The 115343-nt window shown below is 32.5% G+C and carries 120 protein-coding genes, 6 tRNA genes and 2 pseudogenes (2 of these 128 running past the window's edge); 26 read left to right on the forward strand and 102 right to left on the reverse strand.

The features are described from left to right. The 3 genes in view from aspS to CKCE_RS02695 are tightly spaced (at most 39 nt apart) and all read right to left on the reverse strand, a layout consistent with a single transcriptional unit that may run on beyond the window. Positions 1 to 631, reverse strand: the 5' portion of a protein-coding gene (gene aspS / locus CKCE_RS02685; RefSeq protein WP_015238788.1) for an aspartate--tRNA ligase. It extends 1154 nt beyond the left edge of the window; only the first 631 of its 1785 coding nucleotides appear in the window; the start codon lies at positions 629 to 631; its stop codon lies beyond the left edge, outside the window. Positions 632 to 670: 39 nt separating this feature from the next. Further along, positions 671 to 1255: a DUF502 domain-containing protein gene (locus tag CKCE_RS02690; protein WP_041572056.1), complete on the reverse strand. Its 585-nt coding sequence runs from the start codon at positions 1253 to 1255 to the stop codon at positions 671 to 673. A gap of 27 nt (positions 1256 to 1282) precedes the next feature. Continuing rightward, positions 1283 to 1552, reverse strand: a complete 270-nt coding sequence (locus CKCE_RS02695) for an FmdB family zinc ribbon protein (RefSeq protein ID WP_015389194.1) — start codon at positions 1550 to 1552, stop codon at positions 1283 to 1285. A 548-nt stretch (positions 1553 to 2100) separates the two neighbouring features. Between CKCE_RS02695 and CKCE_RS02700 the strand changes: the two genes are divergently transcribed. After that, the gene (locus CKCE_RS02700; protein WP_015238791.1) at positions 2101 to 3294 is read left to right on the forward strand and encodes an aminotransferase-like domain-containing protein; all 1194 of its coding nucleotides are present in this window, start codon (positions 2101 to 2103) and stop codon (positions 3292 to 3294) included. Positions 3295 to 3525: 231 nt separating this feature from the next. Here the strand turns inward: CKCE_RS02700 and panB are convergent, their stop codons facing one another. Beyond that, the gene (gene panB / locus CKCE_RS02705; protein ID WP_015238792.1) at positions 3526 to 4332 is read right to left on the reverse strand and encodes a 3-methyl-2-oxobutanoate hydroxymethyltransferase; all 807 of its coding nucleotides are present in this window, start codon (positions 4330 to 4332) and stop codon (positions 3526 to 3528) included. 44 nt (positions 4333 to 4376) lie between these two features. After that, positions 4377 to 4844, reverse strand: a complete 468-nt coding sequence (gene ssb / locus CKCE_RS02710; protein ID WP_015238793.1) for a single-stranded DNA-binding protein — start codon at positions 4842 to 4844, stop codon at positions 4377 to 4379. A gap of 151 nt (positions 4845 to 4995) precedes the next feature. On the opposite strand from ssb, the gene uvrA reads away from it, so the two are divergent. Continuing rightward, positions 4996 to 7773 (forward strand): excinuclease ABC subunit UvrA, encoded by a 2778-nt coding sequence (uvrA, locus tag CKCE_RS02715; RefSeq protein WP_015238794.1) that lies wholly within the window; start codon positions 4996 to 4998, stop codon positions 7771 to 7773. Positions 7774 to 7807: 34 nt separating this feature from the next. Here the strand turns inward: uvrA and CKCE_RS02720 are convergent, their stop codons facing one another. The 3 genes from CKCE_RS02720 to CKCE_RS02730 are packed head-to-tail and all read right to left on the reverse strand — an operon-like array spanning position 7808 to position 10644. Next, positions 7808 to 8941, reverse strand: a complete 1134-nt coding sequence (locus CKCE_RS02720; RefSeq protein ID WP_015238795.1) for a deoxyguanosinetriphosphate triphosphohydrolase — start codon at positions 8939 to 8941, stop codon at positions 7808 to 7810. Continuing rightward, positions 8942 to 10018, reverse strand: coding sequence for a 3-dehydroquinate synthase (gene aroB / locus CKCE_RS02725; RefSeq protein WP_015238796.1), 1077 nt, complete (start codon positions 10016 to 10018; stop codon positions 8942 to 8944). After that, on the reverse strand, positions 10015 to 10644 hold the full coding sequence (locus CKCE_RS02730; protein WP_015238797.1) for a shikimate kinase: 630 nt from the start codon (positions 10642 to 10644) through the stop codon (positions 10015 to 10017). The genes aroB and CKCE_RS02730 overlap by 4 nt, the downstream gene beginning before the upstream one ends. A gap of 77 nt (positions 10645 to 10721) precedes the next feature. Between CKCE_RS02730 and CKCE_RS02735 the strand changes: the two genes are divergently transcribed. Beyond that, the gene (locus tag CKCE_RS02735; protein ID WP_015238798.1) at positions 10722 to 13043 is read left to right on the forward strand and encodes a penicillin-binding protein 1A; all 2322 of its coding nucleotides are present in this window, start codon (positions 10722 to 10724) and stop codon (positions 13041 to 13043) included. Between the two features lie 3 nt (positions 13044 to 13046). Here the strand turns inward: CKCE_RS02735 and cyaY are convergent, their stop codons facing one another. Then, complete coding sequence (cyaY, locus tag CKCE_RS02740) at positions 13047 to 13376, reverse strand: iron donor protein CyaY (RefSeq protein WP_015389196.1); 330 nt, start codon at positions 13374 to 13376, stop codon at positions 13047 to 13049. A 298-nt stretch (positions 13377 to 13674) separates the two neighbouring features. Between cyaY and lysA the strand changes: the two genes are divergently transcribed. The 3 genes from lysA to hemB are packed head-to-tail and all read left to right on the forward strand — an operon-like array spanning position 13675 to position 16652. Further along, positions 13675 to 14943 carry a diaminopimelate decarboxylase gene (gene lysA, locus CKCE_RS02745; RefSeq protein WP_015238800.1) on the forward strand — a complete coding sequence of 423 codons (1269 nt, stop codon included), beginning with the start codon at positions 13675 to 13677 and terminating at the stop codon, positions 14941 to 14943. Positions 14944 to 15000: 57 nt separating this feature from the next. Continuing rightward, a complete protein-coding gene (gene yihA, locus CKCE_RS02750) occupies positions 15001 to 15630 on the forward strand; it encodes a ribosome biogenesis GTP-binding protein YihA/YsxC (protein ID WP_015238801.1) in 630 nt (209 codons plus the stop codon). After that, positions 15627 to 16652 carry a porphobilinogen synthase gene (hemB, locus tag CKCE_RS02755; RefSeq protein ID WP_015238802.1) on the forward strand — a complete coding sequence of 342 codons (1026 nt, stop codon included), beginning with the start codon at positions 15627 to 15629 and terminating at the stop codon, positions 16650 to 16652. Before yihA ends, hemB begins: the two co-directional genes overlap by 4 nt. A 94-nt stretch (positions 16653 to 16746) precedes the next feature. Here hemB and rplQ read toward each other — a convergent pair whose 3' ends face one another. The 53 genes and pseudogenes from rplQ to rpmH all read right to left on the reverse strand — a co-directional run bounded on the left by rplQ (position 16747) and on the right by rpmH (position 55827). Continuing rightward, the gene (gene rplQ, locus CKCE_RS02760) at positions 16747 to 17130 is read right to left on the reverse strand and encodes a 50S ribosomal protein L17 (RefSeq protein ID WP_015238803.1); all 384 of its coding nucleotides are present in this window, start codon (positions 17128 to 17130) and stop codon (positions 16747 to 16749) included. A 60-nt stretch (positions 17131 to 17190) separates the two neighbouring features. Further along, on the reverse strand, positions 17191 to 18174 hold the full coding sequence (locus CKCE_RS02765) for a DNA-directed RNA polymerase subunit alpha (protein WP_015238804.1): 984 nt from the start codon (positions 18172 to 18174) through the stop codon (positions 17191 to 17193). A gap of 92 nt (positions 18175 to 18266) precedes the next feature. Further along, positions 18267 to 18890 (reverse strand): 30S ribosomal protein S4, encoded by a 624-nt coding sequence (gene rpsD, locus CKCE_RS02770; protein WP_015238805.1) that lies wholly within the window; start codon positions 18888 to 18890, stop codon positions 18267 to 18269. A 14-nt stretch (positions 18891 to 18904) separates the two neighbouring features. Then, the gene (gene rpsK, locus CKCE_RS02775) at positions 18905 to 19321 is read right to left on the reverse strand and encodes a 30S ribosomal protein S11 (RefSeq protein ID WP_015238806.1); all 417 of its coding nucleotides are present in this window, start codon (positions 19319 to 19321) and stop codon (positions 18905 to 18907) included. Then, complete coding sequence (gene rpsM, locus CKCE_RS02780; RefSeq protein ID WP_015238807.1) at positions 19322 to 19687, reverse strand: 30S ribosomal protein S13; 366 nt, start codon at positions 19685 to 19687, stop codon at positions 19322 to 19324. It abuts the gene before it with no gap. Between the two features lie 59 nt (positions 19688 to 19746). Continuing rightward, positions 19747 to 19860, reverse strand: coding sequence for a 50S ribosomal protein L36 (gene rpmJ, locus CKCE_RS03950; RefSeq protein WP_081581877.1), 114 nt, complete (start codon positions 19858 to 19860; stop codon positions 19747 to 19749). A 34-nt stretch (positions 19861 to 19894) separates the two neighbouring features. Then, positions 19895 to 20113 carry a translation initiation factor IF-1 gene (infA, locus tag CKCE_RS02785; protein ID WP_015238808.1) on the reverse strand — a complete coding sequence of 73 codons (219 nt, stop codon included), beginning with the start codon at positions 20111 to 20113 and terminating at the stop codon, positions 19895 to 19897. A gap of 41 nt (positions 20114 to 20154) precedes the next feature. Continuing rightward, positions 20155 to 21462: a preprotein translocase subunit SecY gene (gene secY, locus CKCE_RS02790; protein ID WP_015238809.1), complete on the reverse strand. Its 1308-nt coding sequence runs from the start codon at positions 21460 to 21462 to the stop codon at positions 20155 to 20157. A gap of 12 nt (positions 21463 to 21474) precedes the next feature. Further along, the gene (gene rplO / locus CKCE_RS02795; RefSeq protein WP_015238810.1) at positions 21475 to 21915 is read right to left on the reverse strand and encodes a 50S ribosomal protein L15; all 441 of its coding nucleotides are present in this window, start codon (positions 21913 to 21915) and stop codon (positions 21475 to 21477) included. Positions 21916 to 21926: 11 nt separating this feature from the next. Next, positions 21927 to 22112, reverse strand: coding sequence for a 50S ribosomal protein L30 (gene rpmD / locus CKCE_RS02800; RefSeq protein WP_015389198.1), 186 nt, complete (start codon positions 22110 to 22112; stop codon positions 21927 to 21929). Between the two features lie 5 nt (positions 22113 to 22117). Continuing rightward, a complete protein-coding gene (rpsE, locus tag CKCE_RS02805; RefSeq protein ID WP_015238811.1) occupies positions 22118 to 22639 on the reverse strand; it encodes a 30S ribosomal protein S5 in 522 nt (173 codons plus the stop codon). Between the two features lie 13 nt (positions 22640 to 22652). Beyond that, a complete protein-coding gene (gene rplR, locus CKCE_RS02810; protein ID WP_015238812.1) occupies positions 22653 to 23018 on the reverse strand; it encodes a 50S ribosomal protein L18 in 366 nt (121 codons plus the stop codon). 24 nt (positions 23019 to 23042) lie between these two features. Continuing rightward, positions 23043 to 23576, reverse strand: coding sequence for a 50S ribosomal protein L6 (gene rplF / locus CKCE_RS02815; RefSeq protein WP_015238813.1), 534 nt, complete (start codon positions 23574 to 23576; stop codon positions 23043 to 23045). A gap of 12 nt (positions 23577 to 23588) precedes the next feature. After that, complete coding sequence (rpsH, locus tag CKCE_RS02820) at positions 23589 to 23984, reverse strand: 30S ribosomal protein S8 (RefSeq protein WP_015238814.1); 396 nt, start codon at positions 23982 to 23984, stop codon at positions 23589 to 23591. Between the two features lie 10 nt (positions 23985 to 23994). After that, entirely contained in the window at positions 23995 to 24300 is a 306-nt protein-coding gene (gene rpsN, locus CKCE_RS02825; protein WP_015238815.1) for a 30S ribosomal protein S14, read from the reverse strand. 14 nt (positions 24301 to 24314) lie between these two features. Then, entirely contained in the window at positions 24315 to 24854 is a 540-nt protein-coding gene (gene rplE / locus CKCE_RS02830; RefSeq protein ID WP_015238816.1) for a 50S ribosomal protein L5, read from the reverse strand. A gap of 14 nt (positions 24855 to 24868) precedes the next feature. Continuing rightward, entirely contained in the window at positions 24869 to 25192 is a 324-nt protein-coding gene (gene rplX / locus CKCE_RS02835; protein ID WP_015238817.1) for a 50S ribosomal protein L24, read from the reverse strand. A gap of 9 nt (positions 25193 to 25201) precedes the next feature. Beyond that, positions 25202 to 25570 carry a 50S ribosomal protein L14 gene (gene rplN / locus CKCE_RS02840; protein ID WP_015389199.1) on the reverse strand — a complete coding sequence of 123 codons (369 nt, stop codon included), beginning with the start codon at positions 25568 to 25570 and terminating at the stop codon, positions 25202 to 25204. 217 nt (positions 25571 to 25787) lie between these two features. Continuing rightward, positions 25788 to 26066 (reverse strand): 30S ribosomal protein S17, encoded by a 279-nt coding sequence (gene rpsQ, locus CKCE_RS02845; protein WP_015238819.1) that lies wholly within the window; start codon positions 26064 to 26066, stop codon positions 25788 to 25790. Further along, the gene (gene rpmC, locus CKCE_RS02850) at positions 26063 to 26263 is read right to left on the reverse strand and encodes a 50S ribosomal protein L29 (RefSeq protein WP_015389201.1); all 201 of its coding nucleotides are present in this window, start codon (positions 26261 to 26263) and stop codon (positions 26063 to 26065) included. Before rpmC ends, rpsQ begins: the two co-directional genes overlap by 4 nt. A 13-nt stretch (positions 26264 to 26276) precedes the next feature. After that, positions 26277 to 26696: a 50S ribosomal protein L16 gene (rplP, locus tag CKCE_RS02855; protein WP_015238820.1), complete on the reverse strand. Its 420-nt coding sequence runs from the start codon at positions 26694 to 26696 to the stop codon at positions 26277 to 26279. Positions 26697 to 26699: 3 nt separating this feature from the next. Continuing rightward, positions 26700 to 27491, reverse strand: a complete 792-nt coding sequence (gene rpsC / locus CKCE_RS02860) for a 30S ribosomal protein S3 (RefSeq protein WP_015238821.1) — start codon at positions 27489 to 27491, stop codon at positions 26700 to 26702. An 8-nt stretch (positions 27492 to 27499) separates the two neighbouring features. Then, entirely contained in the window at positions 27500 to 27829 is a 330-nt protein-coding gene (gene rplV / locus CKCE_RS02865; RefSeq protein WP_015238822.1) for a 50S ribosomal protein L22, read from the reverse strand. A gap of 3 nt (positions 27830 to 27832) precedes the next feature. Then, positions 27833 to 28108, reverse strand: coding sequence for a 30S ribosomal protein S19 (gene rpsS / locus CKCE_RS02870; protein ID WP_015389202.1), 276 nt, complete (start codon positions 28106 to 28108; stop codon positions 27833 to 27835). A gap of 12 nt (positions 28109 to 28120) precedes the next feature. Then, on the reverse strand, positions 28121 to 28948 hold the full coding sequence (rplB, locus tag CKCE_RS02875; RefSeq protein ID WP_015238824.1) for a 50S ribosomal protein L2: 828 nt from the start codon (positions 28946 to 28948) through the stop codon (positions 28121 to 28123). Beyond that, positions 28948 to 29244, reverse strand: coding sequence for a 50S ribosomal protein L23 (rplW, locus tag CKCE_RS02880; protein WP_015238825.1), 297 nt, complete (start codon positions 29242 to 29244; stop codon positions 28948 to 28950). The genes rplB and rplW overlap by 1 nt, the downstream gene beginning before the upstream one ends. Beyond that, positions 29241 to 29858, reverse strand: a complete 618-nt coding sequence (gene rplD, locus CKCE_RS02885) for a 50S ribosomal protein L4 (protein WP_015238826.1) — start codon at positions 29856 to 29858, stop codon at positions 29241 to 29243. The genes rplW and rplD overlap by 4 nt, the downstream gene beginning before the upstream one ends. A gap of 2 nt (positions 29859 to 29860) precedes the next feature. After that, positions 29861 to 30565, reverse strand: coding sequence for a 50S ribosomal protein L3 (gene rplC, locus CKCE_RS02890; protein ID WP_015238827.1), 705 nt, complete (start codon positions 30563 to 30565; stop codon positions 29861 to 29863). Positions 30566 to 30677: 112 nt separating this feature from the next. Then, positions 30678 to 30989, reverse strand: a complete 312-nt coding sequence (gene rpsJ / locus CKCE_RS02895) for a 30S ribosomal protein S10 (protein ID WP_015389203.1) — start codon at positions 30987 to 30989, stop codon at positions 30678 to 30680. 60 nt (positions 30990 to 31049) lie between these two features. Then, positions 31050 to 32241, reverse strand: a pseudogene (tuf, locus tag CKCE_RS02900) (elongation factor Tu). Between the two features lie 83 nt (positions 32242 to 32324). Then, positions 32325 to 34427, reverse strand: coding sequence for an elongation factor G (gene fusA / locus CKCE_RS02905; protein ID WP_015238831.1), 2103 nt, complete (start codon positions 34425 to 34427; stop codon positions 32325 to 32327). A 16-nt stretch (positions 34428 to 34443) separates the two neighbouring features. Continuing rightward, entirely contained in the window at positions 34444 to 34914 is a 471-nt protein-coding gene (rpsG, locus tag CKCE_RS02910) for a 30S ribosomal protein S7 (RefSeq protein WP_015238832.1), read from the reverse strand. 125 nt (positions 34915 to 35039) lie between these two features. Then, on the reverse strand, positions 35040 to 35417 hold the full coding sequence (gene rpsL, locus CKCE_RS02915) for a 30S ribosomal protein S12 (protein ID WP_015389204.1): 378 nt from the start codon (positions 35415 to 35417) through the stop codon (positions 35040 to 35042). Positions 35418 to 35622: 205 nt separating this feature from the next. Next, entirely contained in the window at positions 35623 to 39804 is a 4182-nt protein-coding gene (gene rpoC / locus CKCE_RS02920) for a DNA-directed RNA polymerase subunit beta' (protein ID WP_015238834.1), read from the reverse strand. Next, entirely contained in the window at positions 39804 to 43913 is a 4110-nt protein-coding gene (rpoB, locus tag CKCE_RS02925; RefSeq protein ID WP_015238835.1) for a DNA-directed RNA polymerase subunit beta, read from the reverse strand. The genes rpoC and rpoB overlap by 1 nt, the downstream gene beginning before the upstream one ends. Positions 43914 to 44056: 143 nt before the next feature. Beyond that, complete coding sequence (gene rplL, locus CKCE_RS02930) at positions 44057 to 44431, reverse strand: 50S ribosomal protein L7/L12 (protein WP_015389205.1); 375 nt, start codon at positions 44429 to 44431, stop codon at positions 44057 to 44059. A gap of 82 nt (positions 44432 to 44513) precedes the next feature. Continuing rightward, positions 44514 to 45032, reverse strand: coding sequence for a 50S ribosomal protein L10 (rplJ, locus tag CKCE_RS02935; protein ID WP_015389206.1), 519 nt, complete (start codon positions 45030 to 45032; stop codon positions 44514 to 44516). A 225-nt stretch (positions 45033 to 45257) separates the two neighbouring features. Further along, positions 45258 to 45950 carry a 50S ribosomal protein L1 gene (gene rplA / locus CKCE_RS02940; RefSeq protein WP_015238838.1) on the reverse strand — a complete coding sequence of 231 codons (693 nt, stop codon included), beginning with the start codon at positions 45948 to 45950 and terminating at the stop codon, positions 45258 to 45260. Between the two features lie 2 nt (positions 45951 to 45952). After that, positions 45953 to 46384, reverse strand: coding sequence for a 50S ribosomal protein L11 (gene rplK, locus CKCE_RS02945; RefSeq protein ID WP_015238839.1), 432 nt, complete (start codon positions 46382 to 46384; stop codon positions 45953 to 45955). A 56-nt stretch (positions 46385 to 46440) separates the two neighbouring features. Further along, the gene (gene nusG, locus CKCE_RS02950; RefSeq protein WP_015389207.1) at positions 46441 to 46974 is read right to left on the reverse strand and encodes a transcription termination/antitermination protein NusG; all 534 of its coding nucleotides are present in this window, start codon (positions 46972 to 46974) and stop codon (positions 46441 to 46443) included. A gap of 9 nt (positions 46975 to 46983) precedes the next feature. Next, positions 46984 to 47124: a preprotein translocase subunit SecE gene (gene secE / locus CKCE_RS04035; protein WP_263987858.1), complete on the reverse strand. Its 141-nt coding sequence runs from the start codon at positions 47122 to 47124 to the stop codon at positions 46984 to 46986. Positions 47125 to 47390: 266 nt separating this feature from the next. Further along, positions 47391 to 47466: transfer RNA gene (locus CKCE_RS02960), tRNA-Trp, on the reverse strand. Positions 47467 to 47525: 59 nt separating this feature from the next. After that, positions 47526 to 48716, reverse strand: coding sequence for an elongation factor Tu (gene tuf / locus CKCE_RS02965; protein ID WP_015238841.1), 1191 nt, complete (start codon positions 48714 to 48716; stop codon positions 47526 to 47528). A 56-nt stretch (positions 48717 to 48772) separates the two neighbouring features. Continuing rightward, positions 48773 to 48847, reverse strand: a tRNA-Thr gene (locus tag CKCE_RS02970). A gap of 4 nt (positions 48848 to 48851) precedes the next feature. Then, a tRNA-Gly gene (locus tag CKCE_RS02975) sits at positions 48852 to 48925 on the reverse strand. Positions 48926 to 48944: 19 nt separating this feature from the next. Next, positions 48945 to 49031, reverse strand: a tRNA-Tyr gene (locus tag CKCE_RS02980). A gap of 131 nt (positions 49032 to 49162) precedes the next feature. After that, positions 49163 to 49831, reverse strand: a complete 669-nt coding sequence (gene rsmG / locus CKCE_RS02985; RefSeq protein ID WP_015238842.1) for a 16S rRNA (guanine(527)-N(7))-methyltransferase RsmG — start codon at positions 49829 to 49831, stop codon at positions 49163 to 49165. After that, entirely contained in the window at positions 49831 to 51735 is a 1905-nt protein-coding gene (mnmG, locus tag CKCE_RS02990; protein WP_015238843.1) for a tRNA uridine-5-carboxymethylaminomethyl(34) synthesis enzyme MnmG, read from the reverse strand. Before mnmG ends, rsmG begins: the two co-directional genes overlap by 1 nt. Positions 51736 to 52014: 279 nt before the next feature. Further along, positions 52015 to 53355 (reverse strand): tRNA uridine-5-carboxymethylaminomethyl(34) synthesis GTPase MnmE, encoded by a 1341-nt coding sequence (mnmE, locus tag CKCE_RS02995; protein WP_015238844.1) that lies wholly within the window; start codon positions 53353 to 53355, stop codon positions 52015 to 52017. A 21-nt stretch (positions 53356 to 53376) separates the two neighbouring features. After that, entirely contained in the window at positions 53377 to 54969 is a 1593-nt protein-coding gene (gene yidC, locus CKCE_RS03000; protein WP_015238845.1) for a membrane protein insertase YidC, read from the reverse strand. 49 nt (positions 54970 to 55018) lie between these two features. Next, entirely contained in the window at positions 55019 to 55267 is a 249-nt protein-coding gene (gene yidD, locus CKCE_RS03005; protein ID WP_015389210.1) for a membrane protein insertion efficiency factor YidD, read from the reverse strand. Beyond that, positions 55252 to 55656 carry a ribonuclease P protein component gene (gene rnpA / locus CKCE_RS03010; protein WP_015238846.1) on the reverse strand — a complete coding sequence of 135 codons (405 nt, stop codon included), beginning with the start codon at positions 55654 to 55656 and terminating at the stop codon, positions 55252 to 55254. The genes yidD and rnpA overlap by 16 nt, the downstream gene beginning before the upstream one ends. A gap of 36 nt (positions 55657 to 55692) precedes the next feature. Further along, complete coding sequence (gene rpmH / locus CKCE_RS03955) at positions 55693 to 55827, reverse strand: 50S ribosomal protein L34 (RefSeq protein WP_015389211.1); 135 nt, start codon at positions 55825 to 55827, stop codon at positions 55693 to 55695. Positions 55828 to 56118: 291 nt separating this feature from the next. Between rpmH and dnaA the strand changes: the two genes are divergently transcribed. From dnaA to gyrB, 3 genes are read left to right on the forward strand one after another with little or no spacing between them, the layout of a single operon-like run. After that, positions 56119 to 57579, forward strand: a complete 1461-nt coding sequence (gene dnaA / locus CKCE_RS03015) for a chromosomal replication initiator protein DnaA (RefSeq protein WP_015238847.1) — start codon at positions 56119 to 56121, stop codon at positions 57577 to 57579. A gap of 2 nt (positions 57580 to 57581) precedes the next feature. Further along, on the forward strand, positions 57582 to 58691 hold the full coding sequence (dnaN, locus tag CKCE_RS03020; RefSeq protein ID WP_015238848.1) for a DNA polymerase III subunit beta: 1110 nt from the start codon (positions 57582 to 57584) through the stop codon (positions 58689 to 58691). Between the two features lie 53 nt (positions 58692 to 58744). Continuing rightward, on the forward strand, positions 58745 to 61204 hold the full coding sequence (gene gyrB / locus CKCE_RS03025; protein ID WP_015238849.1) for a DNA topoisomerase (ATP-hydrolyzing) subunit B: 2460 nt from the start codon (positions 58745 to 58747) through the stop codon (positions 61202 to 61204). A 1-nt stretch (position 61205) separates the two neighbouring features. Here gyrB and CKCE_RS03030 read toward each other — a convergent pair whose 3' ends face one another. Together CKCE_RS03030 and CKCE_RS03035 are read right to left on the reverse strand one after the other, a co-directional pair. Further along, positions 61206 to 62051 (reverse strand): cysteine hydrolase family protein, encoded by an 846-nt coding sequence (locus tag CKCE_RS03030; RefSeq protein ID WP_015238850.1) that lies wholly within the window; start codon positions 62049 to 62051, stop codon positions 61206 to 61208. A gap of 8 nt (positions 62052 to 62059) precedes the next feature. After that, positions 62060 to 64528 carry a DNA topoisomerase III gene (locus tag CKCE_RS03035; protein WP_015238851.1) on the reverse strand — a complete coding sequence of 823 codons (2469 nt, stop codon included), beginning with the start codon at positions 64526 to 64528 and terminating at the stop codon, positions 62060 to 62062. A 332-nt stretch (positions 64529 to 64860) separates the two neighbouring features. On the opposite strand from CKCE_RS03035, the gene CKCE_RS03040 reads away from it, so the two are divergent. After that, complete coding sequence (locus tag CKCE_RS03040) at positions 64861 to 66054, forward strand: acetylornithine transaminase (protein ID WP_015238852.1); 1194 nt, start codon at positions 64861 to 64863, stop codon at positions 66052 to 66054. A gap of 38 nt (positions 66055 to 66092) precedes the next feature. On the opposite strand, the gene CKCE_RS03045 is transcribed toward CKCE_RS03040, so the two are convergent. The 29 genes from CKCE_RS03045 to CKCE_RS03180 form a co-directional block, all read right to left on the reverse strand. Further along, positions 66093 to 66740: a thiol:disulfide interchange protein DsbA/DsbL gene (locus CKCE_RS03045; protein ID WP_015238853.1), complete on the reverse strand. Its 648-nt coding sequence runs from the start codon at positions 66738 to 66740 to the stop codon at positions 66093 to 66095. Between the two features lie 68 nt (positions 66741 to 66808). After that, positions 66809 to 68503 carry an arginine--tRNA ligase gene (gene argS / locus CKCE_RS03050; RefSeq protein ID WP_015238854.1) on the reverse strand — a complete coding sequence of 565 codons (1695 nt, stop codon included), beginning with the start codon at positions 68501 to 68503 and terminating at the stop codon, positions 66809 to 66811. A 111-nt stretch (positions 68504 to 68614) separates the two neighbouring features. Then, positions 68615 to 70297: a 2-isopropylmalate synthase gene (gene leuA / locus CKCE_RS03055; protein WP_015238855.1), complete on the reverse strand. Its 1683-nt coding sequence runs from the start codon at positions 70295 to 70297 to the stop codon at positions 68615 to 68617. 261 nt (positions 70298 to 70558) lie between these two features. Continuing rightward, positions 70559 to 70960: a hypothetical protein gene (locus CKCE_RS03060; protein ID WP_015389036.1), complete on the reverse strand. Its 402-nt coding sequence runs from the start codon at positions 70958 to 70960 to the stop codon at positions 70559 to 70561. Then, a complete protein-coding gene (locus CKCE_RS03065; protein ID WP_015238857.1) occupies positions 70950 to 72557 on the reverse strand; it encodes a peptide chain release factor 3 in 1608 nt (535 codons plus the stop codon). Before CKCE_RS03065 ends, CKCE_RS03060 begins: the two co-directional genes overlap by 11 nt. Before the next feature lie 120 nt (positions 72558 to 72677). After that, positions 72678 to 72753 (reverse strand) — tRNA-Asn (locus CKCE_RS03070). A gap of 77 nt (positions 72754 to 72830) precedes the next feature. After that, positions 72831 to 72906, reverse strand: a tRNA-Thr gene (locus CKCE_RS03075). Positions 72907 to 72936: 30 nt separating this feature from the next. Beyond that, positions 72937 to 73296, reverse strand: a complete 360-nt coding sequence (locus CKCE_RS03080; protein WP_015389037.1) for a ClpXP protease specificity-enhancing factor — start codon at positions 73294 to 73296, stop codon at positions 72937 to 72939. A gap of 11 nt (positions 73297 to 73307) precedes the next feature. Continuing rightward, the gene (locus CKCE_RS03085; RefSeq protein ID WP_015238859.1) at positions 73308 to 73922 is read right to left on the reverse strand and encodes a glutathione S-transferase N-terminal domain-containing protein; all 615 of its coding nucleotides are present in this window, start codon (positions 73920 to 73922) and stop codon (positions 73308 to 73310) included. Positions 73923 to 73957: 35 nt separating this feature from the next. Then, complete coding sequence (locus CKCE_RS03090; RefSeq protein ID WP_015238860.1) at positions 73958 to 74713, reverse strand: Nif3-like dinuclear metal center hexameric protein; 756 nt, start codon at positions 74711 to 74713, stop codon at positions 73958 to 73960. Between the two features lie 538 nt (positions 74714 to 75251). After that, entirely contained in the window at positions 75252 to 75419 is a 168-nt protein-coding gene (locus CKCE_RS04105) for a twin-arginine translocase TatA/TatE family subunit (protein ID WP_081581878.1), read from the reverse strand. Positions 75420 to 75442: 23 nt separating this feature from the next. Next, positions 75443 to 75784 (reverse strand): histidine triad nucleotide-binding protein, encoded by a 342-nt coding sequence (locus CKCE_RS03095; RefSeq protein WP_015238861.1) that lies wholly within the window; start codon positions 75782 to 75784, stop codon positions 75443 to 75445. A gap of 11 nt (positions 75785 to 75795) precedes the next feature. After that, a complete protein-coding gene (locus CKCE_RS03100; RefSeq protein ID WP_015238862.1) occupies positions 75796 to 76149 on the reverse strand; it encodes a phosphoribosyl-ATP diphosphatase in 354 nt (117 codons plus the stop codon). After that, positions 76142 to 76570 carry a phosphoribosyl-AMP cyclohydrolase gene (gene hisI / locus CKCE_RS03105; RefSeq protein WP_015238863.1) on the reverse strand — a complete coding sequence of 143 codons (429 nt, stop codon included), beginning with the start codon at positions 76568 to 76570 and terminating at the stop codon, positions 76142 to 76144. The genes CKCE_RS03100 and hisI overlap by 8 nt, the downstream gene beginning before the upstream one ends. Before the next feature lie 4 nt (positions 76571 to 76574). Further along, positions 76575 to 77357 carry an imidazole glycerol phosphate synthase subunit HisF gene (gene hisF, locus CKCE_RS03110; RefSeq protein ID WP_015238864.1) on the reverse strand — a complete coding sequence of 261 codons (783 nt, stop codon included), beginning with the start codon at positions 77355 to 77357 and terminating at the stop codon, positions 76575 to 76577. Position 77358: 1 nt separating this feature from the next. After that, positions 77359 to 78099 (reverse strand): 1-(5-phosphoribosyl)-5-[(5-phosphoribosylamino)methylideneamino]imidazole-4-carboxamide isomerase, encoded by a 741-nt coding sequence (gene hisA / locus CKCE_RS03115; protein ID WP_015238865.1) that lies wholly within the window; start codon positions 78097 to 78099, stop codon positions 77359 to 77361. A 45-nt stretch (positions 78100 to 78144) separates the two neighbouring features. Further along, on the reverse strand, positions 78145 to 78804 hold the full coding sequence (gene hisH / locus CKCE_RS03120) for an imidazole glycerol phosphate synthase subunit HisH (RefSeq protein WP_015238866.1): 660 nt from the start codon (positions 78802 to 78804) through the stop codon (positions 78145 to 78147). Positions 78805 to 78833: 29 nt separating this feature from the next. Then, positions 78834 to 79421 carry an imidazoleglycerol-phosphate dehydratase HisB gene (gene hisB / locus CKCE_RS03125; protein ID WP_015238867.1) on the reverse strand — a complete coding sequence of 196 codons (588 nt, stop codon included), beginning with the start codon at positions 79419 to 79421 and terminating at the stop codon, positions 78834 to 78836. 8 nt (positions 79422 to 79429) lie between these two features. Beyond that, positions 79430 to 80530, reverse strand: a complete 1101-nt coding sequence (gene hisC, locus CKCE_RS03130; protein ID WP_015238868.1) for a histidinol-phosphate transaminase — start codon at positions 80528 to 80530, stop codon at positions 79430 to 79432. Between the two features lie 2 nt (positions 80531 to 80532). Continuing rightward, on the reverse strand, positions 80533 to 81837 hold the full coding sequence (hisD, locus tag CKCE_RS03135) for a histidinol dehydrogenase (protein ID WP_015389039.1): 1305 nt from the start codon (positions 81835 to 81837) through the stop codon (positions 80533 to 80535). Positions 81838 to 81879: 42 nt separating this feature from the next. Then, on the reverse strand, positions 81880 to 82545 hold the full coding sequence (gene hisG / locus CKCE_RS03140; protein WP_015238870.1) for an ATP phosphoribosyltransferase: 666 nt from the start codon (positions 82543 to 82545) through the stop codon (positions 81880 to 81882). Between the two features lie 3 nt (positions 82546 to 82548). Continuing rightward, positions 82549 to 83817, reverse strand: a complete 1269-nt coding sequence (gene murA / locus CKCE_RS03145) for a UDP-N-acetylglucosamine 1-carboxyvinyltransferase (protein WP_015238871.1) — start codon at positions 83815 to 83817, stop codon at positions 82549 to 82551. A 64-nt stretch (positions 83818 to 83881) separates the two neighbouring features. Further along, entirely contained in the window at positions 83882 to 84613 is a 732-nt protein-coding gene (locus CKCE_RS03150; RefSeq protein ID WP_225968726.1) for an ABC transporter permease, read from the reverse strand. Positions 84614 to 84693: 80 nt separating this feature from the next. Next, a complete protein-coding gene (locus tag CKCE_RS03155) occupies positions 84694 to 85482 on the reverse strand; it encodes an ABC transporter ATP-binding protein (RefSeq protein ID WP_015238873.1) in 789 nt (262 codons plus the stop codon). Positions 85483 to 85519: 37 nt separating this feature from the next. Next, positions 85520 to 86134 carry an MlaC/ttg2D family ABC transporter substrate-binding protein gene (locus CKCE_RS03160; RefSeq protein ID WP_015238874.1) on the reverse strand — a complete coding sequence of 205 codons (615 nt, stop codon included), beginning with the start codon at positions 86132 to 86134 and terminating at the stop codon, positions 85520 to 85522. A 33-nt stretch (positions 86135 to 86167) separates the two neighbouring features. Further along, positions 86168 to 86869 (reverse strand): MlaA family lipoprotein, encoded by a 702-nt coding sequence (locus tag CKCE_RS03165; protein WP_015389040.1) that lies wholly within the window; start codon positions 86867 to 86869, stop codon positions 86168 to 86170. A 25-nt stretch (positions 86870 to 86894) separates the two neighbouring features. Next, positions 86895 to 87398, reverse strand: a complete 504-nt coding sequence (mlaD, locus tag CKCE_RS03170) for an outer membrane lipid asymmetry maintenance protein MlaD (RefSeq protein ID WP_015238876.1) — start codon at positions 87396 to 87398, stop codon at positions 86895 to 86897. 4 nt (positions 87399 to 87402) lie between these two features. After that, entirely contained in the window at positions 87403 to 88179 is a 777-nt protein-coding gene (gene mlaE, locus CKCE_RS03175) for a lipid asymmetry maintenance ABC transporter permease subunit MlaE (protein WP_015389041.1), read from the reverse strand. Next, positions 88176 to 88994 (reverse strand): ABC transporter ATP-binding protein, encoded by an 819-nt coding sequence (locus CKCE_RS03180; protein WP_015238878.1) that lies wholly within the window; start codon positions 88992 to 88994, stop codon positions 88176 to 88178. The genes mlaE and CKCE_RS03180 overlap by 4 nt, the downstream gene beginning before the upstream one ends. Before the next feature lie 289 nt (positions 88995 to 89283). Here CKCE_RS03180 and rpoH point away from each other — a divergent pair, with 289 nt between their 5' ends. Together rpoH and CKCE_RS03190 are read left to right on the forward strand one after the other, a co-directional pair. After that, positions 89284 to 90183, forward strand: a complete 900-nt coding sequence (gene rpoH / locus CKCE_RS03185) for an RNA polymerase sigma factor RpoH (protein WP_015238879.1) — start codon at positions 89284 to 89286, stop codon at positions 90181 to 90183. A 53-nt stretch (positions 90184 to 90236) separates the two neighbouring features. Then, a complete protein-coding gene (locus CKCE_RS03190; protein WP_015238880.1) occupies positions 90237 to 92759 on the forward strand; it encodes a cation:proton antiporter in 2523 nt (840 codons plus the stop codon). Here CKCE_RS03190 and CKCE_RS03195 read toward each other — a convergent pair. Beyond that, on the reverse strand, positions 92728 to 93585 hold the full coding sequence (locus CKCE_RS03195) for an NUDIX domain-containing protein (RefSeq protein WP_051008533.1): 858 nt from the start codon (positions 93583 to 93585) through the stop codon (positions 92728 to 92730). The two genes, CKCE_RS03190 and CKCE_RS03195, sit on opposite strands and share 32 nt — an antisense overlap. Positions 93586 to 93692: 107 nt before the next feature. On the opposite strand from CKCE_RS03195, the gene glmU reads away from it, so the two are divergent. Both glmU and glmS read left to right on the forward strand, forming a co-directional pair. Beyond that, entirely contained in the window at positions 93693 to 95063 is a 1371-nt protein-coding gene (gene glmU / locus CKCE_RS03200) for a bifunctional UDP-N-acetylglucosamine diphosphorylase/glucosamine-1-phosphate N-acetyltransferase GlmU (protein ID WP_015238881.1), read from the forward strand. 259 nt (positions 95064 to 95322) lie between these two features. Next, complete coding sequence (gene glmS, locus CKCE_RS03205) at positions 95323 to 97155, forward strand: glutamine--fructose-6-phosphate transaminase (isomerizing) (RefSeq protein ID WP_015238882.1); 1833 nt, start codon at positions 95323 to 95325, stop codon at positions 97153 to 97155. Positions 97156 to 97179: 24 nt separating this feature from the next. Here the strand turns inward: glmS and trpC are convergent, their stop codons facing one another. The 6 genes from trpC to rpe form a co-directional block, all read right to left on the reverse strand. Further along, a complete protein-coding gene (gene trpC, locus CKCE_RS03210; RefSeq protein WP_015238883.1) occupies positions 97180 to 97992 on the reverse strand; it encodes an indole-3-glycerol phosphate synthase TrpC in 813 nt (270 codons plus the stop codon). After that, positions 97985 to 99019, reverse strand: a complete 1035-nt coding sequence (trpD, locus tag CKCE_RS03215) for an anthranilate phosphoribosyltransferase (RefSeq protein ID WP_041572061.1) — start codon at positions 99017 to 99019, stop codon at positions 97985 to 97987. The genes trpC and trpD overlap by 8 nt, the downstream gene beginning before the upstream one ends. Before the next feature lie 12 nt (positions 99020 to 99031). Then, a complete protein-coding gene (locus CKCE_RS03220; protein ID WP_015238885.1) occupies positions 99032 to 99598 on the reverse strand; it encodes an anthranilate synthase component II in 567 nt (188 codons plus the stop codon). 15 nt (positions 99599 to 99613) lie between these two features. Continuing rightward, complete coding sequence (locus tag CKCE_RS03225) at positions 99614 to 101137, reverse strand: anthranilate synthase component I family protein (protein ID WP_015238886.1); 1524 nt, start codon at positions 101135 to 101137, stop codon at positions 99614 to 99616. A 277-nt stretch (positions 101138 to 101414) separates the two neighbouring features. Then, positions 101415 to 102035, reverse strand: a complete 621-nt coding sequence (locus CKCE_RS03230) for an HAD-IA family hydrolase (RefSeq protein WP_015238887.1) — start codon at positions 102033 to 102035, stop codon at positions 101415 to 101417. Further along, positions 102028 to 102744, reverse strand: coding sequence for a ribulose-phosphate 3-epimerase (gene rpe, locus CKCE_RS03235; protein ID WP_015238888.1), 717 nt, complete (start codon positions 102742 to 102744; stop codon positions 102028 to 102030). The genes CKCE_RS03230 and rpe overlap by 8 nt, the downstream gene beginning before the upstream one ends. Positions 102745 to 102876: 132 nt before the next feature. Here rpe and mltA point away from each other — a divergent pair, with 132 nt between their 5' ends. Continuing rightward, the gene (mltA, locus tag CKCE_RS03240) at positions 102877 to 104103 is read left to right on the forward strand and encodes a murein transglycosylase A (protein WP_015238889.1); all 1227 of its coding nucleotides are present in this window, start codon (positions 102877 to 102879) and stop codon (positions 104101 to 104103) included. A gap of 27 nt (positions 104104 to 104130) precedes the next feature. Here mltA and CKCE_RS03245 read toward each other — a convergent pair whose 3' ends face one another. Continuing rightward, entirely contained in the window at positions 104131 to 104484 is a 354-nt protein-coding gene (locus CKCE_RS03245; RefSeq protein WP_015238890.1) for a dihydroneopterin aldolase, read from the reverse strand. After that, entirely contained in the window at positions 104474 to 106276 is a 1803-nt protein-coding gene (locus CKCE_RS03250; RefSeq protein WP_225968700.1) for a M61 family metallopeptidase, read from the reverse strand. Before CKCE_RS03250 ends, CKCE_RS03245 begins: the two co-directional genes overlap by 11 nt. 113 nt (positions 106277 to 106389) lie before the next feature. On the opposite strand from CKCE_RS03250, the gene CKCE_RS03255 reads away from it, so the two are divergent. The 11 genes and pseudogenes from CKCE_RS03255 to priA all read left to right on the forward strand — a co-directional run. Then, a complete protein-coding gene (locus CKCE_RS03255) occupies positions 106390 to 106767 on the forward strand; it encodes a hypothetical protein (protein ID WP_015238892.1) in 378 nt (125 codons plus the stop codon). A 53-nt stretch (positions 106768 to 106820) separates the two neighbouring features. Further along, a complete protein-coding gene (gene atpB, locus CKCE_RS03260) occupies positions 106821 to 107702 on the forward strand; it encodes a F0F1 ATP synthase subunit A (RefSeq protein WP_015238893.1) in 882 nt (293 codons plus the stop codon). 69 nt (positions 107703 to 107771) lie between these two features. Then, entirely contained in the window at positions 107772 to 108011 is a 240-nt protein-coding gene (gene atpE, locus CKCE_RS03265) for a F0F1 ATP synthase subunit C (RefSeq protein ID WP_015238894.1), read from the forward strand. A 77-nt stretch (positions 108012 to 108088) separates the two neighbouring features. Next, positions 108089 to 108559, forward strand: a complete 471-nt coding sequence (locus CKCE_RS03270; RefSeq protein ID WP_015389045.1) for a F0F1 ATP synthase subunit B — start codon at positions 108089 to 108091, stop codon at positions 108557 to 108559. Between the two features lie 14 nt (positions 108560 to 108573). After that, positions 108574 to 109113, forward strand: coding sequence for a F0F1 ATP synthase subunit delta (locus CKCE_RS03275; RefSeq protein WP_015238896.1), 540 nt, complete (start codon positions 108574 to 108576; stop codon positions 109111 to 109113). A gap of 30 nt (positions 109114 to 109143) precedes the next feature. Next, positions 109144 to 110685 (forward strand): F0F1 ATP synthase subunit alpha, encoded by a 1542-nt coding sequence (gene atpA / locus CKCE_RS03280; RefSeq protein WP_015238897.1) that lies wholly within the window; start codon positions 109144 to 109146, stop codon positions 110683 to 110685. Between the two features lie 53 nt (positions 110686 to 110738). After that, a complete protein-coding gene (atpG, locus tag CKCE_RS03285; protein ID WP_015238898.1) occupies positions 110739 to 111632 on the forward strand; it encodes a F0F1 ATP synthase subunit gamma in 894 nt (297 codons plus the stop codon). A gap of 30 nt (positions 111633 to 111662) precedes the next feature. Continuing rightward, positions 111663 to 113078 carry a F0F1 ATP synthase subunit beta gene (gene atpD, locus CKCE_RS03290; protein ID WP_015389046.1) on the forward strand — a complete coding sequence of 472 codons (1416 nt, stop codon included), beginning with the start codon at positions 111663 to 111665 and terminating at the stop codon, positions 113076 to 113078. Between the two features lie 15 nt (positions 113079 to 113093). Continuing rightward, entirely contained in the window at positions 113094 to 113525 is a 432-nt protein-coding gene (locus CKCE_RS03295; protein ID WP_015238900.1) for a F0F1 ATP synthase subunit epsilon, read from the forward strand. Positions 113526 to 113574: 49 nt separating this feature from the next. Further along, complete coding sequence (hemE, locus tag CKCE_RS03300) at positions 113575 to 114642, forward strand: uroporphyrinogen decarboxylase (protein ID WP_015389047.1); 1068 nt, start codon at positions 113575 to 113577, stop codon at positions 114640 to 114642. A 262-nt stretch (positions 114643 to 114904) separates the two neighbouring features. Further along, positions 114905 to 115343 (forward strand): annotated as a pseudogene (gene priA, locus CKCE_RS03305) (replication restart helicase PriA) (it continues 1642 nt past the right edge of the window).

The following is a 115343-nucleotide window of genomic DNA, read 5'->3' on the forward strand; positions in this document are numbered from 1 at the left end:
GATAATACCTATCAAATCCAGAAACCATCAACATTTGTTTAAATAATTGCGGTGATTGTGGTAATGCAAAAAAATGACCATCATGAACACGTGAAGGTACTAAGTAATCACGTGCTCCTTCTGGAGTACTCTTTGTTAAAATAGGAGTTTCAATCTCTATAAATCCAGAATCATCTAAGAATTTTCTGACTAACTTAGAAACATAATACCTAGTTCTTAGATTAGTTTGCATAACAGGTCTTCGCAAATCTAAAACTCTATTAGAAAGTCTTGTTGTTTCTGATAAGTTAGTATCATCTAAATTAAAAGGCAATGATTTCGCTTGGTTAAAAATTTCTAATTTACCACAAACAATTTCTATATCACCTGATAATAAATCTGTATTTTTTGTTCCATCAGGTCGAAATCGGACAACACCCTCTATACTAATACAATATTCGTTACGTAGTGTTTCTGCTAAAGAAAAACAATCATTCTTGGGATCAAAAACTATTTGCATTAATCCTGTATGATCTCGCAAATCTATAAAGATTACCCCTCCATGATCACGACGCCGATGAACCCAACCATATAACACAATATTCTGACCAAGAAACTTATTAGAAACCTGACCAACATAGCAGTTACGCATTACAAAAACTCCATTTTATATTTACATTGACTTAAATAATTAATCTATAGGACTAACCACTCCCATAGATACAATATATTTCAAAGCATTATCAACAGTTATATTCAGAGGTATTATTTCCTTCTCATTAACAATCAAGAAATAACCTGATGTAGGATTCGGTGTTGTAGGTACATAAACACTGACATATTTACCAGGCAATCCAGATAACAACGAATCCTTAGGAACCCCAGTCAGAAAAGCTATCGTCCAACAAGACTCTCTAGGATATTGGATCAAAACAGCCTTCCTAAATGACTGGCTTTCCGAAGACAAAATGGTGTCACTAGCTTGTTTCACTGAATTATATATAGAACGCACCAACGGAATGCGTCCCAAGATTAACTCCCAGTACTTCAAGATAGTTCGTCCAATCAAATTAGCCGCCAATAAACCAGTAATCCAAATCACTAGAAACACTAATATCAATTGAAATCCTGGTATATTACACCCAAATAGTGATTGTGAAGATAAGAATTTAGGTACAAATGCCTCTAGAATACTAAACAATAAATTTAGCACCCATAAAGTAATAACCAATGGTACCCAAATTAATAAACCCGTAATAAAATATTTTTTTAACATTAAAAACATCCATTTGCAAATAACCGATTAATTACTAGATGAGTCTGAAGTACTTTTATTATCATTTGCTTTTTCAGACTTTGTTACTTGCTTCTTTTCAGAATTGTTGTTTTTACTATCTCTAAAATCAGTAACATACCAACCACTTCCTTTTAACTGAAAACTAGAAGCTGTAACTTGCTTAAAATATGAACTGCTACTACAATCTGGGCACTTTTTAATAGGGTCATCGTGCACTTTTTGCAAAACATCATTGACATAGCCACATGTCGTACATTTATAGGTGTAAATAGGCATAAAAACCTCATGATAAATAAAAAATAATTTGCAAAACACAGGTTTGATACAAAAATATGATCTATATAAATTTACAATAAAAAACCAAAAATATTATAAATATTGACAATATTTATAATATTTATCTTATGACGATTGACATATGACAAGGAATGTTAAAAAATTAATCATAGTTACAAAATAGTTTTATATTAATATATCATCTTGAGGTTATTAATAACTCAAATCAGAACAAATTAATATCAAATTGGCTTTTGCAAACCTGTTGTTTTGTACAATTAAAAACAATAGCTTGCTTTAAAAAGGTACTTACTATTGCCTTAAATATAATTTAGCAAAATAAAAAAATTTTGTAATTTATAAAAAATAACATCCATTTACCCAAAAATAATTGTTTTATTTTTACAAAAAAACAATAATAAATATATCTTATATTAATGATATTATCTTTATTAAAAGCAATAACTTTTAAACACCACTTCCAAGATATAATTTGTTAATAATAAAAAATTTTATAAATAAACAGGAGGATTTTTGTGGCAAATATAATGAAACCTGAATTTCACTTTGCTGATAGAGCTATTAAATTAACCAGCTCTGCAATAAGAGAAATTTTGAAAGTAACAGAAAAAAAAGAAATAATCTCTTTTGCTGGAGGACTACCATCTCCTGAAGGATTCCCAATAGAAATAGTTAAGGATGCATTTAACAAAGTTTTAACAGAAAATGGTAAGGTTGCCTTACAATATGGCACTACTGAAGGATATACCCCTTTAAGACAATGGATAGCAGATGAAATGAATGCATCTGGCTCTGAAATTAATATTGATCAAATACTTATAGTATCTGGATCTCAACAAGCTCTTGATTTATTAGGAAAAATCCTCATAAACGAAGGTGACAAAATATTAGTTGAAAACCCAAGTTATTTAGGAGCACTGCAGTCTTTTGGTCTATACCAACCTAAATACATACCTGTTCCAACAGATGATGGTGGATTAATCCCAGAACATATAGATAAAGAGACAGCTTCAAATGCACGTTTTTTATACGCCCTACCAAATTTTCAAAACCCAACAGGACGTACATTAAGTCTTGAAAGACGGAAAGAATTAGTTAAATTAATGGCCAATTTAAATATTCCGATAATCGAAGATGATCCTTACGGTGAACTAAGATATAAAGGCACACCACAACCAAGCCTACTATCTTTATCAAAGGAAACAGGAGGAACAGTAATTAGACTTGGTACTTTTTCTAAAGTTTTAGCACCAGGCTTAAGATTAGGCTATGTAATAGCTCCTGTTCCAATAATTAGAAAACTTGTACAAGCAAAACAAGCTTCAGACTTACATACTCCAACACTCACACAAATGGCTGTTTATGAAGTAATTAAAGATGGTTTTTTACAAAAACATCTGCCTAATGTAAGGGATATATATCGTACTCAAGTACAATGCATGCTAAAAGCACTAGAAAAAGAATTCCCAGCAGGAATACAATGGACTAAGCCAGAAGGTGGTATGTTCCTGTGGATCACTTTACCAAAACATATAGATAGTACTAAATTACTAGAAAAAGCAATTGTCAGAAATATAGCTTTCGTCACAGGAAAACCATTCTTCATTGCCCCTTCTCCAGAAGAAAATTGCACCATGAGATTAAGTTTCGCAACAGTTCCAGAAGAAAAAATAGTGCAAGGAATCTCATTACTAGGACAGTTAATCAAAGAGAATTTATAATTCCATAATATATGATGCCGACCACAATCGTTTTTAATAATTGAAATGATTGTGATTGACATCATTCCCTCTTAACACATTACTACTTAATACAAAAATATGGCTATGTATTTATAAAATATCTTTATATAAGTTGTCTACACTAATTCTAAAATATATATGTCTTCTAATAAAAATATACTATATTCATAAATTTATTCAAACAATAATCTATAAGATAATTACTTAACCCTAAGAAAAGCAATACTCTTTTGCAGGGAATATACCTTCCTTAACTTCTAGTGAATATTTTTCAACTGCTTGTGAAATTTGCTCTTCCATATTAGCGTATTTTTTAACGAATTTTGGAGAAAAATTTTTCTGCATTCCAAGAATATCATCTACTACTAGTATTTGCCCATCACAAGAAGGTGAGGCACCTATTCCTACTATAGGTATATCTAATTTATTTGATATGCTTTCCCCAATTACTTCTGATACACATTCTAAAACTATGGCAAATGCTCCAGCTGACTCTAACAAAGTAGCATCTTCAAGAATCTTTTTAAACACATGATCCTCTGATTTTAATGCTTTAAAACCACCTACAGTATTAAATTGCTGTGGCATTAAGCCAATATGGCCCATAACAGGAATACCTCTATTAGTTAGAAAACTAACTGTTTCAGCCATTTCAGAACCACCCTCTATTTTTACTGCTTGAGCACCTGTTTCTGACAAAATTTTAGATGCATTTTTAAATGCTTGCGATTTAGATGCCTGATAACTACCAAATGGCATGTCTACTACTGTACAAGCAAGTTTTGTAGACCTTACTACAGCTGAACCATGAGCTATCATCATATCCAATGTAACAGATAAAGTATTAGGGAATCCGTATATAACCATACCTAAAGAATCTCCAACTAATATTAAATCAACATGTTTATCAATAATACTAGCTATCGATGAAGTATAAGCAGATAACGCTACAATCTTTTGTTTTCTTTTACAATTTTTGATAAAAATAATATTTTTTCTTAAAATTTGTGCAGACATTTCTATAAAAACTCCGAAAAATAAATATAAACTTTTCCAAAAATCTAGAATGGAATATCATCGTCCATATCTGATAAGTCATTGAATTCTTTACTTGCAATTGAAGTATTTTGTTGTGATTTTCCTTTATATGCATTATTTGCCTCTATAGTTCCGTGAGAATCATTGACAGAATCTTTAGAACCTAACATTTGCATTTGATCAACAATAATTTCAGTGCTATACCTATCAGAACCAGTATCTTTATCTTGCCATTTCCTTGTTTTTAATCGCCCTTCTAGATAAACTGGTCTGCCTTTTTTTAAAAATTCACCAGCAATTTCCGCTAAACGATTATATAAAACCACACGATGCCACTCTGTTTCTTCACGACGTTCTCCACTATTCCTATCCTTCCATTGTGAAGTGGTTGCAACAGACATATTACAAATAGCAGATCCCTCTGGCGTATAACGAACTTCTGGATCTCTTCCTAAATTTCCAACTATTATTACTTTATTAACTGAAGCCATACAATACCTATCAAATATTATTAATCATAAAAATAGATTGTATATCAGTAAACAAATACTTTAAACTCATTATTCACCAAGAATTAAATTAAAAAATAATTAACTAAAATACTTCTGATATAACTACATTGATTATAAAAATTTTTATTACATGAATAAAATCATAATAAAAGGAGCTAGAGCTCACAATTTAAAAAATATATCTTTGAATATACCACGTAATAAAATTGTAGTTATTACAGGTGTGTCAGGATCAGGTAAATCTTCGTTAGTTTTCGATACAATATATGCAGAAAGCCAGAAAAAATATTTAGAATGTCTTTCTTCATATACAAGACAACTCAATAATTCACTACCAAATCCTGATATAGATGAGATAGAAGGGCTATCTCCTTCTATCTCATTAAAACAAAAGTTATCTTTACAAAGTTCAAGATCAACTATAGGAACCATATCTGAAATAAGTAATCATTTAAGATTATTATTCGCAAAAATTGGATTTGCAATATGTCCTCAACATAAGACAATCCTTCGGTCTTATAATGCCAAAGAAATTACAGAATGGGCATTTTCGTTAAACATAGGGACTAAAATCATAATTCTGGCCCCACTAAATATTAATAATGTAGAATCAGCAATTACAACGTTACAAAAACAAGGTTATTTACGACTAAGAATTAATAAGCAAATCACAGAAATAGAAAAAATTCAAAATATAGGAAAAGAACTTCTTTCTAATACAATAGAGTTAGTTGTAGATCGATTAACAATCAAAGATGAAAATAAAAATCGTTTAATTTCAAGTATTGAAACAGCTTTAAAAATAGGAAGTGGTCATATAATTCTAGAAACAATTCATGATAATAAAGAATTCTTTTTTTCCAATATCATAGAATGTCAAATATGCAAATACCAAATAAAAACAATAGAACCTAGCTTATTCAGCCACAATAGTAATATTGGTGCATGCAAAACTTGCAAAGGCACTGGCAATATTAAATATATAGATCCTACATTATTGATTAATCCAGAATTAAGCCTAATAAATGGAGCAATTAATATTTTTGACAAAGGTTTGATAACAGAACTAGAAAATTTAGCACATAAATATAATTTTGATTCAAAATCCATCTTCAAAGAATTACCAAAGAAAATACAATCCATAATTATATGGGGAGAAAATATTTATAATAATCATTGTGAAGAAAATATATTTTCTGGTGTTATTAATTGTCTAGAAAAATTCATAGAAAAAAATAACATATGCTCAACAAAACTTAAAGATTATTGCAATATAAAAGAATGTCCTGAATGCAAAGGATCAAAAATTTGTATAGAGGCACGGAATATAAAAATAAAATCATGTGTTAGCAAAGAATCAGAGACTATTTTATCAATAGATGAGGTCGAATCATTAAAAATATCAGAATGCATTAAATGGGTCAAAACAATAAAATACAATAATTCAGATAAAAAGATAGTCAAACAAATTATACCCTCAATAATAAATAAGTTATCGTTTTTAGAAGGATCTGGACTAGGTTACCTATCGCTAAACAGAAACATAAATAAAACCTCTAGAGGTGAAGCTCAACGCATAATGTTATCAGGTTTAATTTGCTCTAATCTTACTGGTATTACATATGTACTAGATGAACCATCTGCTGGTTTACATAAAAAAGATATGGTATACATCATAAAAATTTTAGAAAAACTAAGAGAACTAGGTAATAGCATAATAATAGTAGAACATGATGAGACTATAATCAAAAAAGCTGATTGGATAATAGAAATAGGACCAGGAGCTGGCATTGATGGGGGTGAAATTATAGCAGAAGGAAAGCTAGAGGATATCATAAATAACCAGAAATCAATTACCGGTTATTTTTTAAAGGAAAATAGATTTGCTAAATATGAAATAAACAATAATATCAATAAATTTACATCTTGGATTCAAATAGAAACTATAAACAATTCCAAGAAAGCAATGGAAATAAAGATACCTCATGGCTACATAACTTGCATAACAGGAATTTCTGGCTCAGGCAAATCAAACCTAGTAAATAATATACTACTTCCTGCTTTTCTAAAAAACACTAATAACAGAAATGATATTTTCTATTATAAAAACTTCAAATTCAGCGGCATAAATAATTTTAACAGAATAATATACGTAGACCAAAATAATATTGGAACGATCTCTAATAGTAATATAGCTACTTATTGTGATTTTCTAACAAACATTAGGGAATTATTTGCACAAACAACTGAAGCCAGAGTGAGGGGATATAAACCTAGCAGATTTAGTTTTAACATTAAAGGCGGCAGATGTGAAGAATGTAATGGTAATGGCATAAAAAAAATAGATATGTACTTTTTGCCTAACATGCAATTAAAATGCAACGATTGTAATGGGACACGTTACAATCATGAAACACTAGATATAACCTATAAAAACTTAAATATTGCTGAAATTCTAGAACTTACAGTAGAGAAAGCCATGGATATTTTTAAGGCTTTACCTAATATAGCAAAAAAATTACAATCTATAATAGAAGTTGGCCTATCATATATATGCATTGGACAAAGCCTTGCTACATTATCCGGAGGAGAATTACAAAGACTCAAGATAGCTACAGAATTAGCTAAGAAAAGCAACGATCCTACTTTATATGTTCTAGATGAACCAACACTAGGTTTACATTTCAAAGATATCGATATATTACTGAATATCCTGTACAAGTTACTTGATAAAGGAGATACCATTCTTATTGTTGAACACAATTTAGATATTATAAAAAATTCACACTGGATAATAGACTTAGAGTCTGATCATGATAGTGATACTGGAACTAAGATAATAAATCAAGGAACACCAAAAAAAATATCTCTATCAAAAAAAGGATATACTGCCGAATACCTATTATGATAAATTGTTAGTCATATTTAATGTTTAAGAAAGATTATCTATTAAAAGATTTGAAACAAGATATTGCATCACGATCTGTCATACTAGAGATATAATCTACAATCTGTTGATGTATATGATCAGAATAACGGCATAAACTTTCTTTTGGCAATAATCTAGGATCATTCATATATATTTCAAACAATGTTTTAATTATATGCCTACCTCTTGCAGCAGCATCTAAAACCACATCATTTCTATATAATTTTAAGTATAAAAAACTCTTTATTTCATTCAAATAATTTTCTATTGGTTCAGAAAATCTTATCATATTGCATTTAACTCTTACATCATAAACATTTTTTGGATTAATTTGTTTAATAATTTTAGTTGAATTACTAATAAGATCAGTCACTAAAACATTAATTAAACTTCTAATAGTTTCTAAAATTAAAATTTTTTCATCAAACTCGCAATGTAAGTGCTTGATATCATAAAAACATTTACCAAAAATGTATAGATCTTTCAGATCTTTTAACTCTATTAAACCATAATTCAAGCCATCATCGATATCATGTGTGTTATAAGCTATCTCATCAGCATAATCTACTAATTGTGCCTCTAAGGATGGATTAGTACCATCAATAAATCTAGCTCCAATATCCCCTAATTTTTTAGCATCTTGTTTACTGCAATGTTTCAATATTCCTTCTCGAGTCTCAAAACATAGATTTAAGCCATTAAAATTAATATATCTATTTTCCAAAACATCAACTATTCTTAGCCCTTGTAAATTATGCTCAAACGCACCTATATTCATATTCAAGTTCTTGATGGATAAATTTATTTCCTCTTGTCCAGCATGTCCAAAAGGAGCATGCCCTAGATCATGTGCTAAAGCTATAGCTTCTGATAAATCTTCCGAAAGTGACATACTCCTAGCAATAGTCCTCGCAATTTGAGAAACCTCCAAACTATGTGTTAAACGTGTACGAAAACAACTGCTAGAATCAATATTAATAAAAACCTGAGTTTTAGAATCCAATTTCCTAAAAGCCTTCGAATGGATGATTCGATCTCGATCTCTTTGGAAATTGTTTCTATTTAAAGATCTTTGATTATTTTCAGGATATAAACGACCTTTTGATTCTTCAGGTTTACATGCATAAGGCATTAGAATGCTTGTCATTTATTTTATTGTTTTTTCTAAAGTTGTTCTTATTTCATTCTCAGAAACTTGTTTGATCAAAGCATGCCCTATTCTATCTATCAAAACGAATCTAATATTTCCCTGTGTATTTTTTTTATCAACCAGCATGAGATCAATCCATTTATCAAAACCAAAATCAGGTGCAATAACTGGACATCCTATTTTAGATACCAACAATTTAACACGGTTTAGCACAGTTTTATCCAAATCAAATACTAAAGAAGATAACACTATTGCCTGAATCAAACCACATCCTACAGCTTCACCATGAAGCCATTTACCATAACCTAAACCAGATTCTATAGCATGACCAAAAGTATGTCCTAAATTAAGAATAGCACGTAAACCTGATTCTTTTTCATCTTTACCAACAACATATGCTTTTAACTCACAAGAACGTTTTATAGCATACTCTATGGAGCTCTTTTTCAAAGATAACAAATCTTGGATGTTATTTTCACACCATTCCCAAAAATTTGAATCTAAGATTAATCCATACTTTATAACCTCTGATAATCCTGCTGAAACCTCTCTAAGATCAAGGGTATCAAGAACATCTACATCAACTTCTACAGAATTAGGTTGGTAAAATGATCCTATCATATTTTTGCCTAATGGATGATTTATGGCTGTTTTCCCTCCAACGGAGGAATCTACTTGAGCCAATAAAGTTGTCGGGACCTGAATAAACCTAATGCCTCTCATATAGACCGATGCAGCAAAGCCAGTTATATCCCCAATAACCCCACCTCCTAGTGCAAGCAAAACAGATTGACGATCTATTTTATTAATTAGAAGAATATCAAAAATTTTGTTCAAACTCTCCCAACTTTTATAGATCTCACCATCTGGCAACTCAATTACAAAAATTGGCAAACCAGTTTTTTGCAAAGAAACTTTCACTCTAGACAAATATAGGCCTGCAACTTTTGGATTAGTTACTATAACTACAGACGTGGCATCTGATGGAATAGCCATATCTAAGTGATCTAAACGACCTTGTCCAATATTAATAGGATAAGAAGCACTAGGTACATCAACATTAACAACTTTCATATCAATTTCTCATTTTTCTTTAAGATAAAAATTAATTCCTTGGCTATATCATTAACGTTATAAAAACTAGTATCTATAATTATATCTGCAATCTCATGATACATAGGCTCACGTAATTTAAGCAAACTTTGCAATTTTAAATAAGGATCTTTAGTAGCAAGCAATGGACGATTATGATCAGAACTTGTTCTTTTAAATAGAACATCTAATTCTGCTTTTAAATATATGACGATTCCTCTGGATTTCAAAATTTGTCTATTATGTGGTGATAATATAGCTCCTCCACCAGTAGCTAATACTATTTTCTCATCTAGTGAGTATTTTTGCAAAAAATCAGACTCTCTTTTTCTGAATCCAGATTCTCCCTCTATTTCAAAAATAACTGGTATCTTAACCCCACAAGACGCCTCTATTTCACAATCCAAATCTACAAATTTTCTCTCCATATACTGGGCTAAACTCCTGCCAATCGTACTTTTTCCTGCCCCCATCATTCCAACTAGAAAAATAGGCGTTTTATCACACAACTGTTTTGATGTAACATAATCCTTATCAATATTTTGATGAGACTCATCAAATGATGTACTCTTTATGTAATTAGCTTGAGATTTTTTAGATATATCCATGTTTAAGCAAATACTCTATTTAGATTTTAGAATTTTTAAAATTAACTTTGAAACAATTAGTATATCAATTAAATATAATGAACAATAAAAAATTATCATCAAGATTATTATCAAAATCATTGATTATAACAGCCTATTTCTTACTATGTTTAATAATACTTTTTTGTATTATATCAATTTTTACATGGCCTAAATTACCAAATCTAAATGTAATGATAGATTATAAACCACCTATTCCATTAAGAATCTATAGCGCAGACAATGTCTTAATTGGAGAGTTTGGAGAAGAACGAAGAAAATTATTACGTTTTGATGAAATACCTGATCAAATGAAGCTAGCAATATTAGCAGCCGAAGACAATCATTTCTACCAACATAAGGGGATAAACTGGCAAGGAATAATTAGAGCTAGCTTTATTAACTTACGTAACATGTCGAAAACTCAAGGAGCTAGCACCATAACAATGCAAGTTGCTAGAAATTTTTATCTTTCTTCAGAAAAGACATATTCTCGCAAATTATATGAGTTATTATTAACTCTAAAAATAGAAAAAGAATTAACAAAAAATCAAATCCTAGAACTATATATGAACCAAATATACCTAGGACATCATGCCTATGGTTTTGAAACCGCTTCACTAACATATCTAGAAAAACCACTATCTAAAATAACTACAGCAGAAGCTGCTTTATTGGCAGGTATACCAAAAGCACCCTCAATATATAACCCTATAGCAAACATAACAAGAGCGCAAATAAGAAAAAAATATATTCTTGATAGAATGTTATCGCTTGGTTATATTTCTGAGTCAGAACATCAACAAGCAATTACTCAAAATATACACATAAAACAAACAGGAAATAAATTAACAGATTATAAGAATTATAGCGATCATATAGCAGAAACCGTAAGACAACTACTGTTCAAGGTATACAAAGAACAATTATACTCCAAAGGACTTAATGTATATACGACTATAAGGTCGTTTGATCAAATAGCAGCATATAATGCTGTAAGAACTGCTGTCATAAAATATACTCTACAATCAAGATATAATGGTCCTGAAGCACAATTTGCCATCAAACTACCAGATGAAAATGACATAGAAATTAAACAAAAATCTTTTAAAGAAAAACTATTTGAAATATTTGACTTATATCAAGACCATAAAGAACTAGTAGCATGCGTAGTTATAGGAATAAATGACGAAGAAATTACATTGATAAATAGAAATCATGAGATTGCCAAGATAAATGATAAAAAAGCTATCAGCTTAACTAAAACACTAGATCATAATAAAAGAATAAAGGTAGGTTCATTGATATATGTATTGCATCAAGAAAACAACATAAAAAAAATTATTAACTTACCATCAGTACAAGCAGCTTTTATCTCAATATCTCCTAAAAATGGAGCAATTCTTTCTCTTATAGGTGGCTCAGATTTTTACAAAGATAATTTTAATAGAGCTATACAAGCTTGGAGACAACCTGGATCTAGCATAAAACCTTTTATATACGCAGCTAGTTTGGAAAAAGGATTGACTCCCAATACTAAAATTTCTGATATGCCATTTGAACTAACAGCTGAACAAACTGGTTCAAAAGCATGGAACCCAAAAAATTATGGACATCGCTATGAAGAAGTTCTCACAATGCGCCAAGGTCTTTATAAATCTAAAAATATGGTATCAATAAGAATATTAGATTATATAGGCCCTAATTATGCGCAAGAATACCTAACAAAATTTGGTTTTGACAAAAATCGTCACCCTGCTGTTTTATCACTAGCCTTAGGAACAGGACTGGTCACTCCATTACAATTAACTACTGCTTTTTCCACATTTGCCAATGGCGGACATTTAATATCACCATATCTAATAGAAAAAGTTACAGATAGCTCTGGACAAATTATTATGCAACATTTACCGATAGAGCCAGATAAAAGCAATCAAAGCATTGACCCTAGAACTGCTTATATTATGAATGACATGTTGAAAGGAGTAGCTACATATGGCACTGCTTCTAGAACGAATAAATTACTAAAACGCAATGATATTGCTGGAAAAACAGGAACTACCAATGATGCAATAGACGCATGGTTTTCTGGATATAACCAACAATTAGTAGCAACAGCATGGATGGGATTTGATTTACCTAAATCATTGGGGTTAAATGAAACAGGAGGAAGATTAGCCATGCCAATGTGGATAGATTACATGAACAAAATATTGAAAAATGTGTCAGAAGATAAAAATCCTGTTATGCCAGAAGGAATCTTGATTGATAAAAATAATTTCTATTTTAAAGAATTTCCTCCAGGCAAAGAAATCACTGAAATCTTGTCTAAAAATCCAATATCATTAAAAAAACAAAAGATTAATAAGTTAACTTTATAAAACTTATAATTTAACTACAAAATTCCTGCCAATAATGTTGGAACAAATTTCAGATAATTTTATATCAAAATCCTTATCTCCTCTTTTATCTTTCCATTTAAAATTATTATAACAATAATGGAAACCTCCGTTTTTGATTGTTGCTAACCAAAGCTCCTGTAGATAAACTTGTCCTGTTATTACTATATGATCACAGTTATCAAATTTTATGTTCAGAATTAATCCATTTAGGTCTGTATCTACATCTACATCATAATTTAAAAGATCATTGATCTGGTCGTTAACAATATTTAAAGTTTTTCCAAATAAGTCTATAAATTCAAAATCTGTCATGCTATCTTTACGCTCAAAATTAATATATCTATATAAAATCACATGAAAATAATATTACTAGATACAATACAAGTATATAATGTAATTATTCTTCAAAAAAGTATAGTAACCCATTATGATATCTAAAAATAGATTTAATAAGTTAATAACAATACTTTTAGTTTGTTTCCTTATAAGTTCTTGTGGATATAAAGGAAATCTTTATAACAATGTTAAATTAACAAATTTTTCACAAGAAGATCTACATAATATAAACGAAACATTTCATTATTAATAAATAGTTTCTCTAAATTAAATTATGACTAATCAAATTAAAAACCCTTATTTAAAACTAAAAAATAATATCTTACACTTAGAAGATATTAGCCTAGAATTTTTGTCCGAAAAAATTGGAACTCCTTTATACGTTTACTCAAGAGCAAACATCAAAGATTCCTGGAACAGATATTACAATGCCATCAAAAATAATAATGCCATGGTCTGTTATGGTATGAAGGCCAATTCCAACCTTGCTATTTTAAAAGAATTTGTTAACCTAGGCTCTGGCTTTGATATAGTATCTGGCGGGGAGCTCGAAAGAGTATTATCTGTTGGAGGAGATCCTAAAAAAATAGTTTTTTCAGGAGTTGGAAAACAAGAATGGGAGATAAAAAATGCCCTCGAGTCAGGCATAAAATGTTTTAATGTTGAATCAGAAGCAGAACTATACAAAATATCACAAATAGCTAGTGCATTAAAAATAACCGCACCAATCTCACTTAGAGTTAATCCTGATGTTGATGCCAAAACTCACCCATACATATCAACAGGACTAAAAGAAAATAAGTTTGGCATAGCTTTTAAAGATGCTTTTGATTGCTATAAAATTGCCTCCTCATTACCTTTTATCAAAATAATAGGTATAGATTGTCATATAGGTTCTCAACTAACAGAAATTTCTCCTTTTTCAGCTGCTTTAGAAAAGATAATTCCACTAATAAAGAATTTAATTGACAACAATATTAATATTAAACATATAGATATTGGGGGTGGCTTAGGCATTACATATAAAGATGAGATTGTACCAGACCCAAAAGATATTGTGGATGCTGCCCGTTTTAAATTAAAAGAAGCAAATTTGAACCATCTAGAATTGATATTAGAACCAGGACGTTCTTTAATTGGAAACTCAGGAATACTCTTAACAAAAGTTTTATATTTAAAACACTCTGATGATAAAAATTTTATTATAGTAGACGCTGCTATGAATGATTTAATAAGACCAGCTTTATATCAATCATATCATGAAGTTCAACAAGTCAAGGCAAGAACTGGTCAAGCCAGAGAATATGATATAGTTGGCCCTGTATGTGAAAGTGCTGACTGGCTTGCAAAAAATAGATTGCTGACCGTTAAAGAAAATGATCTTCTAGTTATTGAATCAGCTGGAGCTTATTGTACTACTATGGCTAGCAATTATAATTCTAGAGTTAAACCTGCAGAAGTAATGGTGGATGGTTCCGAATACTATATTATTAAAAACAGAGAAAAACTATCAGACATACTTAAGTTTGAAACTACTATTTAATCAATAAAAACAAGACTTTTTCACAAAGTCTTGTTTCTTAATAAAGAATAAAAATCAGTGTCATTACTACATACAGCTTTCTTTTACAGTTCTGCCTACAAAACAAATCAACTACCAATAGAAGGTATTCCAGAAATATGTTTTCTTGGTAGATCTAACTCTGGCAAATCATCTGCTATAAATTTAATAACCAATAAAAAAAAACTTGCCTTCTCTAGTAAAACACCAGGAAGAACTAGATTGATAAATATGTTTGCATTAAAGCAAAATATTAATTCTGATATCTGTGGCTATCTGGTAGATTTGCCTGGCTACGGATATTCAAATTTGCCAAATTCAGAACAAAAAAATTTAGAAATTACAATAATTAACTACATACAAAATAGAAAATCCATAAGAGGTTTTATTCTACTACTAGATATAAGACGTGGTATTACTAATCTAGATAGATACCTAATCGATTTAATAGAACCATTAAATAAAAATTTAATAATATTACTTACTAAAGTAGATAAATTAAATCGTGAACAATTCATTAAAACAAAAAAAGATATAGAACAAAATCTAAGTTTTATAAAAAACCCTTTTGAAGTAATTAGCTTCTCTGCCACTAAAAAAATAGGCATCACAGAAACAACTACTTCTATTGAAAAATTAATATTGAATAACAAAGAACTAATATTATGACATCCAAACAAATTACTTCAGCCTATTTCCCTAATACAAGACTAAGAAGGTTAAGAAATAAAAACTTTTCACGAAGACTAATTTCAGAAACAAGTATTTCAGCAAATGACTTAATATTTCCAATATTTATAATAGATGGTATAAACATCAAACAAGCCATACATTCTATGCCTGGGATTTATAGATATTCAATTGATCAAGCTTTATATATTGCTGAAGAGTGTCTAAACTTAGGAATTCCTGCAATTACATTATTTCCTGTTATTGACTCTAATTTAAAAACAAGCAATGGCATTGAATCTATTAATCCAGATGGTATTATTCCTAAATGCATAAAGGAAATAAAAAAACGCTTCCCAGAGTTAGGTATTATGACTGATGTAGCATTAGATCCTTATACTTCTCATGGCCAAGATGGCATAATAGATGATAGCGGATATGTTATAAATGACACTACTATTGAAATGTTAGTAAAACAAGCAGTCATTCAAGCCAATGCTGGATCAGATATCATTGCCCCAAGTGATATGATGGATGGTAGGATAGGTATTATAAGAAATAATCTTGAGTTAAATAACCATGTTAATACTCTTATTATGGCTTACTCCGCAAAATATGCTAGTGCTTTTTATGGTCCTTTTAGAGATGCTATAGGATCTGCAAATAATCTAAAAAATTCGACAAAATTAAATTACCAAATGCATCCTAGTAACTCAAATGAGGCAATAAGAGAAGTTTACCTAGATATTAAAGAAGGAGCTGACATGGTTATGGTAAAACCAGGTATGCCATATCTTGATATATTATATAGAGTAAAAGAAAAATTTGAAATGCCAACTTTTATTTATCAAGTTAGTGGAGAATATGCTATGTTAAAATCTGCCATAAATAATGGTTGGCTAGATAACAATAAAACAATAATAGAAACAATGATAGGATTTAAAAGAGCTGGTGCGGATGGAATTATTACATATTTTGCTCTAGAAATAGCAAATTTGATTAAGCATAATGATTTCATTTAAATGCCTTAAATGAAAAATTAATTATTATTGTAAAACAACTAAATTAAAAGGTTGTATTCAATACAACCTTTTAATTTAAACTTCCATAAAAATACTATTTATTGGATATAGTAGAATTTTCTGGTCTATCTACCATTTCCATAAAAGCCATTGGCGCATTATCACCTTGACGAAATCCCATTTTCAAAATTCTGGTATATCCACCTGGTCTACTAAGATAACGAGGACCAATATCAGCAAACAACTTAACAACAGCATCACGATCTCTCAACCTAGCAAAAGCTCTACGTTTATTTGCTAAAGTTGGACTTTTACCCAATGTAATCAAAGGTTCTATCACATGACGTAATTCTTTAGCCTTTGGCAAAGTAGTCTTAATTGCTTCACAATTAATTAAAGAAACTGCCATATTGCGAAACATAGCAAGACGATGACTACTAGTGCGATTCAGCTTACGCAACCCATTAGCATGGCGCATAATAAATTTCCTTCAAATTTAAAAATAATTTTTTTACCATTTTAAGAGCTATATGAATAATCATGAATGCTCTATATCTATAGGAGGCCAATTATCTAGTTTCATGCCAAGTGTCAATCCTCTTGAAGCCAATACATCTTTTATTTCATTTAAAGATTTACGGCCCAAATTAGGAGTTTTTAATAACTCATTTTCTGTTCTTTGAATTAAATCACCAATATAATAAACATTTTCGGCTTTTAAACAATTAGCAGAACGAACAGTTAACTCTAATTCATCAACTGGTTTTAACAAAATTGGATCTATACGTGGAGCATTTCTAGATGGTAATTCTTGAGGATCCTGAGATCCTTGCAAAGAGGCGAATATAGATAGCTGATCCATCAGTATAGCAGCAGCTTTTCTGATAGATTCCTCTGGAGTTACGACTCCATTTGTTTCTATATCTAAGATCAGTTTATCTAGATCAGTACGCTGTTCAACACGAGCACTTTCAACAAAGTAACTTACTTTCCTCACCGGACTATAAGAAGCATCCAATACAATACGACCTATTGAGTTGCTTTTATCTTCCATTAATGCTCTTACATTACCAGGAACATAACCACGACCTCTTTCAACCTTGAAATGTATTTCCAATTTACCATTACCAGTCAAATTACAAATCAAATGTTCCGGATTAATTATTTCAACATCATGAGGCAAACTAATATCTTTTGCTAAAACTTCTGAAACACCTTCTTTAACCAGAGTTAAATTGACATCACTCCTTCCATGAAGTTTAAACACAACACCTTTTAAATTCATCAATATATCTACAACATCCTCACGTACCCCAGGGATAGTAGAATATTCATGAACTACTCCAGATATTACAACTTCAGTAGGAGCATATCCTTCCATAGAGGATAATAGGATACGTCTTAAAGCATTTCCGAGTGTATGTCCATAACCACGCTCGAAAGGTTCCATCGAAACTCTAGCCCTATTTGAACTTATAGGCTCTACCTCTATAGTTCGAGGTTTTAAAAAATCCCTAGGCATACTCTCTCAACCCTTTTTTCAATACCCTCAGCTCGTTACACTGATAAGGCTGATAATATAAAATAAAACTAAATAATACTCTAAAATACAGATTATCGAGAATAAAGTTCTACTATCATTGACTCATTTATATCTCTAGCAACATCTGCACGATCAGGAGAAGATTTAAAAATACCAGTTAGTTTTTCAATATCTACATCTACCCATTGAGGAATGCCAATACTTTCTGCTAACTTAATAGATTCTCTAATTCTATTCTGATTTTTAGATCTATCCCGAACAGAAATTGTATCACCTGCTTTGACAGATAATGAAGCTATATCAACAACCTTACCATTTACTTCAATAGCTCTGTGATTAACTAGTTGTCTAGATTCTGCACGTGTAGATCCAAAACCCATCCTATACACTACATTATCAAGTCTAGACTCCAACAATTTAATTAAAGTTTCTCCAGTATTTCCCCTAAGACGTTCCGATTCCTTAAAGTATTTACGAAACTGTTTTTCCAAAACACCATACATTCTTTTTAATTTCTGTTTCTCTCGCATCTGAGATCCATAATCAGATATACGTGCTCCAGAAATACGCCCATGTTGCCCAGGCTTCGATTCAGATTTGCATTTTGAATCAAAAGATCTGCGTGCGCTTTTCAAAAAAAGATCAGTTCCCTCGCGACGAGAGAGCTTACATTTTGGTCCAATATAACGTGCCATGATAAATATTACCTTTATATACGACGACGCTTTGGAGGACGACATCCATTGTGAGGAACAGGAGTGATATCTGCTATACTTGAAATTTTAATACCAAGAGCATTCAAGGCTCTAACAGAAGATTCACGTCCAGGTCCAGGTCCTTTAATACGTACCTCGAGAGTTTTTATTCCAAAATCCAATGCAGCACGTCCAGCAGTTTCAGCAGCTACCTGTGCAGCAAATGGAGTTGACTTTCTTGATCCCTTGAAACCAGAAGAACCTGAAGTCGCCCAAGACAAAGCGTTACCTTGTCTATCTGTTATAGTTACGATAGTATTATTGAAAGAAGCATGTATATGTGCTATACCATCAGAAACATTTTTTTTATTTTTTTGCGGATACGTGAAGAGCCGCTTACAGAGTTTTTCGCCATAATCTAAATTCCTCAATTATTTTTTCAGAGAGGCAGCAGCACGACGTGGACCCTTTCGAGTGCGAGCATTAGTGCGAGTTCTCTGACCTCGAACTGGAAGACCCCTTTTATGACGCATACCACGATACGTACCAAGATCAATTAACCTTTTGATGGAAAATTGAATCTCTCGACGAAGATCACCTTCTACAGTGAACAAATTAACTTGTTCACGAATCCGCTCCAATTCCGCATCGGTCATATCCTTTATTTTTTTGCTAACAGAAACTCCAGAAGCTTCACAAATTTTGCGAGCACTAGAACGTCCGATACCAAAAATTGCGGTAAGACCAATCTCAGCATGCTGTTGTGGCGGAATATTAATGCCAGCAATACGGGCCATGACTGTTCCTTGAATAAATCATTTGTTCATCAATGTTAATAATATAATAAAAAAACATACTAACCTTGACGCTGTTTATGACGTGGATCAGTGCAAATAATTCGCACTACTCCATGACGTTTAATAACCTTACAATTGCGGCAAACCCGCTTAACCGATGCCATTACCTTCATGGTTAACTCCTAACTTTCCGTAACATTTCTTGGCTTACTTGGCACGGAAAATAATTCGAGCCCTAGTAAGATCATAAGGTGTTAGCTCTACAGTCACTTTGTCTCCAGGCAATATTCTGATGTAATGCATACGCATCTTACCAGATATATGACCCAAAACTACATGACCATTTTCGAGCTTAACGCGAAAATTCGCATTTGGAAGATTTTCCAAAACCTCTCCCTGCATTTGTATGACATCGTCCTTAGACATTATCTTTTTTACTTAAAATAAAACAAATATTTTTCATCATTCTAACTCTTGAAATTAGCTTTCTTAAGCAAAGAATCGTACTGATAAGACATAAGACAAGTTTGAACCTGTGTCATAAAGTCCATCGTTACAACCACAATTATTAAGAGAGAAGTACCCCCAAAACTAAAAGGTACACTCCACTTAGAAACCAAGAACTCTGGTACAAGACATATAAGTAAAATATATAAAGCACCAACCAAAGTTAACCTAGTTAATATTTTATCAATATAACGTGAAGTTTGTTCTCCTGGTCTAATGCCAGGTATCAAAGCTCCACTTTTTTTGAGATTATCAGCTGTTTCTCTGCTATTAAATACTAAAGCTGTATAGAAAAAACAAAAAAACACTATAAGAACAGAATATAAAACTAAATAAATAGGTTGTCTAGGAGACAAATATTCAGCTAACTTACTTAACCAACCCATGTATTCTACTTCAGAGAACCAACTTGCAACAGTGGCAGGAAGCAGCATAAGAGCAGAAGCAAATATAGGAGGTATAACTCCAGACATATTTAATTTTAATGGCAAATGAGAGTTCTGTCCTCTATAAATCTTATTTCCAACTTGACGTTGAGCATAATTAACAACAATTTTACGCTGACCCATCTCAACAAAAACTACTAAAAAAGTTACAACAACAACAACAGTAATTATAAAAAAAGCAGCGAATAATGTTATAGAATAAACACGAACCATTTCTAAAAGAGCAAACATAGCACTCGGAAGTTCTGACACTATTCCAGCAAATATTATCATGGAAATACCATTACCCAAACCTCTTTCTGTAATTTGCTCTCCAAGCCACATAACAAACATGGTTCCAGCAACCAACGTCAAGACTCTTGTAAACTGATAAAAAAAACTACTATCTATGATTAAACCTTGCTGTGAATCTAGAACTAATGTAACGCCAATAGCCTGCACTAAAGCAATCAAAACAGTAATATATCTTGTATATCTAGATATTTTCCTTCGTCCAGCCTCACCTTCCTTTTTCAATGCAGACAACGAAGGAACAATGACACTTAATAACTGCACAAAAATAGAAGCAGATATATAAGGCATAATACCTAACGCAAACACCGAAAATCTAGATAAAGCTCCACCAGAAAACATATTAAATAGACTTATAATACCACCTTGATTCCTGTTAAAAAGTTCTTCTAAAGCATAGGGATCAACACCTGGAACAGGAACATGAGTACCAATACGATAAACTAAAAGAGCCAAAACAAGAAATAATGCTCTCCTTTTTAAATCAGCATAACCCAAATTATTGCCCAAAGATGAAATTCCTTTAGCCACTTTAAAATCCTTTTACAGTATTGATCCACCAATTTCTTCTATTGCAGAACGTGCCCCAGCAGAAACAGAAATTCCTTTTAATACAAACTTACGAGATACAGCACCAGATTTTATAAGTTTAACAAATTTAACTCCATTTTTTATTAAACCTGCAGCTTTTAAAACTTGTAAATCAACTTCTTCTGTCAGCAATTTCTGTAAATCCGATAAGCTAATTTGAGCATAAAGATGCTCGTCTAATTGTCGGAAACCTCTCTTAGGAAGACGTCTTTGCAAAGGCATTTGTCCTCCTTCGAAACCGACTTTATGGAATCCACCAGAACGAGACTTTTGGCCTTTATGACCACGACCTGCAGTTTTACCAAACCCAGATCCTATACCACGACCAACTCTACGCCTAGAAAACTTACTGCCTTCAGCAGGACTAAGAGAATTCAATCTAATTTCTAACATCCTAAATACCCCTAGATATCCGAAACATCAATAAGATAATTCACTTTACGAACCATTCCTCTTACTTCAGGGGTATCATTTAAAATACTAATACTATTTACTTTGCGTAAACCAAGACCCCTGATAGTATCACGATGATCTTTTCTAGTCCCTATCGTAGAACGTAAAAGCTGAATTTTTAACTGCTTATTAGTCATAAAAATTACCCCAATATTTCCTCAACACTCTTACCTCTTTTAGCAGCCACTTCTGATGGAGTTAAAGAAGAACGCAAGCCATTGAAAGTAGCACGAACTAAGTTATAAGGGTTACTAGAACCTAAACTTTTTGCAACGACATTCCGTACTCCCATTACTTCAAAAATAGCACGCATTGGACCACCAGCTATAACACCAGAACCTTCAGATGCTGGAGAAATAATAACTTTAGAAGCACCATGTTTACCAATCACAACATGCTGTAAAGTACCATTTTTCAGGGAAACTTTAAACATATTACGACGAGCTTGCTCCATAGCTTTTTGCACTGACATAGGAACTTCACGAGCCTTTCCTTTCCCCATTCCTATACGCCCATCACCATCACCAACAACAGTAAGAGCAGCAAAACTCATAGTTCTACCTCCCTTTACTACTTTGCTGACGCGGTTTACAGCTATCATTTTTTCACGCAAGCCATCATTATTTTCTTTATCTGTATTACTTTTGCCTTGTACTTTGGCCATTTTTAAACCCTCGTTAAAACTTTAAGCCAGCATTACGTGCTGCATCAGCAAGTTCTTTCACTCTACCATGATAACGAAATCCTGAACGATCAAAAGCAACTTGATCAATTCCAGCAGCTTTAGCTTTTTCTGCAATACGAGTACCAACTATAGCAGCAGCTATTTTATTACCACCATGTGTAGTTTGAGCAGAAACCAAAGAACGTACATCTGATTCTATAGTAGAAGCACTAACTAAAATTCTATCTCCATCAGGCGAAATAATATTTGCATATATATGCAAATTAGAACGAAAGACAGAAAGACGATTAACCTGTAATTCCCTAATCCTACGTCTAGTTGGAACTGCTCGACGTAACCTGGAATTTTTTTTATTCATAACTATTCCTTATCTACGTATCTATTATTTCTTCTTAGCTTCTTTAAGCATAACTTTCTCATCAGCATATCTAATACCCTTACCCTTATAAGGTTCAGGAGAACGATAAGACCTAATTTTAGCTGCCACTTGACCAACTGCTTGTTTATCTATACCTTTGATCAATATTTCTGTTGGAGAAGCTATCTCGGCAGAAATACCAGTTGGCAATGAATATAAAACATCATGTGAGAACCCAAGCTGTAATTTAACAGTATTGTTTTGCACTGATGCTCTGTAGCCAACACCAACTAAGAGTAATTTTCGTTCAAAGCCTTTACTAACACCTATAACCATATTTGATATAAGTGCTCGCAAAGTCCCAATCATTGCTTTTGATTGCTCTGTGACCTGGACCAAAGAAAAACTAATCTTATTATCAAGCAACTCTACTTTAACATCTTTGTTTAGAAATTGTGTAAGCGTACCTAGTTTTCCACTGACAACAATATTCTCACCATCAATTTTTGCCTGAACTTCGGCAGGAATTTCAATAGGATATTTAGCGATTCGTGACATTAGAACATCTCCTTAAGCCACGTAACATAAAATTTCACCACCAACTCCATTAGCTCGAGCTTTACGATCTGTCATAACACCTCGCGAAGTTGAAACAATTGCTATTCCTAAACCATTCATCACTTGTGGAATACCTACACTTTTTTTATATACACGCAAACCAGGACGTGAAACACGGTCAATTTTTTCTATAACCGGACGGCCTGCATAATATTTAAGAGTAATTTCTAATTCAGGCTTAGAAACCACTCCTTTAATTTGAAAATTATCAACATAACCTTCTTCCTTTAAAACAGCAGCTATAGCCATTTTAATATTTGAAGAAGGCATACTAACTGTTAATTTATCAGCTTGCTGTGCGTTGCGAATACGAGTCAACATATCAGCAATCGGATCGCTCATGCTCATCTCATTCCTCCTACCAGCTAGCTTTGGTCATGCCAGGAATTTCTCCTCGCATTGCCATTTCGCGTAACTTATGGCGTGCCAAACCAAACTGACGAAAAACACCTCTAGGGCGCCCTGTAATAAGACAACGATTACGCTGTCTAGTTGGATTGGCATTTCTTGGTAATTGCTGAAGCTTAAGTCTAGCTTGATAACGTTCTTCTTCACTCTTAGAGTTATCTTGAATTAAACCTTTCAACTCAGCACGTTTTACCGCAAACTTAGCAGCCAATCTTATGCGCTTAATATCACGATTTATAAGGGATAGTTTAGCCATATTATAATCCCCCACTAATTACGAAAAGGAAAACCAAAAGCTACCAATAAAGCCTTTGCTTCCTCATCAGTCTTCGCTGTAGTATTTATGCTAATGTTTAAACCTCTTATTACATCCACTTTATCATACTCGATTTCAGGAAAAATAATTTGTTCTTTAACACCAACATTATAATTGCCACGACCATCAAATGCACGAGCAGAAACCCCTCTAAAATCACGCACTCTAGGCAATGCAATAGATACTAAGCGATCCAGAAATTCATACATGCGTTCGCCACGCAGCGTAACCATGCAACCTATTGGATAATTCTCACGAATCTTAAAACCAGCTATAGCTTTACGAGTCTTAGTAATAACAGCCTTCTGACCAGCTATTCTACTTAAATCAGAAACAGCATTATCAATAACTTTTTTATCAGCGACTGCCTCTGAAACACCCATATTCAAAGTGATTTTAGAAACACGAGGTGCTTCCATTATACTTTTATATCCAAACTTAGAAAGTAAAGAATCTACAATCTCGTTCTTATATAAATCTTGTAATCTAGACATATAAATTTCGCTCCCTATGATTTAGCACCAACAACACTGCCATTGGAACGAAAAATTCTAACTTTACCCTCACCATCTTTTTTCTGAATGCCAACTCGCTCTCCTTTGCCTGTTTCAGAATTAAAAAGAGCAACATTTGAAATATGTATAGGCATTGTCTTATCTACAATACCACCAGGATTATTAGTCATAGGGTTTGGTTTAATATGTTTTTTCACAACATTAATACCTTCTACCAATAAATGCTCTTTATCTATGACAGATAAAACAATTCCTCGTTTTTTTCTATCACGACCAGAAAGAACAATTACCTCATCCCCTTTACGAATTTTATTCATATCAGCCCTTTACAAAACCTCTGGAGCTAAAGACACAATCTTCATAAATCTCTCACCACGTAATTCACGAGTAACAGGACCAAAAATACGGGTCCCTATAGGTTCTAATTTAGAATTTAATAAAACAGCAGCATTACTACCAAAACGGATTAGAGAACCGTCTTTTCTACGAACTCCCTTAGTAGCGCGAACTATTACTGCATTATAAACTTCTCCCTTTTTAACTCTACCACGTGGAGCAGCATCTTTAACACTTACTTTAATAACATCGCCGATTCCGGCATAACGTCGCTTGGAACCACCGAGAACTTTAATACACATCACATGGCGTGCACCAGTATTATCGGCCACATCAAGCGTGGTCTGCATTTGGATCATGATCTTTTCCTGTTCCAACTTAGCCAAAGATACAAACTAATTAGTCTAAATCTTTACCAGTTTTGGTCCCGTATATTGTTATAAAATAACAAATTTGGGTTGAATTTTGCTAAAAACAAGCTTTCTAAAAATTTATAGAAAGCTTCCCCATTAATTCTCTCATGCATCATAAAAAAACACAAGAGATAACGGCAGTTTAAAACCACCGTTTAGAAAATTAAATTAAAGTTGCAGCTGTAACTAAAGACATAACCATCCATGACTTATCACGAGAAATTGGTCTACACTCTTTAATTTCAACAATATCACCATCTTTATACTTATTTTCTTCATCATGTGCTTTGTAGTTTGCAGAACGAGTAACTACCTTACCTAAAACCTGATGCTTTACCCTTCTTTCAACTTGAACAACAACAGATTTATTCATCTTACTACTAATAACTTTACCGATTAAAACGCGTTGACGTTTAGGAACTTGTTCTACTATTGTATTCATTTGATTTCTTTCCTTGTTTTCTCAGTAAGAATAGTACGTGTTCTAGCAATACTCTTACGAACTTTACTTATTTGAGATGTATTAACAAGTTGCTTGGTAGCTATCTGCATGCGCAATTTAAACTGTGTCTTTAACAAGCTTTCTAACTCAACATGAAGCTCAGACATTTCCTTTAAACGAAGTTCATTAGCCTTCATTAAAATATTCCTCTTAAGAACCGCCTATACGACGAGATACAAATATTGTCGAAATAGGCAACTTAGCAGCTGCTAAGCGAAAAGCTTCACGAGCAAGCTCCTCACTAACACCTTCCATTTCATATAAAACTTTTCCTGGTTGAATTTCGGATACCCAATACTCAGGATTACCTTTCCCATTACCCATTCTAACCTCTGCAGGTTTTTGAGATATTGGCTTGTCAGGAAAAATTCGAATCCACACGCGACCGCCACGTTTTATGTGTCTGTTGATAGCGCGCCTAGCAGACTCTATTTGTCGTGCTGTTAGCCTTCCTCTACCTGTAGCTTTTAAGCCAAATTCTCCAAATGAAACATTAGCTCCACTACTTGCAAGACCTGTATTACGACCCTTCTGTTCTTTTCTATATTTTCTACGAGCCGGCTGTAACATATTTTAATCCCCTTCACTAGATGAAGAAGTTGCTGCAACTTTAACAGTTGAGCGACTACGATGACGTTGGCGTGTTGTTTTATTATCTGTCTTTTCTCCACGAGAAGATTTACGAGGCTTTCTTGGCTCATCTTCTCTCACAGTAGTATCAATTAAAGATTCGCTACTTAAAGACATGTCTCCTTTATATACCCATACCTTGATACCTATAATACCATAGGTAGTACGAGCTTCAGATGTACCATAATCAATTCCAGCCTTCAAAGTATGCAAAGGAACCCGTCCTTCTCTATACCACTCAGTTCTAGCTATCTCTATACCATTTAGCCTACCGGAACTCATAATCTTAATACCCTGAGCACCTAAACGCATAGCATTTTGCATAGCTCTTTTCATAGCCCTGCGAAACATTATTCTTTTTTCTAATTGTTGTGCTATAGAATCAGCTATCAACTGAGCATCAATTTCAGGTTTTCTTACCTCTTCTATATTTACATGAACAGGAACACCTGCTAATTTCTGCAAATCTGATTTAAGAAGTTCTATATCCTCGCCCTTCTTACCTATCACAACACCTGGACGGGCTGAATAAATAGTAACGCGAGCGTTTTTAGCTGGTCTTTCAATTAACACACGACTAACAGAAGCATTTTTTAGTTTTTTCTTCAAATACTCCCGAATCCTAATATCACCTGCCAAAATAGAACTAAAATCTCGATCTTCAGAATACCATTTAGAAGACCAGTTTCTAGAAACTGACAGACGAAACCCTGTAGGATAAATCTTTTGTCCCATATCTGCTCCTAGGATCCGACTTTAACTGTAATATGACATGTTTGCTTCTCAATACGATTACCACGACCTTTAGCTCTTGCAGAAAACCGCTTCATCGATTGACCTTTATCAATAAAAATTGCATTCACTCGCAACTCATCTATATCAGCACCATTATTATGTTCTGCATTAGCTATAGCAGAATCAACTGCTTTCTTTAAAATACCAGCAGCTTTCTTAGGAGAAAACTTAAGTATATTAAGAGCTTGTGCAACTGTTTTGCCTCTAATTAAATCAGCAACCAAACGTGTTTTCTGAGAAGATATGTGGACTCCACGAATAACAGCAGTAGTTTCCATATTTTACCTTTTCGCCTTTTTATCTGCAGCATGTCCTTTAAAGGTTCTGGTCAAAGCAAACTCTCCAAGCTTATGACCAACCATATTTTCATTAATATAAACAGGAACCTGCTGACGCCCATTATGCACAGCAATTGTCAACCCAATAAACTCAGGTAGAACAGTAGAACGCCTAGACCAAGTTTTAATTGGTTTCTTGTCTCTACCAGCAACAGCTGCATCTATTTTTTTCATAAGATGAAGATCTACAAAAGGACCTTTTTTGATCGAACGTGACATATTTGTTAGCCTTTATTTGTTTTTACGTCGCTGGACAATCATATTGCTAGTCCTTTTATTACGACGAGTTTTATATCCTTTAGCAGGAGTTCCCCATGGACTAACCGGTTCACGAGCCTCTCCTGTTCGCCCTTCTCCACCACCATGTGGGTGATCAACTGGGTTCATAGCCACACCTCTAACAGTAGGACGAACACCTCGCCAACGCATAGCTCCTGCCTTTCCTATCTGTTTAAGACTGTGCTCTGAATTACCTACTTCCCCAAGAGTAGCCCGACAATCAACATGAATATTGCGAACCTCTCCAGATCTCAGACGAATTTGGGCATAAACACCTTCTCTAGCAAGCAACACAGCTGAAGAACCGGCTGACCTAGATAACTGAGCTCCCTTACCAGGACGCATCTCTATACAATGTATAGTAGATCCAACAGGTATATTTCTAATAGGCAAAGTATTACCTGCTCTGATAGGCGCATCAGCTCCAGAAATAAGCGTTACACCTATTTCTAAATTTCTAGGGGCTATAATATAACGTCTCTCTCCATCGGCATAACATAACAAAGCAATATTAGCACTGCGGTTAGGATCATATTCAATACGCTCTACTTTTGCAGGAATTCCATCTTTATCACGACGAAAATCTACAATTCTGTAGAATTGTTTATGACCACCACCTTTATGTCTGATTGTGATATGCCCATTATTATTACGACCAGATCCTCTCTTCTGTTTTTCTAAAAGAGGAAAAAATGGATCGCCTTTATGCAAAGATTGACCTGTTATTTTAACTAACCCTCTCCTTCCAGGAGAAGTTGGTTTTACTTTTAAAATAGTCATTATGCCACCTCTGCAAAGTTAATTTCATAACCATCACGGAGAGAAATATATGCCTTTTTCTCATGACGTCTACGGCCCACAAAACGACCAAATTTCTTAACTTTACCCTTGCGGTTAAGCATAGCAACAGAGTCAACTTGCACTTTGAATAATAATTCTACTGCTGCTTTAACTTCTAATTTAGTTGCATCTGGCAACACACGAAAAATAACCTGACGATGTTTATCAGCAATAAAAGTAGCTTTTTCGGTAACCACAGGAGATAAAATTATTTGCATCAAACGTTCTGCATTCATCCTAACATCTCCTCAAGTTGCTTAATAGCACCTCTAGTAAAAAGAATTTTCTTATAGTGAACAAGTGATAGTGGATCTATATAACGAGTTTCTGTAATAGCTATATGCGGCAAGTTACGAGTAGCTAAATAAATATTCTCATCTATTTCCTCCAGGACGATTAACGCTGACGTTAAACCAAATGATTTAATCTTATTTGCAGCTAACTTAGTCTTAGGAGAATCTAACTCAAAAGATTCTATAACAGCTAAACGGTCTTCACGAACTAATTGTGACAATATAGATCTCATACCAGAACGATACATTTTCTTATTTATTTTCTGAGAAAAATTTTCTTCTGGAGAATTAGGAAATATACGACCACCTCCACGCCATAAAGGAGATGATGTCATGCCAGCTCTAGCACGACCGGTGCCTTTTTGACGCCATGGTTTCTTTGTGCTGTGTCTTACCTCAGATCTATCTTTCTGAGCACGATTTCCGGAGCGAGCATTTGCTTGGAAAGCAACAACAATTTGATGAACTAATGAGTTATTAAACTCACAAGCAAATATATTATCAAGACCACAAACAATATCATTAGAGCCATGCTCATTAAGGAGCTTTAAGTCCATTATTATAGCTCCCTATTTTTAAAAATTTTCTTAATAGCTGGTCGGACTATCAAATCAGCATCTGAATAACCAGGAACCGCACCTTTCAATAAAAGCAAATTCCTTTCAATATCTACTCTTATAATTTCAAGGTTTTGTATAGTACGTTTGACTGAACCCATATGACCAGACATCTTCTTTCCAGGAAAAACTCTACCTGGATCTTGTGCTTGGCCAATAGAACCAGGTACTCTATGAGAACGAGAATTACCATGAGAATTTCTCTGAGAACCAAAATTATGGCGCTTGATAGTTCCAGCAAAACCCTTACCTATACTTGTTCCAGTAACATCTACATATTGACCATTTTGGAAAATACTATCCACATTAATTACAGAACCTATAGAAAGATCTTTTAATTGGTCATTATTTAATCTAAATTCTTTAAGAACACTACCAGCCTCTACAGCAGCTTTAGAGTAGTGCCCAATCTGAGATTTAGATAAACGTGAGGTTTTGCGAACACCATAAGCAACCTGAACAGCATCATAGCCATCAATTGCTTGTGACTTGATTTGGGTTATGCGGTTATTTGACACATCAACTACAGTTACAGGAATGGATTCTCCATCTTCTGTAAATATACGAGTCATGCCAATTTTGCGACCTACCATTCCTAGCCTATAAGCCACAGAATTAGCTGTCGATTCTGACATTATTATCTCCATTTCGACTACGATTGGTCGATTGTTTTTTAATAAAAAATATAAAAACTAATACAGCTAAGTTTATAATAATATACTCATTACGAATAACAAGAAATATTACTATAAAAATAAACTACTGCAAAGCAATTTCTACATCAACACCTGCAGGTAAATCAAGCCTCATTAAAGCATCAACAGTTTTATCAGTAGGATCAACTATATCCATCAATCTTTGATGAGTACGAATTTCAAACTGATCTCGTGATGTCTTATTAACATGAGGAGAACGCAATAAATCATAACGTCGAATACGACTAGGTAGAGGTACTGGACCTCTAACAACAGCCCCAGTCCTCTTTGCTGTATCAACTATTTCTGCAGCAGACTGATCTATTAGTTTATAATCAAAAGCTTTCAAACGAATGCGAATCTTTTGGTTTTTCATGAAGATTCCTAAAGAACGAAAAAACGAAGGCAAAACATGCCTTCGCCACTAAAAAATAAACTAAGCAATAATTTTAGATACCACACCGGCACCAACTGTTCTACCACCTTCACGTATCGCAAATCTTAGTCCTTCTTCCATCGCGATTGGAGATAAAAGTTTCACAGTAATGCTTACATTATCACCGGGAAGAACCATCTCTTTGTCTTTAGGCAAATCGATAGTACCTGTGACATCAGTGGTACGAAAATAAAACTGAGGACGATAGCCATTAAAGAAAGGAGTATGACGGCCACCCTCTTCCTTAGATAGGACATAAACTTCAGCTGTAAATTCAGTATGAGGAGTAATAGTACCTGGCTTTGCTAAAACTTGACCACGTTCAACATCCTCTCTCTTTGTTCCTCTCAATAAGATACCAACATTATCACCAGCTTGACCTTGATCCAACAATTTGCGGAACATTTCAACGCCGGTACAAGTTGTCTTAATTGTATCTTTAATACCTACTATCTCAATTTCCTCGCCAACTTTAACAACACCTCTTTCTATACGGCCAGTAACAACAGTTCCTCGGCCAGATATTGAGAAAACGTCTTCAACTGGCATCAAAAATGTGCCATCTATAGCACGTTCTGGTGTTGGTATATAACTATCTAATGCATCAGCTAGAGCTAGAATAGCTTTTTCCCCTAGTTCCCCTTTATCACCTTCTAAGGCTAGTTTGGCTGAGCCTTTAATGATTGGAGTATCATCTCCTGGAAAATCATATTTGGACAATAATTCGCGAACTTCCATTTCTACAAGCTCGAGCAATTCTTCATCGTCAACCATATCTGATTTGTTTAAAAACACAACAATGTATGGAACACCAACCTGACGAGACAACAATATATGTTCTCTTGTCTGAGGCGATAGGACCATCAGCAGCAGAAACAACAAGAATAGCTCCATCCATCTGAGCTGCTCCAGTTATCATGTTTTTTACATAATCAGCATGTCCAGGACAATCCACATGCGCATAATGACGATTAGATGTCTCGTACTCTACATGAGCAGTGTTTATTGTAATACCTCTAGCTTTTTCCTCTGGAGCAGCATCAATCTGTGCATAACCACAAGCTTCTCCTCCAAACTTAGCTGCCAAAACAGTAGTAATAGCAGCAGTTAAAGTTGTTTTACCGTGATCAACGTGACCAATAGTACCTACATTTACATGAGGTTTACTACGTTCAAACTTGCCTTTAGCCATCTTTATACCTTAATTTTTTCAAAAAATAAACGAAACACTTACAAATTCAAAATAATTGAGTAAGCTATTTTTGTCAATATTCATTATTTAGTCCGAGCTGCTATTACTTCATCTACAACATTCTTTGGAGCTTCAGAATAATGCTTAAACTCCATAGTATATGTAGCTCGCCCTTGTGTCAAAGAACGAAGATTAGTAGCATAACCAAACATTTCAGCCAAAGGAACCTCTGACTTTATTATTTTACCACCACCAATAATATCATCCATGCCTTGTACCATACCTCTACGTGATGACAAATCACCCATTACAGTACCAGCATACTCTTCTGGAGTCTCTACTTCGACAGACATCATAGGCTCTAAAATTACAGGACTTGCTTTTCTTAAACCTTCTTTAAAAGCTATTGAACCAGCCATTTTAAAAGCATTTTCATTAGAGTCAACATCATGATATGACCCAAAAAACAATGTAACCTGAACATCAACTACAGGATATCCAGCAAGCACTCCTGATGGAATTGTTTCTTGAATACCTTTATCAACTGCTGGAATATACTCTCTTGGTACTACCCCTCCCTTAATAGCATCTATAAACTTATAACCACTACCTGGAGGCAAAGGCTCTACCTTAAGAACTACGTGACCATATTGCCCACGACCACCAGACTGTTTAATAAATTTACCTTCAGCTTGATCGCAAACTTTTCTGATTGTCTCTCTATAAGCGACTTGAGGCTTACCAACATTAGCTTCAACCCCAAACTCTCTCTTCATCCTATCTACTAATATTTCTAGATGTAATTCCCCCATACCAGAAATAATAGTTTGACCTGATTCCTCATCACTACGAACTCTGAAAGAAGGATCCTCTTGAGCCAAACGAGATAAAGCAAGACCCATTTTCTCTTGATCTGCTTTAGACTTAGGTTCTACAGCTTGAGATATAACAGGCTCTGGAAAAATCATTCTTTCTAAACTAATATGACTATCTGTATCACATAAAGTTTCACCAGTAGTAACATCCTTAAGCCCAACCACTGCAGCAATATCACCTGATAAAACTTCTTTTATTTCTTCCCGATTATTAGCATGCATTTGTAATAATCGACCTATACGCTCTTTCCTACCTTTAATAGGATTAAAAACTGTATCACCAGATTTTAAAACTCCTGAATAAACTCTAATAAAGGTTAACTGTCCAACAAAAGGATCACTCATCAATTTAAAAGCTAAAGCAGACATTTTTTCTTGATCATTAGACTTACGATAAATTTCATTACCGTTATCATCAAGACCAGCTACAGGAGGAATATCTACAGGTGAAGGCAAATAATCTATTACAGAATCCAGCATCCGTTGAACACCTTTATTTTTAAAAGCACTACCACAAAGCATAGGTTGTATTTCACATGCAATAGTTCTTTTACGAATAGCCATATTTATTTCAGACTCACTTAATGTTCCAGTCTCAAGATACTTGTCCATTAATTCTTCTGATGATTCAGCCGCAACTTCAAGCAAATTTTCTCGCCATTTATTTGCCTGTTCTTTTAAATTATCTGGAATAGGAACATAATCGAACTTTATGCCTTGACTTTTCTCATCCCAAATAATTGATTCCATTTTTACTAAATCAATAACACCTAAAAACTGATCTTCAGCCCCTATTGGTATCACTATAGGCACAGGATTTGCTTTTAATCTAGTTTTTAATTGATCATAAACTTTAAAAAAATTTGCTCCAGTACGATCCATCTTATTTACAAAAGCTAGTCTAGGCACTTTGTATTTATTAGCTTGCCTCCATACTGTTTCAGATTGTGGCTGAACACCTCCAACAGCACAATAAACCATGCAGGCACCATCCAAAACCCTCATTGACCTCTCAACTTCTATAGTAAAATCAACGTGACCAGGAGTATCAATAATATTTATCCTATGCTCAGGATAATTGTTAGCCATACCTTTCCAAAAAGCGGTTGTAGCAGCTGAAGTAATAGTAATACCTCTTTCTTGCTCTTGCTCCATCCAGTCCATAGTGGCAGCTCCATCATGGACCTCACCTATTTTATGATTAACACCTGTATAAAATAAAATACGTTCTGTAGTCGTAGTTTTACCTGCATCTATATGGGCAGATATGCCTATATTCCTATAACATTCTATAATTGTCTTACGAGCCATTATTGATCCTCATAACTTACCAACGAAAATGACTAAAAGCTTTATTAGCTTCAGCCATTTTATGAGTATCTTCCCTTTTCTTCATGGCTGCGCCACGATTTTCTGAAGCATCAATTAATTCTCCAGCTAAGCGCAAATCCATAGATTTCTCACTACGTTTCTTAGCAGCTTCTCTGAGCCATCTCATTGACAAAGCCAAACGTCTGACAGGTCTGACTTCAACAGGAACTTGATAATTGGCTCCACCTACACGTCGACTTTTCACTTCAACGATAGGTTTTATATTATTTATAGCTAGATTAAATATCTCTAAAGGATCTTTTTTTGTTTTATGACCAACATGAGAAAGAGCTCCATATACAATTCTTTCTGCAACAGCTTTTTTCCCATCTAGCATTACAACATTCATAAATTTTGCTAATTCAACACTACCAAACTTAGGATCTGGTAGTATCTCACGCTTAGGTATTTCACGACGACGTGACATTATATTTCCTTGTGTATTTCAGTTGACCCAAAATCTCATTTGGGCATAGCTATCTAATAAGAATAGCCCCTTACATGCCATATAATTATGGCCACACTTTTTATTGAAAAAGATAGCCAAAAAAACTATGCTTTCTTAGCGCGTTTCGAACCATATTTTGAACGGGCTTGTTTGCGATTTTTAACACCTTGCAAATCAAGAGAACCCCTGACTATATGATAACGCACACCAGGCAAGTCTTTAACACGACCACCTCTTACTAAAACAACAGAGTGCTCCTGTAAATTATGACCCTCTCCACCAATATACGAAATTACTTCATATCCATTAGTTAATCTAACCTTAGCTACCTTTCGCATAGCAGAATTAGGTTTTTTAGGTGTTGTAGTATAAACACGAGTACAAACACCACGACGTTGTGGACAGTTTTCTAAAGCCGGACTTTTGCTCTTAAGAACACCGACTTCTCGTGGCTTCCTTATAAGCTGACTAATAGTAGGCATATGCTTCGAAATCCCTTTATATACTTATAATAATAATTAAATTTTCTATTTCAAAAATATCAATTCTCTAAAAAAACTAACTTTACTGTAGCTCACCATATATCACGCATCATGGTAAAATTCCACATTAAAGTTAGCTGGCCAATATAACTCTGTTTTCAATAATTGTCAAAAACAACTTACAACATAACAAAGAAAACTCTTCTTATGAGTTTTCAAAAATACTAGGTCTACTTTCTGATATATTTAACTTCTCAGCTTCCATAGCAGCAATTTTAGCTTTACGAGCTTTATGATATGACAAACCAGTACCAGCTGGAATTAAACGACCAACTATCACATTTTCCTTCAAACCACGCAGATCATCTTTTTTACCCATTATAGCTGCCTCAGTTAAAACACGAGTTGTTTCTTGGAAAGAAGCTGCAGATATAAAAGAATCTGTCGAAAGCGAAGCTTTAGTAATACCAAGCAAGACATTTTCATAAGTTGCTGGTATTCCATTCTGTGATGTTACACGATCATTGTCATTTAATAAGTCTGCTCTTTCTACTTGCTCACCAGGCACAAAACTTGTATCACCAGGGTTAATAACATTAACTCTACGCAACATCTGACGAACTATAACTTCAATATGCTTATCATTGATTTTAACCCCTTGCAAACGATAAACATCCTGAACTTCATTAATTATATAAGCAGCTAAACTTTCGATTCCTTGCAAACGCAATATATCATGAGGATCCGCTGGCCCATCTACTATAGTTTCTCCTTTATTAACAACCTGGCCATCATGTACTAAAATTTGTTTCTCTTTTGCAACAAGGAATTCGTTGCTAACTCCATCTAGATCAGTAATAACTAATCTTTGTTTACCCTTAGTATCCTTTCCAAAAGAAACAGTACCTGTCAATTCAGCCAACATGCCAGCACCCCTTGGAGAACGAGCTTCAAATAATTCAGCAACCCTAGGAAGACCACCTGTAATATCACGAGTTTTTTGAGATTCCTGAGGAATTCTTGCTAAAACCTCACCAACCAAAACTTGTTGACCATCACGAACTGTAATCAAAGCCCCTACTGGAAAAGTAATACTGCTAACAACATCAGTACCTGCTATCTTAACACCTTCACCAGATTCATTAACTAATCTAATTTGTGGCCTCATAGCTATTTTATTACCCCTTATTTTAGGTGTAATAACGACCAATGTGGACAATCCAGTAACATCATCAACCTGTTTGGCAACAGTAACCCCTTCCTCAATATTTTCAAAACTTACTCTACCTGCATACTCAGATACAATAGGTCTAGTCAATGGATCCCAAGAAGCAAGAAGAACACCAGCATTTACAGCATCTCCATCACCAACCAACAAAATAGCACCATAAGGTATCTTATGTCTTTCACGCTCTCTCGAATTATCATCGAAAACAGCTAGCTCTCCCGACCTTGAAATAACTACTCTCTCTCCCTTGGGATTCGTAACATATCTCATAGTACTCATGAAACCAACAGTACCTTTAGATTTTGTTTCAACTACACTGGCCATAACAGAACGTGATGCCGCACCTCCTATATGGAAAGTTCTCATAGTAAGCTGAGTACCAGGTTCACCTATAGACTGCGCTGCAACAACACCAACAGCTTCACCTATATTAACAGCCTCTCCTCTACCTAAATCCCTACCATAACAACAAACACATAAACCTCTTCTACTTTCACATGTAAGAGGGGTACGAACTTTTACTTCATCAACACCTATTAAATCTATTTTTTCTACTAGATCCTCATCTAATAAAGAACCAGAATGTATAACTGTTTCTCTAGTATCAGGATCTACTATATCATTAATAATTACACGACCCAGCACTCTATCTCTTAGAGGTTCTATAACTTCCCCTCCTTCCATGATAGCCTTCATGTTGTAACCATGAGATGTGCCGCAATCATATTCTGTAATAACTAGATCTTGTGTTACATCTACTAATCTTCTGGTTAAATATCCAGAATTTGCTGTTTTAAGGGCAGTATCAGCTAGACCCTTACGAGCACCATGAGTAGAAATAAAATATTGCAGAACGTTCAAACCTTCTCTAAAATTTGCACTAATTGGAGTTTCAATAATAGAACCATCAGGTTTTGCCATTAAGCCACGCATACCGGCCAACTGTCTAATTTGGGCTACAGAACCACGAGCACCCGAATCTGCCATCATATAAATAGAATTAAAAGATTCCTGACGAACTTCCTCACCATGCCTGTTTGAAACAGGCTCAGTAGCTAAAAATTCCATCATTGCTTTGCCAACTCTATCACTTGCTTTACCCCAAATATCTACAACATTATTGTATCTTTCTTGAGAAGTCACCAATCCAGAAGAGTATTGTTTATCTATTTCTTTAACTTCCTTATTAGCATCTGACAAAATATTTGACTTTGCTGCAGGAATCAACATATCTTCCATAGCAATAGAAATACCGGCTTTAGTAGCAAGAAGAAAACCTGATTGCATCAAATTATCAACAAAGATAACAGTATCATGCAAACCACAACGTCTAAAAGAATTATTAATTAGTCTAGAGATTTCTTTTTTCTTTAAAGTTTTATTCAAAACAGAGAAAGATAGACCTTTAGGCAAGATTTCAGACAATATAGACCTACCAACTGTAGTTTCATAACGTTTATAAACTGGCATCCATGTATTATCATTATCGCGTTCATACTCAGTAATACGAACAGTCACACGACTTTGTAATTCTACTTCTCCTATATCATAAGCCCTTTGAACTTCAGAAACAGAAGAGAAAAACATGCCTTCTCCCTTACCATTAATACGTTCTCTAGTAGCGTAATATAATCCTAACACTATATCTTGCGATGGGACTATTGATGGCTCACCATTTGCAGGGAATAAAATATTATTCGAAGACAACATCAATGTTCTTGCTTCTAACTGAGCCTCCAATGATAGAGGTACATGGACAGCCATTTGATCTCCATCAAAGTCAGCATTAAAAGCAGCACAAACAAGAGGATGTAACTGTATGGCCTTACCACCAATTAATACTGGCTCAAAAGCTTGAATACCCAAACGATGCAAAGTAGGAGCTCTATTCAGCATAACTGGATGCTCTCTTATCACCTCTTCCAATAAATCCCATACAACTGGATCTTGACTCTCAACCATCTTTTTTGCTGCCTTAATAGTGCTAGCAAAACCCATGGATTCTAACTTATTAAAAACAAATGGCTTAAATAATTCTAATGCCATTAGCTTTGGTATACCACACTGATGTAATTTTAATTGAGGTCCTACAACAATTACCGATCTACCAGAATAATCTACACGTTTACCCAAAAGATTTTGACGGAATCTACCACCCTTGCCTTTAATCATATCAGCTAAAGATTTTAACTGACGCTTATTAGCACCAGTCATAGCCTTACCTCTTCGACCATTATCCAACAAGGAATCCACAGACTCTTGAAGCATCCTTTTTTCATTTCTTAGAATAATCTCAGGAGCTTTTAATTCTATGAGTCTTTTCAACCTATTGTTACGATTGATAACTCTACGATATAAGTCATTTAGATCAGAAGTTGCAAACCTGCCACCATCCAATGGAACAAGAGGCCTTAAATCAGGAGGCAATACCGGAAGAACTTCTAAAATCATCCATTCAGGCTTCAAGTTAGACCTTTGAAAGCCTTCAAGAACTTTTAAACGTTTTGAGATTTTTTTGATTTTTGACTCTGAAGAAGAAACTTTTAACTCATCTCTCAAAACATGAATTTCTTGTTCAAGGTCTATATTATGCAATAACTCTCTTATAGCTTCAGCACCCATAAGAGCCTTAAACTCATCTCCATACTCTTCATTCTTTGCATAAAAATCATCGTCAGACATAATCTGACCACGTTTCAAAGGTGTCATTCCAGGATCTATGACACACCAAGCTTCGAAATATAGAACTCTTTCTATATCTCTCAAGGTCATATCTAAAACCATCCCTAACCTAGAAGGCAAACTTTTTAAGAACCATATATGAGCAACAGGACTAGCAAGTTCAACATGCCCCATCCTTTCTCTTCTGACTTTTGCAGAAGTTACCTCAACACCACATTTTTCACAAATAACGCCACGATGTTTAAGACGTTTATATTTACCACATAAACACTCATAATCCTTAATTGGACCAAATATTCTAGAACAAAACAAGCCATCTCTTTCAGGCTTAAAAGTTCTATAGTTAATAGTTTCTGGTTTACGTACTTCACCATAAGACCACGAACGAATTTTCTCTGGAGAAGCGACACTAACTTTAATAGCATCAAACTGCTCATCTTGTGAAACCTGTTTAAAAAGGTCAAGTAGCGCCTTCATTAGTTACGCTCCAAATCTATATCCAAACCCAAAGAACGAATTTCTTTTACTAATACATTAAAAGACTCTGGCATACCTGCATTTATTAAATGATCGCCTTTAACAATGCTTTCATAAACTTTAGTTCTTCCAGTTATATCATCTGATTTAACAGTCAACATTTCCTGAAGAGTATAAGCAGCACCATATGCCTCTAAAGCCCATACTTCCATCTCACCAAAGCGTTGACCACCACACTGCGCTTTACCACCAAGAGGCTGTTGAGTAACTAAAGAATAAGGCCCAGTAGATCTAGCATGCATCTTATCATCAACTAAATGGTGTAATTTTAAATAATGCATATAACCAATTGTAACTGGTCTCTCAAATTTGTCACCAGTGCGGCCGTCAAATAACCATGCTTGAGTTCTAGAATTCGTTAACTGAATTTTTTCAGCAACATCATCTGGATAAGCTAAAGACAATAATTGAGATATTTCATCCTCATTTACACCATCAAAAACAGGGGTAGCAACAGTCAAACCATTTTTTAAATTATGAGCAAGCTCTAGAATTTCTTTATTATTCAACTGATTAAGATCCACATTTGCCCCTCCACAATTATAAATCTTATTCATATAAGAACGAATTTCTTCTGTTTTCTTCTCATATGACAAAAGATCATTGATTCTTTGACCAATGCCTTTAGCAGCCCAACCAAGATGAACTTCTAAAACTTGACCAACATTCATTCTAGATGGAACACCTAGAGGATTAAGCACAATATCAACAGGCGTTCCATCAGCCATATGAGGCATATCCTCAACAGGAACAATTCTAGAAACAACACCCTTATTACCATGCCTGCCAGCCATTTTATCACCAGGCTGTAATCTCCTCTTAACAGCAAGATAAACCTTTACCATTTTCATAACACCAGGTGGCAATTCATCTCCCTGGGTTAATTTTTTACGTTTTTCTTCAAAGTAAATATCAAATTGCTTTCTTTTATCTTCAAGAGATAATTTTACTTGTTCTAATAACGAAGCATACTTATCTTCTGTAAGACGAATATCAAACCAAAACCACTTATCTAAAGAGTCTAAATATTCTTTAGTAATAATAGAATCCTTCACTAAACCATAAGGACCTCCATTTACTTTTTTACCAATCAATACCTTCTCTAATCTAGAAAACTGATCTTTCTCAACAATACGTAGCTGATCATTCAAATCTTGTCGATATTTATGTAAATCGTAATCAATAATAGATTGAGCTCTATTATCACGAATCACTCCTTCCCTAGTAAATAACTGCACATCAATTACTGTTCCGCTCATTCCTGATGGAACACGCAAAGAAGTATCCTTCACATCAGAAGCTTTTTCTCCAAAAATAGCTCTTAATAATTTCTCTTCTGGGGTTAATTGTGTTTCTCCCTTAGGAGTTATCTTGCCAACTAAGACATCGCCAGCTGCAACCTCTGCCCCAATATAAGTAATACCAGAATCATCCAACCGATTTAATTGAACTTCAGATAAATTACTAATATCCCTTGTAATTTCTTCTGGCCCAAGCTTAGTATCTCTCGCAACAACAGTTAGTTCCTCAATATGAATTGAGGTGTATCTATCATCAGAAACAACCTTTTCAGAAATTAATATAGAATCTTCAAAGTTATAACCATTCCAAGGCATAAAAGCCACCAACATATTCTGACCTAATGCAAGCTCACCAAGATCTGTAGAAGCACCATCTGCTAGTACATCTCCTTTCGAAACATTATCACCAAACTTAACTATTGGTCTTTGGTTGACATTTGTATTTTGATTGGACCTTGAATACTTATTCAAATTATATATGTCCACTCCAACTTCACCATCATTATTTTCAGAATCATGGACCTTAATTACAATACGATCAGCATCAACATAATCAACAAAACCTCCACGCAATGCCTGAACTGTAGTTCCAGAATCAACGGCAACTATCCTCTCAATACCAGTACCAACAATTGGTTTTTCTGGCATCAAACAAGGAACAGCCTGCCTCTGCATATTAGCTCCCATTAACGCTCTATTAGCATCATCATGCTCTAAAAATGGAATCAATGACGCAGCAACTGAAACTATTTGGGAAGGAGCCACATCCATATAATGAATGCTTTTGGAAGAAGTAAGAAGTGTTTCTCCTGACTCTCTGCATGCTATTAGATCATCAATAAAATAATTATTACTATCTAATTCTGCATTGGCCTGAGCAATAACATACTTACTTTCTTCAATAGCTGATAAATAATCTATTTGATCTGTAACTTGACCATCTATAACTTTGCGATAAGGTGTTTCTAAAAATCCATAATCATTTAAACGAGCATATAAAGACATAGAGTTTATAAGCCCTATATTAGGACCCTCTGGAGTTTCTATAGGACAGACTCGACCATAATGAGTAGGATGTACATCTCTAACCTCAAAGCCAGCACGTTCCCTAGTTAAACCACCAGGTCCCAAAGCAGATACTCTTCGCTTGTGTGTAACCTCAGATAAAGGATTAGTTTGATCCATAAATTGAGATAATTGACTAGATCCAAAAAACTCCTTTATAGCAGCAGAAATTGGTTTTGAATTTATTAAATCATGCGGCATTAAACTATCTATCTCAGCCTGTCCTAATCTCTCTCTAACAGCTCTTTCAACTCTAACAAGACCAGATCTAAATTGATTTTCAGTTAACTCGCCAACACATCTCACCCTTCTATTTCCGAGATGATCAATATCATCGACTTGGCCATAACCATTACGCAAATCAACTAAAACCTTTATAGATTCTAAAATATCATCATTAGTAAGTGTTGTGGAAGAACCGCAAGAATCTTTATCTCTATTAAGACGACTATTTAGTTTCATACGACCAACTCTAGATAAATCATAGGTTATATCGTTAAAAAACAGACGTTCAAGAAGAGCATTTACAGCCTCTTCAGTTGGTGGTTCCCCAGGACGCATCATACGATAAATAGCAATTCTTGCAGAAAGTTGATCCACAGTCTCGTCGATACGTAATGTTTGAGAAATATAAGAACCTCTATTTAAATCATTTATATATAAAGTTTTAATTGATTTAATACCATGTTTTCTTAATGACTCTAATACAGTTTCAGTAATTTCATCATTTACATTAGCAACTAATTCTCCTGTTTCTGGATCAATAACATTAGCAGATAAAACCCTACCAACTAAGAAATCATCCTTAACTAGAATCTGTTTTATTCCTTGTTTTGATATTTCTCTGAGGTGCTTTGAATTAATACGCTTATCTTTCTCTACTATGATGACGCCATGTTTGTCAGATATATCAAAACTAACAACCTCACCTTTCCACCTATCAGGAATAAATTCTAAAATAGCACCTGTTTCGTTTAAAGCAAATACATCTGAATCAAAGAAATAAGATAGTATAAACTCAGGCGAAAAACCAATTGCCTTAAGCAAAATAGTCACAGGCATCTTACGACGACGGTCTATACGGAAAAATAAAATATCTTTAGGATCAAACTCAAAATCAAGCCAAGATCCTCTATAAGGAATAATTCTTGCTGAAAAAAGCAATTTACCAGAACTATGGGTTTTCCCCTTATCATGCTCGAAAAAGACACCTGGAGAGCGATGTAATTGCGAAACAACAACACGCTCCGTACCATTGATGATGAAAGAGCCAGAAGAAGTCATTAACGGAATTTCTCCCATATAGACCTCCTGCTCTTTAACTTCTTTCATAACATGTTTACTAGATTCCCTATCCATTAGCACTAAACGTAATTTAGCACGCAAAGGAGAAGCAAATGATAAACCGCGCTGTTGACATTCTCTTACATCAAAAACAGGCTTACCAAGCTCATAACTAACAAACTCCAATCTAGCAAGTTCATTATGACTAACTATTGGAAAGATCGACAAAAAAGCGGCCTGCAAACCATGAACTGAACGCTTTAAAGAGTCAACCTCAAACTGTAAAAAAGTTTGATAAGATTGCAGTTGAGTTTCCAATAAACATGGAATTTTCTGTACATCTGCACGCTTAGCAAAGCTTTTACGAATGCGCTTTTTTTCGGTATACGAATAAGGCATGGACACTCCGACTCGAGATTACAAAAGCCGTCACTACGGCTCCAGGTTGATACGTTTCCAGGAAACTCTTGTTTCTAAAAGCTTCCTGGAAACGCAAAAGCCCGGAAACAACAAAACAGTTATTCCGGGCGAAATTAAAAACATTATTTAATTTCTGCTTTTGCTCCAGCTTCTTCTAATTTCTTCTTGATTGTATCAGCTTCAGCTTTAGCTACTCCCTCTTTAACTGCTTTAGGGGCACTGTCAACTAGATCTTTTGCTTCTTTCAATCCTAAGCTAGTAATTTCACGAACAGCCTTGATAACACTTACTTTATTAGCACCAACCTCTAACAACATTACATTAAATTCGGTCTGTTCTTCTACGGCAGCAGATGCTGCTGCTGTAGGGGCAGCCACAGCGACAGCTGCTGCTGCTGAAACACCAAATTTTTCTTCCATATCTTTAATCAGCTCCGATAATTCGAGAACTGTCATATTAGATACTGCTTCAAGAATTTCACTTTTACTTAACGACATTTTAAAGAACTCCAAAATTACATTATGCCAGACAAAAATTGCCTAAATATTTAACAAACTAATAAAAATCTTCAAAAAAGAATTACTTTTTTAAATCACATACGGCTGAAAGACCTCTTACAAATTTTGTAGGAATCTCATTAAGAGTACGAACAAATTGTGCAATAGGAGCCTGTAATGTTGCAACCAATTTAGCCAACAATTCTTCCCTTGAAGGCATATTAGCTAAAGCAACAACAGCAGTATAATCTAACAAGTAATTAGGCAAAGCACCTGCCTTAATTATTAACCTGTCATTATTTTTAGCAAAATCAGCTAAAACCTTAGCTGCCGATACAGGATCTGAACTAACACCATAAATCAATGGCCCATTCAATTTATCAACCAACAATGCAAAATCTGTATCTGCAATAACACGGCGTGCTAACGAGTTTTTTAAAACTCTTATATACACACCAGAATCACGCGCAATTTTACGCAATGAAGAAATAGAAGCGACATCAAGACCTCGATATTCAGCAATAACAACAGACTGAGCATCTGATATTTTTAACTGCATCTCTTGAATAACTGTCGCTTTCTCTTGACGATTAAGACTCACAGGCGAAATACTCCACTAAAAAAACGTTAAAAACAATCAACGTTACCCGGAATCGGCGTCTAGCTGAGTTCTTACATAAAAGAAATCACTTCACAAATACGCCGTCTACGTTGGAATTGATACAAAACACAATATTAAGCAAAACTACATAAAGCTCCAACGATCTTTGACTGAAATGTCTATACAACTAAACATAGCGTTCAAAGCACAAAAACAAAACAACTATTAACCTATAGAAGATAGGTCAACCTTTACACCTATTCCCATTGTCGAAGACAAAGAGATTTTTCTCAAATAAACACCTTTAGAAGATGCTGGCTTATTTTTCTTTAAAGCATCAACTAAAGCTACCGCATTAGAAACTAAACTATCTATTCCAAATGAAGCCCTACCTATAGTAGAATGTATTATACCATTTTTATCTGTTCTATATTGAATTTGACCTAATTTAACATTTTTAACAGCTTCGGCTACATCCATGGTAACAGTACCAACTTTAGGATTAGGCATCAAACCACGAGGACCCAAAATTTGACCCAAAGAGCCAACAATCTTCATTGCGTCAGGAGATGCAATGACCACATCAAAATTAATTTGACCTGATTTTATAGAATTAGCTAAATCTTCAAAACCAACTATATCAGCACCTGCTAACTTAGCTGCTTCAGCTTTGTCTCCTTGAGCAAAAACAGCTACTCTCACCTGTTTTCCAGTTCCAGATGGTAAAATAACAGAACCACGAACCAATTGATCAGATTTTTTTGCATCGATACCAAGTTGCACAGCTATATCTATAGACTCATCAAATTTAGCATTAGCAGTATCTTTTAATAATTGCAAAGCGTCAGAGATAGTATAGTTCTTAGAAGAATTTACTTTACTTGAAATATTAATAATTCTTTTACTTAATTTCTTCACGATTAAACACCCTCCACTTTGACGCCCATACTACGGGCACTGCCAGCTATAGTGCGAACAGCAGCATCTAAGTCAGAAGCCGTTAAATCAACAGCCTTAGCTTTGGCTATGTCTTCAGCCTGTTCTCTAGTTAAAACCCCAACCTTATCAACATGAGGCTTAGCAGAACCCTTTTGCAAAGAAATTGCTTTTTTTATCAGCACAGTTGCCGGAGGAGTTTTTAATATAAAAGTAAAACTCTTATCAGCAAATGCTGTAATAACAACAGGAATTGGAAGGCCAACTTCCATACCTTGTGTTTTAGCATTAAAAGCCTTACAAAACTCCATAATATTCAGACCTCTTTGACCCAAAGCTGGGCCAATAGGAGGAGACGGGGTTGCCTTACCAGCAGGCACTTGCAACTTAATAAAACCTACTATTTTTTTTGCCATTAACTTATCTCCTAATGGGTAATATCGCTATAAAAGCTCCCCATACCACAAAACAATCAAGTCTTCTCTACTTGACTAAAATCAAGTTCTACAGGAGTAGATCTACCAAAAATTGTTACAGAAACTCTGATCTTATTTTTCTCATAGTTTACTTCTTCAACGTTACCATTAAAGTCAGCAAAAGGACCATCCTTCACTCTTATTATTTCACCTATTTCAAATAGGACTTTCGGCCTAGGTTTCTCAAAACCTTCTTCCATCTTAGAAAGAATTTTTTCAATTTCAGAACTTGCAATAGGCGTAGGTTTATTACCATGACCACCTAAAAAACCTGTAATGCGATTTGTATTTCTAACTAAATGCCATGTTTCATCTGTTAAATCCATTTCAAGCAACATATATCCAGGGAATATAGATCTCTCAGTAATAGATTTATGACCATTTTTGACATCTATTACCTCTTCAGAAGGAATTAGTATCCTCCCAAATGAAGAACGCAAACCAGCAGCATCAATACGATCATTTAGTACTTTTAAAACATTCTTCTCCATGCCTGAAAAAACATGAATAATGTACCAACGTTTATTCATCTAAGCTACCTATTTCCATCCCAAAAAAAGAACATAAAGCAAATATTCTATACATTTATCGATAATCAAAATAAACAAACTAACAGCAAAAGCGAAAACAAATACAACAAGGGTCATTCTTAAAGATTCTTTACGCTGAGGCCAAGACATCAACTTTACCTCAAAAAAAGAATCTTTTACAAAACAAATAAGAGACCGACCCTGTTTGCTAAAAGCAAACAATGTAACTGACAAAACAACAAAAAAGACAAAAACCAACAGTCTTTCATAAAAGCTTCTATTATTTAGAAAACTAAAACTAATAAAAGAGCTCAAAAACAACAATACAGATAAAAAAATTTTAATTTATCAGTAAAACCAACAGAATTTTCTAAATTAGAATTAGACATTTTCAACCTATGCCAAAACACTATTGATGGCAGGGGCAGTAGGAATCGAACCTACAGCCTTCGGTTTTGGAGACCGACGCTCTGCCAATTGAGCTATACCCCTATAACATAGAATGGTAAATATTCTAACAACAGGGATATATATTACTACTAAAAAATAAACTAAGCAATAATTTTAGATACCACACCGGCACCAACTGTTCTACCACCTTCACGTATCGCAAATCTTAGTCCTTCTTCCATCGCGATTGGAGATAAAAGTTTCACAGTAATGCTTACATTATCACCGGGAAGAACCATCTCTTTGTCTTTAGGCAAATCGATAGTACCTGTGACATCAGTGGTACGAAAATAAAACTGAGGACGATAGCCATTAAAGAAAGGAGTATGACGGCCACCCTCTTCCTTAGATAGGACATAAACTTCAGCTGTAAATTCAGTATGAGGAGTAATAGTACCTGGCTTTGCTAAAACTTGACCACGTTCAACATCCTCTCTCTTTGTTCCTCTCAATAAGATACCAACATTATCACCAGCTTGACCTTGATCCAACAATTTGCGGAACATTTCAACGCCGGTACAAGTTGTCTTAATTGTATCTTTAATACCTACTATCTCAATTTCCTCGCCAACTTTAACAACACCTCTTTCTATACGGCCAGTAACAACAGTTCCTCGGCCAGATATTGAGAAAACGTCTTCAACTGGCATCAAAAATGTGCCATCTATAGCACGTTCTGGTGTTGGTATATAACTATCTAATGCATCAGCTAGAGCTAGAATAGCTTTTTCCCCTAGTTCCCCTTTATCACCTTCTAAGGCTAGTTTGGCTGAGCCTTTAATGATTGGAGTATCATCTCCTGGAAAATCATATTTGGACAATAATTCGCGAACTTCCATTTCTACAAGCTCGAGCAATTCTTCATCGTCAACCATATCTGATTTGTTTAAAAACACAACAATGTATGGAACACCAACCTGACGAGACAACAATATATGTTCTCTTGTCTGAGGCATAGGACCATCAGCAGCAGAAACAACAAGAATAGCTCCATCCATCTGAGCTGCTCCAGTTATCATGTTTTTTACATAATCAGCATGTCCAGGACAATCCACATGCGCATAATGACGATTAGATGTCTCGTACTCTACATGAGCAGTGTTTATTGTAATACCTCTAGCTTTTTCCTCTGGAGCAGCATCAATCTGTGCATAACCACAAGCTTCTCCTCCAAACTTAGCTGCCAAAACAGTAGTAATAGCAGCAGTTAAAGTTGTTTTACCGTGATCAACGTGACCAATAGTACCTACATTTACATGAGGTTTACTACGTTCAAACTTGCCTTTAGCCATAAACATAACTCCAAGTGAGGATTAAATCTATAACATTGCGAGGAAAATAAAATCTATGGTGCCCATGACGCGGATCGAACGCGTGACCTCTCCCTTACCAAGGGAGTGCTCTACCACTGAGCCACATGGGCATTATGGAGCGAGTGAAGGGAATCGAACCCTCGTCATAAGCTTGGAAGGCTTCAGCTCTGCCATTGAGCTACACTCGCAAGTTACACATTCGGCATATGGTGGAGGAGGTTGGATTCGAACCAACGTAGGCGCACGGCCAACAGATTTACAGTCTGCCCCCTTTAGCCACTCGGGCACCCCTCCACGATAATCTATTATATTCTACACACTTATTATGTATTTTGCAAAAAAATAACTACTAATATATCAATAGATGACAAGTCAAGATTTTTTTTTCAAAAAAAACAACATTAACTATTAATCAAAAACATTTACTATAAATTCATTTTGGCATTTCTCACAAAAACTAAACACCTATTCGTCACTAAATCAACATTATTTAAAATTTCGACTTTATCTATAAAAAATTCTTTTGTTGACAATAAATCAAAAATTTCATCCTTCGGCATTTTCCCTTTCATGGCACAAAAAATACCATTAGCTTTTAAAAGATGTTTTGTGTTTTTTGTAAAATTTTTAAGAGAAGAAAAAGCTCTTGAAATAATTAGATCAAAACTGAGATTGTTTAAAAGCTCAATTCTAGATTTTATAACACTTAAATTTGATAAGTCTAACATATGACCAACTTGATTCATAAAAACAGTCTTTTTACCTATAGAATCAACACAAACCACATTCCATTTTGGTCTCATTATAGATATAATTACTCCAGGTAAACCAGCTCCAGAACCAACATCGCAAATATCTACATCTTCAAATTTTAAAAAAGCATCTAAAAAAGGCAAAGTAGATATACTATCAATAAGATGATATGTAATAATGCCTTTAATATCACTAATAGCTGTTAAATTGTAATGTTTATTCCATTTCTGAAGAAATAACACATATTCTTTTAACATATATTGTTGAGTTGAAGATAAATCAATATTGTTTTTCGAACAATATTCTAATAAAAGATTTTCATTATCATCATAACAGTTCATCATTTCTTATGTTTTAAACCTTTCATATAAATAAGAATTACAGAAATAGCAGCTGGAGTTACTCCAGATATTCTTGATGCCTGACCTATTGTTTCTGGTTTATAATCACTAAGCTTTTGTCTAACTTCTATAGAAAGATTCCCTATTTTATTATAATCAATATCAAAAGGTATCGGTAAACTTTCATGTTCAAACGTTTTTTTGACTTCTTCTTGTTGTCTAGATATATATCCATCATACTTAATAAGTATGTTAATTTGATCAGAAATCAAAACATCACCCATCAATCCAGGCCCTATTAAAAAATCACCATCCTTGCCTTTAACATCCATTAAATATTTATAATCAATCCCTGGTCTTTTTAAAATATCAAAAACAGAATAATCTCGATCAGTTTTTTTACCAATAGAAGAATCAGAAAAATAATTTGATAAAACACTAGGATTTAAATATAAACTTTTTAGTCTTGTAACTTCTCTTTCAATTGAATCACGTTTTTTATTAAAATAATCCCAATGGCAGTCGTTTATTAAACCAAATTTTCTTCCTAATTCTGTCAGTCTAGAATCAGCATTATCTTCTCTTAAAAACAAGCGATACTCGGCACGAGATGTAAACATTCTATAAGGCTCATCAATGCCTTTTGTTATTAAGTCATCTATCATCACCCCAATATAAGAATCACTTCTTTGTGGAGACCATGGAGAAAGATCTTTAGAAAACCTACCAGCATTTAAACCAGCGACTAATCCTTGAGCCGCAGCTTCTTCATAACCGGTAGTACCATTTATCTGTCCAGCAAAAAACAAACCAGAAATTATCTTTGTTTCAAGAGTTGATTTTAAATGCCTAGGATCAAAATAATCATATTCTATAGCATACCCTGGTCTCAATACATGTGATTTTTCTAGACCTAATATTGAATGAATTAAATCAATTTGTACATCAAACGGCAAACTTGTAGATATGCCATTTGGGTAAATTTCATTAGTATTTAAACCTTCTGGCTCTAAAAAAATCTGATGAGATTCTTTATCTGCAAAACGAAAAACTTTGTCTTCTATAGAAGGACAATATCTAGGTCCTATTCCATTTATTTCTCCATTGTAAAGAGGTGACCTGTCAATAGAATTCTTCACTATTTCATGAGACAGTGGGTTTGTTCTAGTAATCCAACAAGGTATTTGTTTAGGACGAATAAGGTTCCTTCCTTTAAAAGAAAAAAATGGAATAGGATCGGAATCACCATGCTGCACCTGCAAAACCTCATAATTAATTGTACGCCCATCTATTCTAGGTGGAGTTCCAGTTTTTAATCTACCTACAGCAAAACCCATATCTTTTAATTTATCAGTTAAAAAAGGAACTGATGGGTCCCCAGATCTTCCGCCAAGCGTTTTACTTGCACCAACATGCATTAAACCGTTAAGAAAAGTACCAGCAGTAAGGACAACTGATTTGGACTTAAAAAATATTCCCAATTGAGTATGTACCCCGTTAACGGTATTGTTTTCTACAAAAATATCATCTACTACTTGTTGAAATATAAAAAGATTTTTTTGATTTTCTAAAATATTTCTTATTGATAAACGATATAAATTCCTATCTGTTTGTGCTCTTGTGGATCTTACGGCATAACCCTTAGAAGAGTTTAAAATTCTAAAATGTATCCCAGAATAGTCAGCAGCTATTGGCATAGCACCACCTAATGCATCTATTTCTTTTACTAGATGTCCTTTGCCTATACCACCAATAGAAGGATTACAAGACATTTGTCCTAAAGTTTCAATATTACTTGTTAATAGTAATGTTTTCGAACCTTGTCTCGCAGATGCTAAAGCAGCCTCTGTTCCAGCATGACCTCCACCTATAACTATTACATCGAATTCTTCATGATAATTCATTTTTTTCCTTTTTTGCTAAATTGGAATTTTATGTTTTTAAATTAAATATTTCTTTTATTACTCTTTATTTAAATAATAATAATAATAATATATAACCACTAAAAATGTGGATAACTTATTTTTTTATTAAAAATCAAGTATTTAGTTTAAAAAAAACGTATGTAAAAACGATGTTTTTATTTGTAATAAAAACTGAATAAGTTTTTTGAAAACAAAAAAAAGTATGTTTATTAAGAAGTAATTAAGCTGATATACACAACTATATATGAATATAAATTGTTATTTTCCTATGCAGAATTTGGAGAAAATATTATCTAATATATCTTCTGTGGTAAATTGCCCTGTTATTTTAGATAAGTTTTTATGAGATAATCTTAGTTCTTCTGCTATTAAATCAATTTGTGGGTTCTTGTCTAATGTATATGTAATTGCTGTTTGAATATGTTCTAATGAATCTATTAGACAAAATAGATGTCTTTCTCTAGAAATCCACCTAGATTCCTCTGTTTTATTTAATCCTATGGTCTCTAGTATTTTTTCACGCAATAGATCTAAACCAATTTTTTTAGTTGCCGAGATCAGTAAATCATCATTTTTTGCTATGCAAAAATTTTTTTCTATAATATCAGATTTATTTAGTACTGTTATTATTGGTATTCCATTGGGGAAAATAATATTTGGTTTTTGGGGTTTTGTTATATCTTGTATGAGCAAGATTAGATCTGCTTTTTCTATTTCTTCTAAACTTTTTTTTATTCCTATATTTTCTATGTAATCATTACTTTCTCTAATTCCGGCGGTATCAATTATGTTTATAAGGATCCCGTTTATGCTTATTTCATTTATTATTTTATCTCTAGTAGTTCCAGGTATGTCTGTTACGATTGCTACTTCCTCTTCAGATAAGGCATTTAGTAGACTAGATTTGCCGACATTTGGTTCTCCTGCTATAACTACATTAATACCATTTTTTAAAGTAATGCCTTGTTTTGTTTTTTTTATAAAAGTGAGTAAGTTTTGACTTGTTTTTTCTAAAGAAGCTAATATCTTATTTTTTTCTATTAGAATAATATCTTCTTCTGAAAAATCTATATTTGCTTCGACAATAACTCTTAATTTCATTATGTCATCAGATAGTGCATTAATAGCTCTGGATGGCTCACCAGACAGAGCTATTAATGCACTTCTAGATGCTTCTATAGACACGGCGTCTATAATGTCTGCAATAGCCTCTGCTTGAGCTAAATCTATTCGGCCGTTTAAAAATGCCCTTTTTGTAAATTCTCCAGGTTCAGATATGCGTACTCCAATATCTCTTCCATGATCAATACAAAGATTTAAGATTTCATGTATTACTACTATTCCACCATGACACTGGAGTTCCAGTATATCTTCTCCAGTAAATGACTTTGGTGATTTAAAGAATATGGCAATACCTTTGTCAATAATTAGGTTTTCTGTGTTTTTGAATGGTAGATAATATACTCGTCTATTATCTAGTTTTTTTCCAAAAAGATTCATCATCAAAGTTGAGAGATCTTTTCCTGAAACACGTACTATTCCAATAGCTCCTTTTCCAGTAGCAGTAGATATAGCAACAATAGGAGAATTATCATACATATCTAGACCAAATATTTTGTTTTATTTTCGTATGATGAACCATTGTTGTGCGATTGATAATATATTATTGACACACCAGTATAAAACTAATCCTGATGGAAAGAAGAACATCATTCCTCCAAATATTAAAGGCATAATCATCATAATTTTTGCTTGTATTGGATCTGGTGGTGCTGGATTTAGTTTCATTTGAATAAACATTGTTAGCATCATTAAGATGGGTAATATGAAATATGGATCTTTTGCTGACAAATCTTGAATCCATAATATCCAAGGAGCACCTCTCATTTCTACACTTGATAATAGCACCCAATAAAGAGAAAGGAAGACAGGGATCTGTACTATTATTGGTAAACATCCGCCCAAAGGGTTTATTTTTTCATTTCTATATATTTCCATTACAGCGGCATTAAACTTAATATTATCATTTGAAAATTGTTTTCTTAAAGCTTGTATTCTTGGTGCTACATTCTTTAACTTTGCCATTGATCTGTAGCTTTTTGAGGCTAATGGGAAAAATAATAATTTTATAATAAATGTTAATATGACTATAGACCAACCCCAATTTTTTACAAAATCAAATATATAATTCATAAGTAAAAATATAGGCTTAGCAATTATAGTAAATATTCCATAATCGACAACTAAATCTAGTCCTTTAGCTACTGAAGCCATCTTTTTTTGGTCTTGAGGACCGATCCACAAATAGGAGTTGCTTGCATAAGATTCATTAGGTTTTACTTTATTTATGGATTCTATGGTTCTTATTGCGAATATTTTTTTATTTTTATTTAGTTCTACTACTTCATTTTTGCGAATACAATTTTCTTGAGGAATCCAGGCTGTTGCAAAATAATGCTGAACCATAGCAATCCAGCCATTATCAGTGGTTTTTGTATATTTCGCTTTATTTTTAGAAACGTCTTGGAATGATATTTTTTCAAATTTGTTTTTTTCAGAAAAAACAGCCATTCCAGTAAATGTTTTGTAAAAACTTGAACTATCTGATGGGTCACTACTATCTCTTATTATTTGTAGATATAGTCCGGTATTTAATATTTCATTGCTTTTATTTGTAATTTTATGCTGTACCTTTATATTATATTTCCCATTTTCCAATATAAATTTTTTAAATAGCATTATGCCATTTTTTTCTGACAGAAATTCAACTTCAGACTTGTCGTTATCTTGCTTTATTTCTACCAACTTAAAATCAGATTGATGATTTGGTAAAACAGACTCACCTATTAAACCTGATTGAATAATATAAGAAAACTTATCGTCCGAATTTATTAAAACAGTAGGTTTTTTATTCTTATCTGGATAATCTAGTAATTCAGCTTTTACTATTTTAGCTCCTAGGCTGCTAAATGTAAGTTTTAAAACATTATTTTCTATAACTGTCAATTCTTCTTTGTGACCATTGATATGGTCTTTGGCATAATCTTTTTTATCAATTGACGAAAATGCGGGTACCTGATTGTTTGTCTCATTTATTTTATTTTCAACAGAAAATATTTTGTGATTCTTTTCATTTTCTAATTGCCAATTGTTCCAAATAACCAATATAGAGAAAGAGAAAATTATCCAAAGAATTGTTCTTTTAATATCCATTTTTGAATTTTACCTGGTAGTTTGTGATATCTACTAATATCTTATAATACTATTTTTTGTTTACATCGTTTTTCTTATTTAATTTATGCGGCACAGGATCGCAGCCTCCTTCACACCAAGGATTACAACGTAATATTCGATAAAAAATTAACCAGAAAGCATAAAAAATATTATATCTTTTAATGGATTCAATAGCATACTTAGAACAAGAAGGATTGAATCTACATTGTGTACCTATCCAAGGGCTTAGAATGTATCGATAAGCTTCAATGAGTGTAATTACTATTTTTTTGTGCATTTTGATATTTTGCTAAAATGGTAATTAATTTCAGATCTAGCATTTTTCTTTAGAACTCTTAATGAGCAAATAGGTGCTTTAGAGCGCAAACGCACAACATAATCCCCTTTAGGAATTATATTTGCATTCGCTCTAAATGATTCACGCACTACTCTTTTGAGAGAGTTGCGTACAACTGCTCTATGGGCCATTTTTTTGGAAAAAATTAGGCCAATCCTACTGGTTTTGAGCGACGTTATATCTGTGACATTGTTATGCAAGAATGAATTAACATAAAATAAATTACCCTTAGCTACTGGGTAACTGTTAATAACAGTCTTGTATTCATGAGATTTATGTAAACGAGCACCAGCAGGAAATCTAGCTCTTTTTTTGTCGTTAGTATTCAACTCCGTTATAACTAATAAATTAAATCGATATTTGAATTAAACAGATAGGCGTTTTCTTCCCTTTGCTCTACGTGCATTAATGATAGCACGCCCGGATCTTGTTTTCATTCTTATGCGAAAGCCATGTGTGCGCTTACGGCGCAAGACAGAAGGTTGATAAGTTCGTTTCATTGGTAATCTAAAGTTAAAAGAACAATAGTAAAGTTAAACGATATTAATTCGAATAACTCAATATCATTCTACGTTAATATACGATTAAAGGAAAGTGTAATATTATATCTAATATATCGTAATTTTTACAATGCTAATTAAGATAGCGTTTTTAGGATGTTAGATTAATAGATATATTTATTCAAGCTATTTATTATAAAATCATAATTTTGATCTATAATGTTATTTTTGTGGTGGTTTTTTTGATTGGTTTATAATTTGTAGTAGAATCAAGGTTTGCAAAATATATTTATGAATAATTTTTGGTTGACATTTATTGCTCAAATGGAGAAGGATTTACCTCCCCAGCAAATAAATGCATGGATTAAACCATTAGCGCCAGTTTCTTTTAATGAAGCAGAAGGCATATTGACTATTTTGGCGCCTAATAGGTTTAAATTAGATTTAGTGAGGAAGAAATTTGGTCATCAAATAGAGAAAATTGCTTATGAATGGTTTAAGAAACCTATCAAAATTATATTTGAATTACCATCCAGTACTAAATCAAAATCTTTTCATGAAAGCAATTTTCTTTCTAATGAAAAGGATAATAACACTACAAATCTTGTTAAGAGTAATGATGTAAATAATATTTATATAACTGGTGAAACTATAAGTGCTCCACAAGTTGACAATAATACATTGCAGACAAAGAATGTTCCAGTGGAAAATGTTGGAATCTATTATGAAAGATCTAAGTTAAATTCTATCCTTACATTTGATAATTTTGTTACAGGTAAGGCAAATCAATTAGCTAGAGCTGCTGCATTGCAGGTTTCTGAAAATCCTGGTGTGTCTTATAATCCTTTGTTTTTATATGGAGGGGTTGGATTAGGTAAGACCCATTTAATTCATGCTGTTGGTAATTCAATGATATCCGACAAATATAGCGTGAAAGTTAGATATGTCCATGCTGATCAATATGTTTCTGATGTTGTGAAGGCTTATCAAAGGAAGGCATTTGATGAATTTAAGAGATATTATCATTCTCTTGATTTGTTATTAATAGATGACATACAATTTTTTTCTGGAAAAAACAGGACTCAGGAAGAATTTTTCTACGCATTTGAGGCTATGGTAGCTCAACATAAGCAGATTATTATTACTAGTGATACTTATCCAAAAGAACTATCAGGCATAGATAGTAGATTAATTTCTAGATTTGATTCTGGGTTAACTGTAGCAATAGAACCACCTGAATTAGAAATGAGGGTAGCTATCCTTTTACGTAAAGCATCTACAGAAGGTATACCGATGCCAGAAGAAGTAGCTTTTTTTATTGCGAAACATCTTCGGAGTAATGTGCGTGAACTTGAAGGAGCATTAAGAAAAGTATTAGCATATGCACGTTTTCATGGTCGTGATGTATTAACTGTTGATGTTTGTAAAGAGGCTCTTAAGGATTTATTGTCTGTTTCTAATGGTCAAATTACAGTTGAAAATATTCAGAAGACAGTGGCAGATTTTTATAAAATTAAAGTTGCTGATATGTATTCTAAAAGAAGACCAGCTAATATTGCTATGCCTCGTCAAATTGCTATGTATCTTGCTAAAGAATTGACTCAAAAGAGTTTGCCTGAAATAGGTGATTTGTTTGGAGGAAGAGACCATACTACAGTGTTGCATGCTGTAAGAAAAATCTCTGAGGCTCGTATAAAACAATCTGACCTCAATCATACCTTACATGTTTTAGAACAAACCCTAAAGGGCTAGAAATGAAATTTTTACAAACAAATCGAGAGAATTTAATAAAGACTTTATCGAACATAGTTGGTGTTGTTGAAAGACGAAATACTATGCCTATATTATCTAATGTTCTTATAAAGAAAAGTAGTAATAAATTATCATTCATTACTACAGATATAGATGTGCAAATGACAACTTATGCTGATTTTGGAGTTCCTAGTGATGATATATCAACTACTGTTGGAGCTCGTAAGTTGCTAGAAATTTTAAAAGCTTTGCCTGAAATGAGCCAAGTCATTATTGAAATATTTCCTGGAAAAATTAATGTTTTATCAGAGAAGAGTAGATTTACATTGCAATCTCTGGATGCTAATGATTTTCCTGTTATGTATAGTGATGATAGCTGGGATGTTTTTGTAAAGATGTCTCAGATAGAATTAAAAAGTTTGTTTAATATGGTTTACTTTTCTATGGCTCAACAAGATATAAGATATTATCTTAATGGTATGTTGCTAGTTTTTGATAATGGTAAAATTAGTGCGGTGGCAACTGACGGGCATAGACTTTCTTACAATTCTGTATTAACAAATTCTTTTAAAGGTTATAAAGAGGTTATCATTCCTAGGAAAACAGTTTTGGAAATACAAAGATTATTACAGGAAAATGATGATGAGATTTCAGTTGCAGTATCAGGCATGCAGATTAAATTTTGTTTCCGTGATATAGAATTCATTTCTAAATTGGTAGAAGGCAAATTCCCAGATTTTGTAAAGGTAATACCTCAAGATTACACTAGACATTTCACCATAGACAGAGATCTTTTTCATGGATCTTTACAGAGAGCTGCTATATTGACGAATGATAAATTTAAAGGAATTAGGTTTCAATTTGCATTAAATTCTTTCAAAATATCATCATCAAACTCTGAACATGAAGAAGCGCACGAAGAGTTGGATATAGATTATAAACATGAACCTTTTGATGTTGGTTTTAACGTTAGTTATTTGTTAGACGTCATTTCTAATATTAAGTCAGATAGTTTGATTTTATCAGTTAATCCTGATAGCAACTCTTCCATTTTAATTACTCTTCCTGGAAATGATAGTTTTAAATATGTAGTTATGCCAATGCGTATTTGATTGTGTAATTGTCTATTATTGGATTATTTTAAATATTGGTTAAAGATATACAAATGTCAAAAATAAAAAACGCTCATTTATCAGAGAATGATACAAGCTATAGTGCTAGTTCAATAAAAGTATTAAAAGGGTTAGATGCTGTTAGAAAAAGACCAGGAATGTATATAGGTGATACTTCTGATGGCACTGGACTACATCATATGGTTTTTGAGGTAGTTGATAATTCTATAGATGAAGCTCTTGCAGGTTATTGCAATGAAATTGTTGTAACAATTCATCCTGATAATTCTATATCAGTATCTGATAATGGTCGTGGTATTCCTACAGGAATTCATCAGGATGATGAATTCCATCGTACTGCAGCAGAAATAGTGATGACTGAATTACATGCAGGAGGTAAATTTGATCAGAATTCTTATAAAGTATCTGGTGGATTGCATGGAGTAGGAGTTTCTTGTGTAAATGCATTGTCTGTTTGGTTAAAATTGACAATATGCAGGGATAAATCTATACATCAAATAGAATTTGAAAAAGGTATTTGTACTAAGCCTCTTAGTGTGATTGGGCATACTGATAAAAGTGGTACCGAGGTGCATTTTTTAGCTGATGCAGAAATTTTTTCTAATATAGAATTTCATAATGAAATTCTATCTAGAAGATTGAGAGAATTGTCTTTTTTAAATAATGGTGTCAAGATCAAATTGGTAGATTTGATTAAAAATAAAAATGAGAATTTTGAGTTTTCTGGAGGAGCAAAAGGTTTTGTTGGTTATATAAATCGTAACAAAACTGTCATTCATAATGGTATTTTTAGTGCTGTATCAGAGTCGTCTGCTGGAGGTGTTCCTGTTGTTGTTGAAGTAGCTATGCAATGGAATGATTCTTATTCAGAGAATGTTTTATGTTTTACTAATAATATTCCCCAAAGAGATGGAGGATCACATTTAACTGGTCTGAAAGCTGCTATGACTAGGGTATTGAATAAATACATAACTGATAATGAATTAGCAAAGAAGGCTAAGGTAGATACTGTTGGTGATGATATGCGTGAGGGTTTGGTATGTATATTATCGATAAAAGTTCCAGAGCCAAAATTCAGTAGTCAAACAAAGGATAAACTTGTTTCTAGTGAAGTAAGACCAGCAGTTGAAGATGTTATTTCTAAAACATTAGAATCATGGCTTTTGGAAAATCCTAATGAAGCAAAAGCAATTTGTGGAAAAATTATAGAAGCATCAAGAGCTAGAGAAGCAGCTCGTAAAGCACGTGAAATGACAAGACGTAAGGGTATTTTGGAAGGTAGTGGTCTTCCAGGAAAATTGGCTGATTGTCAAGAACGAGACCCTTCTTTGTCAGAGTTATATATTGTAGAAGGAGACTCTGCTGGAGGATCTGCAAAACAAGGTAGAGATAGAAAATTTCAAGCAATTTTGCCATTAAGAGGTAAGGTTCTAAATGTAGAAAAAGCAAGGTTTGATAGGTTGTTAAATAGTGAGCAAATAACAACTTTGATTACTGCCCTGGGCACAAGTATAGGTCCAGATTTTAATATAGAAAAACTTAGATATCATAGACTTATTATTATGACTGATGCTGATGTTGATGGTGCACATATTCGTACATTACTATTAACATTTTTGTATAGACAGATGCCAGAGTTATTAAATAGAGGATACATATATATAGCACAGCCTCCTTTATATAAAGTTAAGGTAGGCAGGGAAGAATTTTACTTGAAAGATGATGAAGAAGAATCAAAATTTATATTGAATTTAGCTATTAAAAATGCTTCAGTTTTTACAGGAGAAAATTCTGACCCGATTGAAGGAGAAAACCTATTAAAATTAGCAAATAAATATTATAAATCAGAAAAAATAATTAAACGTTTATCAAGAACTTTTGATACTAATGTATTGAATGCTATAGTTGATGGAATTGACTTAAATTTTGATAGTGAAGAAGCAGCTATTATTTCTTTAAATAATTTGTCAGAGAAATTGAAGAGCATAATGTCATCGAATAATAGTATATCTATAAAAGTTATTAGTGTTGATGAAAATAGCTATGGTCTTGAAATTTCAAGAAACTCATATGGTAATGAAAAAAGTTGTTTATTAAATCAAGATTTTCTTAGAAGTAATGATTACATAGTTATGAAAAATACTTTTTATGAATTCAATAATCTTTTAAGTGATGAGGCCATTGTTGTAAGAGGTATTGGAGATAAAAGAAAAGAAGAGAAGATATCTGATTTTAGAGAAGCTATTAAGTGGTTGATAAAAGAAGCGGAACAATCAATATCAAAACAACGGTATAAAGGTTTGGGTGAAATGAATCCTGATCAGCTTTGGGCAACAACTATGAATCCACAAGCGCGTAGATTGCTAAGAGTTCGTATAGAAGATGCAATTGTTGCTGATCAAGTTTTTAGCACTCTGATGGGTGATGAAGTTGCTCCTCGTCGAGAATTTATAGAAGAAAATGCACTTTATGCTAATAATGTTGATTTTTAGATTATATATTTTTTAGTTCATGAGTTAATTCAATGCTTTTAGAGATAGTTGCCCCTTGTGCTTTTATCTCTAAAAGAAACTCTTTTGTTTGTTTTTCGAAACCACTGACTGGGCTCATACAATCATATAAGATTACAATTTTTTTTATTTCTCTAGGAGTAAGATATTTAAAAAAATGTTCTAATGTTTTTTTTATGCAATGACTGCTTGCTTCACCTGCTATTATTAGCATATCGGAATCTTTTACAAATGATAAAACTTGGTTATTATCTATTTCTTCATTTGATATAGTACTAGGAATAGATATTCCTGATACTGCGCTATATTGTTCTATTAATGGATTTAATCCTTTCATTATGATATTTATATTTCTCAAATGAGAGTTTTCCCATTTTGTATAGGCTTTATTTATATTATGATGAATGTTATGACCCCAAGTACCTATTTGGCAATGGACTGGCCAGGCGATTAGTTCTTCTAAATAATGTTTTTCTAGATGTTCTAAATATTTATAAGAATATTGTTTTAAATTATGTTTTTTTGGTATAACCAGTTCATTTCTTACATCTTCTGAATTTATTACTTTAAATGGTTGGACCTCACTTCCATCAGAATTTTCCCAAAAGCTTGTAAGTGATATATCTATTCTGTAATGACTGTCCATAGTAATCATGATATTGGATATTTTTTGAATGTTATTATCTATAAATATAGATAATCTTTCCATATCATAGTGTGCTCCTGGAACATATAATGCTGGTTTTTCTGTATTGCCATAACCACCAGTAGGCGGCAAAGCACAAAAATCATTTTGTGGGTCTATTATTAGCAAATGTATTTTTTTCATAGGAGACTTTAGTTCTTATTTTTGTTTGGTTTTTCAAATTCAAAAGCTACTTTATCTTTTTTTATAATGAGAAAGGCTTTAAACTTTCTGCGTGTTTTTGCAGAAATAAAACCATCTAGTAAATCTGTGCGTTTATCACTAAGTAATTTTATAACTTGATCTTTAGATATTTCTTGTTGAAGAATTTTTTTATTTAATTTGAAGCTACAATGATTTATTTCTGATAAATAACCTTCACATAAATAGCTGGATTCATTTTCAAAAACAGAAAGATTACATTTAGGACATTTTCCTAGGATTTTATCTTCAGATTTATCAATAATGGAACTTTCAATTTTTTGTGATGTATTGTTAAATTCAAATTCTAATTTATAATCTTCATTGATTTTTAATATAGCACTAAATGGTTTAAAGTTTTTACTAATAAAATTATCTAAAGGTCCAATTTTTTTATTTCTAATCAGTTCTTCTACCTCTTCTAATTCAAAAGTTCTTCCACTAGGGTACTTGCTTATAGAAAAATCACATTTGGTGCATGTATATCTGCGATAATTTTCTTTTATTATCCCATTGCACTTAGGACAATTACTTTCTAATGTTACATAATCTCCAGGAATATTATTATTTTCATATTCCTTTGCTTTTTTTACAATATTTTTTGTCATATTAATGATATCTGACATAAATTGTGAACGTTCTAATTTATTTTGTTCTATTTGTTTTAATTTATGTTCCCATTCTCCTGTTAGTTCAGGGGATGTTAGTTCTTTAACTTCTAAGCCAGATAATAGAGTCATTAATTGAAATGTTTTTGATGTCGGGATAAGATCTTTACCGTCTCTGCGTAGATAATTTTCTGTTAATAAACCTTCTATAATAGAGGCCCTAGTTGCTGGTGTTCCAAGACCTCTTTCATTTATTGCTTCTCGCAATTCCTCATCATTTATAAATTTTCCAGCACCCTCCATTGCCGATAATAATGTTGCCTCATTATATCTTGCAGGTGGTTTTGTATATAGTTTATTTAAGTCAATAGACTGAGTGATGACATTTTCATTTTCTTGAATGGAAATTAATTTTTCTCCATTTTCATTTTTGTTTTTTTCATATACAGATAACCAACCTGGTTTTGTTAGAATTTTTTCCTCAGTTTTAAAAGTATGTTTGTTTACCTTTGTTAATCTTATAATATTCATATATTCAGCTGGAGGAAAGAATATTGCTATAAATCTTTTTAAAAGTAAGAAATATAATTTATGCTCAAGGTCATTCAACTTATTTGGTATTTGTAAGGTTGGTATTATGGCAAAGTGATCTGATATCTTTTTATTATCAAAAATCTTTTTATGTGGTTGAATCCATTTGTTATTAGTAATTTGTAGAGCACAATTAGTTAAATGATTTTCTATGAGTTTAGATTTGTTTTCGGCTATGGACTGCATAACATCATTTACAGTTTGTATATAGTCTTCTGGTAAGTATCTAGAATCTGTACGTGGATATGTTATTGCTTTATGTTTTTCGTATAAGGCTTGAGCTAAGCTTAGAGTGGTTTTTGCTGAAAATCCAAAATTATGGTTAGCTTCTCTTTGCAGGGAAGTTAAATCATATAAAGAAGGTGGTAATTGTGATATAGACTTAGTTTTTTCATTTGCTATGCCTGATTGATTATTGCATTCTTGTTTAATTTTTTCTGCTTCTAGTTCATTCCATATTCTAGATTCTCTATTATCAGTATTAAGCCCATCTTTTTTAAACTTTGTATCTATCCATTTGGCATCATAAACACCATTTTTTGCTTTAAAAGTAGCTAATATTTCCCAATAATCTTTTGGTATAAAGTTCTTAATTATATTCTCACGATTATTAACTATAGCTAATGTAGGGGTTTGCACTCTGCCAACTGTTGTTTTAAAGAAACCACCTTCTTTACTATTGAATGCAGTCATTGCTCTAGTACCATTTATTCCAACTAGCCAATCAGCTTCTGCTCTTGATCTAGCAGCATATTCAAGTGGTTTAAGCAGCTCATCATTTTTCAGATTATTAAATGCTGTGCAAATAGCATTCTTCGTCATTGATTGTAACCATAATCGAAAGATAGGTTTTTTTGTTTTAGAAAATTGAATTATGTATCTGAATATTAATTCACCTTCTCTTCCTGCATCGCAGGCATTTATGATGGATTCAATATCTTTGCGTTTTATGAGTTTGATAAGAGCTTTTAGACGTTCTGATGATTTCTTATCAGTCGGTATTAATTCAAAACTAGTAGGTATGACAGGCAGATTTGTAAAATTCCATTTCCCCTTAATCGGGTCATTAGATGCTGTTAAACTTAATAAATGCCCTATACTAGATGATATTACATAATTTTCATTTTCATATATATCAACATCACGTTTAAAATTTCCAAGCGATTTCGAAATATCAAGTGCAACTGATGGTTTTTCAGCAATGATTAACTGTTTTTTCATATAAATCCAAATTAGTAAACATAAATAATGAGCTATTTAACTATTTTAGTAAACAAATTATCGCTTGTTTTTGAGAAATGTCAGTTTACTATAATTTTTTGGAGTGTATAGTTAACTATATTAATCTTTATTAACAAAATACATTATCTATGTTAACGTAATCTTCTTTTTAGTAAAATTAAGATTCTTATTATTTATTTTTGTGTTTCTGTAGGTCTAACATTATTATAGATAATTTCAATTAACTATATAGTTACATTTTATAATTTTCAATGAAAATAAATTTATTAAATTGTAACTTATTATATTATTAACTTTGTGGTAGAAATATTATGGAATTTAGTAAATTTGATGTTAGTTCTTTGATGGAAATAACTAAACGTCCCGATTTGTTATTTGTCAGAGGTTCTGGATCATGGTTAGAAGATCAAAATGGCAAACGCTACTTAGATTTTATACAGGGATGGGCTGTTAACTCTTTAGGTCATTCTTCTCCAGAAATGGTACTGGCATTAAGAGAACAATCGCAATTATTAATTAATCCTTCACCTGCTTTTTATAATATACCTTCTATAAATTTAGCTTCTCGTTTAACTAGCAACTCTTGCTTTGATAGAGTTTTCTTTGCTAATAGCGGAGCAGAAGCAAACGAAGGAGCCATCAAGTTAGCAAGAAAATGGGGGCAAATTAATAAGAAAGGAGCCTATAAAATCATTACTATGAAAGATAGCTTTCATGGTCGTACTATAGCTACTATGTCTGCATCAGGAAAGCCAGGATGGGATTCAATTTTTAAACCTCAAGTAGATGGTTTTTTAAAGGCAGAGATAAATAATATATCGTCTGTAGAATCTTTAATAGACAATAATGTTGTAGCTATTATGTTAGAACCAATACAGGGTGAGTCTGGTGTTATTCCTGCGAACATTGAGTTTTTAAAAGACCTGAGAATTCTTGCTAAGAAACATGATTTATTATTAATAGTAGATGAGGTGCAGACTGGCATGGGTAGGACTGGTAAACTTTTTGCATACCAATATTCTGATATCGAACCAGATATTATGACACTAGGTAAGGGTATAGGAGGAGGATTGCCTTTGTCAGCTTTACTGGCTCGTGAAGAGGTTTGTGTATTTGCTTACGGTGATCAAGGAGGAACCTATAATGGTAATCCTCTATGTACAGCAGTTGGATTAGCAGTATTTGATATTATAAGTAAAAAAGAATTTTTGGATTCTGTTTTAAGAAAAGCTGATAGGTTATCTAAAGGTTTAATGCATTTATCTAATAAATATTCATTATTAGGAGAAAGAGGTTTTGGTTTATTAAGAGCCTTAGTTCTATCTAGTAATGATGCTAATCATATTGTTGAAGAAGCTAGGAATTTAACACCAGAAGGATTATTATTAAATGCTCCACGTCCAAATTTATTACGTTTTATGCCCTCGTTAAATGTAACAGATGCAGAAATAGATCTTCTTCTAGAAAAACTAGACTATATTTTTGAAAGAATAAGTAAAGACTAAAAACATTTATTAATTATTCATGAATCTAATACTTTTGTTTAAGAAATAGTATTAGATTCTGAGCGATATTTATTAATCAATTTGTCTATTTCTTCTATGGTATCGATATAACTATTACCAGCTAGTGTTGGTGATGTTAGATATTCACCACCTACTATGAAAATAGGTATTTCTTTTATATTGCAAAAATGAAAAAGATTATTTGCTTGTTTCATTTTTATTTCAATTCCGAAAGAATTGAATACTTTATTAAATTTATTAATAGAAATTTGATGTTTTAATAACCAATTTTCTAGATTTTTGTGTTTTTTAAAAAAAAACCTATCTTTTTTAATAGTATTAAATATTTCTATATTAAGTTCTTCTTTATTAATAGACTCAATAGTAAAGTAAATTTTTTGTAATTGTTGAGTATAGTCATTAGTAGCAATTGGTATTTTTATTATTTTTACATCATTTGGAATGTTTTTAGACCATCTATTTAAATAAATTTCTATTTCATTACAGTGTTTGCACATATAAGAAAAAAATTCAATAATCTCTATTGAATCTTCTTGTGCTATAGGTATTTTAAAATCTAATATTTCATATTTGTTTTTAGTCGCATATGAAACATTAGAAAAAATAAAAAAATATACTGTTATTGTTGTTATAGCTAATTTTCTAAAACTAGAAACTCTATTCATACTATTGAAGTATTTGTTTTGAAAGTCATAATAAGTGGAGTCTATTTATAAACTTAAAATAGTATCCATTACATTTCTTCAGGTATAGATACACCTAATAAAGTCAAACCATTTCTTAATACTTGTAATGTAGCATTTATCAAACGTAACCTAGCTAACTTCAAGTTTTCTTGTTCTACTATAACATGTTCTGAATTATACCAAGAATGACAATCTGCTGCACATTCTTGTAGCCAGAATGCTATGAGATGTGGTGACAATTCATCAGCTGATTGTTTTATTACAGAAGGGAATTCAGATAGACGTTTTATCAAATTTATCTCAGAATGGCTTGTCAAAAGATTAATATCAGATTTTTGAATGAGAGAATGGTCCATATTTGCTTTTTTTAATATTGAATTTAATCTTGCATACGCATATTGTATGTAGTAAACAGGGTTTTCTTCCTTTTGAGAAATTGCTAAATCTATATCAAAAATAAACTCTGTATCTGCACGACGTTGTATAAGAAAGTAACGTGCTGCATCACGACCTACCCAGCTTATTAAATCTCGCATAGTAACGTATGTACCTGACCTTTTAGAGATTTTTATTTCCTCACCATTACTAATAATCTTTACCATTTTATGTAGCACGTATTGAGGATAGTTCTTTGGTATATCGTTTGATAATGCTTGCAATCCAGCACGTACACGAGATACTGTTCCGTGATGGTCACTACCTTGTATATTTATTGCTGTATGAAACCCTCTGTCCCATTTTGTTTTATGATAAGCTACATCTGGCACAAAATATGTATAGCCACCATCATTACTTTTACGCATTACCCTATCTTTATCATCACCAGTAAGAACAGTTGTTTTTAGCCATAGAGCACCTTCGTGTTCATAAGTATATCCGCTGTTTATCAAGGCTTGTACAGTTTTTTCCACTTTGCCAGAAGTATATAAAGAACTTTCTAGGTAATAATTGTCGAATATTAAACCAAAAGATTTTAGATCTATATCTTGTTCTTTACGTAAATAAGCAATGGCAAATGTTTGGATATCATTTAAACAATCTATGTTGCCAGATGCAATAGTTTTTGAACCATCAGTATTATCTATGCATTCTTTATTGATAAAAGATTTGGCAATATCTATAATATATTCGCCATGATATAAATCTTTATTTTTAGGCTCTAATGTCTCAAAATCTATATTTTTAGCTCTTGATTGTACACTTATAGCTAAATTATGTATTTGATTACCTGAGTCATTGTAATAAAATTCACTGACTACATGCCATCCAACTGCTTTATAAATTTGACAAATGGCACTACCTAATGCTGCTTGTCTTGCATGGCCAACATGCAATGGTCCTGTAGGATTTGCTGATACAAACTCCACTAATATATTCTTGTTCTTTGAACTATTTTTGGCATGTCCGTATTTGTCTCTATATAGTTCTATCTCATCAAACACTTCCATCATAGCTTCTTTACTAATATAAAAATTAATAAACCCAGGCTTAACAATTTCTATATTAGAAATAATTTTTTTACTATCTATATTCTCATTGAGCATATCTACAATATTTTGTGCTAGATCCATAGGGTTTTTGTTAATTTTTTTTGCTATGCGCATGGCTATATTAGTAGATATATCGCCGTATAATTTTATTTTTGGTTTTTCTAAAATTATTTCTATTTCATTACTAGGTACCAAATCATTAACTGCAGATTCAATGAGGTTTATTAATATTTTTTTTTGATTTGGCAGCATAATTTATATTTTTTAATGCAAAGTTATTATATTCAATATAGAGCTATATTATACAATAATCATAAATATCAAACTATGTATGATTATTTATGATTATTGTTCATGTTTTATTTATAAAGATGATTCTGTTGACTTTATATGTCTATTGATAGCACTTAATACAGCTCTGAAAGAAGCGGTTACTATATCTCTATCTATACCGACACCAAATCCAGTATTAGAACTGTCTATTCTGAGTTCAACATAACAAGCAGCTTTAGTATTAGTATTAGCTCCTATAGAATGTTCGTGATAACTCATTATTCTTGCAGGCAAGCCTAAAGAAGATATGAAGGCAGATATTGCACCATTGCCTTCTCCTTTTACTAGACGTTTTTCATTATTATACTCTAGTTCAGCTTCAATTTTAAAATGCTTGGCTTCAATTTCACTGGGGTCGCCATCGATACGATGACGTATCAATTTCCATGGGTTATTTTGATCTAGATATTCTTCTTTAAATGTTTTGTAAACTTCTTCTGCTGTTACTTCTCTTCCTGTCTTGTCAGTAATTCTTTGTATGTAGCGACTAAATTCAATTTGCAGTCTTCTTGGCAATGAAAGGCCATATTCACGTTCTAATAGATAAGAGACGCCACCTTTCCCAGATTGACTATTAACTCGTATAACAGCATCATAACTACGTCCTAAATCTGCAGGGTCTATAGGAAGATATGGTACTTCCCACACATCATCAGACTGCTGTTTCGCCATTCCCTTTTTAATTGCATCTTGATGAGAACCAGAAAATGCTGTGAATACCAAATCACCAACATAAGGATGTCTTGGATTTGTAGACATTTGTGTGCAGTATTCTACACAACGTCTAACTTCATCTATATCAGAAAAATCTAAATTAGGATTAATGCCTTGTGTATAAAGATTCAAAGCAAGAGTCAAAAGATCAACATTACCTGTACGTTCTCCGTGGCCGAATAAGCATCCTTCCACACGGTCTGCACCAGCCATTAAAGCTAATTCAGCTGCAGCTACAGCTGTTCCTCTATCATTATGAGGATGTACGCTGATAATGACGTTTTCCCTATTATTTATATTTCTATGCATCCATTCTATTTGGTCTGCATACACATTAGGAGTAGAAGACTCAATAGTAGCAGGTAGGTTAAGAATCATCTTATTAGTACTTGTTGGCTGATAAATGTCAATAACTGTATTTGCTACATCTAAAGCAAAATCTAACTCGGTGCTGCTAAAAACTTCTATAGAGTATTCGTAATGCCAATTAGTCTGTGGATATTGGCTAAATAAATCTTTTACAAGTGTTGTCCCATCGATAGCAATTTTTTTAATCTCATCACGACTCATATTAAAAACGATTTTTCTAAAAGAAGGAGCACATGCATTGTATAAATGGATTATACCAGTTTTAGCTCCCGCTACAGCTTCTATTGTTCTTTTAATCAAATCTTCACGAGCTTGTGTAAGAACTGAGATCGTAACATCTTCAGGAATATATTCATCATCTATTAATTTTCTTACAAAATCAAAATCAGTTTGAGAAGCTGAAGGAAAACCAACTTCTATTTCTTTAAATCCAATTTTGAGTAATTGTTCAAAAAAACTAATTTTTCTTTCAACATTCATAGGCTCTATTAGAGCTTGATTCCCATCACGTAAATCAGTGCTGAGCCAGATAGGTGCTTTAGCAATTTTTTTGCTAGGCCATGTGCGATCTGAATAGTCTTTAGTAAATGGGCGAAATGGTACATATTTATTAGCTGGGTTGGCAAGCATAATATTAAAATCCGTAAGTCTTTAAATTGTTTTTACAAAAAATTAAATAAAATTTATATAGAGATTACTTTTATGGTATTAAACTCTATGTGAACAAAATGATAATGATCATTATTACATTTTAATATCTATATGTAAAAATAATGTATTTTTAATTTTATCCAAAGTTCTAATGTTACAAATTAAGATCATATTTTAACATGTATTAACATAAGAGAACTATTTAGAAGTTATATATTACTATATAACTGTTATATTTTATTATTTTGTTAGATCAAGTAGGGGTATTTCAGTAATATTATTGGGATTTATAATCAGTCTTTTTATCCCTATCTCGTCAGTATTGCTTGAGTTATTTGTGTTTTCTATATCACTTTCCACTAGAGAAATGGTATTTATTTGTTTTGTATTATTGATTGATAGATCAGGATCGCCAAGAGTTCCATTGATGAGTGGTTGAGGAGGCTGCACTATAAATCTTTGACCGTTTGCGTTTAAAACTTCTTTTTGAGAATAATTATTATTAATTTTGTTAACATTGAAAGTCATATTTTGAAATAAAGTTTTTTCAACAATAATCCCAATGATAATTGTTATGGATATGAAAATTAGTATTTTTTTGTAACCATGAATTGTAAGAAAAAATCTTTTATTATAAATCATTAATAACAGACAACAGCTTATTATACTCTCTTATCTTGTGAAACTCTATTTCTGGATGTAATTCCTGTGATATCTTTAATTGTGATTGTGAAGTAGCTAGAAAAGTTATATTTCCTAATGAATCAAAAGCAATATTGGAAGTATTGGAATCTATAAATTTATTTAATATTTTATTATTTTTAGACGATATCCATCTTGCCAATATAAACTTAACTGGCAAAATATTTACATCTGCGTTGTACTCGTGTTTTAAACGATGAGCTACTACTTCAAATTGAAGTTGTCCAACAGCTCCTAGCAGCAACGTATTACTTTTATATAATTGAAAAACTTGAATTGCCCCTTCTTCTCCTAGTTGTTTTAACCCTGTATTTAATTGCTTGTTTTTTAAAGGATCTTTGATTTCAACTGATCTAAATATTTCTGGAGCAAAAAAAGGAAGACCTGTGAATTGTAAATTTTCACCTTCTGTTAATACATCTCCAAGTTGTAATACTCCATGATTTGGTATTCCGATGATATCTCCAGCAAAGGCTTCATTTATTAAGTCTCTTTTTTGTGATAAAAACGAAACAACATTATTTGTTTTTATATCTTTTTTAGTTCTAGAAATTTTTAATTTCATCCCTCTTTTGAAGATCCCAGAGCATACCTTAATAAACGCTATTCTATCTCTATGAGATGGATCCATATTAGCTTGTATTTTGAAGACAAAGCCAGTAAATCTTTCTTCATCTGGGAATACATCTCTTTGTATTGCTGGCTGATAAGATGGTGGTGGGAAATAATCTATTAAGGTATCTAAAACTTCTTGTACACCAAAATTATTAATAGCTGAACCAAAAAAAACAGGTGTTTGTTCTCCAGAAATAAACTTTTTTATATCAAATTCTGGAGTTGCTTCTTTTATTAAAGTTACATCTTGTTCTATTTTGCTAAATAATTTTTCAAATAGTAGATTATTTTTTTTATTTGATCCATTCTTACTAAGAATATCAGGTGATTGATAGCGATCTTGACCTGCTTTAAATGATAAGATTTTATCTGTTTTTATCTCAAGAACACCTTCGAAAGATTTTCCCATGCCTATTGGCCAAGTAAATGGTATGGCATCTATTTTTAGGTGATCTTCTATTTCATGTAATAAATCAAAGGGATCTTTAACTTCTCTATCTAATTTATTTATAAAAGTTATTATAGGAGTTCTTCTTTTTCTACAAACTTCTAACAATCGTATGGTTTGAGATTCTATTCCATTGGCAGCATCTATCACCATTAGGGCAGAATCTACAGCAGTTAATACTCTATACGTATCTTCAGAAAAGTCTTGGTGTCCTGGTGTATCTAATAAATTAATGATATGGTCATTATATTCGACTTGCATAACAGATGATGCTACAGATATACCTCTTTGTTTTTCTATCTCCATCCAGTCAGAAGATGCATATCTAGAAGCTTTTCTTGACTTTACTGTTCCTGCTATTTGTATTGCTCCAGCAAAAAGTAATAGTTTTTCAGTTAGTGTGGTTTTGCCAGCATCTGGGTGAGATATTATCGCAAAAGTCCGTCTTTTTTTTACTTCTTGATGTATATCCATAATTTAGTTAATAAACGTTATTTGATAAAATAATATTTTTGTTGTTTTTATAATATAGAAATCAAATAGAACACAACCTACAGAATCAGAAGAGGAAGGACAGACTAATGAATATTAGCTTGGCTCCCCGAGCTGGACTCGAACCAGCGACCTGCGGATTAACAGTCCGTCGCTCTACCAACTGAGCTATCAGGGAAAAGTATTATGATAAGCAACACTTACTAAATGATATTTAGATTTAGCAAATATGTCAATACTTAATAATAATAAAAATGGTGCCGGCTAGAGGAGTCGAACCCCCGACCTTCGCATTACAAATGCGCTGCTCTACCAACTGAGCTAAGCCGGCTAAAAATTTATTATACCATGCCTTTATATATTATTTAACAATAGAAAAAGATTTTTTTTCTGTTTTAACTGATTCTATATCTTCTACATGGAATTCCATGCCATAACCAGTTTCTTTGGAAAAGATATACAATATTCTTTCCATAGGAATAAATATATTCTCTATAATTCCATTAAACCTTGTTTGGAATTTAATAAAATTATTATTTATTTCCATATTGTTACAAGCTTCTTGACTTATATTTAGTATTATTTTGTTTTCTTGTACATAGTCTGTAGGAACCAATGTATTTTTGTCGATACTTACTAATATGTGTGGAGAGTAGTTGTTATCTGTACACCATTCAAATATTGCTCTTATAAAATAAGGTTTTGTTGATATTTTATCCATGTGTATTGTCTTTATTTGCGCATAAGTTTTTCAGCTGGGGACAAGGATTCTATATAAGCAGATCGTGAAAATATTCTTTCGGCATATTTTTGTAATGGAGCTGCACTTTTTGGTAAAGATATTCCATAATATTCTAGACGCCATAGTAAAGGTGCTATAGCTATATCTAACATAGAGAAGTCATCACCTAGAAGAAATTTATTTTTGGTTAATATTGGTGATAATTGTGTTAGACGTTCTTTAATATTGTTTCTAGCTTCTAGAATATTCTTTTCATTAGTACTTGTAGTATCTTGGGACTCAATAATCTTTACTTGTGAGAATAGCTCTTTTTCAAAGGTATATAAGAACAACCTAACTCTTGCTCTGGTTAATGGATCAGCTGGCATTAATTGTGGATGAGGAAATCTTTCATCGATATATTCGTTTATGATGTTTGATTCGTAAAGTATTAGCTCTCTTTCAGATAAAATTGGCACTTGGCCATAAGAATTCATATCAAAAATTTCTTTTGGTTTATTTTTCAAGTCTACATTATGAATTTCAAAATCCATCCATTTTTCAAATAAAACAAAACGACATCTATGTGAAAAAGGACATGTTTCTCCAGAGTAAAGAACCATCATATTTAAAGTTACCTTTATAAAAATCTATATTTTATTTAAATGGGATTATTTATGTCTATGAAATCAACCTCAATATTGAATTCTTTTTTTATAGCCAATCCTAAGGCTTTTATTCCATATCTTTCTGTTGCATGGTGACCTGCACATATGAACCCAATATCTAATTCTTTAGAAATGTGAAATACTGGTTCAGAAATCTCACCAGTTATATAAACATTTGCGCCTTCATTATAAGCTTCTATAAATTTATTTTGAGCTCCTCCAGTACACCAGGCTATTTTATTTACAGTTTCATTAGGGTTTCCTATCAATAAGCTAGTTCTTTCTAGTTTTTTGCTTATGTGACTATTTAATTCTTGCATTGTGATATTTTTTTTATATTTTCCAAACATTAGTAAAGAATCTTTGTTTAGTTGTTTTTCTATAATATCAAATTCTAATATTTTACCTAATTGTACATTATTGCCAATATATGGATGAACATCTAATGGCAAATGGTATGCAAATAAATTTAAATCATTTTGCAAACATAATTTTATTCTATTTTTTAATATATCGCTTATAACATTATTTCCTTTCCAAAAAACACCATGATGTACAATTACTGCATCGGCTTTTTGATGAACAGCAATATTTAAAAAATCTAGACTTGATGTAACTCCTACTATTACTTTTCTTATATTTTTTTTCCCATTTATTTGTAAACCATTAGGGCAATAATCAACAAATTTTTCTGGTTTTAATAATTCATTCAACCATTGATTCAGGATTTTTATATTGACAGAGTTCATATTCAATTATTGATGTAATATTTTTAGTAAATTTTACATATAGATTTATAATTCCATATAACAAGCGATTAGCATATCAATTATAAATAGAATGATTATATCAGGAGTGGTAATGTATTAGTTGTTACGCTTATCAATATATTTTCTCTGGCAATCTTTAATTTGTTACTAACAAAAAATATCTATAATTATTGCAAAGCCAAATGCTAAACCTATATATGGTTATATAATCTCAGGGTATAAAATTATATTTTTGATAAGAAATTAAAGGTATAGTGGTAATAGCAGTAGTTAAAAAATAACTTTAATTAAGTATATTAAAATCGGTCAAGTTTTAGTATTGTAAACTGGTATTGTAAACTGTAATCATTAGTTAATTAAATAGTATTCACAGTATTATGCACTTTATGGCAAAAAACACCGGAACAAGACTGATTATTTGTAGATATATATGATATACAATCATTTATTAATCTAGTTAGTCAGTATATGAGATCTTATTTTGTTATTCAAGTGTTCTACTGTTTTTGTTTATTCTTTAATCTTTTGAGTTATCGAAATAGTTTTTTCTATTTCTGAATTTTTTATAGCAAGACCTGGCCTTTTTTTTGATGCAACTCATTTTTTTTGAACCAAATAAGACTAATGCTAACAATATTATTACTAACCAATGCCATATACTAAAATATGTCATTTTAATCTCCATGTTTGCCAGTTTTGGATTTTGTATTAACTACCAACAAAACCACCTAATATGTGAAAATGTAAATGTAGGACTTCTTGTCCTACAGCAGCTCCACAATTATTTATTATACGGAATCCTCCATCAATACCAGGTTTGCAACCATTATCAAAAGCTATTTTTGGTATTAATAATAACATTTTTCCTAGCCATATTTCATCATTTTTATCAGTATGGTTAATAGATTCAATATGTTTTTTTGGTATAAGTAATAAATGTACTGGTGCCGCTGGTTTAATATCATGAAAAGCCAGAAAATAATCATCTTCAAATATTATATTTGCTGGTAATTTTTTCTCTACAATTTTGCAAAAAATACAATTTTTCATTTTAAAAAATATTATGTTTTGTTTGAGTTTCTCATAGCTTTTTCTTCAATTCCGGATATCCCTTCCCTTTTTTCTAATTCTAGCATAATATCCTCAGGTCTGAGATTGTAGTAAGATAATAGTACTAGACTATGGAACCATAAATCAGCTGTTTCACTTATTATTCTCTGTGGTATGCCATCTTTAGCTGCCATAACTAATTCCGTTGCTTCTTCTCCAATTTTTTTTAAAAAAGAATCTGGTCCTTTATTAAATAATTCGCTAACATAAGATTTATTATTTGTGATACCTTCTTTAGGTTTACGAGTTTCTAATGTATTTGCTATTCTACTTAATATTTCAATATGATGATTGTGATTATTCATTTTTATACATAAGTTTAGGGTTTTTTAAAATTTCATCGACTGATGCCCAAGTTGCATTCTCTGAATTATCATTTTTCAAAACACGGAAAAAACAACTTTTCCTACCTGTATGGCAAGATATATTTCCTAACTGTTTAATTTTTAATAAGATAACATCTCCATCACAGTCTAGTCTGATTTCTTGAACTATTTGAGTATGACCTGATTCCTCACCTTTTTCCCATAATTTCTTGCGAGACCTTGACCAGTAAATAGCCTTGCCTAATGATATTGTCTTTTCGAGGGCTTCCTTATTCATCCATGCCATCATAAGAACATCACCATTTTCATGGTCCTGAGCTATTACAGGTATTAACCCATCATTACCAAATTTTAATTCATCTATCCATGAAATTGTAGATTTTTCGTTTTCGTAATTCATAAGTTTATCTTACTAAGATGCCTAGATTTGATAAAAAATTCTTACATTCTTTAATAGAATATTCACCAAAATGAAATATACTTGCTGCTAATACAGCACTGGCATGACCCTTTAAAATACCATCTGCTAAATGCTGTAAATTACCAACTCCTCCAGAAGCTATAACAGGTATAGGTACAGAATCAGATATGAGTCTTGTTAATTCAATATCAAATCCAGTTTTTGTACCATCTCTATCCATACTAGTTAGTAATATTTCGCCTGCTCCATATGATGAAACTTGTTCTGCCCATTTTATGGCATCTAGTCCTGTTGAATTACGACCACCTTTAGTGAATACTTCCCATTTGTCTAATTCTCCTTTTTTAGATGTTTTGCGGGCATCTATGGCTACTACTATACATTGAGATCCGTAGTAAGATGAAGCTTCTTGAATTAATTCTGGATTACTGACAGCTGTACTATTAATGCTAATTTTATCTGCTCCAGCATTTAATAATCTTTGTATATCAGATAATTTCCGAACTCCTCCTCCAACCGTTAAAGGAATGAATACTTGTGAGGCTACTTTTTCTATTACAGGTAATATAAGATCTCTTTCATCACTAGAAGCAGTTATATCTAAGAAGGTTATTTCATCAGCTCCTTGTTCATCATATTTTTTTGCTATTTCAACAGGATCTCCAGCATCAGATAAATTAACAAAATTTACTCCTTTAACTACACGGCCTCCAGTAACATCTAGGCAAGGTATTATTCTTTTTGTGAGAGAGTTTTTAATCTTCATATTAATTTGTTAGTTTTTCAGCTAATTTCTGTGCTTGTTGAAAATCAAGAGTACCTTCATAAATACTGCGGCCAAGAATTGCGCCAGAAATTCCTTCTTCAGATACTTTGCATAATTCTTCTATATCTTTTATGGTTGCTATACCACCAGAAGCATATACTGGTATTTTGACATTTTGCGCTAAGCTAACAGTAGCTTCTATATTGACTCCAGAAAGCATGCCATCTCTTCCAATATCAGTATATATTATTCCATCGCATCCATAATCTTCAAATTTTTTTGCAATGTCTATAATATTATGGCGTGTAATTTTACTCCATCCATCAGTAGCTATTTTGCCATCTTTGGCATCCAATCCTACTATAATATGGCCAGGAAAAGCCACGCAAGCTTCATTTAAAAAACCAGGATTTTTAATAGCGGCAGTTCCAATGATCACATACGAAATGCCTGAGTCTAAATAATATTCAATTGTATTTAAATCACGAATACCTCCGCCAATTTGAACTTCTACATCTTGGCTGACTGATTTTAATATACTTTTAATTTGGCTATCATTTTTTGGTTTTCCAACTACTGCTCCATTTAAGTCAACTAAATGTATGCGTTTGGCTCCATCATTTACCCACTTTTTGGCTATTGTAGTTGGGTCTTCGGAAAAAACAGTAACATCTTCCAAGTTTCCTTGGCGTAATCTAACGCATTTTCCATCTTTAAGGTCGATTGCAGGAATTAGCAACATGATATATTATCAATTAATAATTTTAAAAAAATCTAACACGATAGGTTAGGGTTTCCAATTTACAAAATTGCGATACAAAATTAAACCGTTTTTAGAACTTTTTTCTGGATGAAATTGTACGGCAAATATATTGTTGGATACTATTGCACTAGCAAAAGATATCCCGTAATCAGTTTCTCCCAATATAAGTTTAGAGTCAACAGGTTTTACGTAATAGCTATGCACAAAATAAAAATGAGTGTTGTTTGGTATGTCGGTCCATAGATAGTGTTTTTGACATTGTCTTACTTTATTCCATCCAATGTGTGGAACTTTTAGAAGATCATTATTTGATTGTAAACAAACATCATTTTGCGCAAAAATTTCACCTTTGAACAAATGTACATGACCTTTTAGCAAAGAAAGACATGTAGTATTATTGCCTTCCTCACTAGATTCAAATAACATTTGCTGGCCAACACATATACCCATTACTGGTTTATTGTTAATAGTTTCTTTAACTATATCTAGTAATCCAGATTTTTCAAGATTCATCATAGAATCAGACATAGCTCCCTGACCAGGGAGAATTATGCGATCCGCTTCAGAGATATCTTTAGATTTATTGCAAATTTTTATGCTAGCTTCTGGAGAAGCATATTGCAAAGCACGAGCTACGGAATGAAGATTACTCATCCCATAATCAATAATAGCAATTTTTGTCACGATATAACCTTTAGTGAGTTACATTTTGTTTATAAAATACCTTTTGTAGATGGTATTATGCCCTTCATTCTTTCGTCTAAAGAAGATGCTTGTCTTAGAGCTCTACCAAAACCTTTAAAAATTGATTCACATTGATGATGTGTATTTTTGCCTTTAAGATTATCTATATGTAAAGTCATAAACGCATGATTTACTAGGCCTTGAAAAAATTCTCTTATTAGGTCTACATCAAAATTTCCAACACGAGCTCTTGTATAAGCTACATTGTATTCTAAATGAGGTCTTCCAGAAAAATCTATCACTACCCTTGATAGGGATTCATCTAATGGAACATATACATGGCTATAACGAGATATGCCAGCTTTATCTCCTAATGCTTCTTTAATAGCCATTCCTAACGTTATTCCTATATCTTCAGCAGAATGATGGTCATCTATATAGTTATCACCTTCAGATTCGATATCAATATCAATAAGACCATGTCTAGCTATCTGTTCTATCATATGGTCGAGGAAAGGCATGTTTGTTTTTATAGATTGCTTACCTGTTCCATCAATATTTATATTTACATTTACTGTTGTTTCGTTTGTTTTACGATATACCTTAGATATTCTCATAATAACCACTAATTAATTAGGTTTTTTAGAATGTTTAAAAGAATTAGATTTTCTTCGAATGTTCCTATGGATATTCTCAAACAGTTTTTTAACAAATTATGAGAGTTGGATAGGTTTTTTATAAGCACACCTCCTTTTTTTAATTTTTCATATATATCAGTTGCATCAAATTCATTACAAATTTTTATGAGTATAAAATTTGCATGTGATGGAAATAAAGTTAGGGCGCTGAATTTTCCTAATTCAGATGTTAAAAAATCTTTATTTTTTAAAATCTGTTTGGTTTGCTTATCTAGAATGTTTTTATTTGATATGATTTCCAGAATAGCCTGTTCTGTAAGAATGTTTATGTTATAAGGAGGTCTTACTTTATTTATTTGATTTATCCAGTCATGATTTCCTGATAGATAACCAAATCTGAGTCCAGCTAAACCTATTTTTGATACAGTTCTTAGAACAAGAATATTTGGTAATTTAGTAACCATTTGCATCCATGTATAATCTGTAAATGCTTGATATGCCTCATCAATGACAACTAAACCTGGTGCATTATCTATGATTTTTTGTACTTCATCATTATTCCATAGACTACCAGTAGGATTGTTTGGCATGGCCAAAAAAATTACTTTTGGTTTATGTTTTTCTATTGCACTGAGCATCTCCATCATATTTAGCTGAAAATTATTATTTAATGGTACATCTATAAATTTAGCATGGTTAAATTTAGATGCCATTTCAAAATATACGAATGAAGGAGAAGGAGATAAAACAACATCTCCTGGTGAACAGCAACTTTGAATAATAAGCTGTATTAATTCATCTGAGCCATTACCAAATAAAACATCAGCTTCAAGAGGTATGTCAAAAGCATTTTTAATAGTTTGAATTAGCTCTTTTTTATTTGTTGAAGGATATCTATTAAATGATAATAAACTTATCCTTTTGCTTATTTTTTCTCGTAGTTCATTCGGTAGCTCATATGGTGATTCCATTGCATCTAATTTGATTAAACCAGAAGCATCGCTAATTGGATAAGATGTAGTCTTTTGTATATCTTGTCTTATAGTATGGAAAATAAAGTCACAAGATTTTTTAATCTTTACTGTCATAATTATTCTCCATTAATACGATATTGGGCACTTGCTGCATGTGCCTGCAAACCTTCTCCCAGTGCAAGATCAACAGCTATTTTCCCTAGTTTTATTGCCCCTGTTCTAGACACATTAATTAAGCTAGATCGTTTTTGGAAATCATATACTCCAAGAGGAGATGAAAATCTAGCAGTACGTGATGTTGGTAATACATGATTAGGTCCAGCACAGTAATCACCAAGTGACTCAGAAGTAAATTTTCCTAGAAATATGGCGCCAGCATGTTTAATAAGTTTTAAGATTTTATTAGGGTCTTCTATAGAAATTTCTAAGTGTTCAGGAGCTATTCTGTTGGAAATGTCACAAGCTTCTTCTAAATCTTTTACATGAATCATAATGCCTCTATTAGACAAACTTTTTTTTAATATTTCTTGTCTAGGCATTTCTGGTAGTAATTTATCTATAGCTATTTTTACTTGTTTTATAAAAGATGCATCAGGGCATAACAATATAGATTGAGCTAGTTCATCGTGTTCTGCTTGTGAAAATAAATCCATAGCTATCCATTCTGCTGGAGTCTTTCCATCGCATATAATAAGAATCTCACTTGGTCCAGCTATCATATCTATTCCAACAGTACCAAAAACTTTTTTCTTGGCAGATGCTACATAAGCATTTCCTGGCCCAACGATTTTATCAACTTGGGGTATAGTTTCTGTTCCATATGCTAGAGCAGCTATTGCTTGAGCTCCACCAATAGTTAGTATTCGATCTACTTCACATATAGCAGCTGCAGCTAAAACTAGAGGGTTCATATAACCGTCAGGAGTTGGAGAAGTTATAATTAATTCTGGGACTCCAGCTACTTTAGCTGGTATTGCATTCATAAGAACTGATGATGGGTAAGCTGCTTTTCCTCCCGGAACATATAGACCAACTTTATCTATTGCTGATATTTTTTGTCCTAGTGTTGTCCCGTCATCTTCTGTATATTGCCAAGTATCTATTTTTTGATATTCATGATATTTTCTAATTCTCGCCGCTGATAATTCTAAAGATTTCTTTTGATTTTCTGGAATGCTATTTAAGGCTTCTAGCCATTTGCTTTTAGGTATTTCTAATTCTGAGGATCGTTTTACATTTATCCTATCTAATTGATTAGTATATTTTATTAACGCTTCATCACCTTGAACTTTGATATCTGATAATATAGATTCTACAGTTTGTTCTATAGATTTATCTTCTGTGGAGTTAAAAGACAGCAGTTTAGAAAGTTTCACGTAAAAGTCTTCTTCACATGAATTCAGATGGTTAATTTTAATCATGTTTCATATATCCAGTTATACTAAAGAATTAATATTTTGTCGCTAATTACTAGCTTTATAAAAAGCGTCCATCAATGGTTTTAGCTTATCTCCCCGATTTTTTAAAGAAGCTCTATTAACTACTAATCTTGAAGATATTTGCATTATATCTTCGACAGGAACTAAGCCATTAACTCTTAATGTATCGCCTGTAGAGACAACATCAACAATTGCATCTGCTAATCCAACTAGAGGAGCTAGTTCCATGGAACCATAAAGTTTAATGATATCTACATATACTCCTTTTGTAGCAAAATACTCTCTAGTAAGTTTGACATATTTTGTTGCTACTCTTAGTCTAGCTCCTTGTTTTACAGCGTTTACATAGTTGAAATCTTTGCGAACAGCAACTGATAATTTACATTTAGCTATATTAAGATCGATTGGTTGATATAAGCTACCTGGATGTTGAGCAGAATGCTCAATTAATACATCTTTTCCAGCTATTCCTAGATCGGCAGCTCCATATTGAACGTATGTTGGAACATCAGATGCCCTTAGTATTAAAAGTCTCAAGTTTGGACTGCTAGTTGGTATAATAAGTTTTCTAGATTTTTCTGGATTCTCCATTACCTGGATACCTGCTTCAGCTAAAAGAGGCATTGTTTCTTCAAAAATTCTACCCTTAGAAAGAGCAAGAGTAATTTGTATATCTGAAGATTCTTTCATTCTTTATTCCTTTCTAGGTGCTCTTAGAATATTAGCTCCCAACATTCTAAGTTTTTCTTCCATTTTTTCATATCCACGATCTAAATGATATATGGACTCTATTATTGTTTTTCCTTTAGATGCTAAAGCTGCGATAACTAAACTAGCTGAAGCTCTTAAGTCAGTTGCTTTTACAGTTGTGCCGTAGAGTTTATTAACTCCACGAATTATAGCTTGATTACCATCTATTGTAATATCTGCACCCATTCTTCTTAATTCAGGTACATGCATATATCTATTTTCGAAAATATTTTCTGTTATAGAAGAAGTTCCGTTAGCTACAGTATTCATTGCCATAAACTGTGCTTGCATGTCTGTAGCTAGCCCTGGATATTCACTAGTATTAATGTTTACAGCATTAGGTTTTTTATTCATTTTACATTTTAACCAATTCTGTCCAATTTCTATCTCCAATCCAGCTTCTTTTAATTTGTGGAGAGTTGATGTCATTTCATGCGGATTGACATTTATTAGGTTAATACAACCTCCAATAGTAGCTAGGGCGCATAAGAAGGTCCCAGCTTCAATTCTATCTGGTGATATTACATATTTAGCGCCATTCAAGTAGTTAACGCCTTCTATTTTTATGCGTCTTGTGCCATGACCAGTAATCTTAGCGCCCATTTGTATCAGAAAATGGGCCAAGTCTGTGATCTCAGGTTCACAAGCTGCATTTTCTATTATAGTAGTACCTTTTGCTAAAGAGGCAGCCATCATAAAATTTTCTGTGCCTGTTACGGTGACTACGTCAGGTTTTATTACAGTACCTTGCAATTTTTTTGATTTTGCTATTATAAATCCTTGTTCCATCCTGATTTCAGCGCCTAAGGCTGATAAGAATTTAATATGTTGGTCAACAGGTCTTTGTCCTATTGAACATCCTCCTGGTAAACTTATTCTTGCCTCTCCATATCTTGCAAGTAAAGGTCCCAGAACTAATATGGAGGCTCTCATGGTTTTTACTAAATCGTAAGGAGCTTCAGTATTATGTATCGTATCTGCTTGAATTATTGTTTGATTATTTTTTTTTGAAGTTTTTGCACCAAGATGCTCTAAAAGTTTTAGAATAGTTTTTACATCATCTAATTCTGGAACATTGTTTAGAATGATAGGTTCTTCAGTTAATAATCCAGCGCATAATATTGGTAAGGCTGCATTTTTTGCTCCAGATATATACACTTCTCCCTTTAGGGGCGATTCTCCTACTATATGTAGCTCTTCATTGGAAATCATTTTTGAGTTGACTGCCTTTATAATTAATTAATTCATATTCATAAATAATTATTTGCAAAATAATTTAGTTTCTGATTTTATAGCCAATTGATAGTAAATATAAGGCATAAGATGCAAGCATGAAAAGCACAGAAGTAGTAATAATAAGGCTTTGCCATGGTGAAACATCAGATCTATCAAAGAAGCCGAAACGAAAACCATCTATAACATAAAATACAGGATTATATAAGGAGATTTGCTGCCAGAATTTAGGCAAATTATGTATAGAATAAAAAACTCCTGATAGGAATGTAGATGGAACTATTAAAAAATTCTGAAATACTGATAATTGATCATATTTTTCAGAATATAGTCCAGCTATTATCCCTAAAGAACCCATAATTCCACATGCTATTATAGAAAATGTTATAACCCATAATATATTGCTTGGAAAAATGGGGAACATTATTAAAGAAACAATCCATACACTTACACCAACAAGTAAACCTCTTGAGATAGCCGCTATTATATAGGCAAAGAAAGTCTCCATAGGTGAAATAGGGGACATTAGCATAAATATTATGCTGCCTGTCATTCTGCTTTGAACTAGAGATGAAGATGGATTGGAAAAAGCATTTTGCAGCATACTCATCATCATAAGACCAGGTATGATAAAATTAGTATAAGGAATGGTGTCATATGCTATTTTTTCTCCTAAAACTTGAGAAAAAACTAGTAAATATAATATAGCTGTTGTTACTGGAGCGGCGACAGTTTGAAAGAACACTTTATAAAATCGTAGTAATTCTTTATACATAAGAGTTATAAATCCAGATTTTTTTGAATCTATTATTTCTCTTACAGCTTCAAATTGTGTATTTTTCACCCTATATCCTCTTAAATATCGCTATCAATAGTTTTCTCATTCATTATTTTCACAAAAGCATCTTCTAGTCCTTGTCCTCCTGCTTTGGATAGAATTTCTCTCGTATAATCAAGAGCAACAAGTTTTCCTTCTTTTAGTATAGCCAATCTTTTACAAAGAGCTTCAGCTTCTTCTAAGTAGTGTGTGGTTAATAGAATAGTATGTCCATTATTATTTAGACGAGAGATGAATTCCCATAAAGTATGTCTTAATTCTACATCAACACCAGCTGTTGGCTCATCTAAAATTATAACAGGTGGTTTATGAACTAATGCTTGTGCTACTAAAACTCTTCTTTTCATACCACCAGATAACGTGCGCATATTTGCATTTGATTTATCGCTTAGACCTAGATTATGTAATACCTCATCTATCCAATCATCATTTTTTCTAAGACCAAAGTACCCTGATTGTATACGCAGTGTTTCTCTTACTGTGAAAAATGGATCATATAATAGTTCTTGAGGTACAACACCTAATATTCTTCTAGTTTTATCATAATCGCTAACTACATCAAAACCATAAATTTTCGCATTACCTGAACTAGGATAAGATAGCCCAGACAGTATGGATATAAGAGTGGTTTTTCCTGCACCATTTGGGCCAAGGAGCCCAAAAAATTCACCTGGCTGTATTTGAAGATCTATGTTTTGTAGAGCTGGTTTGCTTTTTGTTAAATTTTCATTTTTATTGAAAAAAATACAATTTGTGGATTTTTTTTGATACGTTTTTGATATTTTTTCTAGGCTAATGGCTAACATATACGTTTTTTATTAAAAATATTTCGAAGTAATTTAATCAATTATCATTTAATTTTTTGATTAAATTGTTTATGCCAGATTTGTTAATTTCTTTGTTAAACTGTGACCTATAGTTTTCTACCAACCAAAGCCCTTCTATGCTTACATCGTATATTTTCCATTTGTTTTCAGCTATGGAAAGTCTATAGCCTATTTGTATGCTTTGTCCATTCGGTTCTTTTATAATTGATTTTGCTATTGTATTACTGCAGTCAATTCCTGTTTTATTTACATAAGTAGACATTGTGGCATTTGGAGAAATTTGTAATAACGCCATTGAGTAGGTCTTAATTAATTTTTTACGAAATAGATTTATTAATTCTTCTTTTTGTTCGTTTGTAGCGGTTTGCCAATGACGTCCAGCAGTTAGCTTAGTCATTTTTTGAAAATCTACGTGTGGTAGCATGTAGATTTTGACTATTTCATTTAATTTCAACAAATCAATTTTGGCTGGATCCAGTTCTTTTTTCATAGCAGATACAGCTTCTTCGGAAACTCTTAACAAGAATTTATCAGGAGGCTCTAGATAGCTAGATTGTGCATAAGCGTTGCATAAAAAAACTACACTTAATAAACTATATAATAAACCTTTCAAGCATTTATCTATAAACATGTTTGTTATACTCTTTTATATTCAAGTGTTTTATTATTCATCATCATACATAGTATCTTCTAAGTTTTCGTGGACCATAATTTCTCTTTTTTTTGAATAAGCATTTTTTATAAAAGAGTAATGATCAATCGAAATTTCCTTAATAAGATCTGTCATATGCATGATTTTAGCACGATAATTAATTATTGATAAAATTGATAGGAAATTATAGTGTTCTGAGTTCCACTTTCTAAGTGGATTGAATATTTGATTAATACCTATTCCTACAACATCGCGCGCGCTAGTTGGTCCTACAAAAGGAATAACAAGGTATGGGCCAGGAGGAATACCCCACTTGCCTAATGTTATACCGAAATCATTTTGTATTTTTTCTGCACCAGATATAGATGCTACATCAAAAAGTCCAAATACACCCATTGTTGAGTTAAATAAAAATCTTCCAACCGTATTTATTCCATCTATCCCTCGTCCTTGAAGAAAGCAATTAGTAGCAGATTGCAAGTCGTCTATATTGCTAAAAAAATTATTGACAGATGATTGAACTGGTTTTGGTATTATATAATTGTAGGATTTAGCTGCAGGTAATAGGATTATTTCGTCTACAGAAAAGTTGATATTATGGGCTGTTCTATTAAGTTTTTCAATATTGTTAAGTACAATGTCTTTTTGAAAAGAGTTAGTAGTGTTACATCCAGATAACATCAATGATAGGATGACTAACAAAATTTTTGTCATAAATAACTCACAGTAATTTGAGTAATTAATATTGGTTAGCAAAAATACTATTGGATTTGGTTAAATCATCTTTTTCTACAAGGAAGTAAAGTAATTTGCTAACCAAATGTTCTATTGATAAAGCACTTTGTGTATTTATAATTACACCTTTATCTTCTAGTATTGTTTCTTCAGCACCGGGAGTCAATCCTATAAATTGTTCACCTAGAATTCCAGAAGTTAAAATTGAAGCAGTAGTGTCAATAGGAAATGGTATTTTTTTATCAATTTCTATAACAACATCAGCGAGAAGAGTTTTGTTATTAAAATGCACCTTTTTTACTCTGCCCACCTTGACTCCAGCGCTCTTTACTGGAGCATTAGCCTTCAATCCTCCTATATCCTCAAAATGCGTAGTAATAGTATAAACAGAAGAAAATGAAGTGGATCTCATATTGCTAGCATATATTGCTAGAAAAACAAAAGATATAACTCCTATTATAACAAACAGGCCGACCCATGCTTCTATTTTATATTTTTTTGTATACATAAAATTATTTCGTGAACATTATAATAGTTAATAGAAAATTTATTGCTAATATCGATAAATAACCGTTTACTACCGAATTAGTTATGGATTCAGAAACACCTTCTGGCGTAGAGCGAGATTCCCATCCTTCATATAAGGATATTAATGAAGCAACAATTCCGAAGATAATACTCTTTATTAATCCATTTAGTATGTCATTTTTTAGGCTTATGCCGTATTGTATTTGAGACCAAAAAACTCCTTGATCAATTCCAGATAGAATCACTCCTATTGTCCATCCTCCTATAATTCCTGATACAGAAAAAATTAATGATAATAATGGCACTGATATCGTTCCAGCCCAAAACCTAGGGGCTAATATTATTTTTGCAGGATTTATAGCCATAATTTCCATAGCTATAATTTGTTCTTCTGCTTTCATAAATGCAGTTTCTGCTGTCATAGCTGTCCCAGCTCTACCTATGAATACCATTGCTGTCACAACTGGAGAAAGTTCACGTACTAGAGCTAGTGCTATTGTAAAACCAAGAACATCTTCTGCCTTATATTTATTGAGTACGTAATAACCTTGTAACCCTAGAATACATCCTATAAATAATCCAGAAATAACTGTGATTAATATGGATTTATTTCCGAGAACAAAAATTTGTTTTATTAATAGTTTAGGCCTTTGAAAAATTACGCTACTACAAGACAATATTTTAATAAAAAAACAAATGAATCTTCCTATGTTTGATGTTATTCGGTAGATCCAGTAAATCATGTCAGATATTATAGTCATATTTTTTGTTCTTGCTCTTTTAGCCATTTTTTATATTCTTCTGTTTCTGGGTAATGAAAGGCTACTGGCCCGTCAATATTACCTTGTATGAATTGTTGAACATAAGGATTATTTGAGTTTACTAGTTCTAATGGTGTTCCTGAGGCAGCTATCATACCATTATCTATTATATAAACTATATCAGATATTTTGAAGGTTTCTCTTACATTATGAGTTATTAGCAATGATGTGCAGTCATTTTTTTTTGATAGTGTTTTTATGAGATCTGCTATTATCCCTGATGAAATTGGATCTAATCCTGAAAAAGGTTCATCATATAGTACAATTTTTGGATTTAATATTATAGCTCTTGCTAGGGCAACACGTTTTGCCATTCCTCCAGATATTTTTGTTATTGGTAGGTGTGCCGCAGCTTTTAATCCGACACTATCCAGTTTTTCCAAAACTATTGTTGTTAATTCTCGATCAGATATAACACTAAGCTCAGTTAAAGGAAGAGCGATATTTTCAAATATATTTAGATCTGAAAATAACGCTCCATGTTGAAATAAAACACCCAAATTTTTCCTCAAATTTTTGAGATCTTTGTTGGATATATTATTTATATCTTTATCAAAGATATGGATGCTCCCATGTTTTATTGGCAGTTGACCTGTTATTGTTTTTAGTAAGGTTGTTTTTCCTGAGCCAGACCTACCCATAATTGCTATAATTTTGCCTTTTTCTGCGTTTAGGGAAATATTGTTTAATATTATTCTATTTCCATAACCTGCAAATAAATTACTTAAAGTTAGAGCATTGTTAGTTTTATTCATGATATTACATAGTTTTATTATGTTTTTTTATTTATAATTATATAATTGATTTATAGTTTACTTGCATTTTTGTTTATAATATTTCTAAATGATTCTAAATTTAAAGCATTATTTCATAAATTATATTGAGATGATCGTTTATAATAAACTATGTTGTCAAAGCGTGCTTACAAGATAGTCTAGTTAATGCAACATACAAGTAAGATAGTACGATAAGGTGAAAATGATGTGTATATTCATTTTGTTGCTCTGTTAATCAATATGGTATATAAAAACAGGGGGTGCGATTATGGATAAAACTAATAATTTTTTAGTTCCTTTTAATAAAGATATATCTATTCATGACGAATTTAACTTTGGTAATCTTGGTACTATAGAGGCTTATATATCAGCTGTAAATAAATTACCAATTTTATCTGCTGAATTAGAGTTGGAGTTAGCAAGAAATTTAAGAGATACTGGTAGTTTGGAAGCAGCAAGGAAGCTTGTTCTATCCCATTTACGCTTAGTTGTTTCTATTGCTAGACAATATCTTGGATATGGTTTGCCTCATGCTGATTTAATACAAGAAGGTAGTATAGGCCTTATGAAGGCTATAAGAAGATTTGATCCGGAACGTGGAGTTAGACTTATGTCATTTGCAGTTCATTGGATTAAAGCTGAAATACATGAATTTGTTATAAAAAACTGGCGTTTGGTAAAAGTTGCTACGACAAAAGCTCAGCGCAAAATATTTTTTAATCTTCGTAGCATGAGCTCTAATAATTCTTCGCTTGACTCTAAACAGGTTAATAATGTAGCCAACACTCTAAGCGTTCGTGAAGAAGATGTACGTGAAATGGAAACAAGATTATATGGAAGTGATATCCCTCTTGATGGGCCAGTGCAGCAAGAAGATAGTGTTAAAACGTTTCCAATATATTATTTGTCAGATGAACGACATTGTCCTGATAATATATTGAATCAAAAATCTATAGACTTAATGCAAACCGAAGGTTTACAAGGGGCTTTGGATATTTTAGACGAGCGTTCTCGAAGAATTGTAGAGTCTAGATGGTTAAAAGATAAAGAAAATTTGACGCTAAGTGATCTGGCCAAAGAATTTGGTGTTTCTGCAGAAAGAATTAGACAAATAGAGTCTGCTGCTATGAAAAAAATGAGAAGTTTTTTGCTAGAGTATTCTGACTAGTTATAAATAATGCATAAATTTAATTTATATTAATTTATTTTTAGGAAGTTTTTATGAATGTTGGTTTTATTGTTTTTGGATTAGCTGGTTTGTTAACATTAGTATGTTTTCTATCGCCTATTGCTGTTCGTATAAAACTTCCTTATTCTGTATTGTTAGCTATAGTTGGTTTTTTTCTAGGAATAATAGTACATACCCACTCTTGGGCTCCTTTATTGGTTTCTGATTTTTTGGAATCTTTAGGATCATTAAAGATTTCATCAGAAACATTTCTAATGGTTTTTCTTCCAGTATTGTTATTTGAGACTGCTTTATCAATGAGTGTTCGTAGATTGTTAGATGATATCGGACCTATTTTAATGATGGCTATTGTAGCTGTAGTGGTTTGTACTATAGTTGTAGGTTTTACTTTGAATGAAATTTCTTCATATGGATTAGTTTCTTGTCTATTGTTGGGTTCTATTGTTGCAACTACGGATCCTGTCGCTGTAGTTGGCATATTTAGAGAGGTGGGAGCACCAAAACGTTTGACTACACTAGTTGAGGGAGAAAGCTTATTTAATGATGCGGCATCTATAGCATTATATACAGTATTACTAGTTGTATTAGTAGGTAAAGCTGAGTTATCTATGAAAACTGTTGTGAACGACTTTATTGTTTTATTCATAGGAGGAGGGATAGCTGGTTATGTAATGGGTCGTTTTGCTTGTTTTTTATTTTCTTGGCTAAGAGATTTTCCTGCTGCAGAAATCACTCTTACATTAACTTTAGCATACCTATCGTTTTTTATTTCTGAACACTATCTTCATGTTTCTGGTGTTGTGGCTACAGTCATAGCTGGTTTGGTTGTTGGCTCTACTGGAAGAACAAGGATGTCATCTACTACATCTAAGTATTTATCAAAGTTTTGGGGGCAAATAGGTTTCTGGGCTAACTCGTTGATTTTTTTATTTTCAGCAATGTTGATACCTCGTTTTATGGGTACTCTAGATTTGCAAATGTTAAAATTGATTCTGATCGTTTTTGTTGTCACATTATTAGCTCGTGCAATAGTTATTTTTGGGTTTTTGCCTGTTTTAGGTATTACTAAGTTGGGAACAACTGTTAATTTACCTTATAAATCTGTAATGCTATGGGGCGGTTTAAGAGGAGCTGTTTCACTTGCATTAGCTCTTGCTGTTACAGAGAATGTCCTAGTTCCTGAAGAATTAAGACATTTTATTGCTATAGTTACTACAGGTTTTGTTTTGATGACATTGTTTGTTAATGGTATAACTCTCAGACCTTTAATTAAGATTTTAAAATTAAATGAATTGTCACATATAGAAACTACAATAAGGAACCAAGTTTTAGGGGTAACTTTAGAAGAACTTCAAGAACGTACAGAAGAAATAGCGCAAACAGAGCATATAGGGAAAGATTCTTTGGAGCGAGTCCAAGCTGTTTTTAGGTCTAGTCTTTCTAGGCTGCATGATGTTCAATTAGCTCAAATGAACAGAGAAGAGAGAATATCAGCAGGGTTGGCTATTTTATCTCAACGTGAACAAGAGATGTTTCTTGATATATTAAAAGCTAAGTTAGTTGATGAAAAAGTTGCTGATACATTGTTATCTAGAGCTGAACATTTAGAAGATGTTGTCCGTATTAAAGGGTTATATGGTTTTGAGTCTGCTATTGAATATGATTTGCATTATTCTATTTCTTTTAGAGTTTCTTTATGGTTTCAAAGAGTCTTTGGTATTCAGTTTTGGCTTGCAAAGAACTTAGGATATAGATTTGTAACTTTAATGAGCAAAAGATCAGTAGCACAACGTCTAATTTGTTTTGCTAAGGAGCAGGTTTCTCCAATATTAGGAGAAGAAATAACTGAAATTATTATTAATGCTCATAAGAAACGTTTGAATTGTATAGAAAATGCTTTGCAGGCAATGAATCTGCAATATCCAATCTATGCTATGTATTTGCAAGAAGTTTACCTTGGTCGCGCTGCTTTTGAATTGGAGCGTGTTAGGTATCTTGACATGCTGGAGAACTCATTAATAAGTGGAGAGGTTTATGATGATTTAATAACAAAATCTCAAAATAGATGGAAACATATAGATAAAAATCCTAAATTAGATATAGAACTAAGTTCTTCCGAATTAATAAAAAAAGTACCATTTTTTCATGAACTAAGCCCCAAATCACTTAAAGCAATTAGCAAATTGCTAAAACCTATACTTGCATTGCCTGATCAGGTCGTTATAACTAAAGAAAAACATAGTGATAAGATGTATTTTGTTGCTTCAGGAGCCGTAGCTATGCATTTGCCTGATGGGACTAAGATTGAGTTAGGAAGTGGGGAGTTTTTTGGTGAGTTAAGTTTATTTGGTCAAGCACATTTAATCTCAAAGGTAACTTCTTTAGGTTATAGCAAATTGTTATTGTTGAGCGCAAAAGATCTAAGAGCTTTATTATCTAAAGACTCTGCTTTGCTTGAGCTAATAGAAAATGTTGCTAGACAAAGAATTTTGGCCATAGATGTTTGGAGAGAACATGGATCTATTATTCCTGATGAAGATTTAGACCCATCTTAATTTTTTGTATCAGGTCTTTTATGATTATAAGTGATGATTCTTCAGTGAAGTCATTTCTCTCAATTAATCTAATTACTTCTTCGATAGAATGGATCTTAATTATGTCTATTTCGCCATCTTTATTTGATGGAGTCATGTTATTTAGCAGACACGAACTTGAAAAAAGTTCCTCAGTTTGAAAACCATCACTTGTCAATTTATAGATATCAATTATTTTTTGTAACTTTGATCGTTGTCTTATTGCTGATATATCTAAGTTAGCCTCTTCTAGAGACTCTCTTTTTAGTGCTTGATTTATATTTTCTTTATAACTTACTAATCCTCCCACTAAGGTATCCCATTTACCAGGGTTGATAGCTTTCTTATTAGATCTTTTGGAAATCCAGATTGAAGTATTGGAATTCCAAGCGTTTAAATGTACAACTCTAGTTTTAAGCCCAAGAGCTCTAGCGGTAGATCTTTCTATGTATCCAATTGTTTTTTGATTATTATCTGTAATATCTAATAATTCATTATTCCATTTTTTTGTTGAGTAGTTTTTTATTAAAATAGATATTTTATCTATATAAGAATTAATATTTTTTAATGAAGAATCACCAATATAAAGACAATTTCTTATTATTTTTCCAAGTTTTTGATTTTCAATTTTTTTAGCAAGTTCTATATTTATATAACCATTTGCTTTCATAGCAATTTTTAATGCAATATAATTATTTGGTATTTGTTGACTAAGGTAGTTTTTTGTTTTTTGAAATATATGTTCTAGCTTGCTAAGTGTTATAAAAATATTCTTATTGTTCATCATATTAATAATTATGCTACGCATAAATTGTGTCAGTTAGATCATTTTATAACTAAAAGTGCTGTTTTTAGATATTTACAGTCTTATAATATTACACTTTAATTTAAATTTATAAATGGCTATATTTTATTATGCTTAATGTTGTTATTCTTGCTGCTGGATTAGGCACGCGTATGCAGTCTAATATCCCAAAAGTGTTACATAATCTAGCTGGTCGTCCTATATTGGGATATGTATTAGATAGCGCTTTAGCGTTGAACCCTACTACAATAACTATTGTAGTAGGTAAGGAATCAGGACAAATAAAATCTTTTATTGGAAATTTTTCTAAAAATATTAATATAGTAATTCAGAGTGAACAGTTAGGTACTGGTCATGCATTTAAGCAATCTATTCCTAATTTATTGGATTGTCCTGATAATTATAGCTCTACTTTAGTGTTATATGGTGATGTTCCACTAGTAAGAACTGCAACAATGGATCGACTTCTAAAATCTTGTAAAAATGGATTAAGTATTCTTACTAGTTTTTTAAATGATCCGAATGGTTATGGTCGCATAATTAGAGATCATAATGGCTGTATTAAAAAGATTGTTGAACATAAAGATGCTAATAATGTTGAACTTAATATTAAAGAAATTAATACAGGCATAATTGCAGCTCCAACTAGTATGTTAATAAAATGGATCAGTAAATTAACTAATAACAATATGCAAGGTGAATATTATCTTACAGATATAGTTGATATGGCTGTTTCAGAAGGTCTTTTTGTAGACTCAAGGTTTCCTGATGATTATTGGGAGATATTAGGTATAAACAATCACATTCAACAGGTAAAGTTGGAGCGTATTTGGCAAGAAGAGCAAGCTAGAGTTCTTATGGACGCTGGAGTTACATTATCAGATTATAAAAGAATAGATATTAGAGGATCATTGAAGTGTAGTAAAGATGTTTTTATAGATGTGGGTTGTATTTTTGAAGGTAATGTTCAATTAGGCAGTAATGTTAAAATTGGTCCATATTGTGTCCTTAAAGATGTAAATATAGCTGACAATGTGATTATAGAAGCTTATAGTCATTTATCTAGTGTTACTTTAGGCGCAGGTGTTCAGGTAGGCCCTTTTTCTAGATTATGTAAAGGTGTTAACATTGGAAGTAATTCTAAAATAGGTAATTTTGTTGAAATTAAAAATAGTGTTTTTGGTAAAAATAGTAAAGCCAATCATCTTACTTATATAGGCGATTCACATATTGGTTCAAATGTTAATATAGGGGCAGGTACTATTACTTGTAACTATGATGGATTAAATAAACATCAAACGATTATTGAAGATAATGCATTTATTGGTTCTAGCTCTCAGTTAGTTGCACCAGTGAAAGTAGGAGCAGGAGCAACATTAGGAGCTGGAACAACTTTAACTCATGATGCTCCTGCTGATCAATTAACGTTATCCAGGACACGTCAGTTTTCTGTTGTAAATTGGAGAAGGCCTGGTAAATAAGGACTTTGAGGATTAATTATTAGGTGATTTTTAATAACTAAAGATTATTATCTATGTTTGTTGGAAAGTTAATTATTTATATTATCTAATATAATGTTAGCGTGTTTTTTTGTTATTCATATAATTATTAATTTTTTATAAATCTATGAGTTAGATAGTTTGATTGTTTATGCAAATTTAATTTTATAAAATGATTTCTATTAGTTATATAGAAAAATCTTAAGCATTAAATTAACAAGGTTGTTTTGAGGGAGTTTGTATGTGTGGTATTGTTAGTGCTATTTCTTATCGTAATATAGCGTTCACGCTTACTGAAGGATTATTGCGCTTGGAATATCGTGGTTATGATTCTTGTGGGATAGCTTTGTTTAAAGATGGAGAATTAACTAGAGTCAGGAGCATGAAAAGAGTTTCTGATTTAGAAAAACAATTATTAGATTGTCGATTTGATGGTTGTATAGGACTGGCTCATACTCGTTGGGCTACTCATGGAATACCTTCTAAGTATAATGCTCACCCCCATTTTTCAAGAGACAAGTTTGGTAAACCTACTATAGCCTTAGTTCATAATGGTATTATAGAAAATTATGAAGAACTTCGTAATAGCTTAGACAAGGATAGTTATGATTTTGAGAGTCAAACGGATACAGAAGTTTTAGCTCACTTATTAAACGATTTTTATGATGGTGATATTTTTAGAACTGTACTTAATGTTACTAAGCTTTTAAAAGGATCATATGCTATTGCTGTTTTTTGTTCGAATGAGCCAGATAGGATTATAGGTGCTAGACAAGGATCACCTTTAATAATAGGTATCGGTGTTGATGAGAATTATCTTTCTTCAGATTCTTTAGCCATATCTGATAAAATAAAAGACCTAATATATTTAGAAGATGGGGATATAGTTGAGTTAAAAAGAAAGTCTATTAATATTATAGATTCTAATGGTAGTTATGTAGAAAGATATAAACATTCTGTGAATAATATTATAGCAACTCCAAATCTTGGTAAGTATCGACATTATATGCAAAAAGAAATTTTTGAACAACCCAGAGCTGTTGCAGATACTTTACACAATGTTGATAATCTTTCTCACGATTTTTTTGGTCAAGATTATTATGATTTGTTTAACAACATAGATTCTGTTTTAATAGTTGCTTGTGGAACAAGTTATTATGCAGGTATGACTGCTAAATACTGGATAGAGTCTTTAGCTAAAATAAGAGTTGATGTCGAGATCGCAAGTGAGTATATCTATCGTGATAGCGTGCCTAATCCAAACACGCTTGTTCTAGCAATTTCTCAATCAGGAGAAACAGCAGATACTTTATCTGCATTAAAGCATGCTAAGAGTCTTGGTTTAAAAAATACTATGGCTATTTGTAATATGAATAATAGTGCAATTGTTAGAGAATGCTCTTTTAGCTATATTACACAGGCGGGTATTGAAATAGGCGTTGCATCTACAAAAGCATTTACTACACAATTAACTGCTCTGTTTTTGCTATCCATTACATTAGCAAGATATCGTTCTATTTTAGGAAAAGAACAAGAAGTTGCTTATTGTAGGGATTTGCGTCACTTACCTTCTGCCATTGGCTCTGTTCTTTCTTTGGAGCCGCTTATTATGGAGTGGGCTAAATATTTTGCTCACAAAGGTAACTCACTTTTTTTAGGTAGAGGTCGACATTATCCTATTGCTTTAGAAGGAGCTCTCAAAATGAAAGAGGTTACTTATATTCATGCAGAAGCCTATCCTGCTGGAGAATTAAAACATGGTCCATTAGCATTAGTATCTGAACATATGCCTGTAGTAGTAGTAGCACCTAGTGATAGATTGCTAGAAAAGTTAAAATCTAATATGCAGGAAGTAAGGGCTAGGGGTGGTAATTTATATGTTCTTGCTGATAAGGGTAGTACCATTTCAAATGATTCTGGTATTAACGTTATCCATATGCCAGAATATTATGGAATGATATCGCCAATTTTATATACTGTTCCATTACAGCTTTTGGCTTACCATACAGCTCTAATATTAGGAACTGATATAGATAAGCCAAGAAACTTAGCAAAAAGTGTTACAGTTGAGTAGATACTCTTGCATTATTATATAGGATTAAATGTAATTTGTTTTTGCAATGTTATTTGATAATAGTGTTTTCAGCTGTTCTCCTGGGTTATCTGATTTCATGAAATATTCTCCTATTAAAAATGCGTTAACTTTATTTTCTCTCATAAATTTCAAATCTTCTGGTGAATTTATGCCACTTTCTGTGATTATAATTTTGTCTTCTGGTATAAAGTTAATGAGGTCTATCGTAATTTTTATATCAGTTTTAAAATTTCTTAAATTTCTATTATTAATTCCAATCAAAGGAGTTTTTAGATTTAAGGCTATTTCAACTTCTTTTAAATTATGTGTTTCGACTAGAACATCCATTCCTAGTTCTAGTGCTATATTTTCTAATTCATAAAGTTTATTTTTTTCTAGTGCTGAGACTATAAGTAATATGCAATCTGCTCCCATTGCTCTTGATTCTAATATTTGATAGTCATCAATTATAAAGTCTTTCCTAAGTATTGGTAATGAACAAGCTGATTTGACCTGTTTTAAATATTCTGAAGAACCTTGGAAAAATTGTTGGTCTGTTAATACAGATATACAGGCAGCACCGTTTTCCTCATAACTGGTTGCAAATAATGAGGGGTTAAAATTTTTACTTAAAATACCTTTAGAAGGAGAAGCTTTTTTTATTTCTGCTATAATAGCAGGATACCCATTTTGGATTTTTTTATGAATTGCTTTTTCAAAAGAGCGTATATCGTTATTATTAATTTTTAATAATAGTTCTTGTTCATTGCAATTTTTTTTAGATGCCAATATTTCATCTTTTTTTACATCTATTATCTTTTTAAGAAGATCATTCATTTTCAAATTTCCTTGTATAACTACAGAATTCTTCTAGTTTTTCTCTTGCTGAATTGTTTTTTATTGCTTCAAATGCCATAAGAATACCATGCTTTATGTCAGATGATTTATTGGCAGTATATATTGCTAGGCCAGCATTTAGAGCAACTATATCACGGGCAGCACCTTCTACATTATTTAGAGCTTCTAAGATCAGTTCGCAAGATTCTATGCTATTGTTTACTTTAATATTTCTATTTGAAATCATTGTCATCCCAAAATCTTCTGGATGTATTTCATATTCGTGTATAGATCCATTTTTTAATTCTCCAATCATAGTAGAACTTCCGAGAGCTGCTTCATCCATGCCTTCTTTTCCATACACAATTAAAACATGCTTTGATCCTAATTTTTGTAATACTCGTACCTGTATTCCTACTAGATCTGGATGGAATACTCCCATTAATTGATTGCTAGCTCTAGCTGGATTTGTAAGAGGACCAAGAATATTGAAAATAGTTTTAACTCCTAATTCTTTTCTTATGTTTGCTATGTTTTTCATAGCCTTTTGATGTAAAGGAGCAAACATAAATCCTATTCCTGTATTTTCTAGGCACTCTATGACTTGTTGAGGATTTAATGATATATTGGCACCTAATTGTTCTAGAACGTCTGCGCTACCGGATGAAGAAGAGGCGCTTCTGTTTCCATGTTTTGCAATTTTAACTCCAGCTGCAGCAGCAACAAACATTGCAGCAGTAGATATATTAAAAGTATTACTATTATCTCCTCCAGTTCCACACATATCTAATATGTCATCTTTATTTGCAAAAGGCACCGATAGAGAAAAACTTCTTAGAGCTTGTGCAGCAGCAGTTATTTCATCTATAGTTTCTTTTTTAACACGTAATCCTATGAGTAAAGCACTTGCAATTTGAGGGGAAATTTCTCCTTTTATCATAAGTTGCATAAGATATAACATTTCATCATGAAAAATTTCACGATGTTCTATGCAGCGAGTTAATGCTTCAGTAATTGAAATAGTCACATTTATCACCAATTAATTAATTTTAAGAAAATTCTGTAATAGATCATATCCATATTCACTTAGAATAGATTCTGGGTGATATTGAACTCCAAATACAGCTAGCTCCTTATGGCATACTCCCATAATGTCTCCATCTTCACTTCTAGCTGTTATTTCTAGACAATCAGGAAAAGTATCTGGGTCTATAGTTAAAGAGTTATATCTTATGGCAGTATATGGTGAAGGAATCTTTTCAAAGATATTTTTTCCATTATGATTAATTTGCACAGTTTTACCATGCATGACTTTCGGAGCTCGGATAATGGTTCCTCCATATGCTTCTCCAATTGCTTGATGTCCTAAACATACACCAAGTATAGGTATTTTTCCAGCAAACTCTAATATAGATGGAATTGATATGCCCGCTTGAGAAGGAGCACATGGACCAGGAGAAATACAAATCTTGCTAGGATTCAAAGAATGTATTTCTTTTAGAGTAATTTGATCATTTCTAAAGACACAAACTTCTTCACCCAGTTCACCAAAATATTGAACCAAGTTATGAGTAAAAGAATCGTAATTATCAATCATTAATAACATATTTTTTCCATTTAATTAGAAGGGTTCATCTAAACCATTTTGAACTTGTTCAGCCGCACGTAAAATGGCACGTGATTTTGCTTCTGTTTCTGCCAACTCAAGTTCTGGATCAGAGTCTGCAACTATACCTGCAGCAGATTGTACATATAATATTCCATTTTTTATTATCCCTGTTCTTATTGCTATGGCAAGATCCATTTCACCACCGTAGCTTAGATATCCAGCAGCTCCACCATATACTCCTCTACGTACAGGTTCCAATTCATCAATTATTTCCATTGCTCTTATTCTTGGAGCCCCTGTTAGTGTTCCTGCTGGAAAAGAAGCTTTTAACACATCCATGCTAGTCATACCAGGTTTTAAATATCCAGATACATTAGATACTAAATGCATAACATGAGAATATCTTTCTACAGACATTTTATCAGTAACTTTTACGGATCCGATTTCTGCTATCTTACCGATATCGCTTCTTGCAAGATCTATTAGCATTACATGTTCTGCTATTTCTTTAGTATCTAATTTTAGATTTTTTTCTAGTTCAATATCTTGTGCTGGATTTGATCCTCGTTTTCTGGTACCTGCTAGTGGCCTAATGGTGACTTGTGATTTGTTTTTTCCATTGCTGTCTGACACATTTTCTTGTCTTACCAATATTTCTGGTGATGAACCTACTACTTGAAAATCATCAAAGTTCCAAAAATACATATAAGGAGATGGATTTAAAGATCTTAGTGCTCTGTATAAAGACAATGGAGCATCTCTATAAGGTTTTGCTATGACTTTTCCTAGAACTATTTGCATAATGTCACCTGCAGCAATATATTCTTTTGCTTTCTTTACCATTTCCAAATATTTTTCTGATCCGCAGTCTCTTTCTTCAGATGTTTGCATACTACAACGACTGTATGGTATTTCTATATTTTTCTTAAGTTGTTGTTTTAATTCTTGTAATCTTTTTTGAGCTTTAGAATAGCTTTCTGTTTTGTTAGTATCAGCATAAACTATCAGATATATTCGACCAGCAATATTGTCGACTACTGCTAATTCATCAACATGAAGCAGCATTATGTCTGGTGTACCTTCTTCCATTCCTGCCGGGAATGATTTTTTAGGCATACCTAAACAAGGTTCTATATGTCTAACTGTATCATATCCAAAATATCCTGCTAATCCTCCACAAAAACGTAACATATCAGTTTGTAATGCTACTTTGAATCTAGATTGGTATTGTTCAATAAATTTGAGAGGGTCTCCTTCATATGTTTCAACTACTTTACCATTTGTCACAACCTCTGTAGTGGTTCCGCTAGATCTTATTATTGTTTCTGCAGGCAAGACTATAAAGGAGTATCTGCCAAATCTTTCCCCTCCTATCACCGATTCCATAAGGCAACTCATTTTCCCTGCTTTAGGTCCAGAATGGGCTAACTTGAGGTAAAGAGATAGAGGTGTATCTAAATCTGCATATATTTCTGAAATAAGTGGTATTCTATTAAAGCCTTGGGCAACGAGGGACTTAAATTCTATTTCTGTCATAATTTTCCTTAGAATGAATAAAAAAAACCCGGACAATCATTTGGTTCCGGGTTTTATATATTTGATAACGCAAAAATATAATTCAATTTTCAAGCAAAGACTAACCCGGGGCAGTAGTGCCACCAAAGCCAACAATTAGTATTGATATTTTGTCTATGTTTGCAATTCATAATTTTGCTATTGATTGTTCATAAATTGTAATAATGTAAATTATTATAAGAATGTATCCATTCTGATGCTTTTGTCAAGTCTTCTATTACATCATTTGCGTATAATTCTAAAATATTTTTTTATTATGATAGCCATAAGGCAATACTAAAACTGCTGCTACGTTAGCAGCTCTAGCTGCCATGACATCATTACTAGAGTCACCTATCATAATTGTTTTTTCAGGTGTAGTGTTAAGTTGTTTACATGCAAATAATAGTTGATCTGGTTCTGGTTTGCAATGTTGGCATGTGTCACCACAAATTACGTAAGAGAATAAATGAGAGAGGTTTAGTTTTTGTAAAATTTGAAGAGTAGGTTTCGTGGGCTTATTTGTTACTATAGATAATGACAGTTGTTCCTGTTTTAGCTTATTTAAGCCTTCTAAAACTCCTGGATATAAAACAGTTTTACTTCCATTGCAATTACAGTAGTATCTGGAAAATAAATCTTTTGCTTTGTTGAAGGTATATTTTTTGTCAAGTATGTTGTTTTTGCTATAGGGGTAATCATATAATGATTTGTTTATTAAATTATCAATGCCTTTTCCTATGAAACCCTTTATTATATGTGCAGGTAAATTTGTTAATTTTAAATCTTTTCTCATATAATTAATAGAATCAGTTATGTCTAGTAATGAGTCTATTAGTGTTCCATCTAGATCTAGTAACACAGATGAAATTTTATTCATAATTTAATTTTAAATCATCAGATTTTTGAATTTCCATTTTCATGGCATTAATAGTTTCTTTGTAATTGCCAGATTCGAAGATTGCTGATCCTGATACAAAAGCATTTGCTCCTGCAGAACGAATTTTTGCTATATTATCAATATTAACTCCGCCATCAACTTGTAGCATAATGAAATTATGACCATCTTTTAAAGACCATTCATCTATTTTTGTGCGAACATCTTTAATTTTTTTGATAGACATTGGTAGAAATTTTTGCCCACCAAATCCAGGATTTACAGACATGACGAGTATTAAATCAATTTTATCCATTATATAATCCAAGACTTGCAAATTACTGGCAGGATTGAGAGCCAATCCTGCTTTGCAGTTACAGTCTTTAATTAGAGATAAGGTTCTGTCTAAGTGTTTCGATGTTTCTGGATGTATTGTAATAATATCAGCACCTGATCTAGAAAATTCAGGGATAAGCAAATCAACATTTTCTACCATGAGATGAATATCAAGCGGTATTTTCGCGATTTTTTTTATTGCCTTACAAACCATTGGTCCAATTGTTAGATTAGGTACATAATGATTGTCCATAACATCTATATGTATCCAGTCTGCTCCAGCACCGGTTACTTGTCGTATTTCTTCACCTAGTTTTGAGAAATCAGCAGATAAGATGCTGGGAGTTATCAAAGCAGGTAGATTATTTGTATTCATTTAAGTCTCAAATTTATTATTTACGTTCACATATATGTTTTATACAGCAATTAGACAATATTTATATACTTAGATATTATAAATTAATTGGCATGTAATTAGTGATGTATTTTTAATTGTTCGAGTTTTTATATGATATATAACAAAAATTATCGAATCTTTATAATTGTAATATTTTTTGTAATTTTTGGAAGAAATGTATTTGCAAAAGATGAATTAATTTTAAGTGGCGAAAAATATAATGAGTCATTAGCTAGTTTTACACCTGTATCCTGGAATCAACTACCAAGTTGGGTTGATGACGATTTTTTAACTGTTTGGAATGTTTTTTTAAAAAACTGTAGCTGTATTATTAAAAATAGAGATTGCAAAGGTATTCATAGAGTTGCGTCTGCGGAGGTATGGGCCCCAGTGTGTAAGGCAGCTTTTGAGTTTGAGAATTCTTCTGAAAATAAAGACAACAAATCTATTAGGAAATTTTTTGAGAAATATCTAGATCCATGTGCTTTTACTTTTAATAATAAAATGGTTGATTGTAAAATGACAGGTTATTGTGAACCTTCTTTTAAAGGATCTCGTCATAGGACTGGTAATTATCAATGGCCAATATTTGGTGTTCCTGATGACTTGATAACTATAGATCTGGGGTTGTTTAACTCTGATTTAAAAGGTATGGTTATTAGAGGTAAATTATCAGGTGACAAGATTATCCCTTATGATTCTAGGGAGCAATTAGGGAATAGAATTGAAGAATTACAAGTAATAGTTTGGCTGGATAATCCATTTGACAGTGTTTTCATTGGCATTCAAGGTTCTGGAAGAATTTTGTTGCAAGATGGCCCAGATAATGGAAAATATATCAAAGTTGGTTATGCTTCAAGTAATGGGTATCCATTTGTATCAATTGGCAATTGGTTGTCAAAGAATGAAGGAATTAATCCGTCATATAAGAATATTAAAAAATGGATGGCAGAAAATCCAATGAAAACAAAAGATGTGATTAACAAGAATCCAAGAGTTGTATTTTTTCATGAGAGTAATGAATCAAATATTTGTGTTGGTCCTATTGGGTCCTATGGTATAGAACTTACTCCTAGGAGGTCAATTGCAGTAGATAGTAAGTTCATACCTTTAGGGACGCCGATATTTTTTTCAACTAAGCATTCATCAAACTCTAATAATTTTCTATATGGGACAGTTTTTGCTCAAGATACAGGATCTCTGATTAAAGGTATAGATAGGGCTGATTTTTTTTGGGGTTCAGGATACAAGGCTACCGAGAATGCAAATACTACGGACTATGCTTATAGAATGTGGATTTTATGGCCCAAGAAAAAATGGTCTTCATTTTTTAATTAGTAGATATTATTTGTAGTAACTTATTTTTTAAGGGTAGTGTATTTCTACACCTATCGAGCAATCTTGAAAAGCCATTGGTTTTTCAATTTTAATATTTAATGATTCTATTTCTGGAAATCTTTTGATTATTTGGTCTTTGATTTTATCTAAAAGAGTCTCTACCAATTTAATATGTTGTTTAGTTGTTTCTTCTATTATGATATTCCTTAGTTCTCTATAATCTAAGATAGATTTAATGTCGTTGTCATCTGATATATCTTTATGTTTTACATTAAAATTGGCATTTATTACTATTGTTTGTTTTTTGTTAATCTCATGTTCCAATATTCCTATACTTGTTTCTACAGTTAAATTGGATATGCTAATATTTCTATATGTCATTTGTTGGTTTTCCTGTGTTTTTTATCTTATAGATTTTATCTGCAGTTTCTAATCTTACTGTCACAGATATTAATTCATTGAGGTGAAATAAATGAACTAATATTTCATCCCCTATTTTGTTTAATTTAACTATATCTATAAGATCTTGAGTGGAATCTAATCTTATATTGTTAATTGCTATCAAAATATCACCGGAAGATATTCCAGCATTATATGATGGTCCATTATCTATAACATTCTTTACTATGACTTTGCCTTCTTGATCGAATGTATTTATTTGTAATACAGGTTGTAATTTATTTATGCATTCTAATCTTAATCCATAGTAATTTAACCATTGATCGATTGGTATGTCGTCAGTATCTTTGACATATTTATTAATAATATAACTAATATCTACTCCTGTTGATTCTTTTGTGTCTTTTACAATATCGTCGTTAGACATTCCTTTTTGTTTATCAATATAAAAATCCTTACCATATTTTTGCCATAAAAATCTCATAAGATCGTCTAAAGAATATTTGTTTTCTGATTGTTTTCGAATTTCAGTATCTATTCCAAAGGCTATCAAAGAACCTTTTTCATAATAGTTTACAGTTGAGTTTATAGAGTTTTCATTTTGTTTATAGAATTTAATCCATGCATCAAAAGAGCTTTCTTCTAAAGTTTGTTTATATTTTCCTGGATAATTTATTGTTCTATTAATTTTTTCTGCTAATGTATTTAAGTAATAATTTTTATTTATTAGTTTGCATCTTAATAGAAATATATCCTCGTAATAAGAAGTAAAACCTTCAAATATCCATAATAAATTTGTTAGTGTTGGTTTTTTTAGGTCATATTTTATGAAAGAGGCTGGTTTGATTCTCTTAATAAGCCATGAGTGAAAATATTCATGGCTTATTAAGCTTAAGAACTCACTATATTCTTTTGGTTGTTTTGCAATATTTGTTGTAGGTAAGAATTTTCTTTTTGTGCTAATAACAGTTGATGATCTATGTTCAATTCCTCCAAAATAGTTATCATTTAAGTTTATTATAAAAATGAAAATATTTCCGTTATCTATGAAAGGAGGTGTTTTAGTAGTGGGGTCGAAGAAAGAAATCTGTTCTTCACAAATCTTCTTTATGTCTCTAGATATTTTTTTTGTATCTATCTTTGATAAAGGACCAGAGAAAACTATTTTATGAATTGTACCAAATGAAAGAAATTCACAAGTGGTTGGAGTCCCAATTTCTACGGGAGAGTCAATTAAAGTGTCATAAGAATTTGCAATATAGGTATTATATTGATTTTCATTAGTTTGGTTTTTGATATCATTGATTTTTGGCAAGCTTGTGTATATTTGCCACTGTTTTTCTTTGCATTGGTTTGCTAAGTTAATATTTACTATGCAAGGTAGATGTTCTAAGTTATCTATGCATAAAAATACGCTAGTGCCGTTAAAAAAAGCTCTATTTGCGTCAAGATAAGCTCCTCTTGCGGAATCGTCATAAGCATACACTATATATTCTATTTGAACATGGTCTTGGCATTCATCTATTATCCAAGTACTGTTGTCTAATTTAGTTATTGCAAGAGGTTTTTTCTGGGAAAAGGCTTTAATTTGTTCTATGTTGCTAGAAAAATCTCTTATAACATAACTTCCAGGTATCCATCTTGGGATATATACAATCTGTTTATTTTTTGTATCATTCAGGTTTATTGTAACTTTGTATCTATGCCCATATAAATCAAAAATTTCTATGTTGTATAATACAAAATTATCTGGTAATTTTCTATCTTTAGTCATTAACATATTTAATTTAGTTTTCTATTTGTTATATACTTTCATGAATAATTTATTTAAAACTTATTAAGTGGAATGTTGGTGTTTAAAAATATTACAAGTAGGTTGTTTGTGAAATGAAATATATAGAAAAAGCTTCTATGGAAGAAGTAGTTTTATTTCAATTATTTTTTACATTTTTTGTCGCTGCAAGTTTTTTTATTAAAAGTGCTAATCTTGGTTTTTCATCTTTGCTTGGAGGATTGAGTTACTCTATACCAAGTTTATTTTTCATGCTTCATTGTAACATTACCAATAGTTTTTTTAATATTTATTCTGATTATTTGTTTTTGCTTGGTCTTTTTGTAAAGATGTTTTTTTCTGTTTTTTTGGTATGTATGTTTTCATATCTATTTTGTGATTGTTTAGTATGGTATGCTTACATTTTTAGTTTAGGGTGTGTTTCTAAAAGTTTTTTAGTGCAGATGCTTTGTAAGTATTTGTATAGTTATTAGTTTATTATCTTTTTAATAAGATTGATTATTTATAGAAATAATAAGGTTAGAATATGCTATCTGAAGGTGATATATCTCCACAATCTTTATATATTCAACATCATTTAGTTCATATGAATAGTATTGGAGAACCACAAGGTTCTATAGTACAGTTTAATGTAATTAATTTTGATTCATTGTTCTGGTCTATTTTGATGGGATCGTTAGTAGTTGGTCTATTGCTATTGGTTGCAAGAAGAGCAACTTCTGGTGTTCCAGGTAGATTTCAAGCTTTTGTTGAAATAATTTTAGATATGGTCGATCAACAAGCGGTTTCTATTTTGCCAGATGAAAGAAGTAGAGTCTTCGTATCTCCGTTGGCTATGACTGTATTTCTTTGGGTTTTGATTATGAACTCTTTAGATTTCCTGCCTGTTGATTTGATGTCAAAAATTTTTAACATTATGGGTCTTGGTTTAAGTCACAATGATTTATTCTATTATCATAGGATATTACCGACAGCAGATATAAATATTCCTATAGGTATGTCGATGGGTGTTCTGTTGCTTGTAATATATTACAGTATTAGATCAAAGAGTTTAGTGGGTTTTATTAAAGGTATGTTTACATCACCATTTCATTCTAAAGGTTTTGGTTTATTGTTTTTAGCTCCAGCAAATTTTGCACTAAATGTAATTGAGTATCTTGCAAAGACAGTTTCTCTTGGAATGAGGTTATTTGGTAATATGTTTGCTGGAGAATTAATATTTATGTTAATAGCTTTGTTAGGTGGCTCTTGGACTGGTTTAAATTTTATGAGTTGTTCTCTAGGTTTTGCTCATATATTAGCAGGTTCTTTGTGGGCCATGTTTCATATACTTATAGTTGTTCTGCAGGCCTTTATTTTTATGATGTTAACGCTTGTTTATATAGGTCAAGCGTATGAAAGTCATTAGTTATGGTTTTGTTAAGTCGTTTTTATTTTTTATGAGTTTAATTTTTTTGTATATTAAAAAGGAGTTATCATGACAAATGCAGCTTTCGTTGCTATTTCTTGTGCTTTTATTATTGGATTGGGAGCTATTGGGGCTTGTATTGGGATTGCTATCATGGGTGGAAAATATCTTGAAGCATCTGCTCGTCAACCAGAATTGATGAATGCTTTACAAACAAAGATGTTCTTGCTTGCTGGTCTTATAGATGCTGCATTCCTGATTGGTGTTGGTGTCTCTATGTTGTTTGCTTTTGCAAATCCATTCGTTTAGTTTTTTCATTAAAAAATTTTAAATCGCTAGTATTTTTACTTAGCTATTTTGTATATTGTTTTTGGAGATGAGATAACGTGAATTTAAATGCGACGATTTTTTTCCAAATGGTTGTATTTTTTATTTTTGGTTGGGTGACAATGCGTTTTGTTTGGCCTCATCTTATTAGTGCTGTTGATGAACGTCGTCAAAAGATAGCAGATGGGTTATTAGCTGCTGAGAAAGGTGTTAATAGTCTTTCTGCAATTAATGAGAAGGTTAAACAAATGTCTGATGAGGCAAAAAAAGAGGCTCAAGCTCGTATTTCTAACGCTGAAAAACAGGTAGTTAGAATATTAGAGCAAGCTCGTAATGATGCTGAATTGGAAAGAGCTAGGATTTTGTCTCAGGCACAAAATGATGTTGAAGCTGTTTTGTGTCATGCTAAAGATGAATTAAGGAAGGATATTGCTCTTCTTTCTATAAAAGGAGTTGAGCAAATTCTGATGCGAGAAGTTAATATTGCAGAGCATAAAGAAATATTAGATAACCTTGAGGCTCGGCTTTAAATTTTAGGTTTTTTATGACAGATTTTTCAATAACAGCAAAATCTTATGCTGAAGCACTTTTTGTCATAGCGCAAAAAGACAATTCGTTAGAAAATTGGATTTGTTTTCTTGAAGATATTTCTTCATTAATGTCTAATGATTGTTTTTTTCAATTTATAGATCATCCTGATTTTGAAAAATCTATAAAACTTGATTTGTTTTTGGAGCTATTGTCACTAGAAAGAACAAGTAAAAAAAGTACTCTTATTAAAGAGCTTTTAGAAAGGAAGAGATTTGTTATTGTTCCTCAAATTTTATTCTTTTTAAAAGAACTCAAAGACGAACATGAAGGTGTGGCATTAGCCAAAATTTTTACTGCTTTTCAAGTTTCTGATGAGCAGGTTAATCATATGATTTCAATTTTTGAATCAAAATTCAATTTAAAGTTAAGACCTCAGGTTTTAATAGATAAATCTTTGATAGGTGGCGTGAAGGTTGTTGTCGGAGACAGAATTTTAGATGCGTCTATAAAGAATAAGCTAGATGAGCTAAAAAATACACTTTTAGCTATATAAAATAAAAATTGATATATTCCAGGAGTTATTATGCAGCTCAACCCCTCAGAAATTAGTGAGTTTATTAAAAACAGAATAGAGGGTATGGATGCTTCTATTAGCATTCGCACAAGTGGTACAGTAGTTTCCGTGACAGATGGCATCGCTCGTATTTATGGGTTGTCTGACGTTATGCAAGGGGAAATGATTGAATTTCCTAATAACATAGTGGGGTTGGCTCTTAATCTTGAGAGTGATTCTGTCGGAGCCGTAATTCTTGGTGATTATACCAAAATATCAGAAGGTGACCAGGTGAGAACCACAGGTCGTATTCTAGAAGTTCCAGTTGGTCCTGAACTGAGAGGAAGAGTAGTTAATGCATTGGGAGAGCCAATTGATGGTAAAGGACCTATAAATGCTTCTGAGACAGATGTTATAGAAAAAGTAGCTCCTGGTGTTATTGATAGATATACCGTTTCTCAACCTATGCAAACAGGTATTAAGTCTATAGATTCTATGGTTCCAATAGGTAGAGGGCAGCGAGAACTTATTATTGGTGATAGACAAACAGGTAAAACAAGTGTTGCGATTGATGCAATTATAAATCAAAAAGGTAAAAATGTTACCTGTATTTATGTGGCAATTGGACAAAAAGCTTCTTCTATTAATAATGTTGTCCGAAAACTTGAGGAATATGGAGCATTAGAATATACAATTATAGTTGTTGCTACAGCGTCTGATTCAGCTGCTATGCAGTATATAGCTCCTTATGCAGGATGCACTATGGGGGAATATTTTAGAGATAGAGGTGATGATGCTTTGATAGTTTATGATGACCTTACTAAGCAGGCATGGGCTTATAGGCAGATATCTCTTCTTTTAAGAAGACCTCCTGGTAGAGAAGCTTATCCTGGTGATGTTTTTTATTTGCATTCTAGATTGCTAGAAAGAGCTTCTAGAGTTAGGTCTGAGTATGTAGAAAAATTTACTAATGGTGTTGTAAAAGGTAAGACTGGTTCATTAACAGCATTACCTATAATTGAGACTCAGGCTGGTGACGTGTCTGCTTTTGTTCCTACTAATGTTATTTCTATTACTGATGGCCAAATATTTTTAGAAACTGATTTGTTTAATTCTGGTGTAAGACCTGCTATTAATGCTGGTATATCAGTATCTAGGGTTGGTGGAGCAGCACAAACTAAGGTAATTAAGAAATTATCAGGTGGTATTAGAACTGATTTGGCTCAGTATAGAGAATTAGCAGCTTTTTCCCAATTTTCTTCTGATCTTGATGATGCAACTCGTAGACAGTTGGAAAGAGGAAAGAGAGTTGTGGAAATATTAAAACAACAACAATATCAACCTTTTTCAGTATGGGAACAATCTGTTTCGCTATTTTGTGTAACCAAAGGTTTTCTAGATGATGTAGATGTAAATAGAATTTTGGTTTTTGAAAAATTATTGAAGGATTTTCTAAAAACCAACTTTGCTACTCTTATTAACCAAATAGAAAAATCTAGCGATTTGTCTAAGAATGATGAAGATGCTTTGACTGAGGCTGTTAAAGAGTTCAAGCAAAATATTGTTTTTTAGCTATAAGAATTTTTTCTTGTAATTTAATTTATATTTTAGATTGGAAGTTTTTAATGCCTGGAATTAAGGAAATTCGCACTAAGATTAAAAGTGTGCAAAATACTCGTAAAATTACTAGAGCTATGGAAATGGTAGCTGCATCTAAGATGAGGAAAGCTCAAGATAGAATGCTTGTATTCAGGCCTTATGCTAGTAAGTTGTGTAGAATTGCTGCTCATTTGATGCAGGCTAACCCAGAGTATTCACATCCATTCTTATTAGAGAGGGATGTTGGCTCAGCTGGTTTAATTTTAATCTCTACTGATAAAGGTTTGTGTGGTGGTTTAAATACGAATATAGGTCGTTTAGTTTTGTCAAAGATTAAAGAATTTAATCAGGAAAATATTGATGTATATGCAACTGCATTCGGTCAAAAAGGACTCAATTTATTGACTCGTATTGGTGTTAACCTTTTATCTGAAGAGGTGCAGCTTGGGGATACCCCTGATTTGAATAGGTTATTAGGAGCTATTAAAGTGCAAATTAGTGCTTATATGGAAGGCAAGATTGATGTCTTATATATAGCAACCACCAAGTTTGTAAATACTATGAAGCAAGTTCCTGTATTGCTGAAATTATTACCTCTATCTAATGATTTGAAAGATCCATATGAGCTAGATTCATCATTATGTAACAATGATAGTATTTATAGTTGGGATTATATTTATGAGCCAGATATAAAAACTGTAATAGATGAGCTTTTAAATCGATATGTAGAAGGATTAATTTATAGAGCTGTCGTAGAAAATATGGCATCTGAACAATCTGCTAGGATGGTGGCAATGAAAGCTGCTTCTGATAATGGTAAAAGAGTCATAGATGACTTACAGACTATTTATAATAAAACAAGACAAGCAGCTATTACTAAAGAGATATCCGAAATTGTTGGCGGCGCGGCTGCTGTCTAATGGATAAATGTTAAAAATTAAGGAAGGATAATGAGTAACGGAATTGTCGTTCAATGTGTAGGAGCAGTGGTTGATGTCCAGTTTCCTAAAAATCAGATACCTGGTATATATGAAGCATTGGTTTTAGTGGAAGAAAGCAATACTTTTATAGAAAATAATTTGACTTTAGAAGTACAGCAACAATTAGGTGATGGTATAGTTCGGACTATTGCTTTAGGGTCTAGTGATGGTTTGCGGAGAGGAATGAGATTTTCTAGGACTAACGCACCTATTTCTGTTCCTGTCGGAGATGGTACATTGGGTCGCATTATGAATGTTCTTGGAGAACCAATTGATAAGGCTGGGCCTATATCTCATGTAGAAAGACGTCCTATACATCGAGAAGCTCCTCTTTTTGAAGAATTATCTCCTTCAATAGAATTATTAGAAACAGGTATTAAGGTAATTGATTTGGTTTGTCCATTTGCTAAAGGTGGTAAAGTAGGCCTTTTCGGTGGAGCAGGTGTTGGCAAGACAGTTAATATGATGGAGTTAATTAATAATATAGCAAAACAACATAGTGGCTTATCTGTCTTTGCTGGTGTTGGTGAACGTACAAGAGAAGGCAATGATTTTTATCATGAAATGGAAGAGTCCAATGTGTTAGATAAGGTATCTATGGTATTTGGACAGATGAATGAGCCTCCTGGTAATAGATTGAGAGTTGCTTTGACTGGTCTTACTATCGCAGAAAAGTTTCGTGATGAAGGGCGTGATATTTTATTTTTTGTAGATAATATATATCGTTATACTCTTGCTGGAACTGAAGTATCGGCTTTGTTAGGTAGAATGCCTTCCGCGGTAGGTTATCAACCTACTCTTGCAGAAGAAATGGGTAGATTGCAAGAAAGAATAACTTCTACAAAAACAGGTTCTATAACATCCATACAGGCTGTTTATGTGCCGGCAGATGATTTAACAGATCCTTCTCCTGCTACTACGTTTCAGCATTTAGATTCAACAGTTGTTTTATCAAGAGATATAGCTGCACTCGGTATTTATCCTGCTGTTGATCCACTTGATTCGACTAGTCGTCAATTGGATCCTCAAGTTGTTGGTGAGGAGCATTACTCTGTAGCAAGAAGTGTACAACAAATTCTTCAAAGATATAAAGAGCTAAGGGATATTATAGCAATTCTTGGTATGGATGAGCTATCTCAAGAAGATAAAGGTATAGTCGCTAGAGCTAGAAAAATACAGAGATTTTTATCACAGCCTTTTCATGTGGCTGAGGTTTTTACTGGTTCTCCTGGTAAGTATGTACCTTTATCAGAAACAATAAGAGGTTTTAAAATGATAGTTAGCGGAGAATGCGATGCTTTGCCGGAGCAAGCATTTTATATGATAGGCTCTATTGATGAGGCTATAGAAAAAGCAGATAAATTAGCTATTAAATCTAACAAATAATTATGAGTTCATATTATGTCTAAATTGATGTATGTTGATATAGTTAGTGCTACAGAATCAATGTATGCAGGTCATGCTAGTTTTGTTCTTTTGCCTGCTGATTCTGGTTCTATAGGAATATTACCTGGTCATACACCACTAATTTCATTAGTTCGTCCAGGAGTCATTAAGGTTGTTGATGAGCATGGTAAAGATCATAATATATTTGTTGCTGGAGGTATATTAGAAGTTCAACCTCATGAGGTTACTGTATTAACTGATACGGCTATTAGGGCAAGCAATTTAGATGAGGCAAGAGCTACAGAAGCAAGGAGAAGAGCAGAAGAAACTTTGCGTAATGCGAAAAATAAATCAGATATTGCAGTTGTGGAAGCAGAGCTGAATGTTTTAGTTGCGCAAACTCGTGCTGCTCGCATATATGGTAGCAATAACTCTAATAAATATTAGTATATTATTTGTTAGTTAATTTGTTGATAATTTTCTATTAAGGTATTAGATGATTCTGAAAAACGATTACTTTTTGCGCTCTTTATTGAGAAAATCTGTTCCTTATACTCCAGTTTGGTTTATGAGACAAGCTGGTAGATATTTGCCTGAGTATAGAAAAGTTCGTAAACAAGTTGGTTCTTTTATGAACTTAGTGACAAATCCAGAGTATGCTTGTAAAGTGACCTTGCAGCCTTTAGAGCGATATCCTCTAGATGCTGCTATATTATTTTCAGATATTTTAACTATACCTCATGCTATGGGGTTAGGTCTAAATTTTCTAGAAAATCATGGTCCAATATTTTCTCATCCAACTAATAATGAAGAAAGCATCATAAAATTGACAGTACCTGATCTTAATGATTTAAATTATGTTTTTGATACTATACGTTTAGTTAATAAAGAATTAGATGGTAAAGTTCCTCTTATAGGTTTTTCTGGTAGTCCTTGGACTCTTGCTTGCTATATGGTTGAAGGTCAAAGTAGTAAAGAATATAAGACTATAAAAACCATGTTATATTCTAGGCCTGATTTATTACATAAAATATTAGAAGTAAATACAGAGTCTATAATCCAATATTTAAACTCGCAGATAGAGGCTGGTGTTCAGGCTATCATGTTGTTTGATAGTTGGGGTGGGATATTATCTGATGAGGCTTTCAAAGTTTTTTCATTAGATTATAACAAAAAAATATTCTCAAAAATTAATAGGCAACGTAATGGTAATATAATTCCAATTATTCATTTTACAAAAGGTGGAGCTGTTTGGATTAAAGATATATCTAGTAGTGGCTGTGATGCTATTGGTGTTGATTGGACTATAAATTTGAGGGAAGCTAGAGATAAATCACTGGATAGTGTTGCTATACAGGGCAATATGGATCCTATGGTTCTGTTAGGTAGTCATAAGTCGGTTATTTCTGAGGCTAGAAGAATAATAGATTCTTTTGGAATGGTTGGAGAATCTGCAGGTCATATATTTAATCTTGGTCATGGTATGAATAAGGATACGCCACATGAATTAGTATTAGACCTTGTTAATGAAATACATTCCTATAGTAGACAATATCATGTTTGATATTTATAAGTATTTTGATATTTATCCACAGGTTATTTTGTCTTATATTGAGTCTTTATAAAATATAGTTTTAAAGAAATGCACATAACATTATGTTTTTTAATGGTTTTTTGAAGGCCTGTTCTTTATATATAATATATTTCAATATTGTCAAAACATTTTTCCACAAAGTTATTAACAGATTTATTAACATTAGAATAATTTGTAATAATATAGGTTTTATCTTAAAGATAGATTTCTATGATAAAAATTAATTATATTTATGCAAAATAATCAAGACAATGATGTGGGCGGTTATTTTTGGTTAAAAGTGGCTATTAGATCTCCTATGGGGAGTGTTTTTGAATATAAAAGTAAGGAAAAAATACTACTAGGATCAAGAGTTATAGTTCCCTTTGGTAAGAGAACTATAATAGGTGTAGTATGTGGTTATTTATTACAACCATCTTTTGAACTATCGCAAATGAAGATGGTAATAGAAGTATTGGGTGATTTACCTCCATTTAGTAGTGATTGGTTGAGGTTAATAAAATTTACTTCAGAATATTATCAACGATCTTTAGGTGATGTTATTTATTCTGTTATTCCTGCCCCATTAAGGAATTTTTCTGCTTACCAAGGTAAAAAAAAGTTAAGTTAAGTCCTGTTGTAAGAGCAAACTTAAAAACTACACAGTATAATTTGTCTTCAAAAGAGTCTAC

It is taken from the genome of Candidatus Kinetoplastibacterium crithidii (ex Angomonas deanei ATCC 30255) (assembly GCF_000319225.1).
Taxonomy (GTDB): domain Bacteria; phylum Pseudomonadota; class Gammaproteobacteria; order Burkholderiales; family Burkholderiaceae_B; genus Kinetoplastidibacterium; species Kinetoplastidibacterium crithidii_B.

Coding starts and splice junctions, on each gene's coding strand:
- CKCE_RS02690 (WP_041572056.1), bottom strand. CDS start 1,255: ATGTTAAAAAAATATTTTATTACGGGTTTATTAATTTGGGTACCATTG.
- CKCE_RS02695 (WP_015389194.1), bottom strand. CDS start 1,552: ATGCCTATTTACACCTATAAATGTACGACATGTGGCTATGTCAATGAT.
- CKCE_RS02700 (WP_015238791.1), top strand. CDS start 2,101: ATGAAACCTGAATTTCACTTTGCTGATAGAGCTATTAAATTAACCAGC.
- panB (WP_015238792.1), bottom strand. CDS start 4,332: ATGTCTGCACAAATTTTAAGAAAAAATATTATTTTTATCAAAAATTGT.
- ssb (WP_015238793.1), bottom strand. CDS start 4,844: ATGGCTTCAGTTAATAAAGTAATAATAGTTGGAAATTTAGGAAGAGAT.
- uvrA (WP_015238794.1), top strand. CDS start 4,996: ATGAATAAAATCATAATAAAAGGAGCTAGAGCTCACAATTTAAAAAAT.
- CKCE_RS02720 (WP_015238795.1), bottom strand. CDS start 8,941: ATGACAAGCATTCTAATGCCTTATGCATGTAAACCTGAAGAATCAAAA.
- aroB (WP_015238796.1), bottom strand. CDS start 10,018: ATGAAAGTTGTTAATGTTGATGTACCTAGTGCTTCTTATCCTATTAAT.
- CKCE_RS02730 (WP_015238797.1), bottom strand. CDS start 10,644: ATGGATATATCTAAAAAATCTCAAGCTAATTACATAAAGAGTACATCA.
- CKCE_RS02735 (WP_015238798.1), top strand. CDS start 10,722: ATGAACAATAAAAAATTATCATCAAGATTATTATCAAAATCATTGATT.
- cyaY (WP_015389196.1), bottom strand. CDS start 13,376: ATGACAGATTTTGAATTTATAGACTTATTTGGAAAAACTTTAAATATT.
- lysA (WP_015238800.1), top strand. CDS start 13,675: ATGACTAATCAAATTAAAAACCCTTATTTAAAACTAAAAAATAATATC.
- hemB (WP_015238802.1), top strand. CDS start 15,627: ATGACATCCAAACAAATTACTTCAGCCTATTTCCCTAATACAAGACTA.
- rplQ (WP_015238803.1), bottom strand. CDS start 17,130: ATGCGCCATGCTAATGGGTTGCGTAAGCTGAATCGCACTAGTAGTCAT.
- CKCE_RS02765 (WP_015238804.1), bottom strand. CDS start 18,174: ATGCCTAGGGATTTTTTAAAACCTCGAACTATAGAGGTAGAGCCTATA.
- rpsD (WP_015238805.1), bottom strand. CDS start 18,890: ATGGCACGTTATATTGGACCAAAATGTAAGCTCTCTCGTCGCGAGGGA.
- rpsM (WP_015238807.1), bottom strand. CDS start 19,687: ATGGCCCGTATTGCTGGCATTAATATTCCGCCACAACAGCATGCTGAG.
- rpmJ (WP_081581877.1), bottom strand. CDS start 19,860: ATGAAGGTAATGGCATCGGTTAAGCGGGTTTGCCGCAATTGTAAGGTT.
- infA (WP_015238808.1), bottom strand. CDS start 20,113: ATGTCTAAGGACGATGTCATACAAATGCAGGGAGAGGTTTTGGAAAAT.
- rplO (WP_015238810.1), bottom strand. CDS start 21,915: ATGTTAGAAATTAGATTGAATTCTCTTAGTCCTGCTGAAGGCAGTAAG.
- rpmD (WP_015389198.1), bottom strand. CDS start 22,112: ATGACTAATAAGCAGTTAAAAATTCAGCTTTTACGTTCTACGATAGGG.
- rpsE (WP_015238811.1), bottom strand. CDS start 22,639: ATGGCCAAAGTACAAGGCAAAAGTAATACAGATAAAGAAAATAATGAT.
- rplR (WP_015238812.1), bottom strand. CDS start 23,018: ATGAATAAAAAAAATTCCAGGTTACGTCGAGCAGTTCCAACTAGACGT.
- rplF (WP_015238813.1), bottom strand. CDS start 23,576: ATGTCACGAATCGCTAAATATCCTATTGAAATTCCTGCCGAAGTTCAG.
- rpsH (WP_015238814.1), bottom strand. CDS start 23,984: ATGAGCATGAGCGATCCGATTGCTGATATGTTGACTCGTATTCGCAAC.
- rpsN (WP_015238815.1), bottom strand. CDS start 24,300: ATGGCTAAACTATCCCTTATAAATCGTGATATTAAGCGCATAAGATTG.
- rplE (WP_015238816.1), bottom strand. CDS start 24,854: ATGTCTAGATTACAAGATTTATATAAGAACGAGATTGTAGATTCTTTA.
- rplX (WP_015238817.1), bottom strand. CDS start 25,192: ATGAATAAAATTCGTAAAGGGGATGAGGTAATTGTTCTTTCTGGTCGT.
- rplN (WP_015389199.1), bottom strand. CDS start 25,570: ATGATCCAAATGCAGACCACGCTTGATGTGGCCGATAATACTGGTGCA.
- rpsQ (WP_015238819.1), bottom strand. CDS start 26,066: ATGAATACAATAGTAGAACAAGTTCCTAAACGTCAACGCGTTTTAATC.
- rpmC (WP_015389201.1), bottom strand. CDS start 26,263: ATGAAGGCTAATGAACTTCGTTTAAAGGAAATGTCTGAGCTTCATGTT.
- rplP (WP_015238820.1), bottom strand. CDS start 26,696: ATGTTACAGCCGGCTCGTAGAAAATATAGAAAAGAACAGAAGGGTCGT.
- rpsC (WP_015238821.1), bottom strand. CDS start 27,491: ATGGGACAAAAGATTTATCCTACAGGGTTTCGTCTGTCAGTTTCTAGA.
- rplV (WP_015238822.1), bottom strand. CDS start 27,829: ATGGAAACTACTGCTGTTATTCGTGGAGTCCACATATCTTCTCAGAAA.
- rpsS (WP_015389202.1), bottom strand. CDS start 28,108: ATGTCACGTTCGATCAAAAAAGGTCCTTTTGTAGATCTTCATCTTATG.
- rplB (WP_015238824.1), bottom strand. CDS start 28,948: ATGACTATTTTAAAAGTAAAACCAACTTCTCCTGGAAGGAGAGGGTTA.
- rplW (WP_015238825.1), bottom strand. CDS start 29,244: ATGAATGCAGAACGTTTGATGCAAATAATTTTATCTCCTGTGGTTACC.
- rplD (WP_015238826.1), bottom strand. CDS start 29,858: ATGGACTTAAAGCTCCTTAATGAGCATGGCTCTAATGATATTGTTTGT.
- rplC (WP_015238827.1), bottom strand. CDS start 30,565: ATGGAGATAATAATGTCAGAATCGACAGCTAATTCTGTGGCTTATAGG.
- rpsJ (WP_015389203.1), bottom strand. CDS start 30,989: ATGAAAAACCAAAAGATTCGCATTCGTTTGAAAGCTTTTGATTATAAA.
- fusA (WP_015238831.1), bottom strand. CDS start 34,427: ATGGCTCGTAAGACAATTATAGAATGTTATAGGAATATAGGCATATCT.
- rpsG (WP_015238832.1), bottom strand. CDS start 34,914: ATGTCACGTCGTCGTGAAATACCTAAGCGTGAGATACTACCAGATCCT.
- rpsL (WP_015389204.1), bottom strand. CDS start 35,417: ATGCCTACTATTAGTCAGCTTATAAGGAAGCCACGAGAAGTCGGTGTT.
- rpoC (WP_015238834.1), bottom strand. CDS start 39,804: ATGAAGGCGCTACTTGACCTTTTTAAACAGGTTTCACAAGATGAGCAG.
- rpoB (WP_015238835.1), bottom strand. CDS start 43,913: ATGCCTTATTCGTATACCGAAAAAAAGCGCATTCGTAAAAGCTTTGCT.
- rplL (WP_015389205.1), bottom strand. CDS start 44,431: ATGTCGTTAAGTAAAAGTGAAATTCTTGAAGCAGTATCTAATATGACA.
- rplK (WP_015238839.1), bottom strand. CDS start 46,384: ATGGCAAAAAAAATAGTAGGTTTTATTAAGTTGCAAGTGCCTGCTGGT.
- nusG (WP_015389207.1), bottom strand. CDS start 46,974: ATGAATAAACGTTGGTACATTATTCATGTTTTTTCAGGCATGGAGAAG.
- secE (WP_263987858.1), bottom strand. CDS start 47,124: ATGTCTTGGCCTCAGCGTAAAGAATCTTTAAGAATGACCCTTGTTGTA.
- tuf (WP_015238841.1), bottom strand. CDS start 48,716: ATGGCTAAAGGCAAGTTTGAACGTAGTAAACCTCATGTAAATGTAGGT.
- rsmG (WP_015238842.1), bottom strand. CDS start 49,831: ATGAACTGTTATGATGATAATGAAAATCTTTTATTAGAATATTGTTCG.
- mnmG (WP_015238843.1), bottom strand. CDS start 51,735: ATGAATTATCATGAAGAATTCGATGTAATAGTTATAGGTGGAGGTCAT.
- mnmE (WP_015238844.1), bottom strand. CDS start 53,355: ATGTATGATAATTCTCCTATTGTTGCTATATCTACTGCTACTGGAAAA.
- yidC (WP_015238845.1), bottom strand. CDS start 54,969: ATGGATATTAAAAGAACAATTCTTTGGATAATTTTCTCTTTCTCTATA.
- yidD (WP_015389210.1), bottom strand. CDS start 55,267: ATGCACAAAAAAATAGTAATTACACTCATTGAAGCTTATCGATACATT.
- rpmH (WP_015389211.1), bottom strand. CDS start 55,827: ATGAAACGAACTTATCAACCTTCTGTCTTGCGCCGTAAGCGCACACAT.
- dnaA (WP_015238847.1), top strand. CDS start 56,119: ATGAATAATTTTTGGTTGACATTTATTGCTCAAATGGAGAAGGATTTA.
- dnaN (WP_015238848.1), top strand. CDS start 57,582: ATGAAATTTTTACAAACAAATCGAGAGAATTTAATAAAGACTTTATCG.
- gyrB (WP_015238849.1), top strand. CDS start 58,745: ATGTCAAAAATAAAAAACGCTCATTTATCAGAGAATGATACAAGCTAT.
- CKCE_RS03030 (WP_015238850.1), bottom strand. CDS start 62,051: ATGAAAAAAATACATTTGCTAATAATAGACCCACAAAATGATTTTTGT.
- CKCE_RS03035 (WP_015238851.1), bottom strand. CDS start 64,528: ATGAAAAAACAGTTAATCATTGCTGAAAAACCATCAGTTGCACTTGAT.
- CKCE_RS03040 (WP_015238852.1), top strand. CDS start 64,861: ATGGAATTTAGTAAATTTGATGTTAGTTCTTTGATGGAAATAACTAAA.
- CKCE_RS03045 (WP_015238853.1), bottom strand. CDS start 66,740: ATGAATAGAGTTTCTAGTTTTAGAAAATTAGCTATAACAACAATAACA.
- argS (WP_015238854.1), bottom strand. CDS start 68,503: ATGCTGCCAAATCAAAAAAAAATATTAATAAACCTCATTGAATCTGCA.
- leuA (WP_015238855.1), bottom strand. CDS start 70,297: ATGCTTGCCAACCCAGCTAATAAATATGTACCATTTCGCCCATTTACT.
- CKCE_RS03060 (WP_015389036.1), bottom strand. CDS start 70,960: ATGATTTATAATAAAAGATTTTTTCTTACAATTCATGGTTACAAAAAA.
- CKCE_RS03065 (WP_015238857.1), bottom strand. CDS start 72,557: ATGGATATACATCAAGAAGTAAAAAAAAGACGGACTTTTGCGATAATA.
- CKCE_RS03080 (WP_015389037.1), bottom strand. CDS start 73,296: ATGGATAAAATATCAACAAAACCTTATTTTATAAGAGCAATATTTGAA.
- CKCE_RS03085 (WP_015238859.1), bottom strand. CDS start 73,922: ATGATGGTTCTTTACTCTGGAGAAACATGTCCTTTTTCACATAGATGT.
- CKCE_RS03090 (WP_015238860.1), bottom strand. CDS start 74,713: ATGAACTCTGTCAATATAAAAATCCTGAATCAATGGTTGAATGAATTA.
- CKCE_RS04105 (WP_081581878.1), bottom strand. CDS start 75,419: ATGGAGATTAAAATGACATATTTTAGTATATGGCATTGGTTAGTAATA.
- CKCE_RS03095 (WP_015238861.1), bottom strand. CDS start 75,784: ATGAAAAATTGTATTTTTTGCAAAATTGTAGAGAAAAAATTACCAGCA.
- CKCE_RS03100 (WP_015238862.1), bottom strand. CDS start 76,149: ATGAATAATCACAATCATCATATTGAAATATTAAGTAGAATAGCAAAT.
- hisI (WP_015238863.1), bottom strand. CDS start 76,570: ATGAATTACGAAAACGAAAAATCTACAATTTCATGGATAGATGAATTA.
- hisF (WP_015238864.1), bottom strand. CDS start 77,357: ATGAAGATTAAAAACTCTCTCACAAAAAGAATAATACCTTGCCTAGAT.
- hisA (WP_015238865.1), bottom strand. CDS start 78,099: ATGTTGCTAATTCCTGCAATCGACCTTAAAGATGGAAAATGCGTTAGA.
- hisB (WP_015238867.1), bottom strand. CDS start 79,421: ATGAGAATATCTAAGGTATATCGTAAAACAAACGAAACAACAGTAAAT.
- hisC (WP_015238868.1), bottom strand. CDS start 80,530: ATGACAGTAAAGATTAAAAAATCTTGTGACTTTATTTTCCATACTATA.
- hisD (WP_015389039.1), bottom strand. CDS start 81,837: ATGATTAAAATTAACCATCTGAATTCATGTGAAGAAGACTTTTACGTG.
- hisG (WP_015238870.1), bottom strand. CDS start 82,545: ATGAAAGAATCTTCAGATATACAAATTACTCTTGCTCTTTCTAAGGGT.
- murA (WP_015238871.1), bottom strand. CDS start 83,817: ATGATTTCCAATGAAGAGCTACATATAGTAGGAGAATCGCCCCTAAAG.
- CKCE_RS03150 (WP_225968726.1), bottom strand. CDS start 84,613: ATGTATAAAGAATTACTACGATTTTATAAAGTGTTCTTTCAAACTGTC.
- CKCE_RS03155 (WP_015238873.1), bottom strand. CDS start 85,482: ATGTTAGCCATTAGCCTAGAAAAAATATCAAAAACGTATCAAAAAAAA.
- CKCE_RS03160 (WP_015238874.1), bottom strand. CDS start 86,134: ATGTTTATAGATAAATGCTTGAAAGGTTTATTATATAGTTTATTAAGT.
- CKCE_RS03165 (WP_015389040.1), bottom strand. CDS start 86,869: ATGACAAAAATTTTGTTAGTCATCCTATCATTGATGTTATCTGGATGT.
- mlaD (WP_015238876.1), bottom strand. CDS start 87,398: ATGTATACAAAAAAATATAAAATAGAAGCATGGGTCGGCCTGTTTGTT.
- mlaE (WP_015389041.1), bottom strand. CDS start 88,179: ATGACTATAATATCTGACATGATTTACTGGATCTACCGAATAACATCA.
- CKCE_RS03180 (WP_015238878.1), bottom strand. CDS start 88,994: ATGAATAAAACTAACAATGCTCTAACTTTAAGTAATTTATTTGCAGGT.
- rpoH (WP_015238879.1), top strand. CDS start 89,284: ATGGATAAAACTAATAATTTTTTAGTTCCTTTTAATAAAGATATATCT.
- CKCE_RS03190 (WP_015238880.1), top strand. CDS start 90,237: ATGAATGTTGGTTTTATTGTTTTTGGATTAGCTGGTTTGTTAACATTA.
- CKCE_RS03195 (WP_051008533.1), bottom strand. CDS start 93,585: ATGCGTAGCATAATTATTAATATGATGAACAATAAGAATATTTTTATA.
- glmU (WP_015238881.1), top strand. CDS start 93,693: ATGCTTAATGTTGTTATTCTTGCTGCTGGATTAGGCACGCGTATGCAG.
- glmS (WP_015238882.1), top strand. CDS start 95,323: ATGTGTGGTATTGTTAGTGCTATTTCTTATCGTAATATAGCGTTCACG.
- trpC (WP_015238883.1), bottom strand. CDS start 97,992: ATGAATGATCTTCTTAAAAAGATAATAGATGTAAAAAAAGATGAAATA.
- CKCE_RS03220 (WP_015238885.1), bottom strand. CDS start 99,598: ATGTTATTAATGATTGATAATTACGATTCTTTTACTCATAACTTGGTT.
- CKCE_RS03225 (WP_015238886.1), bottom strand. CDS start 101,137: ATGACAGAAATAGAATTTAAGTCCCTCGTTGCCCAAGGCTTTAATAGA.
- CKCE_RS03230 (WP_015238887.1), bottom strand. CDS start 102,035: ATGAATAAAATTTCATCTGTGTTACTAGATCTAGATGGAACACTAATA.
- rpe (WP_015238888.1), bottom strand. CDS start 102,744: ATGAATACAAATAATCTACCTGCTTTGATAACTCCCAGCATCTTATCT.
- mltA (WP_015238889.1), top strand. CDS start 102,877: ATGATATATAACAAAAATTATCGAATCTTTATAATTGTAATATTTTTT.
- CKCE_RS03245 (WP_015238890.1), bottom strand. CDS start 104,484: ATGACATATAGAAATATTAGCATATCCAATTTAACTGTAGAAACAAGT.
- CKCE_RS03250 (WP_225968700.1), bottom strand. CDS start 106,276: ATGACTAAAGATAGAAAATTACCAGATAATTTTGTATTATACAACATA.
- CKCE_RS03255 (WP_015238892.1), top strand. CDS start 106,390: ATGAAATATATAGAAAAAGCTTCTATGGAAGAAGTAGTTTTATTTCAA.
- atpB (WP_015238893.1), top strand. CDS start 106,821: ATGCTATCTGAAGGTGATATATCTCCACAATCTTTATATATTCAACAT.
- atpE (WP_015238894.1), top strand. CDS start 107,772: ATGACAAATGCAGCTTTCGTTGCTATTTCTTGTGCTTTTATTATTGGA.
- CKCE_RS03275 (WP_015238896.1), top strand. CDS start 108,574: ATGACAGATTTTTCAATAACAGCAAAATCTTATGCTGAAGCACTTTTT.
- atpA (WP_015238897.1), top strand. CDS start 109,144: ATGCAGCTCAACCCCTCAGAAATTAGTGAGTTTATTAAAAACAGAATA.
- atpG (WP_015238898.1), top strand. CDS start 110,739: ATGCCTGGAATTAAGGAAATTCGCACTAAGATTAAAAGTGTGCAAAAT.
- atpD (WP_015389046.1), top strand. CDS start 111,663: ATGAGTAACGGAATTGTCGTTCAATGTGTAGGAGCAGTGGTTGATGTC.
- CKCE_RS03295 (WP_015238900.1), top strand. CDS start 113,094: ATGTCTAAATTGATGTATGTTGATATAGTTAGTGCTACAGAATCAATG.
- hemE (WP_015389047.1), top strand. CDS start 113,575: ATGATTCTGAAAAACGATTACTTTTTGCGCTCTTTATTGAGAAAATCT.